A 115343-nucleotide genomic window follows, 5' to 3' on the forward strand; every position below is an offset into this window, starting at 1 on the left:
GATCCATTCTTAGGAAAAGGAACAGTTACAGTATCACAAATATTCTATAACTCACCATCACGTTGTGCAGTAGCAGATATGTGTGCAATTTCATTAGACCGTCGTTTAACAGATGGAGAAACATACGAAAGTGCATTAGAAGAAGTTAGAAGCTTACCATTCGTTAAAAAATATGGAGCAGAAGTAACAATGTACAAATATGAAAGACCAAGTTGGACAAACTTAGTTTACCCAACAGATTGTTATTTCCCAACATGGGTAATTCCAGAAGATGCACCAGCAACAAAAGCTATGGTTGAAGCATATGAAGGAATGTATGGAACACCAAAAGTTGATAAATGGACATTCTCAACAAATGGAGTTTCAATAATGGGAAGATACGGAATACCATGTATAGGATTTGGACCAGGAAAAGAAGAAGAAGCACATGCTCCAAATGAAAAAACATGGAAAGCTGATTTAGTAAGATGTGCAGCAGTTTATGCAGCAGTACCAACAATTTATTGTAGAGATAATAAATAATTTTTATAAAATAATTTATAGATTAAATTTTAAAATAGCTAAGTTAAAAATTTAAAATAATTATTATAATAAAAATTTACTTTTGAAGGGAGGGACTTATTTCTAAAAGGGTTAACCTTTAAAGTAAAGGTTTTAGAAATAAGGGAGCTATGAGCGGTTTAATCAAATTTGGAACAGTTATGAATATAATAGGAGGTATATTAATTATATATTCATTCCTACCACAAATTTATACTCTTTTAAAAACTAAAAGCCCAGGTAATAACAGTATACAATATTGGGTAATTATGACTTTTGGAATAACATGTATATGTTTAAATCAATTTATATGTAATGTTCCAAAAGTACAATTAATAACTCAAAGTGTAAACGTTATATTTGCTGTTTTTAGCACTGTATTGATTGTTCATTTTAGTATAAAAGAAAAAAGAGAAAAAAATAAAAAGTAGATTATGTGGATAGGAGATGTTAAATATGCCTGATTTACAATTAGTAGGAAATATTGCTCAATTATTAGGAAGTATAACTTTAATATATTCATTTTTACCACAAATATATAAATTAATAAAATTAAAAAATGCTGATGGTATAAGTATTCAATATTGGACAATACTTACTATTGCAGTAGCTTGTATAGCTATAAATTTGACAATAAGCAAAGTAAATATATTTATTCAACTTACTCAATGGCTTAATGTTGTATTAGCTTGTATAGTATTATTTCTAGCAAGTAAGTATAAAAAACAAGTCGAATAAATTTAAAAATTAATAAAGCTTTGTATTTATAAATTAATTAAAGCATGAGCACATATAAAAAATAAATTAATTAATTTATTTTAAACTTAGATACACATTTAATTAACATATTGCTCGCAAAGTGTAGACATAATAAAAAATTAGAACCACATCTATTTATATATCTTAAAGAAATAAAATTTTAAGAAACATAATAAAAATATTATGAGGTGGAGGAATTTAAAATATGAATAGTACACTTGTTGAATGGATTGGTTATATAGCATCAGCTATGATAGTTGTATCATTAATTATGACATCTATAGTGAAACTTAGAATAATCAATACTATTGGATGCGTTTTATTTGTAATATATGGGATTATAGTAGGAGCTTATCCTATATCAGTATCAAATGGGCTTATAGCATTAATTAATTTATACAATTTATATAAATTGAAACATAAACCATTAGATGAGGGGAAATTAGCTTAAATTAAAAGTTAAATTAAAATATCTAATGTTTAAAAGGTAAATACAAAGATGAATCATTGGCCCCTTAATTAAATATTAAGGGGAATAATGATTTGTATAATACAAGGAATTTAAAGCAATTAATTAAATATAATGAGTATTATGAATAAATAAACTAATTATTTTAGTTACAGAAGGGATTGTAGAAAAATGGGTAAAGCTTATGATTTAATAGGTAAAAGTATAAATAGAGTTGATGCAGTAGCTAAAGTTACAGGAAAAGCTAAGTATTGTTCAGATTATTTTGAGAGGGATGCACTTGTTGGGATGGTTTTAAGAAGTCCTTATGCACATGCAAAGGTAAAAGATATTGATACTACTGAAGCTGAAAACTTAGAAGGCGTTGAAGCAGTATTAACATATAAAAATGTACCAAATACTAAATTTCCAACAGCAGGACATCCATATTCATTAGATCCAAGTCATAGAGATATAGAAGATTATCAATTACTTACAGATAAAGCACGTTTTGTTGGAGATTCTATTGCAGCTGTAATAGCTGTAGATGAGCTTACAGCAAAGAAAGCTTTGAAATTAATAAAAGTAGATTACGAAGTATTACCTTTTTTAGTAGATCAAGAGGAAGCTATAAAACCTGGAGCTCCAGTTATTCATGATGAAAGACCTAATAATATAGTTAGTGATTTTGGTATAACAGTCGGAGATCCGGATGAAGTTTTTAAAAATGCTGATAAAGTATATGGTGGACAATATGAAACTCAAATAGTTCAACATTGTCAAATGGAAATTCATAATGCAATGGCAAAGATTGATGAAAAAGGAAGAATGTTAGTTATTTCTTCAACACAGATACCACATATTGCAAGAAGAATAGTTGCAAAAGCTTGTAATTTACCTATTGGTAGAGTAAGAGTAATAAAGCCATATGTAGGTGGTGGCTTTGGTGGAAAGCAAGATGTTATAATTGAACCTTTAACAGCAGCAATGTCATTAGCTGTAGGAGGAAGACCAGTTAGATTTCAACTAGGTAGAGAAGAAGCAATTGTTGCAACTAGAACAAGACATTCAATGAGAGTTAATATAAAAGCAGCTATATCAAAAGATAATAAAATTGAAGGTTATGATATAGAGAATTTTGTAAATAATGGGGCTTATGCATCACATGGACATTCAATTGCAATGAGTGCAGGAAGTAAAATAAGACCTCTTTATAATATAAAAGCTGAAAAATATCGTCCAAAAACAATATATACAAATTTACCAGTAGCTGGTGCCATGAGAGCATATGGTATACCACAAATGTGTTTTGTTATTGAATCACTTGTAGATGATATATGTAAGGATTTAAATTTAGATCCTGTTGAATTTAGATTAAACAACTTTATAAAAGAAGGACATGTAGATCCAGATAATGGACTTGTTGTTCGTACATTTGGTTTACCTGAATGTGTAAAAAGAGGTAGAGAATTAATTGATTGGGATAGAAAGAGAGAGTTATATAAAAATCAAGATGGTCCTATAAGAAGAGGAGTTGGAATGGCAGTATTTAGTTATTTCTCAGGTACATGGCCAGTATCTCTTGAGGCTGCAGGAACAAGAATAGTAATGAATCAAGATGGTTCAGTTCAAGTTCAAGTTGGAGCTACAGAAATAGGACAAGGTAGTGATACAGTATTTAGTCAAATGGTTGCTGAAACAATAGGAATACCATTTGAAATGGTAACTTTAGTTTCAGAACAAGATACAGATGTTACTCCTTTTGATACAGGATCATATGCATCAAGACAGTCATTTATAGCAGGTCAAGCTGTTAAAAAAGCTGCATTAGAAGTTAAGAAAAAAGTTTTAGAAATTGCAAGCGATAAATGTGGTTTAGATGCAAGTCTTTTAGATATAGCTGATGCAAAAGTAATAGAAAAAGGAACAAAAAGAGAACTATATCCATTAGAAGAAATTGCACTTGAAGCATATTATAACAAAGTTAAATATGCACCTATAACAAGTGATTTAACTGTTAAGGTTCAAAATAATGCAATAGCTTATGGTGCAACTTTTGTTGAAGTTGAAGTTGATATAAGAACTGGAAAAATAAAAGTTTTAGATTTATATAATTTACATGATTCAGGAAAAATTTTAAATAAAAAGTTAGCAGAAGGACAAGTTCATGGTGGCGTAAGTATGGCTTTAGGATTTGCTTTATCTGAAAAATTCATAATAGATAAAGAAACTGGAGCAGTAATAAATAATAACTTGTTACATTATAAATTACCAACAATAATGGATACTCCAGAAATAAAATGTGAATTTGTAGATACTTATGATCCAACATCAAGTTTTGGTCAAAAATCACTAGGAGAAAATACAACAATTTCTCCAGCACCTGCAATTCGTAATGCAGTATTAAATGCAACTGGTGTAGCATTTAATAAATTACCAATGGATTCACAATCAGTATTTGAAAAATTTAAAGAAGTTGGACTTATATAGGAGGCGAAATAGTATGTATGATATAAATGAAATATTAGAACCTAAAACATTAGAAGAGGCATTAAATTTATTAGATGAAAAAGATAATTTAACAATAATAGCAGGAGGAACTGATGTACTTGTAAAGCTTCATGAAGAAAGATTCAAATCTTTAAATTTAATAAGTATAAGAGATATTGAAGGATTAAATGAAATAAAAATACTTGAAGATGAATCAATTGAAGTTGGAGCTATGGCAACTTTCTCAGACATATTTAGAAGTGAGATAATAAATAAACACATTCCAATTTTAGCAGAGGCTGCTGTATCAATGGGAGGTCCACAAATTAGAAATATGGCTACAATTGGTGGAAATATATGTAATGGAGCAGTATCAGGAGATAGTGCACCAACTGTTTTTGCTTTAAATAGCAAAGTTAAACTTAAATCAAAATCAGGTGAGAGAATACTGAGCGTAAAGGATTTCTATAAAGGACCTGGAATGACTAATATAAGAAAAGATGAAATATTAGTTAGTATAATTATAGAGAAGAAAGATTATGAAAATAAATATGGTAATTATATTAAATTTGCTAGTAGAAACGCTATGGATATAGCTCTTATGGGTGTTGCAGCACTTGTAGAAGTTAAAGATGGTAAGTTTGTTGATGTTAGAGTAGCATTAGGAGTGTCAGGGCCTGTTCCAATAAGATGTGAAATAGCTGAATGTGAAGCAAAAGGAATGGAAGTTAATGATGAAAACATGAAGTTGCTTGGAAAGTTAGCTTTAAAATCATCAAGAGCTATAGATTTCTGGAATGCATCTAAAGAATATAAAGAGCATTTAATAGATGAATTAACATATAGAGCAATAAAAGAATCAGTAGAAAGAGCAGCGAGAGGATAGGTGAATAATCATGGGTTTAAAAAGAAAAATATCATTTACAGTAAATGAAAGAAAATATGAATTAGAAATAGATGTTAGGGAATCTTTATCAGAAGTATTGAGAAGTAGATTACATTTAACAGGAGTAAAACAAGGATGTCTTGTTGGTGAATGTGGAGCATGTACTGTTTTAGTAAATGGTGTTCCAACAGATTCATGTATTTATTTAGCTGCTTGGGCAGACGGAAAAACAATAAAAACAGTTGAGGGACTTGAGAAAAATGGTAAGCTTTCAGATGTGCAAGAAGCATTCATTGAAGAAGGGGCTGTTCAATGTGGTTTCTGTACACCAGGTTTAGTTCTAACAACAACTGCTTTAGTTGATAGTGGAAAAGATTATACAGATGAAGAAATAAGAAGAGAAATATCAGGACATTTATGTAGATGTACAGGATATAATAAAATATTTAATGCAACTAAAAAAGCCATTTTAAGAAGAAAAAGACTAGAAAAATAAAATATAAGTTTATGTGATGGAGGGATTTGTTTGTTTACTATAAAAGAGTATGTAAGACCAAGCTCATTAGAAGAGGCTTATGAAATATTAAGCAAAAACAAGACAAACACTATTCTAGGAGGCCTTTTATGGCTTAAAATGGGAAAAAAGAATATAAATACAGCTATAGATTTATCAAGCTTAAATTTAAATAAAATAGAAGAAAAAGATGATGAATTTCATATTGGGTCTATGGTTACACTTAGAGATTTAGAATTAAACAAGGCTTTAAACGATGAATTTCAAGATATTTTTAAAGAATCTGTTAAACATATTGTTGGAGTTCAATTTAGAAATTTAGCAACAGTTGGAGGAAGTATATATTCAAGATTTGGTTTTTCAGATGTTTTAGCTGCATTTTTAACATTAGATAGTTATGTAGTTTCACATAAAAGAGGAATTATATCTTTAGAAGAATTTTCAAAGTTACCTTATGAAAAAGATATAATAGAAAAAATAATAGTTAAAAAGAATAAAAGTAAAAATATATATTTTACTCATAGGCTTTCAGAAACTGATTTACCAGTTTTAATAGTTTCATTAAGTAAAATAGGTGATAATTGGAAAATTGTAGTTGGTGGAAGACCTAATAGAGCTGAAATAGCTAAAGAAGCATCAAAAGTGTTATCAAATAATCCAACAAAAGAAGAAATAGAAATTGCTTGCGATAAAGTAGTTTCAGAGCTAGTATTTGGAAGTAATATGAGAGGATCTAAAGAGTATAGAGAAATTCTAGCTAAAGTATTCGTAAAAAGAGGTATACAAGAATTAATTGGAGGTAATTATGTATGATTACTAAAATTTGGATTAATAATAAACTTTATACTGATGACATAGAAGCCGATAAATTACTTATAGATTTTATTAGAGAAAAAGGATATTTAAGTGTAAAAAGAGGTTGTAATACATCAAATTGTGGATTATGTACTGTTTGGGCTGATGAAAAACCAATTTTATCATGTTCAACATTAGCTGTTAAAATGAATGGAAAACATATTTTTACATTAGAAGGCTTAAATGATCAAGTAAGTGAGTTTGCAAAATTCATGGCAGCTGAAGGTGCAGAACAGTGTGGATATTGTAGTCCAGGATTTATTATGAATGTATTAGCCATGAAAAAAGAATTAGTAAACCCTACAGAAGAAGAAATAAAAGAATATTTATCTGGAAATCTTTGTAGGTGTACAGGATACATGGGACAACTTAGAGCTATTAAGAAGTATTTAAATAGCAAGGAGGTTAAGTAAATGAAAATAGTAAATAAGAGCTATGCAAAAGTAGATTCTATGTCATTACTTACTGGAAAACCTGTTTATACTGAGGATATAGCACCAAGTAATCCTTTAATAGTTAAAGTTTTAAGGAGCCCACATGCACATGCTGAAATATTAGAAATAAAAAAAGATATTGCAATGAAGGTTCCAGGTATAGAGTGTATACTAACTTATGAAGATGTACCAAATAAAAGGTTTCAAATTGCAGGGCAGTCATATCCAGAGCCAGCTCCATATGATAGATTAATTTTGGAAAATAGAGTTAGGCATGTTGGAGATGCTGTTGCTATAGTAGCTGGAATTGATGAAAAATCAGTTGATAAAGCAATGAAATTAATTAAAGTAAAATATAAAAAGTTGAAAGCTATATTTGACCCAATAGAAGCTATAGATAATGATATAGTAATACATGATGAGGATGACTATTTTGTTCATTTTGATTTTGGAACAGACCAAAAGAGAAATATATGTGCATCAGGTAATATGAAAAAAGGTAACGTTGATGAGGTACTAAAAGAATGTGATATAGTTTTAGAGGAAACTTATAATACAAAAGCTAATGCACAAGCTATGATGGAAACAATGAGAGCTTTTACTCATTATGATTGTTACGGAAGATTAGTAGTTGTTAGTTCAACACAAATCCCTTTTCACTTAAGAAGAATTTTAGGAAGAGCATTAGATATACCAAAATCACAAATAAGAGTAATTAAACCACGTATTGGTGGAGGTTTTGGAGCTAAGCAAACATTATGTTGCGAAATATATCCTGCCATAGTTACATTAAAAACAGGGAAACCTGCAATGATAATTTATGATAGACAAGAAACATTTACTGCGTCATCTAGTAGACATGCGATGCAATTAAAAGTTAAGTTAGGAGCAAATAAAGATGGGGTAATAAAAGCACTTGATATTTCAGTTATTTCAAATACAGGTGCTTACGGAGAACAAGGACCTACAGTTGTAGAGTTAGTTGGAGTTAAGCCTTTAACAGTATACAATAGAGTAGAGGCATATAATTTTGATTATAAAGTTGTATATACTAATACAATGGCAGCTGGTGCATTTAGAGGTTATGGTGCAACTCAAGGATTCTTTGCTGTTGAATCTATAATAAATGAATTAGCAGCAAAGCTTAATATGGATCCTACTATAATAAGAGAAATAAATATGGTTAAAGAAGGAGAATATCTTCCTGCATATCATGGTGAAACTCTTAATAGTTGTGCTCTTGATAGGTGTTTAAAGAGGGCTAAAGAAATATTTAAGTGGGATGAAAAATATCCATATAAAGATATTGGAAATAATAAAGTAAGATCTGTAGGTGTAGCAATAACTATGCAAGGTTCAGGTATAGAAAATATAGATAAAGCTTCTGTTGAAATAAAATTAGGTGATGGAGGTTTTTATCAATTAATGCTCGCATCATCTGATATGGGTACAGGTTCTGATACTATATTTACTCAAATGGCAGCAGAATGTCTTGATTGCCCTATAGAAAATGTTACAGTAAGTGGTGTTGATACTGATATGTCACCATATGATGTTGGTTCTTACGCATCAAGTACAACTTATGTAACAGGAATGGCTGTAGTAAAAACTTGTGAGGAAATGAGAAAAAGAATTTGCATTGAGGGAGCAAAAGAATTAAATTTAACTCCAGAAGAAGTTGAGTTTGATGGAAAAACAATAAAAGCTTTAGATGGAAGCAAAGAAATTTCTTTAGAAGAACTTTCTGAAAGATTAATTGTAGGGGATAGACAATTTATTGTTGTTTCTGTATCACATTCAAGTCCAGTTTCACCACCACCATTTATGGTTGGATTGGTTGAAGTTGAAATTGATAAAGAAACAGGAAAAACATCAGTAGTTGATTATGTTTCAGTAGTTGATTGTGGAACAGTAATAAATCCAGCACTTGCAAGAATACAAGCAGAAGGTGGAATAGTGCAAGGTATTGGTATGGCATTACTTGAAGATATAAACTATGACAAGAATGGTAGAATGATTAATGATACTTTTATGCAATATAAGTTACCAACTAGATTAGATGTTGGTAATGTAAGAGTAGAATTTGAAAGTAGTTATGAACCAACGGGTCCATTTGGAGCTAAATCAATAGGTGAAATTGTTATTAATACACCAGCTCCAGCAATAGCAAATGCTATATATAATGGAATGGGAGTTAATATTAGAGACTTACCTATGACAGCTGAGAAAATATTAATGGCTAGCTTAAAGAAAGATGCATAAAATTATTAGCCATATTTTAAAAATAAATTATTATAAGTATAATATTAATATGTAAATAATTTAATAATTAATATAATAATTAAGATAAAGAGGGTATGAATATGGAAAAAGATAAGATAATGAATTTATGTGTTGAAAGTTGCATGGATGGAATGAAGCATCACGAAGGAGGTCCATTTGGTGCAGCAATAGTTAAGGATGGAAAAATTATAGCTGTGGCTCATAATACTGTAATTAAAGATAATGATCCTACTGCTCATGGTGAAGTAAACGTTATAAGAAAAGCTTGTAAAGAACTTAATACTTTTGACTTAAGTGGATGTGAATTATATACAACATCAGAACCTTGTCCTATGTGTATGTCAGCTATTATTTGGGCTAATATATCAAAAGTGTATTATGGATGCACAGTTCAAGATGCTAGAGATATTGGCTTTAGAGATGAGCATATATTAAAGTTTTTAAAAGAAGATTGTAATGATAAAAAAATAATAGATTTGGAAGCTTTAGATAAAAGTGAATGTTTAAAAGCTTTTGAATATTGGACAAAGGATAATTTAAGAACAGATTATTAGTAAAAGTTTTAATTAAATACCTAATAAGTAATTTTTAAAAATTACTTATTAGGTTATTTTTTATTGATATTATATTAAAATGTGTATCATGGAAAACTAAAAAGGTTTTAGTTAATTGTTATTTTTATTAATACTATATAATATTATTTTAAAATATTTTTATATAACATTAAATAATATTTTTTAATGTTATGTTAAGTTCTAACCAACTCTTGTTCCATTAGGAACTGGTTTTTCAGGTTGTGCTAAAACGGGGGTAATTCCATCAGCATATCCAATATCAAAAAGCATACCTTCTGAAATTTCACCTGCCATTTTCTTTGGAGGTAAATTAACTATAAATAGTGCTTGTTGACCTTCGATTTCCTTAGGATTTTCTCTTTCGCCTTTCATTCCTACTAATATAGTTCTTTCAAATTCACCAAAATTAACAGTTAGTTTAACTAATTTTTTTGATTTTTCAATATCCTCAACTAATTTTATTGTTCCAACTCTAATATCAATTTTATCAATTATGTCCATATTAATATTTTCTTTAACAGAAGCTGTCATAATATCTCCTCCTTTTTAAATAATTAATAATTATAAAATAATAAAAAATTATGCTACAAGTTTATATTAAATTATTCCTTGTTTTAGGATTATTATAACATTAATTACAAAATATTCAAATATTTAAAAAGAATTTATATTTAAAAAAGTGCAATAAATAATTTTGTTGTAGAATTTTAAAATATCTGTATTTAGTAAAATTTTTTGTTATTAAGAAAAGTATAATGATAATTAAAAATTTTGTATTAATTGTTATTTAGTTTATAATGAAATAATAAGAATTAAATATTAAGTTATCATGTTAAATAGTGTAGAAAATAACTTTTTAATATAGATTGAAAGGAATTTATATGAGTAAAATATTAGTTTTAGCAGAAAAACCTTCAGTAGGAAGAGAACTTGGAAGAGTTTTAAAATGTAATAAAAAGGGGAATGGATATTTAGAAGGAGAAAAGTATATAGTAACATGGGCATTAGGACATCTAGTAACTTTAGATGCACCAGAAGGATATAATCCAGCATGGAAAGCATGGAATATGGAAACATTGCCAATGCTTCCAAAGCATATGAAGCTTACGGTTATAAAAGGTAGTGGAAAGCAATTTAAAATTGTTAAAGAGCAAATGTATAGAAAAGATGTAGGAGAAATTGTAATAGCGACAGATGCAGGACGTGAAGGAGAGCTTGTTGCAAGATGGATAATTGAAAAAGCTCATGTTAAAAAGCCTCTCAAGAGACTTTGGATATCATCTCAGACAGATAAGGCTATAAAAGATGGATTTAAAAATTTAAAAGATGGAAAAGAATATGATAATCTTTTTCATGCTGCAGAATGTAGGGCAGAAGCTGATTGGCTTGTTGGACTTAATGTAACAAGAGCTTTAACTTGCAAGCATAATGCTCAGCTTTCAGCAGGTAGAGTACAATCACCAACTTTAGCTATGATAGTACAAAGAGAAGAGGAAATTAAAAATTTTAAACCAAAGGAATATTACACAATAGATATAAAAACAAATAAATGTAATTTTACTTGGGTAAATAAAGATAATAATTCAAGAATATTTAATGCTGATTTTAAAGATAAAGTATCATTAAAAATAAAAAATGGTGAAATAAAAATAGTTGATATTAAAGAAGCTAATAAAAAGACTTATTCACCAAAGCTTTATGATTTAACAGAGCTTCAAAGAGATTGTAATAAAATTTATGGATATTCTGCAAAGCAAACATTAAATATAATGCAAAGACTTTATGAAAATCATAAACTTTTAACTTATCCACGAACAGATTCAAGATATATATCAGGAGATATAGTATCTACTATTCCAGATAGACTTAAAGGAATAGCATTTGGAGAATATAGAGCTATAGCAACAGAGCTTTTAAAGGGTAAAATAAAAGCAAATAAAAGTTTTGTTGATGATAGTAAGGTATCAGACCACCATGCTATAATTCCAACAGAGGAAAAGAGTAATTTAGCAAATTTAAGTTCAGATGAAAGACATGTATATGATTTAGTTGTTAAAAGATTTTTATCAGTATTATTACCTCCATTTGAATATATTCAAACAACTCTTGAAGGAGAGATAAATGGAGAAAAAGTTATAGCAAAAGGAAAAGTAATTAAATCAAAAGGGTGGAAAAAGGTATTTGATAGAGAAGATGAGGATGATAAAGAGGATATAAAAGAACAAGAGCTTCCAAAAATAAATAAAGGTGATAGCTTAAAAATTTTAGATGTTAAAGTTAAAGTTTCTGAAACTAAGGCACCAGCAAGATTTAATGAGGGAACTCTTTTATCAGCAATGGAAAATCCACAAAAATATATACAAGTTGATAAAGCTTCTTCTAAAACTTTAGGAGAAACAGGTGGACTTGGTACTGTTGCAACAAGAGCAGATATAATTGAAAAATTATTTAATTCATTTGTTATAGAGAAGAAGGGGAAAGAAATTTACCCAACATCAAAAGGAAAACAGCTTATAGAACTTGTACCAAGTGAACTTAAATCACCACTTCTTACAGCAAAGTGGGAGGCTGCTTTAGATAGAATTTCAAAAGGAAAAGAAGATCCAAAGAAGTTTACAAAGGAAATGAGAAATTATTCAATAGCTCTTGTGGAAGCAGTAAAACAAGAAAATTCAAAATTTCATCATGATAATTTAACTGGTAAAAAGTGTCCAGAATGCGGTAAGTATATGCTTGAAGTTAAAGGAAAGCAAGGAAAGATGTATGTATGTCAAGATAGAGAATGTGGTCATAGAGAAAATATAGCAAGACTTACAAATGCAAGATGTCCTGAGTGTAAAAAGAGATTAGAACTTAGAGGGGCTGGTGAAGGGAAAATATATGTTTGCCCAGGAGAAAATTGTAATTTTAGAGAAAAAGAATCAGTATTTAAGAAAAGATTTAATAAAAATGATAAAGTGAATAAAAGAGAAGTAAATAAAATAATGAAGAAGATGCAAAAGGAAGCACAAGAGGATATAAACAATCCATTTGCAGCACTTTTAAAAGACTTTAAATAAAATAAAGCCTACTATTTTTATAGATAGTGGGCTTTTTTATTTTATAAATACATTTTTATATTATATTTTATTATTTAAATATATAAAGAAAATAACTATTTATATATATGATAAATGTTAGAAAATCTTTTTATACAATATATAAATTTAATAATTAACTTAATATATATAATGTTACATTTTATTAAATGAATGGTTGAATTATAAAAAAATATATTTATAATTTCTAAATAATAAATATATTTTTGGAGTGATAAAGTATGCAAAAAGTTTTGAAGAATGAATACTTTTTAAAAACTATAATATTTATTCTTGGAGTTATAGTTTTTCTTTCTTACTGGTTCTTTCTTGGAAATATAAATGCATTTGTAGGTGTTGCAGTAGTTAAAGGAGCATTAACTTTATTGAATAAAGATTTAACTGCTAATCCAATAAAAAATTCATTAATATTTTTAGTGGCTTTTTTATATATAGGTATATTTTCTTATATTGCTACTTTTAATATATTTTTAGGGTTATTTATAAACTTTTTTGCATTATTTTTTATTACATATAATTTTGTTTCAGACTTAATAATGTCTATTTGGATTCCTTTTGTTCTTGGATATTTATATCTTTTAGTTAAACCAGTTAATTACTTTTATGAATTTAAAGAAAGATTGATTGCATTAGCTGTTGGTTCATTATTTATAATAGTTAGCCAATTAATTTTAAATAAAGATAAGTCAAAAGACAAAATAAAGTCTAATTTTATATTGCTATTAGATAGTATTTTAAATGAAATAAGCACTTTAAAAAATGAAGATATTTTAGAAACTAAAAGATTAAAAGCAAATAAGGAAGATAGATTAGAAAATAAAAATTTAAAGGTAACTACATATTTAGATAGTATAGTAGCTACTATTTATAATAGAAGAACTTCCTTTTTTTATATTGATGATAATGACAGTATTCTTTTGAATTTATCAGTTTGCTTAGAACGATTAAGTAATTCTATAAATAAAATTAAATTAACTAATTGTAGTAAAGAAGAAGAATTTTTAAGTGATTTAGTAAATCTAATAAATGAAATGAAAATTTATATAAAAAAAGATAATTATTATTCAAAATTTACTATTGATATAGAAAGTTTTTCAAATAAGTATTCTAAATATTTTAAAGATAATTATTCGTTTTATGATATATTACAAAATATTGAAATGCTTAAATTTTCCCTAACAAATTTAATTGATTTAAAGAACAAAAAGAGGGTTAAAATAAAAAATGTATTTTCATCATTTAATAAATTTAAAATAAAAAATATTTTTAAATATAATTTTAGAAAATCAATTAAATTTACATATGCTTTTAGATTATCTTTCCTTTTATCTGTATCTTATTTTATTGTAGAATTATTTAAAATTCCAGAAGGTAAATGGATTACTTTTACTATATTTACAGTAGTACAACCTTATATAGAAGATAGTCAAAAGAGATTCACTAAAAGATTTAAAGGAACTATTGTTGGTATAATAATATTTAGCTTAATAGATATATTTGTAGGAAGTTTTTATTTGGAAGTATTTATATTTGCTATATTTTATTATATTTATTCTATACAATTAGATTTTACTATAAAAACTATATGTACAACTACAGTTAGTTTAGGAGTATTTTCTATTATAACTAATGCACCAGTAAGCGGGGATTTTTATAGATTTATTTTTATGGTTATTGGTATACTTGTAGGGTATATTGGAAGCAAATATATATTTCCTTACAGCTTAAAAGATTCTATAGATATGTTAAGTAAGCAATACTATAAAATTAGTTTAAATATGGTATATAAATGGTGCAAAGAGAAAATAAATGCTAAATTGACAACTTATATAGATGAACAGGTTTTGCTTTCTAAACTATTTGAAAGTAAAATAATAATTAATAATAGTACATATAAATTAAAATGTGTTAATGAATTTGTATATAATCAAAGATTTTTAAATAATGATATGTATTATCTTTATTTTTATATTTTTAAAAATAAAATAAAAAGTAATATTATTGAAGACTTTAAGTTTAATTTAAGTAAGGCTTATAGCTTTAATAATAATGAGTTAATTTTAGATTTAGATGAAGTTATGAATTTAGAAAAGTATATAAAAGGTAAATTTAGCTCTGTTGTAGATGAGAAAGATAAGTTAGTATTTATTACTATATATAGAATATTATCTAGGTTAGAAAAATCTAAAAAGTTAATTGATGAAATAGATAATACAATAATTATATAAAATGGGGGCGATTTTATGAATAATCTTATAAAAAATAGATTAGAAAAATTTAGAGCAATAATGAAGAAAAAGGGGATAGATTATTATATTATTCCAAGTTCAGATTCACATGGTAGTGAATATGTAAGTGATTATTTTAAAGGAAGACAGTTTATGTCAGGATTTACAGGGTCAGCAGGAACTTTACTTATTGGATTAAAGGAATCTATACTTTGGACTGATGGCAGATATTTTATTCAAGCAGAAAAAGAACTAAAGGATTCTAATATAAAATTATTCAAAATGAGAATAGAAGGATATCCAACTTTAAATGAATGGATTAAAGAAAATATTAAAAAGGGTGAGGTTTTAGCTTTTGATGGAAAAGTATTTTCAGTAAATGACTACAAGTCCTTTAAAGAAATTGAAAAAAGTAATTTATTTAAAATAAAAATAGATGAAGATTTACTTCAATATGTTTGGGAAGATAGACCAAGCCTACCAAATGAAAATATATTTATTCATGATGTAAAATATGCAGGAAAAAGTAGAGAAGAAAAGTTACAAGAAGTAAGAGAAAAGATGACTTCTTTAAATGTTGATTATTATATAATATCATCATTAGATGATATTGCTTGGCTTTATAACCTTAGAGGAAATGATATTTTATATAATCCTGTATTTTTAAGTTATTCAATTATTGAAAAGAATAAAGCTTATATTTATATAGATGAAGAGAAGGTTTCAGAGAAAATTAAATATGAATTAGAAAAGGATAATATATATATTAAAAATTACAATAAAATAATTGAAGATACTAAATTATTAGAAGGAAATATACTTATTGATCCTAAAAAAATTAATTCACTTATATATGAAAATATAAATTCTAATTGTAAGGTTATAGAAAGTTTAAATATAACAACAAAATTAAAGGCTATAAAAAATAAAATAGAATTAGAAAATCTAAACAGATGCCAAATAAAAGATGGAGTAGCTATGGTTAAGTTTAGAATGTGGTTAGAAAATAATGTTGGAAAAGAAAAGATTACAGAAATATCAGCTTCAGAAAAGCTAAAGGAGTTTAGAAGTTTTGGTGAATTTTTTAAAGGGGAAAGTTTCAATACAATTGCAGGTTATAAAGAACACGCTGCTATGATGCATTATAGTGCGACCAAGGTAAGTGATTATGAGCTTAAAAAAGAAGGCCTTTTTTTAGTTGATTCAGGTGGACAATATTTAGATGGGACTACTGATATTACAAGAACATTTGTACTTGGAAAGCTTACACAAGAGGAGAAGGATGATTTTACATTAGTTTTAAAGGGACATATAAATTTACTAACTACAAAGTTTTTAGATGGAACAACAGGTTCAAATATTGATATAAAGGCTAGAGAACCATTATGGAATAAAGGAATAGATTATAAATGTGGAACAGGTCATGGTGTTGGATTTTTCTTAAATGTTCATGAAGGGCCTCAGAGTATAAGCCAAGTTCCAAATAATGTAGTATTAAAACCAGGAATGATTATAACAAATGAACCTGGAATATATAAAGAAGGTAAGCATGGAATAAGAACAGAAAATACTATGCTTGTTGTAGAAGATAAAGAATCAGAATTTGGAAAGTTTTATAAGTTTGATGTTATATCATATTGTCCAATAGATACAAAGGGTATAAATAAAGAGCTTTTAAGTGAAGAAGAAATAAATTGGATAAATAATTATCATGAAATAGTGAGAGAAAAGTTATCAAAATATTTAAACAGTGACGAAATTAAGTTTTTAAATAAAATAACAGAAAAAATATAAAAATATATGATTAAATAATTATAGTAATAGAAGTTTTAATAATTTATTTATAAGATAAATAAAATTTATTGTATAAAATAATTTAAAGATATAGAATTAGAAAGAATGACTAATTCTATATCTTTTTTTGCTTTATTTTAAATTCATTACGTTTAATCCAGATACTTCATCTAAATATCTAGGAATTTGTCCATCTAATTCAGTTAAAATAATTTCACAAACAGCAGTAACTGTTCCTTCAACAAAATGGCCACCATAAGTTACACAGTCTTCACCACTAAAATTTATATGTAGATGAAGATAAGGTTCATTATCTTTAGTTGTTAAATTTCCAAGTAAACTTGTTATTTCATATTTTCCATCAAATACAGTCTCATTATATACTTTTGTATTTAAATCAAAGTATCCTATTTTTATATTTGTTGCTGCACCTATAGCAGAAATTGAACCAAGTTTTATATTATTATCCTTACAAAAGTTTTTAATAGAACTTACTATGTTTTCACCTTTATCTATTTTTAAAATCCAAGTATTATTTATTTTTTTAAAATCCATCTTCAATACCTCCAATAAAATATAGTTTAATTTAATTATAACCTTAAAATTAATGTAAAGGTAAATATAAATTATGTAGATTAAAAATTTTTTAAGGTATATAACGTATATAAAATACTCTTAAATGAAAATAAATAAAACATATAAATAAATTGTATTGTATGATAATATAGAGTGAGATAAAAGTAAAATTTAATAGGAATTTATTAATAAATTTATAAATAAATTAGCTTGGAGGATTATATGGCTATAAATAAAAAAATAAATGAAAGATTCCATTACAATAATGGGAAAAAAACAAATAAAAACTTTATGTATAATGATTTTAGAAGAGCTAACTGTTATAACAGTGAATTTTCAGGGTCAAATTTTAATTTTGCAAGCTTTAGAGGGGCACATTTTAAATCATGTGATTTCTTTGGTTGTACATTTAAATGGACTGAATTTATAGGTAGTAATTTAAAGAAAAGTAAATTTAAAAAAGCTGAGTTTAAAAATGCAATATTTGAAGGTGTTAATTTAGAAGGTGTAGATTTTGATGGTGCTAAATTTAAAAATGTTATATTTTTAAATACTGATATAAGTAAGGCAGTAAATTTAAAATTTAAAGACGAAGAAGTTAAAATATTAGATGATTTTCCAAAGCTAGACCTTAGCTTAGAATTAATGACTTCATTAAATAAAGCAATGGATAATGAGTATATTAAGAAATCAAGAGTTCTAGATACAAAAGAAGGTAAAATAAATACTGTAAGTATAATGAGATTAATGGAAAACTTTAATGAAAAATCATTAATTCAAGGACTTAAAATTGCATCAGAAAGAATAGATAGAGATTTTTCTACATTAAGTTATTTAATTAAAGCTATGGAAAGATATAGAGAAGAGGGGCTTCTATAAGGGGGTAAGTAAATGATAAATCCAAAGAGAGAATGGATAGAATTTAAATCAGAAGAAGAAAAAGTTGAAAAATTAAAAGAATTAAAAATAATATCATCAAAAGCAAAAGAAGTTAAGGAATTATATTATAAAGGTGCATATAGTGATGGATCCACACTTTGTGATGTAGTAGGATATGTAGATGAAAATGAAATAATTTTAAAAATAAATGAAAAATTACATAGTGTACATCCAGAATATTTTTTAGATATGCAAAAAAAAGAAAGATTTATAATAGTTGATATAGAAACACCTATGAGCTTTAAAAAAGAAGATGGAATAAGAGAAATAGCTGCTGTTGTAGTTGAAGATTATAGAGTTATAGATACTCTTCATTTAAAGAAAGTTATAGATGAACAAGAGTATAAAAAAGGTTATGGAAATGGATTAGAAGCAATAGAAGAAGATGAAGAAATTAAAGAAAAATTTAAAGCTTTAGTTAAAAAGTATAAATGCCCATTATTAGCTCACAATGCAAGTTTTGATAGGAAATTTTTAAAGCATTGGGGATTTGTTGATGATAAGCAAAAGTTCTATTGTAGCTTAAATACAATTAGAGCAATGGTTAAGCTTGATAGTTATAAACTTGTTGACTTATTAAAGTATTATGGAATTAAAGATGGACAAGAACATAATGCTATTCAAGATGTTCTTGATTTATTAGAACTTTTAAAAAAATTAAAGCCAGAAAAATGGCAAACTATAGATAGTCGTGTTAAGTATAGTTTAGATAAAAAGAGTGAAAAAAAGTTAGAAGATAAACTTGATAAGTCAAGGGAGAAAAAAGCGTCACCTAAGTTTGTAAGAAAAAGCAAAGAGGAAAAAGAAGCAGAAAAATTAAGACTTGAAAAGGCTAAAGAAAATATTATAGAAAATTTATTTGATGGAAAGAAAATAGTTTTTACAGGAGATACTAAGAAGGATAGAATTGAGCTTCAAGAACTTGCAATCATGTATGGCGGAGCTGTTACACAAAGTATAAGTGGTAAAACATATATGGTAGTTGTTGGAGAGAATCCTGGAGTTAGCAAAATATCAAAAGCTAAAGAACTTGGAATAAAAATTATAAGTGAAGATGAATTTTTAAATAATGTAAATTTAGAATCAGTTCAAATGAAGCTTTTTTAAAAATAATTTTTAGCAAGAATTTAATTATAAAAATAGATGCTATGAATTAGTACATCAATATATGAGATAAATTTATATTTATACAAAGCAGGTAGTTAAGTAAAAAACTACCTGTTTTGTAATTTAATATAGAAAAAATCACTGATTATAATTAAATTTAAATAAAAAATTCAGAAAATTTTAAAAAAAGACTTGTAAACGATTTTAAAATGTATTATGATTTACTTAACCGATTTAGTTTAACGGTTAAGTAAAGAAAGGATGGGGAAGATGAATAAAGTTTGTGTAATTGGAAGCATAAATATGGACTTAGTTATAAAGGTTAAGAACATGCCAAAGGAAGGAGAAACCATACTTTCAAAATCCTTTGAAAAAATAGCTGGAGGAAAAGGAGCTAATCAAGGGGTTGCTGCAAAAAGATGTGGCAATAAAGTTACAATGATAAGTAAAATTGGACAAGATGATAATGGAAAAATATTAAAAGGTCTTTTAGATAAAGAAGGAATAAATACAGAATATATATTTGTTGATGAAAAAGAACCAACAGGAATGGCTATGATAACAGTAAATGATAATGGTAATAATTCAATTGTTGTTATATCAGGTTCAAACATGACATTAAATAACGATGAAATAAAAAAATGTGAGAATGTTATAAAGGAAAGTGATATTGTAATATCTCAATTTGAAACACCAGAAGATATTACAATTGAAGGATTTAAAATGGCTAAGGAAAATAATAAATTAACTATTTTAAATCCAGCACCAGCAAAAAAAATAAAAGATGAATTATTAAAATATACAGATATAATAATTCCAAATGAAACAGAAGCAGAACTTTTAACAGGAATAGAAGTTAACGATTTAGAAACAGCAAAAATTGCAGCTTCAGAATTTTTCAAAAAAGGAGTTAAGTTTGTAATTATAACTTTAGGTTCAAAAGGAGCAGCTGTTATAAGTAAAGAAAAGGCTGAAATAGTTAAAGCATTTAAAGTAAATGCAATAGATACAACAGCAGCAGGTGATAGCTTTATTGGAGGATTAAGTACGAAGTTAAATATAAATGAAATGACTTTTGAAAATCTTTTAAAGGCAGTAAGGTTTGGAAATAAAGTTTCATCTATAACAGTACAAAGAAAAGGAGCACAACCTTCAATAGCAAGTATAGAGGAAGTAGTTGAAGTTTATGGAGAGGAAGATTAATATATGAGAAAAACAAAGTTATTAAATAGCCAAATAAGTTCAGTAATATCAGAAATGGGACATACAGATTCTTTGGCAATAGGAGATTGTGGATTACCTATACCAAAGGATGTAAAAAGAATAGACCTTGCAATAATTAAGAATTTACCTACATTTATAGATACATTAAAAGCAGTTTTATTAGAATTAGAAATTGAAGAAGTAGTACTTGCAACAGAAACAGAAAAAATAAGCAATGATCTTTATAAGGAAATAAAGAAAGAAATTGGTGATGTAAAAGTAACATTCGTAAGTCATGAAAAGTTAAAAGAAAACTTAAAGGAATGCAAGGCTGTAATAAGAACAGGTGAGCAAACTCCTTATGCAAATATTATTTTAAAGTCAGGAGTTGTATTTTAAGAGGAGGCGTTTAGAATGAATGCAAAAAAACCAATGCTTAAAATGGAGGGAGTGAGTAAGTCATTCCCTGGTGTTAAAGCACTAGACAATGTAAATATTACTGCTTATGGAGGTGAGGTTACTGCTTTAATGGGTGAAAATGGAGCAGGAAAATCAACTCTTATGAAAATATTAAGTGGAGTTTATACAAAGGATGAAGGTAAAATATATCTTCAAGGTGAAGAAGCTAATATTCAAGGTATAAAATCAGCAGAGGAACTTGGAGTTACAATAATTCACCAAGAACTTAGTATAATAAATAACTTAACAGTTGCTGAAAATATATTTTTAGGTAATGAAAAAACAAATAATTTTGGAAAAATAAATAAAAAACTTATGGTTGAAAGAAGTAAAATGTTTTTAGAGCAAATTGGATGTACAGTTGATCCAAATGAGCTTGCTGGCAATTTAAATGTTGGTGAAAAACAAATGGTTGAAATAGCAAAAGCATTAACAAAAAATGCAGCAATAATAATAATGGATGAACCAACAACAGCACTTACTGAAGTTGAAACAAAAAATCTTTTTAAAGTAATAGAAAATTTAAAAAGCAAGGGTCTTGCTATAATTTACATATCACACAGAATGGAAGAAATATTTGCAATATGCGATAGAGTTGAAGTTTTAAGAGACGGTAAATATGCAGGAAATGCATTAATTAAAGATATAGATAATGATGACCTTATAACAATGATGGTTGGAAGAAAAATTGAAGATCAGTTTCCATATAGAGAAGTTAAAAAAGGAAATGTTATATTAGATGTTAAAAATTTAAGCTCAAATGCTGGAGTAGAAAATGCAAGCTTTGAAGTTAGAGAAGGAGAAATACTTGGAATTGCAGGACTTATGGGTTCAGGAAGAACAGAACTTGCAAAAACAATATTTGGTGCATATAAAAAGACAAATGGAACAGTAAAAATAAATGGACAAGAACTTCATGGAAATAGTATAACAGAAGCTATAAAAAATGGTATATGTTATCTTTCAGAAGATAGAAAGAAAGAAGGGTGTGTCCTTGGACTATCTGTTTCAGATAATATGACTATATCAAATCTTGACAGTTATGAAAATAAATTATTTGTATTAGATAAGAAAAAAGAGGCATCTGATGTAATCGATTATATAAAGAAAATTAGAATAAAAACACCAAATCCAGAACAACTTATTAAAAATTTAAGTGGTGGTAATCAGCAAAAAGTTATTTTAGCTAAATGGCTTTTAACAAAACCAGAAGTTTTAATTATTGATGAACCAACAAGAGGAATAGATGTTGGAGCTAAGAAAGAAATTTATGAATTATTAAATGAGCTTAAAGAAAGTGGAAAAGCTATTATAATGATTTCTTCTGATATGCCAGAAGTACTTGGTATAAGTGATAGAATTCTTGTTATGAGTGAAGGAAAAATAACAGGAGAAGTAAGTAGAGAAGAAGCAACACAAGAAAAAATAATGAAATTAGCCGTTGGGATAAAGTAAAAATAAAAGTATAAAAGGAAATATAAATTTTTATTTTGAGAGGAGTTTTTAAAATGAAAGAAAACTACAAAGTATACTTAGATAAATATAAATCTTTAATAGGATTAGTATTATTATGTGTAATTATATCATGTGTAACACCAAAGTTTTTAAGTATAGCAAATATAACAAACGTGTTTACACAAGTTTCAGTTAATGCAATTATAGCTGTTGGTATGACTTTTGTTATATTAACAGGAGGAATAGATTTATCAGTTGGTTCAACACTTGCAATTAGTGGAGCTCTTTCAGCATCAATAGTAAAATCAACTGGAAGTATTACTTTAGCAATTTTAGGTGCAGCAGTATGCGGTATTATCATTGGATTTATAAACGGTATTTTAATAGCAAAAGGAAAATTACAAGCATTTATAGCAACACTTGCAACTATGACAATATTTAGAGGGGTTACATTAGTATATACAGATGGAACACCAATATCAAAATTATCAGAAAGTTTTGCAAAAATAGGTAATGCAAAGATTGGTTTTATACCAGTACCAGTTATTATTACAATTATTATAGCAATTATAGCAATATTTATATTATCACAAACTAAATTTGGTAGATATCTTTACGCTTTAGGTGGAAATGAAGAGTCAGCAAAACTTTCAGGAATAAATACTGATAGAATTAAGATGATGACTTATGTTGTTTCAGGATTTGTTTCAGCAATAGCTGGGGTAATTATTACAAGTAGAATAGGATCTGCTTCACCAAATGCAGGAACAGGATTTGAACTTGATGCAATCGCAGCAGTTGTTATTGGAGGAACTTCACTTGCAGGTGGAGAAGGTAAAATTTCAGGAACAATAATTGGTGCATTAATAATTGGAGTATTAAATAATGGATTAAACTTAATGAATGTATCACCATTTTACCAATCAATTGTAAAAGGATTAGTTATATTAATAGCAGTATTATTAGATAAAAAAAGCAGAAAAAAATAATTTAAGGAGGGTAATATAATGAAAAGAAAAAAAAGATTAATCGCATTTATGCTAATTAGTATTTTCTTTGTAGGCTCCTTAACAGGCTGTATGAGAAAGAATAATGAGAAAAAAATAGGAATGGTAATATCAACACTTAATAACCCATTTTTTATTTCTATGAAAGAGGGTGCTGAAAAAGAAGCTAAAAAATTAGGGTTTGATCTTATTGTTCTTGATTCAACAAATGATCCTGCAAAAGAAAGATCAAATGTAGAGGATTTAATACAACTTGGTGTAGTTGCTCTTTTAATTAACCCAACAGATAGTGATGCAGTAATTAAAACAGTTGAAGTTGCAAATAAAGCTAATGTTCCTGTAATAACATTGGATAGACAAGCAAATGGTGGAGTTGTTACAAGTCATATTGCATCAGATAACGTAGTTGGTGGAGAAATGGCTGGAAAATATGTTCTTGATAAGTTTAAAGATAAAGACAAAATAAATATAGTTGAACTTCAAGGTATTCCAGGAGCTTCAGCTACAAGAGATAGAGGAAAAGGATTCCATAATGTATTAGATAAAGATAAGAAAGCTAATTTTATATCAATACAAGCAGCTGATTTTGATAGACAAAAAGGACTTCAAGTAATGGAAAATATTATACAAAGAAATTCTGATATTCAAGTAGTATTTGCACATAATGATGAAATGGCACTTGGTGCTTCAAAGGCAATACAAGCAGCTGGACTTAACACTATTGTAATTGGATTTGATGGAAACGATGATGCAAAAAATGCAATAGAAGCTGGAACAATGGATGCAACTATAGCTCAACAACCAGATGAAATCGGAGCACTTGGTGTTGAACTTGCAGCAAAAATATACAATGGAGAAAAAGTTGATAAAAATATAGCAGCTGATCTTAAAATTTATACAAATGAAAATAGAAATTAGTTTTTTAAAAATTAAATATTTATTTTTAATATGATATTAAATTGATACATTAAAGATAAAAATTAGTTAAAATATAAGAAAGATTTTAAGCACCAAGCCTTATAAATAATAAATAGATTTTAAGGCGGTGCTTTTTATTTATAATTAAAATAACTTTTTATGGTATAATTTTAATATATATGCATATTACGAGGTGGAAAATGAGGAAGACAACTTTAGCAGACATAGCAAAAGCAGTTGAAGTTTCAAAAACAACAGTATCTATGGTGCTTAATAATAAAGATGGAAATATATCTAAAGAAACAAGAGAAAAAATATTAAATAAAGCAAAAGAACTTAATTATGTTCCAAATTTTTTGGCAAAAAGTTTAACTACTAATAAATCTTATAGTATAGGAGTTATAGTACCTGATATACAAAATCCTTTTTTTAGCGAAATTGCAAAGGCAATAGAAAATATTGCTGAAAAGAGTGGGTATAGTATGGTTCTTTGTAATACTTTTAATAGCAAAGAAAAAGAAGAAAAATACATAAATCTTTTAATGAGTAAATCAATAGATGGAATAATAATAGCTCCTGTTTCAGAAAAAATTGATGGACTTAAAAAGCTTGAAGCAAATGGGATTCCTTTTGTATTAGTAGATAGATTAATAAAGAATTATGAAAATGTAAATGGAGTATTTTGTAATAATAAAGAAGGTATAAAACTTGGTGTTCATTTTCTTTATAAAAATAATAAAAGAAATATAGCATTTATAATTGGAAATAGTAATCTTGAAACATCAAAAGAGAGACTTATAGGTTTTAATGAAAAAATGGAAGAACTTAATATATTAAATAAAGAACTTATAATACATGAAGAATATTCTATGGAAGGTGGTTTTTCTGCAACAGAAAAATTAATGAGTAAAGAAAAAAACATAGATGCTATATTTTATAGTAGTGATGTTATGGCAATTGGAGGAATGAAATATTTACTTAGAAATGGATATAAAATTCCTGAGGATATAAGTATATTAGGTTTTGATAATATAAATATATCATCATTTATAGAACCTGAACTTACAACAGTTGCACAACCTATATGGGAAATGGGAGAAGAGTCTATAAAGCTTTTATTTAAACTTATAAATAAAGAAGAAGTTTTAAATAAAACAGTTGAATTAGAAGCATATTTAATAGAAAGAGGAACTATTAAGTAAGTATTATATAAAGTATTAAATTAATATTTTATAATAATTACTTAAAGGGATAACTGTTAATGAAATTTTAATTTAATTTGTTAAGTCTATACAATTAACAATAAGGCTTGTATTATTATAATTAGGGTATTTAGAATTGCAAGATATAATATATTTAATTGAAAAATTGATTTAATATGAATTTATTATATTAAAGATTTTTTATGATAATTTTTATGTATTAGGATTAATTATTTCAATGTTAATTTATATTCTTGTACTTAAGATAAGTATTAAAAAGATGGAGAGGTGTTTAATATGAGTTTGCTAGTTAAAAATGGGACTATAGCAACAGCTAGTGATTTATATAAGGGAGATATATATATTGAGAATGGAATCATAAAAGAAATTGGATTAAATCTCAATAAAAATGCAGATGAAATTATAGATGCAAATGGTAAATATGTAATTCCAGGTGGTGTAGATGTTCATACACATTTTAATTTAGATGTTGGTATTGCAGTTTCAAATGATGATTTTTATACAGGAACTGTTGCAGCAGCTTGTGGTGGGACAACTACTATAGTAGACCACATGGGATTTGGACCAAAGGGATGTAATTTAAAACATCAAGTTGATGTTTATCATGGATATGCTGATGGCAAAGCTGTAATCGACTACAGTTTTCATGGGGTAATTCAAAGTATAGATGAAAATATATTAGAAGAAATGGAAAGTATAGTTAAGGATGAAGGAATTTCAAGTTTTAAAATTTATTTAACTTATGATTATATGATTGATGATGAAGGAGCATTAAAGGTTCTTAAAAGATTAAAAGAATTAAATGGAATGATGACAGTTCATTGTGAAAATCATGGAAGTATAAAATATTTAAGAGAAAAATTTGTAGAAGAAGGATTAAAAACTCCTAAGTATCATCCATTAAGCAGACCATCTGAATGTGAAGGAGAAGCTGTTAATAGAATGATAAACATTGCAGAAATTGCAGGAGAAGGGCCACTTTATGTAGTTCATTTATCATCAGAATTAGGACTTAGTTATATAAAACTTGCAAGAGAAAGAGGTCAAAAGGTTTATGCTGAGACATGCCCTCAGTATTTAGTATTAGATGACAGTCTTTATGATTTGCCAAATAATGAAGGATTAAAATATATAATGAGCCCTCCACTTAGAAAAAAAGAAGATAATAATGCTTTATGGAAGGGTATTAAAGATGGATATATTCAAACAATAGCAACTGATCATTGTCCTTTTGCATTTAATAAAGACAAGCAAATGGGTAAAGATGATTTTACAAAGTGTCCAAATGGAGCACCAGGTGTTGAAGAAAGAATACCTTTAATATTCTCAGAAGGCGTTATGAAAAAGAGAATAAGTATAAATAAATTTGTTGATGTTTGTTCAACAAAACCTGCAAAAATATTTGGACTTTATCCTAAAAAAGGAACAATTGAAGTTGGATCAGATGGAGATTTAGTAATAATTGATCCAGATAAAGAAGTTACATTAAGTAGTAAAAATCTTCATTCAAATGTAGATTATTCAGCATATGAAGGACTAAAAGTTAAAGGATATCCTATATATACAATATCAAGAGGAAAGATAATAGTTAAAGATAATAAGTTTATTGGAAATATGGGAGATGGAAAGTTTTTAAAACGTGGAAAGTCAGATTGGAATGATTAATAAAAAAAGTGCTATATACATTTTGTATATAGCACTTTTTTTGAATTTAATGGTAGTCCTTAGGGGAATTGAACCCCTGATTCCACCGTGAGAGGGTGGCGTCTTAACCTCTTGACCAAAGGACCAAAGAATAATTAAATTATATCACTTTGAAAATGAATAGTTAAATTTAATATAATTTCAAATTTCAGTAAATTGTAAGGTTTAAGTTTATTTTTAATAAGTATTTAAATATAGATATAAAAATACTTTTAAATAATCTTTAATACTAAATAATTTTAAAAGAATTTTAATTTAATAATATAAATACTTTAATGAGATTTAATTTATTATAATTTATTAAATGGAAAACTTATTAATGAATTATTAAATATGTAATCATTTTACATTATATTTATATAAAGTTTTATTTTTATTAAAAAAATTGAAACAATATTAATGGTATAATTTAATAGTAAAAACAAATATTTCTAGGGGGAGAAGTTTTATGAAAATCAAAAAGATGTTATCAGTAATGATAGCTATTTGTTTAGTTGCTTTTGGTATTGTAGGATGCTCAAATAAACAAGATGCATCAACTGATAGTAAGCAAACAAATACAAAAAGCGAAAAGACACTATTAGTTTATAGTGGAGCAGGACTTAAAAAGCCTATGGGACAAATTGCAAAGGATTTCGAAAAAGAAAAAGGAGTAAAAGTAGAGTACATATTTGCAGGTTCAATGCAATTACTTAGTCAATTAGAAACATCAGGAAAAGGTGATGTATTTATTGTAGGATCTCAAAAAGCTTATGATGCAGCTAAAAAGAAAGGTCTTGTTGGAGATAGTAAAAAAGTTGCTTATCATACACCAGTTATTGTAACTAAAAAAGGAAATCCTAAACATATAAAAACATTAAAGGATCTTGAAAAGCCTGGTGTAAAGGTTATATTAGGGGATGAAAAATCTAATGCAATTGGACAAACAACTCAAAAGATTATAGAAAAAAATAAATTACAAGGAATAAATAAAAATGTTGTAGCTAAAGTTGCAACTGTAAATGAAATCGTAACACAAATTGTTGATGGTAAGGCAGATGCTGCAATAGCAACAAGAGATAGTGTATATAATAATGATAAAGTTTCTATTGTGGAAATACCAAAAGATCAAAATGTTGATCAAATATTACCTATAGGTGTAGTTGAAGCATCTAAAGAAAAGAATTTAGCTACTGAATTTGTAAATTATGTTTCTTCAGATAAAGGTAAAAGTGTATTTGAAAAATACGGATTTAAACCAGTAAAATAAAATGATAAATAAGATATTTAAATTAGGGTTAATAACTTTATTAGTTTTAACCCTAATCTTTACATTAACCCCTATATTATTTTTGATAATAAGGGGAGCTTATACTATAAAGGAATGTATTTTATCAGAAGAAATAAGATTTGCATTTAAGCTTAGTTTTCAAACATCAATAATATCAACATTAATATGTATGGTTGTTTCACTTCCAGTAGCTTATACTCTTTCTAGATTAGAATTTAAATTCAAAAAATTTTTATGTACAGTTTTATATATTCCTATGTCTCTTCCACATTTAATACTTGGAATTGCATTGCTTTTAGTTTGTGGTAATTCTTTTATAGGAAGGTTTTTAGAAAGTATTGGTTTAGACTTTGTTTTTACTGTTAGAGGTATAATACTTGCTCAAGTTTTTGTTAATATATCTTTTTCTATAAAAATGTTAAAGACTGCAATAGAAGGTTTAGACTTTAAATTAGAATTTGTTGCAAGAACACTTGGATGTACAAAGGTTAAGTGTTTTTATAAGATAATATTACCTTCAATAAAAAGGGATATACTTTCAACTCTTATGATAACATTTTCAAGAGCTATTGGTGAATTTGGAGCTGTAATGCTTTTAGTTGGAACTACAAGAATGAAAACAGAACTTCTTCCAACATCTATATATTTAAATGTTGCAACAGGAGATATGGATATAGCAATTGGTGTTGCAACAATACTTATAATAGTATCAATTTTAACTATACTACCTTTTGAAATTTTAGAGGGGAAAAGTAATGCTAGAGATTAAAAACATAAATTTAAAATTAAATAAGTTTTCCTTAAAAAATATAAATTTAAATATAAATGAAGGAGAATACTTTGTTATATTAGGTCAAAGTGGAAATGGAAAAACAGTTTTTTTGGAAACTTTAGCAGGTTTATATGAAAATTTTTCAGGTGAAATTATTTATAAAGGAAAGGTTATTTCAAATATAGATATAGAAAAAAGAAAAATTGGATTTGTATATCAAAAACATGAACTTTTTCCATTTTTGAGTGTAGAAGATAACATAGCATTCGGACTAAGAGTAAATAGATATAAAAATAAATTAATAAAAGAAAAGGTAAATGAGTATTTAAAGATATTTAAAATAGAACACTTAAAGAAAAGATATCCTAAAAATTTAAGTGGTGGAGAAAGTCAAAGGGTAGCTTTAGCTAGAGCTTTAATAATAGAGCCAGATATTTTGCTTTTAGATGAACCGTTAAGTGCTTTAGATAAGGTTACTAAAGATATTTTAATAGAAGAAATAAAGGAGATAAAAAAATCTTTTAAAACAACAATTATTCATGTTACTCATGATATTAATGAAGCTTTGGTTTTAGCTGATAATATAGGAATTATGAAAAATGGAGAGTTAAAGCATATTATGAGTATAGAAAGTTTTAAAGAAAAATATGAAGAAGGATTTTATGAAAATCTCTTAAAGTAAGGTGATAATATGAAGTTTTATGATGAAATAAAAGAAAAATTTATTAATATAATAAAAGAGAATAATTTGGATATAAATGAAGAAGTTATTTTAACAAAAAAGCTTACTCCAAAGGAAGCTATAGGTAATCCAGATAGAGATGATTATCCAATACTTAAAGGAAAAGAAGTTTTGTTAAATTCTAATTATAAAGGATTTATAGGACAAGCATATACTGATAATCCAAAGGATTTTAAGGGAACTCTTAAAGATATTTTGGATTTGGATTTATCTTTAGAGGATAACTTACCAGTATTTATTGCTACATTAAATGCAGTGCTTAGAAGTTTAAATCTTATTAGTGGAACTATTCATTGTAAAGATGATGAACCAAAGGAATGTGCAAAAAAGATTTTTAATGAAATGAAAAAAAGTTATAAGGGTAAAAATATTGCACTTATTGGTCTTCAACCAGGGATATTAAATGCATTAAGTAAAGAATTTAATGTTAGGGTCCTTGATTTAAATGATAAAAATATAGGTGAAAAGAAGTGTAATGTTGTTGTAGAGCATGGAATTTATGACTTTGATGATGTTGTAAATTGGGCTGATGTTTTATTAGCTACAGGAAGTACTAGTTGTAATGGTACTATAACTAATATTTTAAATGTTAATAAGCCTATTTATTTTTATGGTACATCAATATCTGGTATAGCATATATTATGGGATTAAAAAGATTGTGTTTTTGTTCTAAATAATTAGGGAAATTGGTATAATTTATATAGAATATATAAGAAGGGATGTTTAATTTGAAAAAAATATTTATAACAATGTTAATTATTTTAATTCCTTTTACAATTATATCATGTAATAAAACAGATAATAATTCTGAACAAACTAAAAGTGAAGTAACAGAAAACAAAGAAGAAGTAAATTTAGATAAATTAAAAGAAGAAATCAAAGAAGAAGTTAGAAAAGAAATTGAAGAGGAAAATAAAAATAAAGACACTTCTAATAAATCTAATAATGCAGATAAAGCTAACAATAAAGATGAAAAAGAAAACTCTAATAAAGTTAATAATAATCAAAATGAAAAAGAACATAATAATGAGCAAAAGTTAAATGAAGCTTTTAAGAAACAACATTTTTTAGAGAAGGATAATGAGGGAAGAAGAAATTTTCAAAAGGATCAAAATCTTGATAATCTTTTAGCTCTTAATTTAAATATGGATTATAATTATCAACCATACTTAGATGAAAAAGGTAATAAGGGCATATCTGTTAAAATATGTTTTAAAGACTTAGGAGGTTCTAAGGAATATTATAGAGAGGCTAAACGTTTTGTTGCTTTAATGAATGAATTTAGAATAAAGAGTGGTGCAGATATACAAAATTTATATATTTATAATTTAGATAATTCAGCAAATATGACTTATAAATGGAATGAAAATACTGAAGTATTTGAAAAGGTTAAATAAAGTATTAAAAAAGTAGGTAATTTAATTATCTACTTTTTTTGTTTTTTTAAGTAAGTGCATATTTATTAAGTAGAATAAATTTTTTTAAGGTGGGGTTTATATATGAAAAAAATAATTTGTGGATATTCACAGCAGGCTGCAATAGACTTTGGATTAGATCTTAAGGATTTACAAATCTTAAGACAAATTCATGATTTTATAAAATTAGGATATATTTATAGCAAAGAAATTGATGGAGAAAGATTTTATTGGATTAAATCATCATTTTTACTTAGTGAAATTCCTCTTCTTGAAATAAAAAGTTCAGATGTATTAAGAAGAAGACTTAAAAGATTAACTGAACTTAAAATATTAGATTATAGATTAGTTAAAGATAAAGGTTTATTTACATTTTATAGATTTGGAGAAAACTATAAGTTATTATTTGTTCATGAAAATAAGGATACAAAAAGAGAAAAAGAAAATAAGGAACTTAAAAAAATAGTAGATATAATATCAAAATCAAAAAAATCAGAAGAAAAAAGAGAAGAGAAAATATTAAATAATATTGAAAAGGAAAAAGAAACTAAAGAAGTATTAGAAGAAAAAATTATAGAAGATGAAAGAATAGAAAACAGATCTTTAGAAGACAATTTTGAATCTAATGTACAAATTATTGATGACTGTTATGAAAAAGGTGCTAGTAATAATTATGCTTTTGGAAAGAAGAATAAAAAATTTTACCCAAAAACAACATACTTAAATACTGATGGGGATATTGATTTTGGAACGGTTAATGGCATCTCAAAAGACGGAACAAATAATAAACAGTCTAATATAAACAAAGAAAAAGATAATAAAAAAATATATATAAAAAAGATTTGTGAAGAGGTTATTGAATTTTTAAATAGTGAACTTGATACAAGTTATAAAGCAAATAGTAAACAAATTTTAAAGCTTATAAAAAAACTTGTTGAAAATGGATATACTGTTTCAGATTTTAAGAAAGTTATATTGAATAAGAAGAATAGGTGGAAGGGGACAGAGTATGAAATTTATTTAAGACCATCAACTCTTTTTAGTGAAAGTAGGTTTGAAGAGTATTTAAACGAAAAGCCTATAAATAAGCAAAAAAGTGAAGTGAAAAAGCTTCATGATGTTTATAAGCCTTTTTTTGATGATAATTATTAGGTGTGAATTTATAATTATTAATATAAAGAAAAAATACAATTATCTAAAATTATAGAGCTTTTTATTCTAAAAATAAAATAGTTAAAAAATTGATTTCTAAAAATCTATAAATATCCAGTAAAGGTTTATTTTTGTATATGTTAATTATATAATATAGCTTAGATGTATAAATTAAAAATAATATTATTTTTAAAATATTATTTATAAAACGGGGGATAAAAATGAAGGCTAATGAAAAATGGTTATTGAGATTTTTAGATAGTTCAGATACAAACTTTGTAATACCAGTATATCAAAGAAATTATGACTGGAAAAAAGAACAATGTAAACAATTATATGATGATTTAGTAAATGTAGTTAAATATGATTACAAATCACACTTTTTTGGTACTATTGTTTCTATTTATAACGATTCATCAAGAGATAGAGAATATTTAATAATAGATGGACAACAAAGAATAACAACAGTATCTTTAATGCTTTTAGCTATTTATAACATATTAGATAAAGGAAGACTTGAAAGCAATAAAATAAGAAAAGAGAAGATATATAATCAATATTTAGTTAATCCTTATATGGATGATGATAGTAAATTAAAATTAAAGCCTATTAAAGATGATAGAAAAGCTTTTGAAAATATATTTAATGATGAAGAGCTAAGTGAGGAATCAAACATATCAGCAAATTATAAATATTTTTATGAGAGAATTATTGATGGAGAAATATCATTAGATGATTTATATTCAGCTATAGAAAAATTAATGATTGTTGAAATTGAACTTAAAAATGGAGAAGACGATCCACAATTAATATTTGAGAGTTTAAATTCAACGGGGCTTGATTTAACAGATGCAGATAAAGTTAGAAATTTTATACTTATGGATAAAACATCAAAAGAGCAAGAAGATCTTTATAATAATTATTGGAATAAGGTTGAAAAAAATACACTTTATAATGTTACAAGTTTTTTAAGAGATTACATGACTGTTAAAGAGAGAAGAATTTCTAATATAAATAAAGTATATATAAACTTTAAATCATATATAAAAGATAATGATATAGATATAAAAGATTGCCTAAAAGATATTCTTAATTATTCAGAGTCTTATAATAAAATATTGACAAGCAATACGGGAATAAAGGAAGCAGATGACCATTTACAGAAAATAAATAAACTTGAAGTAAGGGTTTCATATCCTTTTTTACTTGAAGTACTTGATGATTATAATAATGAAATCATAACATCTAAAGATTTAACTGAAATATTTAAAATAATAGAAAGTTATATTTTTAGAAGAATAATGTGTGGGGTTGCAACTAATGCTTTAAACAAAGTATTTATGAATTTATGTAAAGAAATAAAATCTCATAAAAATTATGAAGATAATTATGTTGAAGTATTAAAATATGTATTAACAAATAAAAATTTATCTCAACGTATTCCAGATGATATTGAGTTTAAAAGAAATTTCTTTGAAAACAATATTTATAATTGGAAAAGTAAAAATAAGCTTTATTTATTAGAAAGGTTAGAAAATTATAATAATACAGAAAAAGTTGCTATAGAAAAATTAGTTGAGCAAAATGAATTAAGTATAGAACATATTATGCCACAAAATTTAACTCCAAGTTGGATAGAAATGCTTGGCGAAAATTATGAAGAGGTTAAAGAAAAGTATCTTCATACAATAGGAAATTTAACTCTTACAGGATATAATTCTCAAATGAGCAATAGACCATTTCACGAAAAGAAAACTATAGAGGCTGGTTTTAATAATAGTAGATTAAAACTTAATAAATATATAGCTTCAGTAGATAAGTGGGATGAGGAAGAAATAAAGAAAAGAAGTGAAATTTTATTTAATTTGGCTAAAGAAATATGGCAATACCCATATACTGATTATAAGATAGAAAAGGAGAAAGAAAATTTATTTTACCTTTCAGAAGAAGAAGATTTAACAAATTCAAAAGTTAAAGGATTTTCCTTTATGGGAATAGAAAGAACTTGCAAAACATGGACTGAATTATTTGAAGAAGTATGTAAAATGCTATATGATTTAGATCCTTTTATATTTAGAAAAATAACTAAGAAAGATTTTGGGGATGAGTATTTAAATAAAAGATTTAGTTCAACTAATAAAGATTTAAGAATAGAAGTAAAACTTGCAGAAGATGTTTATGTAGAGAAAAATTTAAATACTAATGCAAAAATATATACTTTAAGAATTATATTTGATGAATACGGAATTGATTATAATGAATTAAGCTATTATATAGAATAAAAGTTAAATTAAAGAGTACCATTAAAGGTGCTCTTTTTTAAATTTATAATGTAATTCAGTGAAATAATAATAATTATATTAAACTTTAGTAAACTATAAACTTAATATGAAAATTATAACATTAATTTATATATAATGGAAATGGATAGAGTAAGGGGGAATAATAATGACATATCTAATTATTTTATTTATTGTACTACTGATAGTGTTTAAAATATTAAATACAAAAAAAGTTTCAACAAAAATAAAAGGAGATTTAGGAGAAAAAAGAACGAGAAAAGTTTTACTTTCATTAAAAGAATATAAGGTATTAGATGATGTTCTTTTAGAATCAAAAAATGGAACAACTCAAATAGATCACATTTGTATTGGACCTAAAGGAGTATTTGTAATTGAAGATAAAAACTATAGTGGATGGATATTTGGAGATGAAAATTCAAAGTATTGGACACAAACTATTTACAAAGAAAAAAATAGATTTTTTAATCCAATTAGACAAAATTATGGACATATAAAAGCTACAGAAGATGTAATAAAATCTATATCAGATATAAAAGCACAATCTATAATTGTTTTTTCAGATAGATGCGAATTTAAAAAAGTAAATACAATTACACCAGTTTTACATAGACAAGATTTGAAAAGATTTTTAAATACATATAATTCAGAATATAACTTTGATGAAGAAATGATAAAAAGAATTTATTACAAGCTACTTAAAGCTAATATCTTAGATAAAGAAAAAAGAAGAGAGCATTTAGATAGAGTAAAGAGTATTAAAGCTTCATAGAATAAATTATAAAAAGTGCTAATTAAATAAGTTATTAGCACTTTTTTGTATATCTAAATTTATAATTTATTATAATATATGCTAAAATATGTATATACAAAAAAGAGGAGAAAAGTATGGATTGTTTATTTTGTAATTACAAAAAAGAAGACTACATAGCAGAAAATAGTTTATGTTTTGCTATATATGATAAATTTCCAGTAAATGAAGGTCATGTTCTTATAATACCAAAAAGACATTTTAAGAATTACTTTGATGCAACAGAAGAAGAAATAAAGTCAATGTACAAGCTATCTCATAAAGTAAAAAGCATATTAGATAAAAAATACAAGCCAGATGGATACAATATTGGTGTAAATGTTGGATATTATGGAGGTCAAACAATAATGCATCTTCATATGCACATAATACCAAGATACAAAGATGATATAGAAGATCCAAGAGGTGGAGTAAGAAGAATAAAAAAGCAATTAGTTTTTTATAATGGTTAGGAGTATTTATGGTAAAGGTAATAGCTGAAAAAGAAATTAGCATAACGAGTATAAAAGAAAAAGAGATAAAAGAAAATGGCAACTGTATAACTGGGGGAAACTCTAACTTTTTAATACATAAGCTAAAAGATGCATTTAAGAAGGCAAAGAAAGTTGATATAATAGTTGCATTTTTAAGAGAAACGGGAGTTAAAATTTTAAAAGAAGATTTAAGCCTTGCGGTAGAAAATGGATGCAAAATAAGAATACTTACAGGTAACTATTTAGGAATAACAGAACCATCAGCTTTATATTTAATGAAAAATATATTAGGGGATAAGACGGATATGAGATTTTATAAAGATTCAAAAAGGTCTTTTCATCCTAAAGCATATATTTTTCACTACGAAGATGGAGATGGAGATATATTTATAGGTTCTTCAAATATTTCAAAATCAGCTTTAACATCAGGATTAGAGTGGAATTATAGACTTAAAAAAGATCAAAATGAAGAAGATTTTAATTATTTTTGCAGGGAATTTGAAAATTTATTTTTAAATGAATCAATAATATTAAATGATCAAGAACTTAAAAGGTATTCTAAATCATGGAGAAAGCCTAAAATATATAAAATAAGTAACTTAGATGATGAAAATAAAGAAGAAAAAAATAATGTAATTCAAATATTTTCACCAAGGGGAGCACAAATAGAGGCATTAAGTGAACTTAAAAAACTTAGAGAAGATGGAATGGATAAGGGGATAGTAGTTGCTTCTACTGGTATAGGTAAAACTTATCTTGCAGCTTTTGACTCATTAGATTTTAATAAGGTATTATTTATAGCACATAGAGAAGAAATATTAAAGCAAGCTGAAGAAAGTTTTAAAAATGTAAGGAAAAATTTAAAGACAGGCTTTTTTAAAGGTGAAAATAAAGACAGAGATGTAGAAGCTCTTTTTGCATCTGTACAAAGTTTGGGTAAAGAGGAATATTTAAATGAAAATTGGTTCAAGAAAGATTATTTTGATTATATTGTAATTGATGAATTTCACCATTCAGTTACTAAAAATTATCAAAACATAATAAATTATTTTAATCCAAAGTTTTTGCTTGGTATAACAGCAACTCCTGAAAGAATGGATAATATAGATGTATTTTCTATATGTGATTATAATATTGCATATGAAATAAGGCTTCCAGAAGCAATAAATAAAGGATATTTATGTCCATTTAGATATTATGGAATTTATGATGAAACAGTAAAATATGAAGATATACAATTTAAAAATGGAAAGTATAATGCTTTAGAACTTGAAAAAGCATTAATGATTGATAAGAGAGCAAATTTAATATTTAAGCATTACAAAAAGTTCAATTCAAAGCAAGCTTTAGGTTTTTGCTCATCAAAAGCTCATGCATATTATATGGCAAGATATTTTGTAGAAAATGGAGTTAAAGCTTGTGCTGTATATAGTGATGCAAAAGGAAAATATTCAGTAAGTAGAGAAGATGCTCTTAAAAAGCTTAAAAATGGAAAAATTAATATAATATTTTCAGTTGATATGTTTAATGAGGGTGTTGATATAAAATCATTAGATATGGTTATGTTTTTAAGACCAACAGAATCACAAACTATATTTATGCAGCAACTTGGAAGAGGTTTAAGATTAGATAAAAATAAAGAGTATGTAAATGTACTTGATTTTATAGGCAATTATAAAAAGGCTGATATGATTCCAAAGCTTATTGGAGGAATTAAGCCAAAAGATAAAAGTGTATCAAATAATCCAAATTATTTTATTTATCCAGAAGATTGTTATATAGATTTTGATTTTGAACTTGTTGATTTATACAAAAAACTTTTAAGTAAAGAAAAAAAGTTTGAAGAAAAATTAAAAGAAGAATTTTATAGAGTAAAAGAAGAAATTAATAAAATTCCAAATAGAGAAGAATTTATAAGTTTAATAGATGGTGAAGTTTACGGAGAAGCTAGAAAAAAGGGTAAGAAGAATCCTTTTAGAAATTATTTAGAATTCTTAAATAGTTTAGGTGAAATAAGAAAGGAAGAATTAAGTTTAAGAGGAACTTTAGCAGAAGAATTTATTAACTATATAGAATCAACTGGTATGAGTAAAACATATAAGATGCCAATACTTTTAGCTTTTTATAATAATGGGAATATGAATCTTTCAATTGATGAAGATGATATATATAATTTTATGAAAGAATTTTATAGTAAGCCATCTAATAAGAAAGATATTATAGGTAAAAATAATAAAGATAGTATAGAAAATTGGGGAAAGAAAGAATATATAAAAAAGGCTAAAGAAATGCCACTTAAATTTTTAGTTAAGTCTGGTGGTGAATTTTTCTCTTTTAAAGATGATAAATTTATGTTAACAGGAGAACTTAAAGATTTCTTAGATAATGATACTTTTAAAGAAAATGTAATTGATGCAATTAATATGAGAGTAATTGAGTATTACAAAAATAGAGGAATAGAAAATGTGGGAGCTGATGATTAAGTATGAAAAAGTATAATAAATTAGTTAGAGATGATATACCAAAGATAATAGAAGATGCAGGTAAAACTTGCAATATAGAAATAGTAACAGGAAAAGAAAAAACAGAGTATTTAGAAAAAAAGTTAAATGAAGAAGTAAATGAATATTTAGAAGATAAAAATTTAGAAGAACTTGCAGATGTTATGGAAGTATTATTTGCTCTTGCAGACAATTTAGGATACAAAGAAGAAGATCTTTTAAATAAAAGAGAAGAAAAAAGATTAAAAAGAGGAGGCTTTAAAAAAGGTATAATTCTTAAAGAAGTTAAATAGAAACATAATATAAATTATAAAAGTATTATATATGATTTCAAGTTATATTTTATTTAAATAATATACAATAATTAAAAGGTATCTACATATAAAGTAGATACTTTTTTTATTAAATTTAGTTTTTTAAGATAAATTAATCTAAAAAACATTAATAACATAAAACACACATATTAAATAATTAATTAAAAGATTTATATAAAACCATTAATTATACAAAATAAAAATTAAATATTTTATCTCTACAAAATTCATATTATATTTTCTAAAGTTTCACATTATTCTTGAAAACTTTTACAAAAATTATATTATTTTATATTATAATTTATTAAGGTAGTGGATTTAAATTGTTATTTGTTAGAAACATTATAGTAGTAAGAAAGGAGTAAATAAATGAGCAAACATTTATCTACAAATATCCGTGTAGCTATTGAACCAGATAATCCTTCAATTTGTAGACATGAAGAAAAATGTATAAAGTGTGGTATGTGCAAAAATGTTTGTACTGATTATATAGGTGTAAATGGACATTATGATTTAAAAAATACTAATGATATTGCTGTATGTATTAATTGTGGTCAATGTGCTAATGTATGTCCAACTTGTAGTATTACTGAAGTATATGATTATAAAAAGGTTAAATCAATAATAAAAAGCAATGAAAAAATAGTTATATTTTCTACATCACCAGGAGTTAGAGTATCATTAGGTGAAGAGTTTAATATGCCAGATGGTAGTTTTGTAGAAGGGAAAATGATAGCTTTACTTAGAGAGTTAGGTGCTAATTATGTTCTTGATACAAATTTTGGGGCAGATTTAACAATAGTTGAGGAAGCAAGTGAATTGTTAGAACGTATAAAAACTAACAATAAACCACTTCCTCAATTTACAAGCTGTTGTCCTGCATGGGTAAAATATGCAGAAACATTTCATCCAGATATATTAGACCATATTTCAACTTCTAAAAGTCCAATTGGAATGCAAGGACCTACAATAAAAACATATTTTGCAAAGAAAATTGGAATTGATCCATCTAAAATTGTAAATGTAGCTTTAACACCTTGTACTGCAAAAAAGTTTGAAATTAAAAGAGATGAAATGAACGCATCAGGAAAATATTATAATATAGATAATATGCGTGATATGGATTATGTTATTACAACAAGAGAATTAGCTATTTGGGCAAGGGAGAGAAATATTGAATTTAATAATTTAAAAGATAGTAGTTATGATAAGTTAATGGGTGAAGCTTCAGGAGCAGGAGTTATATTTGCAAATACAGGAGGCGTTATGGAAGCTGCACTTAGAACGGCATATTCATATATTACTAATAAAAAACCACCAAAGCAGTTTTATGATTTAGAGCCAGTAAGAGGATTAGAAGGAATTCGTGAGGCAACAGTAAAAATTGATAATATGAATATAAATGTGGCTGTTATTTATGGTACTAAAAATGTATCTGAATTTATTAATAGAATGAAAAATGGAGACAAGCAGTATCATTTTATTGAAGTTATGACTTGTCCAGGAGGTTGTATTGGCGGTGGTGGTCAACCAAAAGATATTAATTTTAAAGGAGATTATATTAGGGAAAAACGTATTGAAAGTCTTTATAAAAGAGATTCTAATATGAAAATTCGATTAAGTTATGAAAATGAAGAAATAAAAGCACTTTATAAAGAGTTTTATGGAAAACCTTTAAGTAAACTTGCAGAAAAAATGTTACATACAATATATTTTGATAGAAGCAAAGATTTGGGAGGTAAAAAAATGAGTGAATCAGTTAAATATCGTTGTTCAGTATGTGGATATATACATGAAGGAGAATTACCAGAAGGCTTTACATGTCCAATTTGTAAAAATCCTGCTTCAGTATTTGTAAAAGTAGAAGATAAGGAATCTTCAAATAGTAATGAAGAAAAATCAGAAAATGAATCAGTAAAGTATCGTTGTTCAGTATGTGGATATGTACACGAAGGAGAATTAACAGAAGGCTTTGTATGTCCAGTTTGCAAAAGCCCTGCTTCAGTATTTGTTAAAGTAGAGACACAAAGTGAGTCAACTAATAAATATAAAGGAACTAAGACAGAAAAAAATTTAATGGAAGCATTATCAGGTGAATCAATAGCTAGAAATAAATATACTTTTTTTGCTGATGTTGCAAAAAGTGAAGGCTATGAACAAATTTATGAATTATTTTTAAAAACAGCTGGCAATGAAAGAGAACATGCTAAATTATGGTTTAAAGAACTTGGGAATTTAAATGATACAATGAAAAATCTTCTTCATGCTGCTGAAGGTGAACATTACGAATGGTCAGATATGTATGCTAGATTTGCAAAGGATGCAAGTGAAGAAGGCTTCTTTGATTTGGCAGAAAAGTTTATAGAAGTATCAAAAATAGAAAAATCACATGAAGATAGATATCGTAAACTTTTAAATAATATAGAAAATAAAAATGTATTTAAAAAAGAGGAAAAAACAATATGGGAATGTTTAAATTGTGGATTCCTTATAGAAAGTATAGAAGCTCCAGAAGTTTGTCCAGTATGTAATTATTCACAAGGTTTCTTTGAAGTTAGAGCAGAAAATTATTAGTATAAATTAAATTATATATAAATTAAATTTAAATAGTCATTAAATTCAAAGAGAAATTAAATTAGTATTATCTTTTAAAAATATAGAAAATACTAATTTAATTCCTTTTTGTTTTAAATAAATATATAAATAACAATTAAAGCTATTATTAGTATAATGAAAATAAAGTAAAGTAAATAATTCGATATAGTATTTTTATTAGAAACATTATTCATTTCTTTATTATTTAAAATTTTAAGTTTGTGAATTTTTTTAAGTAAACTTAAGTAATTACCCGAACGCGGTTCATATTGAATTTTAGGATGTCCATAAATTTTAAGTTCTAGTAATGGTTCATTATAATCTTTTAAATATAAATTTAAATACTCAATCTCATCAAAAGATATTTCATTAAGAGAAATTTTATCATAATTTTCTTTTGTATTTATTAGATATAATTTTTTATTACTTAAAACAAATATAGTATTCCATATAGATTTGTCATTAAGTAAAGATTTGGAAGAATTTTTTTCTTCATTTTTAGCGCTATAATTTAGTGTTTCAAAATAGCCCTCAAATTTTTCTTCATTTCTCAAAATATTTTTTACTTCCAATAAATTTTTTTGAAGATTATACTCCTTTAATTCTAATAAGGTACCTTCTTTTAAACTAGTCATAAAAATATATCCCCTCTATTTGTGTAAAGTTAGTTATTGAGTTAAAAAATAAACAATATTAAGTAACATATTAATTATACGAAAATAAAAGGAAAAATGAAACAAATTTTACCATTAATAAAGAGGAAAATATTTAAATAAAAATTTAATTGAATTAAATAAAAAGTTACAAAAGTTGAATTTTTTTAAAATTATAATTGATAATTATTTACAACTATATACAAAATATATAAAATTTATATATAAAATAATATAATTTATATAAATTTTATATAAGGGGGAAGGGAGTATGATTAGAGGAACTGTTGGAAATGTTATTACATTAGAAGTTGGAGAAGATTATAAAAGAGAAACTTTAATAAATAATATTAAGATGAATAATAATGATGATTATTTTGAAGAAATAGATTTTGAACAAGATTTACCAAAAGAAAAGGTGAGAGATAGTTTTATAGTAATAGGAAGGGAAGAAAACGAAGAGTATGAAGCTATAGTTGCATATGAATATGAATTAGAAGCTTATAGAGCTTATAAAAATATTTCTTGCAAAAATAAAAAGATAATAAAAGGAACAGCTATTTACGGGGACCTTTTTGGAATGAGAGTATTATTAGGATATGAATAAATATAAAAAAGAAAGACTTTAGTTTAAACTAAAGTCTTTTTTCGTTTACATAAAATTAACATAGAAAAAATTTATAGTTTAAAAAGTTATGATATCATTTAAATGTATACGTTAACAAATAAAGCGTTATAAATTGGCATAATAAGGGGAGTTTAGAATTTATGGATTTACAAAAAGAATTACCAGAAGTATTTAATGAATTTGGAGAAGTAAGAAGAAATGGCTTTATTAAAGCAAAAGAGTTAAAGGATAAGGATATACCTTTAATAGGAGTATTTTGTACTTATTTTCCACAAGAACTTGCTTTAGCTATGGGAGCTGCAACAGTTTCACTTTGTGCAAGCTCTGATGAAACAATACCAGATGCTGAAAAAGATTTACCACGTAATCTTTGTCCTTTAATTAAATCAAGTTATGGTTTTGGAAAAACTGATAAGTGTCCTTATTTTTATTTTTCAGATTTAGTAGTTGGAGAAACAACATGTGATGGAAAGAAAAAAATGTATGAATATTTAAGTGAATTTAAACCTGTACATGTTATGCAACTGCCAAATTCACAAACAGAAGATGGATTAAGCTTATGGAAAAATGAAATAATAAAACTTAAAGAAAAACTTGAAGAAATGTTTGATGTTAAAATTACAGAAGAAGATATTAAGAGAGCTATAAAAATAAAAAATGAAGAAAGAAAAGCTTTAAAGAGATTTTATGAATTAGGTAAAAAAGACCCAGTTCCATTACTTGGACAAGATATATTTAAAGTATTAAATGGAACTACTTTTAGTTTTGAAAGAGAAAAAATACCAGCACAAATGGATGAATTAATAGAAAAAATTAATTCTGAATATGAAAAAGAGAAGAAGTATGATAAAAAGCCACGTATTTTAATTACAGGATGTCCAATTGGAGGAGCTACTGAAAAAGTAATTAAAGCTATTGAAGATAATGGAGGATATGTTGTTGCACTTGAAAATTGTAGTGGAGCAAAAGCAGTTGAAGATTTAGTAGATGAAGAAAATCCAGATGTTTATGATGCATTAGCTCGTAAATATTTATCTATTGGATGTTCATGTATGACTCCTAATCCAAATAGAATTAAGCTTTTAGATAAAATGATAGATGAATATAAAGTTGATGCTGTTGTTGATGTAATATTAACAGCTTGTCATACATACAATGTTGAAACTCTATCAATTAAGAGATTTGTAAATGATGAAAAGAAAAAGCCTTATATGAGTGTGGAAACTGATTTCTCATCATCAGATATTGGACAATTAAATACTAGAATGGCTGCATTTATTGAAATGCTTTAGGAGTTTTATGGAAAGATATACTTTAGGAATAGATTCAGGCTCCACAACAACAAAGGGAGTTTTATTTGATGGAAATGAAATAGTTGAAACTTTAATAATAAAAACTGCAGCTAAGCCAAAAGAAAGTATTTATAAAGTATTTAATAAGCTTTATAGTGACAAAGTTAAATATGTAGTTACAACTGGATATGGAAGAAAGCTTTTAAAAGAAGCAAATAAACAAGTTACTGAAATAACTTGTCATGCAAGGGGAGCTGCTTTTTTAAATCCTAACATAAGAGCTGTAATAGATATTGGTGGACAAGATTCAAAGGCTATTTTACTTGATAAATCATTAAATGTTGTAGATTTTTTAATGAATGATAAATGTGCAGCTGGAACAGGAAGATTTATAGATGTTATGATGAGAATACTAGAAGAAGATATTAATAATATTGATGAATTTATAACGAATAAGACACCTGTAAATATATCAAGTATGTGCACTGTATTTGCAGAAAGTGAAATAATAAGTCTTCTAGCAAATGATGTTGATAGAGGAGATATTGCTCTTGGAGTTGTTCATTCAATTAGTAAAAGAACAGCTAATTTTGCAAATAGATTAAATTTAGAAGGTGATATATTTTTTAGCGGTGGACTTGCTAACTCAAAAATATTTAAAGATACAATAGAAAGTTACTTAAATAAAAATGTATACACTCATAAATTAAGTCAATTTGTAGGTGCAATTGGAGCTGCTGTAATTGGATGGCAAAAAATAAACTAATAAAAATGTTGAATAAAATTTTATATAGTGCTAAAATTAACCTGTAAAAATTAAATAATTTAAGACACAGGGGGGCTGGGATTTGGCCAGCTGAGATTGAAAACCTTAAAATTTTCTGACCCTATGAACCTGAGATGGATAATACCAGCGTAGGAAGATGTTTGAATATATTTTAAGTATTTTTGTATATTGAGGTACAAGCGTTTTCTGCTTGTACCTTTTTTATTTTAAATATATTTAAAAAATCTTCTATAAAATTAGTAGAAGGATAGGTGTTAAATGTGAAAAATGTTTTAACTATTGCAGGATCAGATAGCTGTGGAGGAGCAGGAATACAAGCTGATTTAAAAACCTTTAGTGCAAATGGAGTTTATGGAATGAGCGTAATAACTGCTATAACTGCTCAAAATACTATGGGAGTATTTAAAGTACAAGATATTGATGAAGAAATTATTGGAGCTCAAATCGATGCAATTTTTGAGGATATTAATGTTGATGCGGTAAAAATTGGTATGGTATCGAAAATTTCTACAATTAACATAATAAGTGAGAAATTAAAAAAATATAAACCTAAAAATTTAGTTTTAGACCCAGTAATGATATCAAAGAGTGGTTATTCTTTATTAAAGCCAGAATCAAAAAGTGCATTAATTAAAGAGCTTATTCCTCTAGCTTATGTAATTACTCCAAATGTACCAGAAGCTTTAGAAATAATAAGTGAAGTAAATTCAGAAAAGGTAGAAATAGAAACAGTTGAAGATATGGAGCTTGCTGCTAAAGAAATTTATAAACTTGGTTGTAAAAATGTATTTTTAAAGGGTGGACATATGGAAGGAGATAAAGCTGTTGATATTTTATATGATGGAGAAAACATATATAAGTTTTATGCAGAAAAAATAAATACAAAAAACACTCATGGAACAGGCTGTACTATATCATCTGCAATAGCCTCAAATTTAGCTTTAGGCTTTAGTATTGAAGAAGCTATTAAAAGGTCAAAGGATTATATAACAATAGCTATTATTCATTCCCTAGATATAGGACATGGTGTTGGACCAACAAATCATTTTTATGAATTATATAAAAAGGCAGGGTTAATAAATGAATAACAAGAAATTTGGATTTTTTACATTATCTTTTTTATGGTTTGGAGCAGCTATTTCAATAGCTGAAATATTAACAGGAGGTTTACTTGCCCCTCTTGGATTTACAAAAGGATTAGAAGTGATAATTGTTGGACATTTAATTGGAACTATAATATTAGTTCTTGGTGGGTTTATAGGATTTAAAGAAGGTGTACCTGCTATAACATCAACAAGAATATCCTTTGGAAAATATGGAACTTATTTATTTTCTATATTAAATGTACTTCAGCTTATTGGATGGACAGCCGTTATGATAAGAGCCGCTGCTACATCAGTTCAATTAATAACAAAAAGTATTTGGGGATTTGATAATTTATTTATTTGTATTATTTTAATTTCTATTTTAACTGGTATATGGATATGGTTTGGTAGAGATGGTATGAAAAATTTAAATGTTATAGCTGTAAGTTTATTATTTATTTTAACTTTAGTGCTTGGTTTTATAATATTTAAAGATGGAGCAGTATTTTCAAAAACTTTTGATGGTGAAATATCTATAGGACAAGCTTTGGAATTAAATATAGTTATGCCTCTTTCATGGCTTCCTCTTATTGCAGATTATACAAGATTTGCAAAGAACGGAAAAAGTGCTGTATATGGAAGTTTTATAGGTTATTTTTTAGGCAGTTCATGGATGTTTATAATAGGTCTTGGAGCTTCAATAGTTTCAAATAGCTCAGACCCATCTTACATAATGCTAGTTTCTAATTTAGGAATTATAGCACTTAGCATTATAGTGTTATCAACGGTAACAACTACATTTTTAGATATATATTCAGCAGGTATATCATTTTTAAATATAATGCCAAAACTAAATGAAAGAAAAATTGGACTTATTATGACTATTATAGGAACTATAGTAGCACTATTAGTTCAAATGGAAAACTATGAAGGTTTCTTGTATGCAATAGGTTCAGTTTTTGCACCTTTATTTGCAATTTTAATTTCTGATTATTTTTTACTTAAGAGGAGACTTGAAAAAAATGTTCTTATAAATATTAAATCAATTATTGTATGGATAATTGGAATAATTATTTATTACATATTTATAAAATTAGATTTTATTATTGGATCAACTTTACCAGCTATGATTATAACAGCATTTATAAATATTATATTTTCAGGGAGGGTATTTAAATGGAGAATTTTAGAGAAATAAATGGAGTATTAAAAAATTTAAGAGAGGGTAGTCCTCTTGTTCATCATATAACAAATTATGTTACAGTAAATGATTGTGCAAATGTAACTTTAGCAATAGGTGCATCTCCTGTTATGGCTGATGATATTAATGAAGTATATGATATGGTATCAATAGCATCTTCATTAGTAATTAATATAGGAACATTAAATAGCAGAACTATAGAATCTATGTTAATTGCTTGTAAGAGAGCAAATGAATTAAATATTCCTATAGTATTAGACCCAGTTGGAGCTGGAGCTACACCTTATAGAACAGGGTTTGCAAAGAAATTATTAAAAGAAGTTAAGTTTTCTGTTATAAGAGGGAATTTATCAGAAATAAAAACTTTATATGGAATTAATTCAAAAACTAAAGGAGTTGATTCTGTAGAAGAAATTTCAGATAAAACAAGTGATTTTAAAATAACAAAAGATATAGTTAAAAGTTTTTCAAAAGAAATAGGTTCTGTTGTTGCAGTAACTGGAGCTATTGATGTTATTTCTGATGGAAATAAAGTATATACAATAAAAAATGGAAATAAAGCTATGTCAAAAATTACAGGAACAGGTTGTATGTGTACATCATTAATTGGTTCATATTTAGGAGTTACAAAAAATAATTTAATTGGAACAATACTTGGAATTTTAACTATGGGAATTGCAGGAGATATAGCATTTAAAAACCTTAAAGATTTAGAAGGTTCAGGTAGCCTTAAAGTTAAAATAATTGATGCAATATATAATATGAATGAAGAAATGATAAAGGAAATGGGGATTTTAAATGAAGAGTAATATAGATTATAAGCTTTATCTTGTAACAGATAGAAATATACTTAAAAACACAAATATATGTAAAGCTGTTGAAGAAGCAATAAAAGGTGGAGTTACAGTTGTACAAATTAGAGAAAAAAATATAAAAACATTAGAATTTTATGATATAGCAAAAAAAATTAAAAAAGTTACAGATAAATATAATATACCATTAATAATAAATGATAGAATTGATATAGCATTAGCTATAAATAGTCATGGAGTTCATCTAGGGCAAGATGATATGCCATGTAGTGTTGCAAGAAAAACTTTAGGCAGTGATAAAATAATTGGTATTTCAGCAAGTACATTAGAAGAAGCTTTAAAGGCAGAAAAAGATGGAGCAGACTATATTGGAGTTGGAGCTATATTTAAAACAAATACGAAAAAAGATGCAGATGATGTTTCAATAGAACAATTAAAAGAAATAAAAAATAAAGTTTCTATACCAGTAGTTGCAATTGGAGGAATAAAAAGTGATAATTTAACTTTATTAAAAGGAACTAATATTGATGGAGTTGCTGTTATTTCAGATATATTAGGAAAGGATGACATTTATAATTCAGCAAAAAATTTATTTAATAAATTATAATATAAAAGAAGGAAAGGTTTAAGTCTTTCCTTCTTTTTATAAAAATATATTTTAAAATGATTATTTCTAATTATAATTTAAAAATTATTTTAAAAAAGTGATATGATTTTTGAAATTATAAGTGTTATAAGAGAAAAGAAAATTCCTATTGATAAAAAGCTTATTAAAAATACATTAAATACTATTAATCTATTTAATATAATAGTTTCAGGAATTTTAAATACTACTAAAACTATACTAATAACAACACTTATTATAAAAATAAATATTATACCATCAAGTGAGTTTTTAAGGTCAGCTTTACTAAGAGACATATGAGTACTAATTGATATAGCAATAAATAAAAAAATCCAAAAACTAATTGATGATAAGTTATTAATAGTAAAAGTTGATTTTAAAAATAATATAAATTGATTAAGTAAAAGACTAAAAAAATCAATTAAATTAAAGTTGTTACCTAAATATAAGTAACTATTAACATTTATATTTTCTAAAATTGTATTAAAGCTATTGTCTAGAAATATTTTATAAAATAAAGTTAGTAATATAGATCCAATTAATATTGGAGCTACTCCAATAAAAAAATTACCTACTCTTTGATAAATACTATTTTTATTAAAGGTATGATTTACATGTCCAAGTTCCCTATCTTCGATATTTAAGGAAAACCATTTAATATCAGTAATTTTATGTAAAAATATTTTGCATAAAAGAGCATGACTAAATTCATGTATTGTAGTTCCTATAATTCCAGTTCCTATAATCCCGTATTTCCCAAGTTTACTATAAATAAGTTCATTACTTTTACTTTCTATTTTACCTATTAAAAATCCAAATATTATTAAAGCTCCGATTATAGATAATGATAATAGGAGACTAAGTTTAAATATTTCAATCATTTTAAAACCCCCTAAATATATCTTTTGTTTTAAATTATTATATTAAATTTAAAAATTTTAGTCTAATAAAAATCTATATAAAAAAGTTAATTTTTTATAATTTTTTTTAATTATTATATTTAATATAAAAAGTAATAATTAAAAATATTTAGTTTCTTTAATATTGTTTTTAAATTTATATATAATTATTTACCTATTAAATATATTAAATAATAATATTTAACTTATTCAGAAAAAAGGTGTATTATAAAGGTAAAGAAAGGTAAGTGCAGAAAGAAGGATTTTGACATGACAATTAAATTAATTTGTATAGATATGGATGGAACACTTTTAAAGGATCAACAAGTTGTTTCAGAGGAAAATAAAAAAGCTATAAAAGAAGCCATAGAAAAAGGTGTAAAGGTAGCTATAACAACAGGTAGAATGTATGATTGTGCTAAGCTTTACTCAAAAGAAATTGGATTAGATACTCCAATAATAGCATCAAATGGAGCATTTATAGGATATAAAGATAAAGTTATATATAACAATCCTCTTAGTATTTCAAATATAAAGGCATTTTTAAATGTAACAAAAAAATATAATTTAAAAGCTTATGTTACAACAAACTTTGGAATAATTTCAAATTATGAGCTTCCAGAAAATCATGTTTATAAGGTTTTAAATAAAACTTTAAATGAGGATGAAAAAATCAAATTATTAGTAGTTAGTGATATGAATAAGGCAATAGAAGAATATAATGGACAAATTCTTAAAGGAGTTTGTGTAGATGCAAATCATATTGAAGAATTAATAAAGGCAAGAAAAGAATTAGAAAATTTAAATATGGATATTGAAATTGTATCATCTTGGTCTGATAATTTTGAAATTATGAAAAAAGGAAGCAGTAAAGGAGAAGCTGTAGAAGCACTTACAAAATATTTAGGGTTAAAAGAAGATGAAGTTATGTGTATTGGAGATAGTGAAAATGATTTATCTATGATTAAATATGCAGGTGTTGGTGTTGCTATGGGAAATGCAATAGAAAAAATTAAAGAATCAGCAGATTATATTACAGATACAAATGTAAATGATGGTGTAGCTAAAGCTATTAAAAAATTTGTGTTATAACATATAGGATAAGGAGTTGTTAAAATGAAGGATGTAGTTATTATAGGTGGAGGAGTTGTAGGCTCAGCAATAGCAAGAGAACTTTCAAAATATGAATTAGATATAACATTAGTTGAAAAAAATAGTGATGTAGCAGAAGGTGTATCAAAAGCAAATAGTGGTATTATTCATGCTGGCTTTAATGAAACTACAGACACATTAAAGGGAAAATTAAATGTTTTAGGAAATGAAATGTTTGATAAATTATCATTAGATTTAGATTTTCCTTTTAAGAGAAATGGAGCATTCGTTTTAGCATTTAGTGAAAATGATATAGATAAATTAAAAGAACTTAAAAATAAAGGGGAGGCTTTAGGGGTTAAAGGACTTGAAATACTTAATAAAGAACAAGTATTAGAAATGGAAAAAAATATATCAGATAAAGTATTGGGTGCTTTATATGCTAAAACTTCAGGAATAGTAAGTCCTTATGAAATGGTAATTGCATTAGCTGAAAATGCAAATGTTAATGGAGTTGAATTTAAGTTAAATTCAAAGGTTATTGATATTAAAAAAATAGATGATATTTTTGAAGTTTTACTTGAAGACGGAGAAAAAATTAAAAGTAAAATCATTATAAATGCAGCTGGACTTTATGGAGATGTAATAAATAATATGATAAGCTCTAAAAAATATAAAATAAATGGAGCTAAGGGTGAATATGGATTATTTGATAAAGGTATAGGCAATATGATTAATATGACTTTATTTAGGCTGCCTAATCATTTTACTAAAGGAGTTTTAGTTACAAAAACTGTTGATGGAAATATTTTAGTTGGACCAAATTCAGAAAAAGTTAGTGATAAAGAAGCATTAGATACTTCAATAAGAGGATTAGATGAAATTTTAAATAAAGGAAAAGAAGTAATTAAAGAATTACCTCTCAAAAAAGTTATAAAAACATTTGCTGGAATAAGACCACATATAGAAGATGATTTTATAATAGGTGAAGCAAAGGATGTTAAAAATTTTATAAATGTTATAGGAATTGATTCACCAGGACTTACTGCAGCACCAGCTATAGGTGTTTTTGTAAAAGATATAGTTAAAAAATTAATTACTTTAAAAGAAAAAGAAAATTTTATTAGTAAGAGAAAAGGAATAATAAAGTTTAATGAACTTTCATTAGAAGAAAAAAATAAATTAATAAAGGAAAATCCAAGTTACGGAAAGATAATTTGTAAATGTGAGCTTATTACAGAAGGTGAAGTTAGGGATGCAATAAATAGACCTCTTGGAGCTACTACAGTTGATGGAGTTAAAAGAAGGACAAGAGTAACTATGGGAGGATGTCAAGGCACTGGTTGTTTAATACCAATAGTGAAATTAATAAAAGAAGAACTTGATTTAAATATTGATAAAGTTTTCAAAGATAAAGAAGGATCAGTAGTTCTAGGATATAAGGAGGTACAATAGATGAAGCATTATGATTTAGTAATTATAGGTGGCGGAGCTAGTGGACTTAACTCAGCAATATTTGCAAAAGAGATGGGAATAGAAAATATATTATTAATAGAAAAAGATGATATTTTAGGTGGAGCATTAACTTTTGGTGATTATAATTTAAGTGAAAGAAGTTATTTTACAGGAGAAGAATATAGGCAAAAATTAATTCAAGAATTTGATTCTTTAAATATAAATACTTACTTAGGAACTATGGTTTTGAAAATTGAAGATAATAAAATTATAGTTTGTACAAGTAAAGAAAGAGGAATTGAAAAAATAAAAGCTAATTCTATAGTAATAGCAACTGGTGGAAAAGAAACATCTTTAAACAATTTACAAGTAACAGGAGATAGAGTAGCTGGTATTTTAACTGTTGGAATGACAGAAAAAATATTAAATATGGGATTAATTCCAGGTAAAGAAGTTGTTATATATGGAAATAACAATTTATATAAAATATACAATAAGCTAAAGAAGAGTAATGTTAATATTAAGGCTGTTATATGTGATAAAGTAAGTGATGAAAGTTTATCTTTAAGTAAAAATTTATATTTAGGATATGATTTAAAAGAAGTTAAAGGTAATGGAAGATTACAAAAAATAAAAGTAAGTAATGGAAGAGGAGATAAGTATATAAATTGTGACACATTAATAGTTGCAAATCCTATGATATGTGACCCTGTTTTATGTATGAGAAGTGGAATAAAATTAAATTTAGAAACAATGGGTGCAGAAGTTTCTTCAACAAATATGACATCAAGTGATGGAATATTTGCATTAGGTTACTCAGTTAAAATTTATAATTCAATTGAAGAGATTTTAGAAGATGTAACAAAAACTATTAATTCAGTTTTAAAGTATTTAAAAAATAAATAAAAGTTATAATATAAATTAAGGTATGCAGATTAATTTGCATACCTTTTTTAGAGCATTGATGTTATAAATTTTGCAAGTTCATTATTTGGATTTTCAGAAAGTATTTCTTCAGAATAAGTTAATGCATAATAAGGTTTTAAAAGATTTTTTTCGTTAGTTGCAAATAGAAGAATCCATTCTTTATATTTTAAACATGGATTAAGTTTAATTGCCTTTACTCCATGCTTAAAGGAGATTTCTTCAAAAAATAAAGGATTAAAAATTATATAAACATAATAAGAAATTAAAAAGTTTACATGAGCTAAAGAAATAAGGTCATCTGTTTCTTCAAGTTCATTAAGTTTATTTATAAGATAAAAGTAAAAGTTACTTTGTGTGTAATAATCATGATTTTTAAGTTTTATAAGAATTTCTTCATCTATATCTAATATAGAAATTGTATTTAAATCTATTCCTAAAATATCTTTTAAATTATTCATTTTATAGTTCCTTTCAATATTTTATTTTTAGTATATAACATTTTAAGTTAAACAGCAAAAGTTATACTTTATGTCGTATATACTTGACTAAAAGAATGATATATATTACTATAAGTATAGGAGGAGTAATATGGAAAATAAGAAAAATAAAAGAATGAAAATTGCAAGAATAGAGAAAGATTTATCACAAGAAGATTTAGCAAACTTAGTTGGTGTAACACGTCAAACTATAAGCATGATAGAATCTGGAAAATATAATCCAACTATAAAATTATGTATTTCTATATGTAAGGAGCTTAATAAAACTTTAGATGAGTTATTTTGGGAGGAATAGGGGATATGAGATTTAATTATTCAAATGATGAAAGAATAGAAAAAAAGAGTGAATTGATTAATGTAAGACCATATATATTAATGCAATTATTTGCTATTATAATTGTAGAATTAAGTTTATTTAATAAAAATATAAGATTTTCAGGGCTTGGAATAGCATTAATTATTTTATTTGTATGTAATAGCTATATAATTTTAAGATTTTTATTTTTAGGAATAAATTTAAAATATTTATTTAAAAAATGTAATGATGAAGCAATTATACAATTTAAAAATAAATTTATATCACAAGCTTTTAATATAGGAATATTTTTAACTATTTTTTTACAATTTATATTAGTTTTTGTATTTGAAGATTTTAGTAATGTAATTTATAGTAGTTTGATATGGTTTATTCCAAGTCTTTATGCTACTTATAATTATGTTAAAAAGGGAACACTTATCAAGAGTAAAAAAGATATAAAAAATCAAAAAATAAATTATGTAACAGGTGCTCTCGTTTTTGGTATATTAATGAATTTAAATAAAATAGAAAGATTTCAATTTAATTTTAAATTAATTATATCTATTTTATTGTATGCATTAGTATGGGGGATTCCATTCTATTTTATAATGAATTTAATAATAAAGAAATCTACTAAGAATGCAGATAAAGAAGTGCAATAAAGAGGAGGTAATATGTTAGTAATTTTATCACCAGCTAAAAAGATAGAAAGTAAAAAATTAGATTATAATATAAATTTAACAGATATTCGTTTTAAAAATGAATCAATAGAATTAAATAATAGACTTAAAGAATTTAATCCTGATGAGCTTTCATCACTTATGAAAATATCAGAGAAGCTTACAGATGATACATTTTTAAAAATACATAAATTTGATATAAACAATGAAGAAGAATTATTTCCATGTATTTTAGGATTTGATGGAGAAGCATTTAGAGGGCTTAATATTGAAAGTTATTCAAAAGAAGATTTAGAATATGCAAATAATCATTTAAGAGTTTTATCAGGACTTTATGGAGTTTTAAGACCTTTAGATAAAATATATACTTACAGATTAGAAATGGGAACTAAGCTTAATATTTGTAAGCATAAGTCTTTATATTCCTATTGGGGAGATAAAATAAAGGACATGCTAATAAATGATATAAAAAATACAGAAAGTGATATATTAGTTAATTTAGCATCAAATGAATATTCAAAATCAGCTAAAATTAATAAAATGGACAAAATAAAAATTATAACTCCTATATTTAAAGAATTTAAAAATGGTAAATATAAAGTTGTAACTGTACATGCTAAAAGAGCAAGGGGGTTAATGACAACTTATATAATGAAAAACAAAATAGAAGATATAGAAGGTTTAAAAAAGTTTAATGAAGAAGGTTATATTTACAGAGAAGATTTAAGTAATGACTCAGAATTAGTTTTTACTATTGGATAAAATAAAAAGGACTTTAAATGATTAATAAATGTGTTAAAATAGAAATATCTTTTTAAAAACAAAGGAGGATTTTTTTGTGCAGTATTTAATTGTAGTTAACATAATTACTATAATAGTAATGTTATTATTGTTTTTTAAAGCTTCAAGTATATTTAAAAAAGCAGTTGAAAATGATGGTGATTTAGAAACTGAAGGAAAAAAAGCAAAGAAATATATGATGATATCAATAGCATTAGTTCCAGTAAGTTTAATTTTAACTGGAATAATGATATTTAGAGCCTTTTAAATTAATATATTAAAAATAAGAGCTAAATAATAAACTGTAAATTAGAGTCTATTATTTAGCTTTTATAATATACTTATGTAAATTTATTTATTAAAATTATTTTTTTTGTTATTTAATGCTTCATCTCTAGATTTTTTTATTCTTTTTATATTATATACTAATAATATAATTACAAATATTAGTGGAATTGCAATTATAAAATAAAATACTGGATTCATATTAAACCTCCTAAAAATTTAAAAAGATATTTTCATAGTATATATTTTACAACAACAAAAAACAATTAACTATATATTTAAGAAATTATATATAAAATAAGGATTAAAAATATGATACTATTTATATAGTAGCACTTTATATAGAGTAAAAAGGAAGTGATATAAAATGTTAATTTCAATGTTAGGATTTGGAGTGTTAGATGCAATTTTAATTATTGCAATGATAATATTTTTTATTAAAGCTATTAAAACCTTTAGTATTTCAAAGAAAGAAACTAATGATGAAAAGATTAGAGAAATTAATAAAAAGGGAAGTAGGTACATGCTTATATCTGTAATTTTAGTCCCTTTTGTAATATTTATAAGTTTTATAATATCAATAAGATTTATAATTGGAATATAACATAATTTTAAAAAGGTAGCACTATTTTATTTATTAATAATATTTCTTATAAATATAATTAATTGAATAATAGTGCTATTTGTATATATTTCAAAATTTGATAATATATACAAATGTGTTATCATATAATTATATAAGATAATTATTGTTATATTAAGTATGAAAGGATAATTTTTATGGGGAGAATATTAGTTTTTGGTGGGACAAAATTTTTAGGCAAGGAACTTGTAAAAGAACTTATAATTAATGGACACGATATAACAATAGCAACTAGGGGAAAAAATAGTGACGACTTTGGTGATAAAGTTAAAAGATTAATTGTTGATAAGGAAAATGTAAAGGATTTAAATAAAGCTTTGGAAGGAAAGTTTTATGATGTTGTATATGATACTATATCATATAGCTCAAATGATGCTTCAAGAATTTGTAATGCTTTAGATGGAAAAACTAATAAATATATAGTTATATCTTCAGTAGCAGTTTATGGAAAAGGTTATATGCTAAAAGAAAGAGATTTTAATCCTAAAAGTTATAAGGTAATAATGGGAGAAAAAGATGATTTTTCATATGCTGAAGGAAAAAGACAAATGGAAGCTTATATGTATCAAAATGCAAACTTTCCAGTAATATCAGTTAGATTTCCTGTAGTTATAGGTAAAGACGATTACACAAAAAGACTACTTAAATATTTTTTAGAAGTAAAAAATAAAGAAAAAATATATTCAACAAAAATAAATAAAAAAATGAACTTAATAACTCAAAGTGAAGCAGGAATATTTTTAGCATGGCTTTATGATAAAGATATACATGGATCAATAAATGCGGCATGCAGTGGAGAGGTAAATTTAAGAGAAATTATTGAATGTATTGAAGAAGAAGTTGAAACTAAAGCTTTAATAAACAGTAAAGAAGATGTTTTAGATACATCACCTTATAATAAATATTTAGGACTTACAGTTAATATTAAAAATATTATGGAACTTGGTGGATACAGATTTAAAAATATTCATTCTGAAATAAAAGATATTATAAAAGAATATAATCATTTATATAATTAAAGGGCTAATAAAATATTAGCTCTTTTAATTTTAATATATTTTTCACCAAAAATAATAGTAATCATATATTATATTAAGCCGTATTATATATTTGCTTAAGGGGGGAACTTAATGGAAGTATATGTACTATTGTTTATTGGTATTTTATTAGCGATTATAGCTATTATTATTTTTATGTTTAAGTATAACGTTTACAAAAATGGAGACAGGATTGTAGGAAAAATAATAGATATAAAAAAAATAGATGAGGCAATTATAGATGAATTTAATCAAGTAAATTTTATAACTTTATATAAGCCTATTATAAGATTTACAGCAAAAGATGGGGAAGAAATAGTGTTTGTTCATAATAATCCAGGAAGTACAAGAGATTATATTTTAGGAGAAGATATTATTATAGTTTGTAATAAAAAAAATAAAAATGATTTTTATGTTGATGAAAAAATGGAGTTTTTTAAAATACCATTAATAGTTGCTATTTTATCTATACTATTTCTTTCATTTGCTTTTACATTATATATTGTTTAGAAAATATTAACATTGATTAGTAGATAAAATTTATGTATAATTAGAAAAAAATATGAAAACTCATATAAATCTGATAATAGGGTTCAGAAGTTTCTACGAAAAGACCAGTAATCTTTTCACTATGAGTAAATCTTAATGAAGTTTATCTTAACTAGCATTGGTTTATCTCTTTAAGCCTAGCTAGTTTTTTTATTGTCAAAAAAAGATAAACTAAAAGGAGGAACCTAAATGAAGAAATTTTTAGAAAATGTCTTTAAGCTGAAAGAAAACAAGACAAATGTAAAGAGAGAAGTTATTGGTGGTCTAACTACTTTTGTAACTTTTGCTTATGCATTACTTGTAATTCCAAACATACTAAAGGTTGGAGGAATGAATTCTTTAGGGCTTAAAGGAGACGCAGCAATGAATCTTACTATGGCTCAAGATCCAATTATTTCATCAGCGTTTGCATCTGTTTGTATAGCAGCAGCTGTTGGAACATTAATTATGGCATTTCATGCAAATTTACCTTTTGTACTGGCGCCAGGTCTAGGATTGGTATCATTTTTTGCATATAATATTTGTTTAAAGCTAGGTTTTACTTGGCAACAAGGATTAGCAGCAGTATTTATTTCAGGAATTTTATTTATAATTATTACGTTAACTTCAATAAGAGAGAAGATTGTGCAGGCTATTCCTAAAAATTTAAAATTTGCTATTACAGCAGGTATAGGACTTTTTATATCTTTAATAGGATTAAAAAGTGGTGGAATTATAGTTGCAAATCCAGGAACTTTAGTAGCCTTTGGTGATTTTACTAATAAAGCTGTTATTTTAACAATAATAGGATTAGTTATAAGTGTTATATTAATGGCAAGAAAAGTTACAGGAGCACTTTTAATATCAATAATAATAACAACTTTAATAGGAATACCTATGGGAGTTACTAATCTTACAGGAATTCACATATTCTCAATGCCTGTAATTGGAGATACATTTTTTGCAATGGATTTAAAAGGTTTATTAACAAGTAACGGTGGTGGTGTACTTGGAGCATTACTTACAGTTTTTATGGTTGTAATAACTTTAAGTTTAGTAGATCTTTTTGATACAATAGGAACTTTACTTGGAACTGCTCAAAGTTCTGGTATGGTTGAAGCTGATGGAGAAGTTAAAAATTTAAGAAAAGCATTAGCTTCAGATGCTCTTGGAACAACTTGTGGAGCAGTACTTGGAACAACAACTCTTGCAACAGTTGTTGAATCAGCATCAGGAATTGCAGCAGGAGCTAGAACAGGTTTATCAAATGTAATTGTAAGTATTATGCTTATATTATCATTATTCTTTAGTGGATTTGTTGGAATAGTTCCACAAAGTGCTACAGCACCAGCTTTAGTTATAGTTGGTATATTAATGATGAGTGCAGTTAAAGAAATAGATTTTTCAGATTTTACAGAAGCAGTACCATCTTTCTTTACAATAGCTATGATGCCTTTTACATATTCAATAGCTAACGGTATTGCAATTGGAATGATTTTCTATCCAATAGTTAAAATTGCAACAGGAAAAGGAAAAGAAGTTCATAAAATTTTGTACATATTTGCTATATTATTTATATTAAGATTTATCTTAATGCCAGATTAGCTTAATAAAAAGTGTTCCTGTATAATTTATACATGGACACTTTTTTATTTAGGGGTGATTAAAAATGAAGATAACTACAATAATAGAAAATAATTTAGGAGAAAATAAAGAATTAGAAAGTGAACATGGCTTATGTTATTTTGTAGAAGTTGATAATTTAAAAATATTATTTGATACAGGACAATCATCTAAGGCTTTATATAATTTCAAAAAGCTAGGCTTTAACACAAAAGAATTAGATTATATAATTTTAAGTCATGGACATTATGACCATGCTGGTGGATTAAGTTATTTTTTAAATGATGGATTTAATGGGAAAATAATAGTTGGAAATAATTTTTTTGAAAGAAGTAATAAGTGGCATACTATAAAAAATAAAAGTAAATACATAGGTATTGATTTTTGTTATGAAGATATAATAAATAAAGGAATAGAGGTTATAGAAGTTAAAGATAGCCTTAAAATAGGGGAAAAGTTATATTTATTATCAAATCTTTCAGAGGAGAAGGAAAAGAACAATTACAATGAAAAAAATTCTTTAGTTAGGGTGTTTAATAATAAATATGTTTTAGATAATTTTGCTGATGAGTTAGTTTTAATTGTAAATGAAGAAAAGATAAGTTTAATAACAGGTTGTTCACATACAGGAATATTAAACATAGTAAATAAGTCAGAAAAGTTTTTAAACAAAAATATTGATAATTTAATGGGTGGAATCCATCTTTCAAATAAATCTTATGATGAAAGTCTAAAAGTAGCTGAAAGTTTAAAAAAGTTTAATATAAGAAATTTTTCTTTTTGTCATTGTAGTGGGAAAGAGATAAGTTTAGCTTTAAATTCTTTAGGATACAAGGTGATAGAAGGAGTTACAGGAACAGTATATTTTTATTAATATACTGTTTTTTATTTTTTAAAGATAAATTTTATATAATAAAATATGGATTTTTTATACAAAAAGAAAAAATTTTATTGACAAATTAATTTGATTATATTATATTTTGATTATCAAAACATTTGATATAAAAAATATTTGACTCCATTGAAATAATAAAAGAAAATAATTATAGTATTATTTATATGATACATAAATGGAGGGTTAAAAATGGATAAAAGAAAAAAAATATTAAATGAATTATTAGTACAAATTTTTAATGACATACTTCAAATTGAAGAACAATCTTTAAAGCAAGGAGTAATTAATGATTTGTCAGTTACAGAAATACATACTATAGATGCTATAGGAATGTACACTGAAAGAACAATGTCAGAAGTTGCTCAAGACTTAAAAATAACAGTTGGTACATTAACAACAGCCATAAATAAATTAATCAAAAAAGGTTATGTTGAAAGAAAAAGAATAGAAGAAGATAGAAGAGTAGTTTTAATAAAGCTTACTAAAAAAGGAAAGTTAGCTTTTAGATTACATGAAAAGTTTCATAACGATATGATTAATAAAACAATAGAAGGTTTATCTGATTCAGAAGAAGAAGTTTTGATTTCTTCATTAGAAAGATTAAATGAGTTCTTTAAGAGGGAGTATAACTGTAATTAAGGAGACTATAATGAATAAAGTAAAAATTAAAGGAGTAGGTTCATATGTTCCATCTAGAGTAGTTACTAATGATGATTTAAGTAATTTAGTTGATACTAGTAATGAATGGATAGTTGAGAGAACAGGAATATATGAAAGAAGAATTTCTGAAGGGGAAGAGACTACAGATATTGCATATAAGGCAGCAAAAATTGCACTTGAAGATTCAGGTATTAAAGGAGAAGAATTAGATTTAATAATAGTTGCAACTATAACACCTGATTATTTTACTCCATCAGTAGCTTGTATGATACAAAAAAAACTTAACGCAAGAAATGCAACAGCTTTTGATATAAATGCAGCATGTACAGGTTTTATATATGCATTAGAAGTTGGAGAAAGTTTATTAAAAACAGGAAGGTATAAAAAGGCTCTTATAATAGGGGCAGAAACTCTTTCAAAAATAGTGGACTGGAATGATAGAAGCACATGTGTATTATTTGGAGATGGTGCTGGTTGTTGCATTATAGAAAATTTAAATGATTCAAAAAGTGGAATTATAAATACTTATTCAATATCAGAAGGAGAAAATGGTGATTCATTAATTTGCGGGGCAAATGATCTTATAAACCCTTTTGTATTAGAAAAAAAGGTAAAGAGTAAATATGTTTCTATGAATGGAAGAGAAGTATTTAAATTTGCAACAAGAGCTATGGTTGAAGCTGTAAAAAATGTGCTTGAAGGAACAGATTATACTTTAGAGGATATTGATTATGTAATTCCTCATCAAGCTAATTTAAGAATAATAGATTATGCAGCTAAAAAGCTCAAATTACCACTTGAAAAATTTTATACTAATCTTTCAAGTGTAGGAAATACATCATCAGCATCTGTGCCTATAGCTTTAGCACAGTTAAATAGTGAAAATAAAATAAATACTGGTGATTTAATAGTATTAGTAGGCTTTGGTGGTGGCTTAACTTGTGGAGCTACATTAATAAAGTGGTAGAAGAAAAGTTATAATAACAAAATTTTAGATAAATAAATTCGTAAATTATGGAGGTATTATATTATGATATTTGAAGAAATTAGAGAAGTAGTTTGTGATCAATTAGGAGTAGATGAAAGTGAAGTAACAATGGAAACAACTTTTGAGGATTTAGGAGCTGATTCATTAGATTTATTCCAAGTTGTTATAGAAATAGAAGAAAAGTTTGGAATTCAATTAGAAGATGCTGAAAGTATTAAGAGCATAAAAGATGCAGTAGAATATGTGGAAAAAATGAAAAATAATTAATTCTTAGTCATCTTAATCTGTTGCTCAATATAGTTTGAATTAGAGTTAACAGAATAGCTATAATAACCAAAAATCGGGATCTTTAATATAGAACCCGATTTTACTTATATAGAAGAGAAGTTAAATTATATAAGTAAATTTAGGAGGAAACTTAATGAGTAATAGAGTTTGTAAAATTTTAAATATAAAATATCCAGTATTACAAGGGGGAATGGCTTGGATAGCTGATGCATCCTTAGCAACAGCTGTTAGTGAAGCTGGAGGACTTGGAATTATAACAGGTACAGCACCAGTTGAATGGATAAGAGAAGAAATAAGAAAAGTTAAGAAAGCAACTAATAAACCATTTGGTGTAAATATAATGCTTATGTCTCCTCATGCTGAAGAAGTAGCAAAACTTGTATGTGAAGAAAAAGTTCCTGTTGTAACAACAGGTGCTGGTAGTCCAGGAAAGTATATGGAAATGTGGAAGGAAAATGGAATAAAAGTTATTCCAGTAGTTGCATCAGTTGCTCTTGCAAAGAGAATGGAAAAAATGGGTGCAGATATGATTGTCGCTGAAGGAACTGAATCAGGTGGTCATGTTGGTCAATTAACAACAATGACTTTAATACCACAAATTGTTGATGCAGTAAAAATACCTGTAATAGCAGCTGGAGGAATTGGTGATGGAAGAGGTGTTGCAGCATCCTTTATGCTTGGAGCTTCTGGAGTTCAAGTAGGAACTAGATTTTTAGTAGCTAAAGAGTGTACTGTCCATAAAAATTATAAGGAAAAAGTATTAAAAGCAAAAGATATTGATACAGAAGTAACTGGAAGACCAACTGGGCATCCAGTTAGAGTAATAAAAAATAAATTATCAAGAGAATTTCAAAAGCTTGAAAAAAGTGGTGCTCCTATTGAAGCTTTAGAAGAACTTGGTAGAGGATCTCTTCCAAAAGCCGCAAAGGATGGGGATGTTGTTAATGGTTCAGTAATGGCAGGACAAATTTCTGGATTAGTAAATAAGGAAGAAACTTGTAAAGAGATAATAGGAGATTTAATAAATGGAGCAAGTTGTACAATAAATAATTTTGGAGGCTTATATGAGTAGTAAAAATATTGCTATATTATTTGCTGGGCAAGGTTCTCAGTATATAGGAATGGGAAAAGATTTATACGAAAATATTGAAGAATGTAGAGAAATTTTTGAAAATGGCGAAAAAATTTTAAATATGAACATTAAACAATTAATATTTAATGGTTCAGAAGAAGAATTAAAATTAACAGAAAATTCTCAACCTGCAATACTTTTAACATGTTTAGCAACTGTTAAGGCTTTAGATATTAATGGAATTTACGGAGATTATACAACAGGCCTTTCTCTTGGTGAATATGGAGCTTTAATATATGGAGGAGCTTTAGAATTTGAAGATGGTTTAAGGCTTGTTCGCGAAAGAGGAAAAATAATGGGTAGTTCACTTCCAAAAGGTCTAGGAAGTATGGCTGCAATACTTAAATTAAATTCAGAAAAAGTAAATGAATTGTTAGATAGAGCCTCAAAATTTGGAATAATTGAAGGAGCTAATTATAATTGTCCAGGTCAGGTTGTTGTATCTGGAGAAGATAAAGCGATAGATGAATCTTTAAAAATAGCAAAAGAACTTGGTGGTATGGGAGTTAAATTAAATGTAAGTGGACCATTTCATAGTTCATTACTTGAAGATGCAAGTAAAAGATTTTTAGAAGAATTAAATAAAGTTAAATTTAAAAAATTTAATAAAGTAATTTATTCAAATACATTAGGAGTTCCTTTTAAAGAAGGAGATAATTTAAAAGAAATATTAAGTACACATATAAAAAGTGCAGTATTATTTGAAAATACAATTAGACATATGTTAGACAGTGGAGTTAATACTTTTATAGAAGTTGGACCTGGGAAAACTTTAAGTGGATTTGTAAAAAAAATAAATAGAAAAGTTAATATATATAACGTTTGTGATATGAAATCACTAAATGAAACAATAAATAAGATAAAGGGAATGTAGGAGGTTTTTATGTTATTAAAAGATAAATGTGCCGTAGTTACAGGTGCTTCAAGAGGAATAGGAAAGGCAATAGCTAAAAAGCTTGCATCACTTGGAGCTAATATAGTTTTAAATTATAGAAGTAATGATGAAGAGGCGTTAAAGGTACAAAAAGAAATATTAAATATGGGAGTTAATGCGATTTTATATAAATGCGATATAAGTGATAGTGAATCAGTTTTAGAGATGGTTAAAGAAGCTAAAGAAAAATTTGGGAAAATAGATATTATGATAAATAATGCAGGAATAACTAGGGATACTCTTATTCTTAGAATGAAAGAAGAAGATTTTGATAAAGTTATTGATGTTAATTTAAAGGGTGTATTTAATTGTTTAAAAGCTATAACACCAATAATGGTAAAACAAAAAGAAGGAAAAATAATTAATCTTTCTTCTGTTGTTGGATTAGTTGGAAATGTAGGTCAAGTAAACTATGCAGCATCAAAAGCTGGAGTTATAGGAATGACTAAATCATTAGCTAAAGAGGTTGGAAGTCGTGGTATAACAGTAAATGCTGTTGCACCTGGATTTATAGATACTGATATGACAGATGTTTTAGGTGAAAAATTTAAAGAGGAAACTAAGAAAAATATACCACTTAAAAGATTAGGAAAACCTGAGGATGTTGCAAATGTTGTTGCTTTCTTAGCATCAGATGAAGCCTCATATGTAACTGGTCAAGTTATGAATGTTGATGGCGGAATGGTAATGTAAAGGAGAAATACTTATGGAAAGAAGAGTTGTAGTTACAGGAATGGGAGCAATCACTCCTATTGGAAATAATGTAAATGATTTTTGGAGTAATGCAAAGATAGGTAAACTAGGAATAGATTTTGTAACTTTAGTAGATAAAGGTGAAGTAAGTGTAAAAGTTGCAGGAGAAGTTAAAAATTTTAACGCAGAAGAATTAATTGGTAAAAAAGAAAGTAAGAGATTAGACAGATTTTCACAATTTGCATTAGTTGCTGCTGATGAAGCAATAAAATCTGCTGGATTAGATTTAGATAACATGGATAGAAATAGAATAGGAGTAATTGTTGGTTCTGGTATTGGAGGATTCCAAACTATAGAAAGTGAAATAACTAAAATGGCAAGAGATTCAAAAAGAGTTTCACCATTTTTTATACCAATGGCAATTATAAATATGGCATCTGGAAATATATCTATAAAATATGGATTAAAGGGACCTTCAACATCAGTTGTAACAGCTTGTGCTACAGGAACAAATAGTATTGGAGAAGCTTTTAGACAAATAAAACATGGATATGCTGATTGTATGTTAGCAGGTGGAGTTGAAGCACCTATAACTAAAATAGGAATAGAAGGATTTGCAAGTCTTAAAGCTCTTAATTCTTCAAATAATCCAAGTAAATCATCAATACCATTTGATAAAAATAGAAGTGGATTTGTAATGGGAGAAGGAGCTGGAATATTAGTTTTAGAAAGCTTAGAATCAGCTAAAAAAAGAGGAGCTAAAATATTAGCAGAAGTTGTAGGTTATGGTAGTACATGTGATGCTTATCATATAACATCACCAGATCCAGAGGGAGAAGGGGCTTCACGTGCAATGCTTCAAGCTATAAATGAAGCTAATATAGATCCAAGTGAAGTATCCTATATAAATGCTCATGGTACATCAACACCTTTTAATGATAAGTTTGAAACAATTGCAATAAAAAGAACATTTAAAGATAATGCATACAAAATTCCAGTATCATCAACTAAGTCAATGACAGGTCATCTTTTAGGTGCTGCTGGAGGTATTGAAGCTATAATTTGTATAGAAGCAATAATTGATAATTTTGTGCCACCAACAATAGGATATGAAAATAAAGATGAAGAATGTGATTTAGATTATGTTCCAAATGAAGGAAGAAGCCATGAAGTTAATTATGCCTTAACAAACTCATTAGGTTTTGGCGGTCATAATGCAACATTATTATTTAAGAAATGGCAAGAAAAATAGGAGGATTTTTTATGAATATTAATGAGGTAAAGGAACTCATAGAACTTATAAATAATTCTGAACTTTCTTATTTTGAATTTAAAACAGAAGATTGTTTGTTAAAAATGGATAAATCCTTAACAAGAAACGTTGTAGAAGAAGTAAGAGAAGAAATAAAACATAATATAAAAGGCAAAGATTTAAATAAAGCTAACGAGATAAAAGATGATATAAAAACTGAAGAAAATAAAATAAAAAGCGAAGAAAAAATAGATATTATAGAAAAAGAAGATGTAGAAGGAATTATAGTAAAAGCTCCTATGGTTGGGACTTTTTATTCAGCTCCATCACCTGATAGCAATAATTTTGTAAGCTTAGGGGATAAGGTAAATAAAGGTGATACTTTATGTATAATAGAAGCTATGAAGCTTATGAATGAAATAGAAAGTGATTTTAATGGTAAAGTAGTTGAAATTTTAGCTGAAGATGGAGATATGGTTGAATATGGCACACCTTTATTTAAAATAAAGGAGGAATTATAAAATGTTAGGAATAAAAGAGATAAAGGAAATATTACCTCACAGATATCCTTTTCTATTAGTAGATAGAATAACTGAATTAGAAGAAGGTTTAAGGGTAAGTGGTTATAAAAATGTAACAGCTAATGAGCAATTTTTTCAAGGACATTTTCCAGAAGAACCTGTAATGCCTGGAGTTTTAATACTTGAAGCTATAGCTCAAGTTGGAGCAGTTGCTATTTTAAAAAAGGAAGAATTTAAAGGGAAAATTCCACTATTTGCTGGTGCAGATAAAGTTAGGTTTAGACAAAAGGTAGTTCCTGGAGATAAGTTAGAATTAACTTGTGAAATAATAAAACTTAGAGGTCCAGTGGGAATTGGAAAAGGAATTGCTACTGTAGATGGAAAGAAAGTATGTGAAGCAGAAATAATGTTTGCTATAGGATAGGTGAAATTTATGTTTAAGAAAGTATTAATTGCAAATAGAGGCGAAATAGCAGTTAGAATAATAAGAGCTTGTAAAGAGCTTGGAATTTCAACTGTAGCTGTATATTCAGAAGTTGATAAAGAGGCACTTCACACACAACTTGCAGATGAAGCTATATGTATTGGACCATATGCTGCAAAAGACAGTTATTTAAATATAAAAAATATACTAAGTGCATGTGTGCTTACAGAAGCAGATGCTATTCATCCTGGATTTGGATTTCTTTCTGAAAACTCAAAGTTTGCAAAGATGTGCAAAGAATGTAATATAAAATTTATTGGACCAGATTATACATCTATTGAGCTTATGGGTAACAAAGCTAAAGCAAGAGAAATTATGAAGTCAGCTAATGTACCTGTAGTACCAGGTTTTGAAGGTATTATAAAAGATGAAAAACATGCATTAAATATTGCAAAAAATATAGGATATCCAGTTATGATAAAAGCAGCAGCTGGTGGTGGAGGAAAAGGTATAAGAATAGCCTTTAATGATGAAGAATTTAAAAAAGGATATAATACTGCAAAATCAGAAGCATTAGCCTGTTTTGGTGATGATACATTATATATTGAAAAATTTATTGAAAAGCCAAGGCATATAGAATTTCAAATATTAGCCGATGAATATGGAAATATAGTTCATTTAGGAGAGAGAGAATGTTCTCTACAAAGAAAAAATCAAAAAGTTTTAGAAGAGGCACCATCATCAGTTTTAACAGATAAACTTAGAAGTGAAATGGGTGAAGTTGCTAAAAGGGCAGCAAAGGCTTGTAATTATAAAAATGCTGGAACTATTGAATTTTTAGTTGATAAAAATAATAATTATTATTTCATGGAAATGAATACAAGAATACAAGTTGAACATCCAGTAACGGAAATGGTTACAGGAATAGATATTTTGAAAGAACAAATAAAAATAGCTAGTGGTGAAAAATTATCATTTAAGCAAGATGATATAAAAATAAAAGGCCATGCGATTGAATGTAGAATAAATGCTGAAGATCCTGAAAATGATTTTAGACCTTGCCCAGGATTTATAGATGAACTTTATATACCTGGAGGTATTGGCATAAGACTTGATTCAGCAATATATTGTGGATACAAAATACCACACTGTTATGACTCAATGCTTGCAAAACTTATTGCTTATGGAAAAACAAGAGAAGAGGCAATAATTAGAATGAAAAGAGCTTTAAGTGAATTTGGAATTGGAGGAGTTAAAACTAATATTGAATTTCAATATTCGCTTTTAGAAATGGAAGAAGTAATAAAAGGTGAATATGATACTGGATTTTTAGGAAATAAGATGGTGAAGAAAGATGCTTAAGGATTTATTTAGCAAGAAAAAAAATTATGGAACTATAAAAAAAGCAAATGTTGAAGAAAGTTTAAAGCCTAATATTCCTTCAGGAATGTGGACTAAGTGTGAAGCTTGTCATTCAATAATATATTATGAAGACCTTGTAAGTAATAAACATATTTGTCCAAAGTGTAATTATCATTTTAGACTTAAAGCTAATGAAAGAATAAAAATGTTTTTTGATAAAAATTCTTTTAAAGAATTTGACAAAGATTTAAAAACAAAAAATCCGTTAGAATTTGAAGGGTATTACAAGAAGTTAGCTAGTGCTAAAGTAAAAACAGATAGTACAGAAGCTGTAGTTACAGGTGTTGGACTTGTAAATGGAATAAAAATTTGTGCTGGTATTATGGATAGTTTCTTTATGATGGGGAGTATGGGAACTGTTGTTGGAGAAAAGTTAACAAGAATGATTGAATATGCAATAAATAATAGTTTACCAGTTATAATTTTTACAGCATCAGGTGGGGCAAGAATGCAAGAAGGTATTTTTTCTCTTATGCAAATGGCTAAAGTAAGTGCAGCTTTAGCAAAATTAAGTGATGCAGGACTTTTATATATAACAGTAATTACAGATCCAACAACAGGAGGCGTTACTGCAAGTTTTGCTATGGAAGGGGATATAATATTAAGTGAGCCTAATGCATTAATTGGCTTTGCAGGGAGAAGAGTTATAGAAAATACTATAAAAGAAACTTTGCCTGATAATTTTCAAAAATCAGAGTTTTTATTAGAAAAAGGATTTATAGATAAAATAATAGATAGAACAGAGTTAAGAACATATGTATATAAAATATTAAAGTTACATGGGGTGGAAGGCTATGAATAGAAGAATGGCAAAAAATATGAAAGCATGGAGCAAAGTTTCTATTGCAAGACATAAAGATAGACCTACAGGTAAGTTTTATATAGATAACATATTTAATGATTTTATAGAGTTTCATGGAGATAGAAATTTTGGTGATGATAAAGCTATAATAGGAGGAATTGCAGAAATTGAAGGAATTCCAGTTACTGTTATAGCTATAACTAAAGGTGAAAATACAAAAGAGAATATAGAAAGAAATTTTGGAATGCCAAAACCTGAAGGTTATAGAAAAGCACTTAGACTTATGAAACAAGCAGAAAAATTTAACAGACCTATAATATGTTTTATTGATACCCCAGGAGCATTTTGTGGAGTTGATGCTGAGGAGAGAGGTCAAGGTTCTGCTATTGCTATAAATCTTTTTGAAATGAGTAAGCTAAAAACTCCTATAATTTCTATAATTACAGGAGAAGGTGGAAGTGGAGGTGCTATAGCACTTGCAGTTTCAGATTCAGTTGGAATGCTTGAACATTCAATTTATTCTATTTTATCACCAGAAGGATTTGCATCAATATTATGGAAAGATTCAAATAGAGCAGAAGAAGCTGCAGAAGTTATGAAAATAACTGCTCAAGATTTAAAAGATTTTAAAATTATAGATTTTATAATAAAAGAACCAAATGGGGGAGCTCATAAAAACCCACAAAGAATTTTAAAAAGTTTTAAAAAAGCTATAATTTTAGAACTTGAAAAATTCAAAGATTTTGATAAGGAAGAACTTATAAAAAAAAGATATGCTAAATTTAGATCATATGGCGCCAATTTATAAAAATAATAAAAAGAATTAGAATAAGCATTTTATTCTAATTCTTTTTAAATTTTAATCATATTATTGACATTGAGATTATATTAGAAATAATATATAATTATATAAATAATTTTATGAGGATGATGAAATGGATATTGAGCTGAAAGAGAAAGTAAGAATTTTTATTGACCTTACTAATGAATTAAAGAAAAATTTTAAGTGGGATAAGAAAGAAATAAATTTCTTAGGAGCTTTGATAGGAAATGAAGCAGGTTTCGAACTAAATGAACAAAATATTAGAACTATAAGAAAACATATCAGGAAAAATACTAAGTTTAATTCTAAATTCAGAGGTGAGTTTAAGAATGTTTTCTCTATTCTTATGAGCAATAGAAAAGACTATGATAAAGTTTTTAAAAATGTAAAATATATAAATGAGTTATTAGTAGACAGAGGATTTTTAGATAATAAAAATACTTTATATACGTCTCTTTTATTAGCAAAGAAATTTGATGAAGAAGAACTTGAAGAAGTCTTAAATAAATTGCTTACAGTAAAAGAAAGATTAAGTGAGACAAATTATAAATTTTTTGAAAAAGATAATTATTTGTCCTATGCTTATTTAAGTATTGAATATGATAATTTTGATAAATTAATAAAAGGAATTGAATATATAGATTCAAAGCTAAAAAATATAACTTTAAAAGAAGTTAAAAGTTTAAATTTATTTTATTTAGCATTGCTTGCAACAAATACAGAACTTGAAAACAAAATAGAAAAAGCTTTGAAAATAAGATGTAATTTAATAGATAATTACAATTGTGTAGATGATAACATATACCCGTTTTTAGGACTAGCATCAAGTTTTGTAAAAAATGATGATGTGTTTTCACAAGGTGTATGTGATATATATAATATGTTGCTTGAAGAAGAAAATTTTAAAAGTACTGGATTATCTGATAATACTATCTTAACAATTTCATTAAGCATTACACTTATGAGATACTTAGAATACATTAAAGGTGATATAATAGATGTAGATACTATGGAAGAAGATGATCTTATATATTTAATTGAAGAATATATAGTTTTTTCTATAATTTTATAGATTAATTCCTTTAGAGGACGGAGATGAGATGGTAATTATGAAAAATACTAGTACTGATGTTGCTAGAATTGCTACTAGAATGGCAATTTCAAGTAGAGAAGAAGAGGACGAATTAAAATTAAAATATCAAGATGATGGATTCTTGGTTACTGCTGTAAATGTTGGTGGAAATATAAATGATTCTATTCATAAAATATTAGAAAGGGCTCTTGTAGCATCTAAAAGAAATGGACTTATAAGAGATGAGCATCTTCATGAAGGTGCAATAATTGGAGCTGCTAGAGATGCTTTGATGCAAGTTCAAATGAGAGCAAGTGGTCAAAATGTTGGAGGTAAAATTGGTATAGCAAGAAAAGGAGAGCATATATCAATTTGTATATTTTTAAGCATTGGACTATTGCATTTAGATGAAGTTGTAATTGGTATTGGTCATAGAGCTATCTCAAAATAGTTTATATATAACTACAAGAAAAGAGGAAAATTTATGTATATTGTTTTTGGAACTAAAATATTAGACACTAAAGATATAGCTAAAAATATAGAAGATAATACGGAATTTAAAGTTCTTAAGGATATGAGCAAAGGAACAAAAAGAGAAGATGTTGCTGCTTATAATTTAAGTATCCCTGTAGAAGTATTAAATGAAGAAATAGAAAATGATTATAACATAGAAGAACTTGATGAAGATACTCTTTTTGAAGAGTATGTTGCAATAGCAGAAGAAATTGCTATGGAAGTTGAAGAATATCTTCCAGATGAAAGTCAAGTTAGATTTGTTACTTATAAATGGGATTTATCAGACAATGACATTAGAGGAATATTAGTTGTTGGAAATGATGAAATAAAAGAAAATAAATTATTTGATGTATTAAAAAGATTATTAACACAAGTAGAATAGTTTAATAAAAAATCGGGGTAAAAGCCTCGATTTTTTTGTTTTAAATTATATTATTGTGAAGAAAGAGTATAGTATCTATCTATATCTTTTAATAATTTTTCAACACTAAAATATTTAGCTTCTCTTATATACTCTTTTCCATCTATATATAAAAGAACAGCTGGAAATGTAAAAATACTAAAGTTTGCTAATATTTCTTCTGTATTAAATGGTGGGATTTCATAAACTTTTAAATTAGGAAACTTTTTAAGGGCGATTTCTAATTTTGATTTTATTGCAGTACAAGCACTACAAGTATTTGATGAAAAATATAAAAGAGTCATACCCTTTTCTTTTAAAATACTTTCTATTTGCAATTTACTATTTAATATAACCATAAGACCATCTCCTTTAATTTAATTTTAGCATTATTGTCAAATATATTTCCTGGAAAATAATTGAATAAAATAGGTTAATTATATAAATATATTTCAATAAAAAGAATATAAATTAAAAGAGTAGTAATGTTTTGGATAAAATATATGATAATAAAAGCTATAACAGTACCAACACCTAGAAGAATAAAAAATAAATTAAAAAGATATTGTACAAAAGAAAGGATAGCTATATATTCATTAATTAGTGGTGGAATAGTTATTGTTTCTCTTACTGACACAAATTTTAAATATATTCCAACAGCAGGACTTTTATATTGTGGATTTGTATATGAAATTATAGAAAGAACAGATAAAGAAATATTAAATCTTATATGCAAAAATGAAACATTTCTTAGAGATATACATTTTTAAATAATAAATTTATTTTAAAGTTCTAAATAAAAGACTTATTTAGAGCTTTATTTTTATATGATATAATCTATATATTAAAATATGAAAGAGTGGTGGAAGTATGAAACCATTAGCTGAGGTTATGAGACCAAGCACTTTAGAAGACTTTGTTGGGCAAAAGCAAATACTAGGAAAGGGAAAGCCTTTATATAATTTAATAAACAAAAAGGTTATTCCAAATTGCATATTATATGGTCCACCAGGAACTGGAAAAACTACATTAGCTAACATAATGGCAAACTATGTAGATAAAAAGTTTTATAAATTAAATGCTACAACAGCATCAGTTAAAGATATACAAGAAATAACTTCTAATTTAGATAATCTTCTTAATTATAATGGAATTGTTATTTATATAGATGAGCTTCAACATTTTAGTAAGAAGCAACAACAAGCATTACTTGAATTTATTGAAAATGGAAAGGTAACATTAATAGCTAGCACTACTGAAAATCCATATTTTGCAATACATAAGGCTATTATAAGTAGATGTAACATATTTAAATTTGAACCTTTAAATTCTGAAGATATAATTATAGGACTTGAAAAGGCTTTAAATAAATTAGTAAAAGAAGGAGTAGAAATAGAATATTCAGTAGATGCATTAAATTATATATCAGAAATTTCTCAAGGTGATTATAGAAAGGCATATAATATATTAGAACTTGCTATTAATTCTCAACTAAAAATAAAAAAAGATATTTCAATAGAATATATAGAAAATTTAGGTCAATCACATATGAGAGCTGACTCAAGTGGAGATGAATTTTATAATCTTTTAAGTGCTTTACAAAAGAGCATAAGAGGAAGTGATGCAGATGCAGCTGTTCATTATTTAGCTAGACTTATAGAAAGTGGTAATATTATAGCTATAACTAGAAGAATTTCTGTAATAGTAGCAGAAGATATAGGCCTTGCACACCCAAATGCTCTTACTGTAGTTAATTCAGGTCTTGAATTAGCACTTAAAGTAGGTTTTCCTGAAGCAAGAATAATTTTATCAGAGCTTGTAATATATTTAGCTACTCTTCCAAAATCTAATAGCGCATATTTAGCTATAAATAAAGCTATGGAAGATTTAAAGAAAAATAATATTGGGGATATACCAAACCATTTAAAAGATTCTCATTATAGTGGTTCTTGTAAATTAGGGGTTAATGGATATAAATATCCTCATGATTATGATAATAATTATGTTAATCAAGAATATTTACCTAGTGAATTAAAAGATAGAGAGTATTATTTGCCACAAAAAAATAAGTATGAGGAAAATATAAAAAAATATTGGAGTTTAATAAAAAAGAAATAACAAAGAGTTAGTACTTAATACTAGCTCATTTTTTTATAATTAGTTTTTTAGTTAAAATTAATTATAAAAAATTACAATTATTCATTTAATTAATTTAAATAAAATAAATTTAAATAGTAAAATATAAACATAGAATTTACATTTAATGAAGCTAAAATTTAATATTAATTTTATTATTTTTAAAATAAGCATTTTAAATAAGCATTTTAAAAGTTATAATCTTCATAATTAATTTACATAAGATTATTGACAATAGCCGAGTGGTTTGGTATGATATATTCATAAATCGTAGTAAGTTACTCTACTTTAAGGGGGGAGAAAATGAAACTTTCAACAAAAGGAAGATATGGTGTTAAAGCTATGGTTGATTTAGCTGTCAATTATGGAGGTTCACCTGTGTCCATTAAAACAATATCAAAGAGACAAAATATATCAGAATATTACTTAGAGCAATTATTTAGTCCCCTTAGAAAGGCAAAGCTTATTAAAAGTATAAGAGGAGCCCAAGGTGGATACATACTTAATAAAGAACCTAAAGATATTAAAGTTTCAGATATTATGTATGTATTAGAAGGACCTATAGAGATAGCTGATTGTATAGAAGGCGCTGTATGTAACAATATAGATTGCTGTGCAACTAGAATTCTTTGGAAAAAAATAAAAGATAGTATAGATAGTGTTATGGAATCTATAACACTTCAAGATATAGTTAATGATTATGAAGAAATAAAACAAAACAACGAAAAGTTAAATCTTTTAGATAGAGGTGAATAGAAATGAAACCAGTATATATGGATTATGCTGCAACAACATATGTTAAACCAGAAGTATTAGAAGAAATGCTTCCTTACTTTACTAATAAATTCGGAAACCCATCATCATTTTATGCAATATCAAGAGAAACTAAAATGGCTGTAGATAAGGCAAGAGGTCAAGTGGCTGATGCTTTAAATGCAGATCTTAATGAGATATATTTTACAGGTGGTGGATCAGAAGCTGATAACTGGGCAATTAAAGGTATTGCATCAGCTTACAAGAATAAAGGAAATCATATAATTACAACAAAAATAGAACACCATGCGGTATTACATACATGCGAATATTTAGAAAAACAAGGATTTGAAGTTACTTATCTAGATGTTGATGAAGAAGGATTCATTGATTTAGAAGAACTTAAAAATGCAATTACTGATAAAACTATATTAGTTTCAATAATGTTCGCAAATAATGAAATTGGAACAATAGAACCAATAAAAGAAATAGGTAAAATATGTAGAGAAAGAAAAGTTTTATTCCATACAGATGCTGTTCAAGCTATTGGTAATGTTGCAATTGATGTAAAAGATATGAATATTGATTTATTATCTATTGCTGGACATAAAATTTATGGACCGAAAGGAATTGGAGTTCTTTATATAAGAAAAGGTGTTAGAATACACAACCTAATTCATGGTGGTGGTCAAGAAAGAAACAGAAGAGCAGGAACAGAAAATATTGCTGCAATAGTTGGTCTTGGAAAAGCTATTGAAATGGCTACTCAAAATTTAGAAGAACATTCTAAAAATTTAACTGTATTAAGAGATAAATTAATAGATGGATTATTAAAAATTCCTTATACTAGATTAAATGGACCAAGAGGCGATAAGAGATTACCAGGAAATGTTAATGTATCATTTGAATTTATAGAAGGAGAATCAATACTTCTTTCATTAGATTTTGAAGGGGTATGTGCATCAAGTGGTAGTGCTTGTACATCAGGATCATTAGATCCATCGCATGTTTTACTTGCAATTGGTTTACCACATGAAAAAGCACATGGATCATTAAGATTAACTTTAGGTGATGGTTCAACAGAAGAAGATGTTGATTATGTTTTAGAAGTTGTACCACCAATAATTGAAAGATTAAGAAAAATGTCACCATTATGGACTGACTTTATTAAGAGAGGAGAAAGATAGTTATGATATATAGTGAAAAAGTTATGGATCATTTTAGAAATCCAAGAAATGTAGGAGTTATAGAAGATGCAAATGGTATAGGAGAAGTTGGAAACGCTAAATGCGGAGACATCATGAGAGTATACCTAAAAATAGAAGACAATATAATAAAAGATGCTAAATTTGAAACATTCGGATGTGGATCAGCAATAGCATCATCATCAATGGCAACAGACCTAATAAAAGGAAAAACTGTTGAAGAAGCTTGGGAACTTACAAATAAAGCTGTTGCAGAAGCTTTAGATGGACTTCCACCAGTTAAAATGCATTGCTCAGTATTAGCAGAAGAAGCAATCCACAAAGCTATAAATGATTATAGAAAAAAAGAAGGTTTAGAAGCTTGGGATTTTGAAGAGCATGGAGATGACTTACACGACCACGTTCACGGAGATGAATAGTAATATGGAAAAGAAAAAGGTTGTAGTAGGTATGAGCGGCGGAGTTGATAGCTCCGTCGCTGCTTACCTTTTAAAGAAACAAGGATATGATGTTATAGGTATAACTATGCAAATTTGGCAAGAAGATAAAGAATATGAAGAAAAAGAAGGTGGATGTTGTTCTTTATCAGCTGTTGATGATGCAAGAAGAGTTTGTGAAAAATTAGATATACCTTTTTATGTTTTAAACTTTAGAGATTCTTTCAAAGAAAAAGTAATCAAATATTTTGTTCAAGAATATATAGATGGTAAAACTCCAAATCCATGTATAGCTTGTAATAAACATTTAAAGTTTGATGAACTTTTAAGAAAAGCTAGAGGAATAGGTGCTGATTATGTAGCTACTGGACATTATGCAAAAATAGAAGAAAGAGATGGAAGATATCTTTTAATAAGATCAGATGATGATAGAAAAGATCAAACATATGCTCTTTATAATTTTACACAAGATCAATTAGCTCATACATTAATGCCATGTGGAGAATATACTAAAGATAAAATAAGAGAAATAGCAAAGGAAATAGGTCTTGCTGTTCATAATAAAAAAGATAGTGAAGAAATATGTTTTATACCAGATGATGATCATGGTAGATTTATAAAAGAAGCTCGTCCAGGTGAAGTTAAACCAGGTAATTTTGTAGATGTTAAGGGTAATATACTAGGAAGACATAAAGGTATAGTATACTATACTATAGGTCAAAGAAAAGGACTTGGACTTGCACTTGGAAAACCTGTTTTTGTAATTGATATAAAGCCAGAAACAAATGAAATTATTGTAGGTTCAGAAGAAAATATATTTAAAACTGACTTAATTGCAAAAGATGTTAATTTTATTCCTTTTGATGAATTAAAGGGTGAAATGAAAGTTGAAGCAAAAGTTAGATATGCTGCAAAACCAGCAGAAGCAATAATATCACCTTTATCTGATGGAAGAGTTAAAGTTTCATTTGCTGAAAAGCAAAGAGCAATAACTAAAGGTCAATCAGTTGTGTTTTATGATGGAGAAATCGTTGTTGGTGGCGGTATAATTGAAGGATTAGTATAAGATTAAAGGCTACGGCATTAAATTTGTCGTAGTCTTTTTGAATTAATAAAATATTATTTGAGAGGAGATTATATATGTCAATAATTTCAACTGTATATGTACCAGAGGGTATAGCTATGGCTGCAGATAGTAGAATGAGTGGAACTACTACATTAAATGATGGAACAAAATATAAACATACTTTAAGTGATAATTCTCAAAAATTATTTTTAATTAAAAATAATACTATAGGAATAGCTTGTTGTGGTGATGCAATAATTGGTGGAAAGTTTGTTGGGGACTTTATTAGAGAATTTGAAATAAAAGAAATAAAAGAAGATAATACTGTAGAGGATATAGCTTATGAATTAAATGAATACACTAAAAAGCTTCATGGTAACGGGGTAATATATCATGTATCTGGATATATTGATGATGTTCCTTATGTATATAAAATAGTAAATGGAGAAGTTATTAGAAATAACATTGATGCTAATGGAAATGTAAGGAATGGGTTTACATGGAATGGTGATCCAGAAGCTCTACGAAAACTTGTTTTAGGAGATCCACCAATGCAATTTAATTTTAATTTTATGCAATTAAAAGATGGAATAGATTTAGCAGAATTTTTAATAGATTTAACTATAAAATATCAAAGATTTGATATGAGACTTGCAACATGTGGTGGACCTATTGATATACTTGTAATAACAAAAGATTATGCTAAATTTATAAAACATAAAATATTAAATCCTTAAGGCCTTATTAAAAGGCTTTTTTTTATCCTATTATTTATCCTTATATTAGTTTAAAAAGCAATTTTTTTGGGAAAGCTATTTTATAAGTGAGTATATAGGAGGTGCAGCATGATTAGAAGCAAGGAGTTTTTACTTAAAAATGTTTATGATATTAGAGGGAAAAAATTAGGAGTAGTAGAGGATTTATATATAGATTTTTTTAAAGGCATTATAATAGGGCTTAAAATATCAACTCATGCTTTTTTTTCTAAGAAAAATTGCGTGTTTATTGATGATATAATATCAATTGATAAAGAGATATTAGTTAAAGAATTAAAAGAAGGAACTGGCCTTAGATTACAAGAAGTTAAGGGAATGGATATAATAGATTTAAATGGTAACCTTAAAGGTGTAGTAGAAGACTGTATAATAGATGAAGTAGGTTTAACTATAAAGGGATTAGTTGTTAGTACAGGGCTTATAGAAAGATTGTTAAAAGGTAAAGAAGTTATATTAATAAACGAATGTATCCTTGGTGAAGATTATGTTTTGTATGTTGGTAATAAAAATGTTACTTTAAAATCAATGCCAAGAAAAGAAGAGAAAAATGAAGTTTCAAATTAAAAATAGATTACTTTTAATAAAGATATTAATATCTATAATTGTAGTTGCATTTATAATATTATATTTTAAGTGGGGAATTTTTAGAGAAGTTATAAATATTATAATTATAGCTTCTATATTAGCATATGTACTAAGGCCTTTACGAAATTTACTTATGAGTAAATGGATGCTTTCAAAAAAGAAATCAACATTAATAGTAATGCTTGGTATAATACTTTTAATTTCTTTATTGATGGCTATATTACTTCCAAACATAATAAATGAATTTTCTAATTCTTCTTATATGATAGATGAATTTTCTAGATATATAAAAAATTTTGGAGATAAAATGAAAATAGGAAATTCTTCTTTGTCTGGAGTTATATACAGTGAATTAGAAACTAAAGTATGGGGATATATTATGGAACTATCTCGTTCTATAATAAATTGGATTATTGAATTTACTAGTGATATATTTTCTATTGCTCTTATACCTATAGTTTCATATTATTTTTTAGCAGATGGGGAAAGTATAGCTAATAAATGTTATTTATTAGTACCATTAGAAAAAAGACGTATTACTAAAAATATTATAAATGATGTAAATATGTTATTGGAAAGATACATAATAAGTCAAGTTATTTTATCATTAGGAATTGGACTAATGTGTTTAATATTATTTATATTAGTAGATATAAAATTTGCATTTTTATTAGCTATAATAAATGCAGTTTTTAATATAGTTCCTTATTTTGGGGCAGTTTTTGGTGGAATACCAGCTGTGATTGTAGCTTTAATAGATTCACCAGCAAAAGGTCTTTGGATTGGTTTGGGTATACTTTTAATACAACAAATAGAAGGTAATATATTAGCACCTAAAATTACTGCTGATAGTACAAACATACATCCAATTGTAATAATAATAATACTTCTAATAGGAGAAAAAATTGGCGGAGTTTGTGGAATGATACTTGCAGTTCCTATAGGAGTTATATTAAAGGTTATATATGATGACTTAAATTATTATTTATTTTAGTACAAATTAAATAATAGTTTTTATAAGAATATAAAAATGTTATAAAGTTTAATAAATAATCTAAAAATATTGACATATTTAAGCATATAAAATATAATTTCATTAGTTATAATTTAATATTTAGCATTGATTAGGATGAGTAAATTTGAATTTTATTTTTCAGAGAGGAAGTGGTTGGTGTAAACTTCTAAATAAATCATTTTGAAGCTACCTATGAGCTATAGCCATTAAAAGAGATGTAAATTTATTTTACATAATTAGGGTGGTACCGCGGAAGAATTTGTAGCTTTCGTCCCTTACTATTTTATAGGGATGAGAGCTTTTTTATATTGAATTGGAGGGAATAATATATGAAGTATATGGGAACTAATGACTTAAGAGAAGCTTATTTAAAATTTTTCGAAAGCAAAGATCATTTAAGATTAAAAAGTTTTTCTTTAGTTCCAAAAAATGATAAAAGTTTATTATTAATTAATGCTGGAATGGCTCCACTTAAGCCTTATTTTACAGGAATGCAAGAGCCACCAAGAAAAAGAATAACAACATGTCAAAAGTGTATAAGAACAGGTGACATAGAAAATGTTGGTAAAACATCAAGACATGGTACTTTCTTTGAAATGCTTGGAAACTTTTCATTTGGAGATTATTTTAAAGAAGAAGTAATTCCATGGGCTTGGGAGTTTATAACAGAAGTTTTAAAAATGCCAAAGGACAAATTATATGTAACTATATATTTAGACGATGATGAAGCGTTTAATATTTGGACTACAAAAACAGATATAGACCCTAATAGAATATTCAGACTTGGAAAAGAAGATAACTTCTGGGAACATGGAGCAGGTCCATGTGGTCCATGTACAGAAATTCATTTTGATAGAGCAGAAGAAGGGGTAGAACCTGTAAAAACTGCAGAAGAATTTGTAAAAGCTAGTGATGAAGATAGAGTAATAGAGTTTTGGAACTTAGTATTTACTCAATTTGATGGAGATGGAAAAGGAAATTATGAAAGACTTCAAAATCCTAACATAGATACAGGTATGGGACTTGAAAGACTTGCAACTTTAATGCAAGGTGTAGATAATATATTTGAAATTGATACAGTTAAAAATATATTAGGTAAAGTTTCAGAGCTTTCAGGAGTAAAATATGGTGAAGACAAGGTTAAAGATGTTTCACTTAGAATAATTACAGACCATATTAAATCAGTTACTATGATGATTTCAGATGGAGTTCAACCAAGTAACGAAGGAAGAGGATATGTTTTAAGAAGACTTTTAAGAAGAGCTGCAAGACATGGTAGAGTTTTAGGTATTAAAGGATTATTCTTAAAAGATGTTGTAGAATCAGTAGTTGAAAATTATGCTTCAGAATATGATGAACTTTTAACTAAAAAAGACTATATTGAAAAAATTGTTACATTAGAAGAAGAAAGATTTAATGAAACAATAGATTCAGGAATGGGAATACTTTTAGGATATATTGAAGAATTAGAAAATAAAAATGAAACTGTATTAAGTGGAGAAAATGCATTTAAGCTTTATGACACTTATGGATTCCCATATGAGTTAACAGAAGAAATATTAGAAGAAAAAAATATGACAATAGATAGAGAAGCATTTGATAAAGAAATGCAAGATCAAAGACAAAGAGCAAGAAGTGCAAGAGGGGAATTCACTTATATGGGTAGTGAAGAATCACCAATCAATTCAATTGATAACAATATAGAATGTGAATTTGTTGGATATGATAATGATGAAGCTATTGGTAAAATTCTTTTCTTAGCAAATGATGAAGAAGTTTTAGAAGAGTTAAAAGAGGGTCAAAAAGGATATATTGTAACTGATAAAACTCCATTCTATTCAGAAATGGGAGGTCAAGTTGGTGACAAAGGTATAATAAAAGGACATAGCTTTGAAGCTTATGTTTATGATACAAAAAATAATGTTGCTGGAAAAATTATTCATTATGTAAAAGTTAATACTGGTATAGTAAAATTAAATGATGAAGTTGAATTAAAAATAGATGTTAATAGAAGAAATAATATACGTAAAAATCATACAGCAACTCATATGCTACATTCAGCTTTAAAAATAGTTGTTGGAGAACATGTAAATCAAGCAGGCTCTTATGTTGATGATGAAAGATTAAGATTTGACTTTACTCATTTCCAAGGATTAACTTCAGAAGAACTTCAAAAGGTTGAAGATTTAGTAAATGCTAAAATAATGGATGTATTTACTGTAGAAACTAATCTTATGTCATTAGATGAAGCAAAAGAAAGAGGAGTTACAGCCTTATTTGATGATAAATATGGTTCAGAAGTTAGAGTTGTAGAAGTATCAGATTATTCAAAAGAATTATGTGGTGGAACACATGTTAAAAATTCAGGACAAATTGGGTTATTTAAAATAGTTAATGAATCAGGAGTAGCAGCTGGAATAAGAAGAATAGAAGCAGTAACTGGATTTAGTGCTATTAAATACATGGAAGAAAAGCAAAGTGTACTTAAAGATGCTTGTGCAGCATTAAAGTGTAATGAAAAAGATATAATAAATAAAATATCAGCACAAGCTTTAGATATTAAAGAAAAAGAAAAAGAAATATTAGAACTAAAATCAAAACTTACAAGTGGAGCAGAAGATGATATATTAAAAGCAGCTAAAGACATAAAAGGTATTACTGTTATATCATACGCATTAGAAGATGTAGATGGAAATGCTTTAAGAGACTTAGGTGATAAGATAAGAAATAAAGCACAAAAATCAGTAGTAGTTTTAGTTAGCAATGTAAATGGAAAAGTAAATTTAGTAGCTATGGCAACTAAAGATGCTGTATCAGAAGGAGTACATTGTGGAAAAATAATAAAAGAAGTAGCTTCAGTAGTTGGAGGCGGCGGTGGTGGAAGACCGGACATGGCTCAAGCTGGAGGAAAAAGCCCTGAAAAGATAAATGAGGCTGTACAAAAAACATATTCTGTAGTGGAAAGTTTATTAAAATAGTGTACTTTTAAATTTAGATAGGTTATAATTAACTTATAGAAGTTGAATATAAAATGAAATGCATGGATAATACTATTGAATATATAGATTTCCTTTAACAATTAGGTAAGGGGGTGAGCTGCTAAAAGCAGCGAGGAGTATGAGCAATAATTTAGAACATACAATGCAATTTGATGTATCAAAGAATAAAGAAGTGCTAACAAAGGCCATTTTAACAGAGGTTTATAATTCACTTCAAGAAAAAGGGTATAATCCAATTAATCAACTTGTGGGTTATTTAATATCAGGAGACCCTACTTACATTACAAATTACAACGGAGCAAGAGCTTTAGTAAGAAAACTTGAAAGAGATGAAATTCTTGAAGAAGTTATAAAATCTTATTTAGAGATAAAATAAACAAGGTGCCCTGTTGAAGGGCATCTTTTGTTTTAGAGGAGATAATATGAGAATATTAGGATTAGATGTTGGACAGAAAACTATAGGAGTTGCAATTTCAGATCCACTTGGTTTTACAGCCCAAGGTATAACAACTATAAGAAGAACAAAAAAAACTGATGATGTAAAAGAAGTTGTGAGAATATGTAATGAGTATTCTGTAGAAACTATAGTTGTAGGACTTCCAAAAAATATGGATGGTTCCATTGGCTTTGCAGGAGAAAAAATACAAGAGTTTAGTAATTTACTTAAAGAAGCAATTGATTTAGAAATAGTATTTTGGGATGAAAGACTTACAACAGTAGCTGCTCATAGAGCTATGCTTGAGGCAGATTTATCAAGGGGAAAAAGAAAGAAAATAGTTGATAAAGTTGCTGCAACGTATATATTACAAGGATATTTAGATAGAATATCAAGAAAATAAATGATTATTAAATGAAAATAATTATTGACAAAATAAAACAAATATAATTAAAATATAAAAAAAGGAGATGCGGAAAATGGAAAAAGATATAGAATACATTGATTTATTAGATGAAGAAGGAAATGAATTAAAATTTAAAGTAGTTAGCTTTTTTAAGATAGATGATTTAAATAGCGAATATGTTGTTTTAACTCCAGCTGATGAAGAGGGAGAAGAAGCAGTAGTACTTAAAGTTGTTTCTGACGAAGAAGGAGAAGATACTCTTATAAATATAGAGGATGAAGCAGAATTTGCAATGGTGGAAGAAGCTTATAACTTATTAATGCAAGAAGAATAATAGACATGAAAAGAGGTGTTGTAAATGGGAAGCACAGTTTCCGTGGATATGCAAGAACTTAAGGAAAACTTAAAAGAAAAAGGATATAAATTAACTCCTCAAAGAAGAGCAATAGTAGATACTATTATAAAAAACGAAGGAAGACATCTTACTGCTGAAGAAATATATGATGAAGTAAAAAAAGATTGTCCGGAAATAGGCTTAGCAACTGTATATAGAACTGTTGCGTTACTTGAGGAAGTTAAATTGTTATCAAGGTTAGATTTAAGCGACGGATGTAGTAGATATGAAATTATTCACCAAGATGAAGAACATAGACATCACCATTTAATTTGCAACCAATGTAACAAAGTTTTTGAAGTTGAAGAAGATTTATTAGAAGAATTAGAACATAGAATAGAAACAAAATATAAATTTAAAATACAAGATCACAGCGTAAAATTTTATGGTATATGTGATGAGTGTAATAAGGGAGAGAAAAATTAAAGGATGTCTCTTTAAATATTAAGAGAAGAATTCTTTTGTTTATATATATTCTTAAATAAGGAGGGGAAATATGAAGAATGAAAAAGCTAAGGTTAAAATAATTCCTCTTGGCGGAATAGATGAAATTGGAAAAAATCTTACAGTCATTGAATACAAAGATGATATAGTAGTAATAGATTGTGGATTAAAATTTCCAGAAGCTGATATGTACGGAATAGATATCGTAATACCAGATATATCTTATTTATTAAAAAATAAGGAAAAAGTTAGAGGAATATTTTTAACTCACGGACATGAAGACCATATAGGTGCACTGCCATATGTATTAAAGCAATTAGATGTACCTGTATATGGAACTAAGCTTACTTTAGGTATTGTAGAAACTAAATTAAGAGAACACGGAATTTTAGATACTACACAACTTGTTAGAGTAAAGCCAAAAGATAAAATAAAGTTACAAAATGTAACTGTTGAATTCATCAAAACAAACCACTCAATAGCAGATTCAGTAGCTATTGCTATTCACACGCCACTTGGTGTTGTTTTACACACAGGAGATTTTAAAATAGATCATACTCCTATAGATGGTGGAAGAACAGATTTTGCAAGACTTGCTGAATTAGGAAGAAAAGGAGTACTTGTAATGATGGCTGATTCTACAAATGTAGAACGTCCAGGATATACTAAGTCTGAAAGTGTTGTTGGTGAAAATTTAAAAAGGTTATTTGGAAAAGCAAAAGGTAGAATTATAGTTGCTACATTTGCTTCAAATGTTCATAGAATTCAACAAATAATAACTGCTGCGGAAATGTATGGAAAGAAAGTTGCTGTATCAGGAAGAAGTATGGAAAATATAGTACAAGTGGCAATTGAACTTGGATACTTAAAAATACAAAAAGATACTTTAGTAACTATTGATGGTAGTGCAAAATACAAAAACGAAGAAATGGTTATTATAACAACAGGAAGTCAAGGAGAACCAATGTCAGCTCTTGCTAGAATGGCTGCTGCTGAACATAGAAAGATAACTATAGTTGAAGGGGATACTGTAATAATATCAGCAACTCCTATTCCAGGTAATGAAAAGTTAGTATCAAAGGTAATAAATAGATTATTCAAAAAAGGTGCAGAAGTTATATATGGTTCAGATGAGAATGTCCATGTTTCAGGTCATGCTTGTCAAGAAGAATTAAAACTTATGCAAACTATAGTAAGACCGAGATTTTTTGTTCCAGTTCATGGAGAATTTAGACACTTAAAACAACATGCTGAACTTGCTGTAAGTGTAGGATTAAATCATAGAAATTATGTTTTACCTGAAACAGGAGATTTAATTGAAATCACTCGTAATTCAATTAAGAAAAATGGTACTGTATCATCAGGGCAAATCCTTGTAGATGGATTAGGTGTTGGTGATGTAGGTCACATAGTTTTAAGGGATAGAAAGCATTTATCACAAGATGGTATATTAACTGTTGTTGTTACTTTAGATAGGGAGAGTGCATCAGTTATTGCAGGACCAGACATAATTTCTAGAGGATTCGTATATGTTAGAGAATCTGAAGGCCTTATGGATGATGCTAGAGAAATTGTAAAAGAAGTATTAAATGAATGTGAAAAATCAAAAATTACTGATTGGGCTACTATAAAGAGCAGAATCAGAGATGAACTTAGAAATTTCTTATATGAAAAAACTAAGAGAAAGCCTATGATACTTCCAATAATAATGGAAATATAGAAAGCTAATACCTTAATTAACAATCATTTATGTTGACTTTTTAAAAAGTAAATATTAGAATATAAAATAGTGCGAGAATTGGGTACACGAGTATCCAATTTTCTTTTTGAAAAAAAATATTATAGGTTTACATAGAAAAATATATAGAAAAAATATATAAGTAAAGCTAATTTTGGAGGAAGAGAATGGAATTAATTAAAAGAGAAGATATTAGAAATATTGCTATTATAGCCCACGTTGACCATGGTAAGACTACATTAGTTGACGCATTATTAAAAGATAGCCATACTTTTAGAGAAAATGAAAAAGTAGAAGAAAGAGCTATGGATTCAAATGATTTAGAAAAGGAAAGAGGAATTACAATTCTTTCAAAAAATACAGCTGTAAGATACAATGGTGTAAAAATAAACATAGTTGATACTCCAGGACACGCAGATTTTGGTGGAGAAGTTGAACGTGTACTTAAAATGGTTGATTCAGTTTTATTAGTTGTTGATTCATATGAAGGTCCAATGCCACAAACTAAGTTCGTTCTTAAAAAAGCATTAGAGTTAGGATTAAAACCAGCAGTAGTTATAAATAAGATTGATAAACCAGATGCTAGACCAGAAGAAGTTATTGATGAAGTTTTCGAATTATTCTTAGAGCTAGGAGCAGATGATGAGCAATTAGATTTCCCAATAGTGTATGCTTCAGCAAGAAATGGTTTTGCAAGATATAATGTTGAAGATACAAATGAAAACATGACTCCTTTATTTGAAACAATATTAAAGCATGTTCCATGTCCAGAAGGATATGTAGATGGACCATTACAAATGCTTGTTACTACATTAGATTCAAATGCATTTGTTGGAAGAATTGCAATCGGTAAAATACATAGAGGAACTGTTAAGAAAAATCAACAAGTTGCATTAGTTAGAAAAGATGGAAGTACTTCAAATTATAAAGTTACTTCATTATTTGGATATAATGGATTAAAGAGAGAAGAAGTTAACGAAGCTTCAATGGGAGATATTATAGCTTTAAGTGGTGTTTCAGATGCAAATATAGGTGAAACAATAGCTGATGCTCAAAACCCAGAAGCATTACCATTTGTTGAAATTGATGAACCAACACTTAGCATGAACTTTATGGTAAATGATTCACCATTTGCAGGTCAAGAAGGAGATTTTATAACTTCAAGACATTTAAGAGATAGATTAATGAAAGAACTTGAAACAAATGTAAGTTTAAGAGTTAGAGAAATAACTCCAGATTGTTACGAAGTATCAGGAAGAGGAGAACTTCATTTATCAGTTCTTATAGAAACTATGAGAAGAGAAGGATACGAATTACAAGTATCAAAAGCAAATGTTATATTCAAAGAAGAAGACGGCAAAAAATTAGAGCCAATGGAATATTTAACTATAGATGTACCTGAAGAATTCATGGGACCTGTAATGGAAAAACTTGGACCAAGAAAAGGTGAAATGGTTAATATGACTTCTGCTGTAAATGGATATACAAGATTAGAATTTGTAATTCCAGCAAGAGGACTTATTGGATTTAGAAATGAATTCATGACTGATACAAAAGGTAACGGTATAATGAACCATGTATTCCATGGATATGAGCCATATAAAGGAGAAATTCCAGGAAGAAGCAGAGGATCAATTGTATCATTCGAACAAGGAGATGCTATTGCATATGGATTATTCAATGCTCAAGAAAGAGGATCATTATTTATAGAACCAGGAACACCAGTATATCAAGGTATGATAGTTGGAGTTTGTGGTAGAGCAGATGATATTGATATAAATGTATGTAAGGGTAAAAAACTTACAAATACAAGATCATCAGGAGCTGACGAAGCAATTAAATTAGTTCCACCAATTCAAATGAGCTTAGAAAAAGCTTTAGAATTCATAAATAGTGATGAATTAGTAGAAGTAACTCCAGAAAACGTAAGAATGAGAAAAACTGTTTTAGATAGTGCTGAAAGAAGAAGAAGATTATCAAGAAGCAAAAAGTAATAGTCTAAAATTGTATCTTTATAAAATGAAAAAAAAGTATTATAATAAAGTGAATAGCCGAAATACTGGCTATTTACTTTTATATATAGGGGGATTTTATGAAGAAATCTAAGGGTAAATTAATAATTATTTGCGTGTTAATTGCAATAATTTTAGGTTCTATAGTTTTTATGTACGCTAATACTGTAAACAATCCCTTAAAATCTAGCAATGATAAAATAGTTATTAAAATAGATAAAGGGGAAGGATTTTATACTTTATTAAATGATTTAAAAGAAAAAGGATTAATAAAAAATGAGGCTTTTATTAAACTTTACTTAAAAATTAATAAGGTTAATCCTAAGTTAGTTGAAGGCACATATACAATAAATAGTGATATATCTTTAAAAGATTTTATAAAAGAACTAGAAACTGAAAAAGTTGTAAATGTTGTTATACCAGAAGGTTATACAATTGACCAAATGGGAGATCTATTTGAGGAAAAAGGATTATTTACTAAAAAAGCATTTTTAGAAGCTGTTAAGAATTATAAACTTCCAAGTTACATAAAAAATAATAAGGATATTAGATATCCATTAGAAGGTTTTTTATATCCAGATACATATTCGTTTAAAATAGGAGTTACTCCAAATGAAGTTATAAAAACTATGAATGATGAATTTTTAAAAGTTTTTAAGGAAGTTGAAAAAGAAACAGGAGTAACTGTACCAGATGATAAGATATATTCAATTGTTACAAAGGCATCTTTAATTGAGAAAGAAGCTAGAACAGAAAAGGATAGACCTTTAATTTCATCAGTAATTGATAATAGATTACAAAAAGGTATGCCATTACAAATAGATGCAACAGTTATATATGCTTTAGGTAAGCATGTTGATAAGGTTCTTTATAAACATTTAGAGATAAATTCACCATACAATACTTATAAGGTTAAAAGCTTGCCAGTTGGACCAATTGCAAGTCCAGGAAAAGCATCTTTAATTGCGGCTCTAAAACCAGCTAAAACTGAGTATTTATATTATTTGTTGGATCCTAAAAAAGGAGAACATTATTTTACAAATAGCTATTTAGATTTTGAAAAAAAGAAATCTGAATTTGGATATTAATTTTATTGGAGGCAATTATGAGCGGAATTACTTATGATTATATGGAGGATTATTTAAGGGGATTAATTGGTGAAAGCACTGGTAAATTTAAAGAACTTGAACAATTCGCAAAAGAAAATGGAGTTCCTATAGTACAAAAAGAAGCAGGTAAATTTTTAGAGTTTATGGTTAGTATGAAAAAACCTCTAAAGATACTAGAGCTTGGAACAGCCATAGGGTATTCAGCTATACTTATGTATGAAGCTGCAAAAACAAATCCTGATATTATTACTATAGAGAGAAGTAAAGAAATGATTGATCTTGCAAAGCAAAATATAAAAAAATATAATTTGGAAGATAAAATCACTATAAAAGAAGGGGATTGTCTTCAAATATTAGAAGAATTAGATGAAGAATTTGATTTAATATTTATGGATGCAGGAAAAGGCCATTACAATCATTTCTTACCTCATTGCTTAAGACTTTTAAAAAAAGATGGTATAATTATAGCCGATAATGTTTTATTTAGAGGAATGGTTGCATCTCAAGACTTAGTTAAAAGAAGAAAAATAACTATAGTTAAAAGAATGAGAACATATTTAGAGATGGTTTCTGAAGATGAAAATTTAATTACATCTGTAATTCCAATGAGCGATGGAATTGCTATAACAAAGAGGAGGTAATTTTTAAATGAGAAAGCCAGAAATTTTAGCACCAGCTGGAAATCTTGAAAAATTAAAAATCGCAGTAGATTTTGGAGCTGATGCTGTTTATATAGGTGGAAATAGATTGAATTTAAGAGCTTTTGCAGGTAACTTCACAAATGAAGAAATTGCAGAAGGTGTTAAATACTGTCATGATAGAGGAAGAAAACTTTATGTAACTATGAATGTTTTCCCTCGTAACTTTGATTTAACAGGTGTTGAAGATTACATAAAAGGACTTGAAAGCTTAGGTGTAGATGCTATTATAGTTTCAGATCCTGGAATAATTGCAATTGCTAGAGAAGTAGCTCCTGATTTTGAAATACATTTAAGTACACAAGCTAATACAGTTAACTGGAGAGCAGCTAAATTTTGGTATGACTTAGGAGTTAAAAGAATAGTTCTTGCTAGAGAAATGTCTTTCAATGAAATATACGGATTTAGAGATAACTTACCAGAAGGTTGTGATTTAGAAGCTTTTGTACATGGTTCAATGTGTATAGCATATTCAGGAAGATGTTTAATATCAAATTATTTATTAGGAAGAGATTCTAATAAAGGAACATGCGCTAATGTTTGTAGATATAAATATCATCTTGTAGAAGAAACAAGACCAGGTGTTTATTTCCCAGTTGTAGAAGATGATAAAGGAACTTACATAATGAATTCAAAAGATTTATGTATGATAAAACATATACCTGAATTAGTTCAAAGTGGAATATATTCATTTAAGATTGAAGGTAGAATGAAGAGTGAATTCTATGTAGCATCAGTTGTTAAAGCTTATAGAGAAGCTGTAGATAGCTACTTTGAAGATCCAGAAAACTATGAATTTAAGCAAGAGTGGATGGATATATTATTAAAGGTTAGTCATAGACCTTATCATACAGGATTCTACTTTGGAAAAACTGGAGAACAAAATTATGATGATTCATCATATATAAGAGATTATGATATAGTTGGAATGGTAAAAGAATATGATGAAGAAACTAAAATTGCTACAATAATACAAAAAAATAGAGTGTTTAAGGGAGATAAAGTTGATATTTTAAGACCTTATACATCTAATTTTTCAATAGAAATGGGATCAATGTATGATGTTGAAAAAAATACTGAAACAGATGTTGCAAATAGAGCACATATGATTTTTAAAATGAAAGTTGATACTCCATTAAAAGTAAATGATATGCTAATTAAACAAAAAGAATCTTTAGAGATTGTTAACAACTAGGAGGTAATTTAATGAAAAAACCTATACTTATTGGAATTACTGGTGGAACAGGATCAGGAAAAAGTACAATAGCTGATGAAATATTTAATAGCTTTAATGAAGAATGTATCGCAATGATACAACAAGATGCTTATTATAAAGATCAAAGTCATTTAAGCATGGAAGAAAGAACAAAGACTAATTATGATCATCCAAGAGCTTTTGATAATGACTTATTAGTAGAACATTTAAAGGATTTAATAGCAGGTAAAGAAATTGAAAAACCAATCTATGATTTTACATTACATAATAGAGCAAAAGACACTAATTTAGTAAAACCAAGAGACATAATAATAGTTGAAGGTATATTAGTACTTGAAGATGAAAGAATTAGAGATTTATTAGATATTAAAGTTTATGTTGATACAGATGCTGATATAAGAATTTTAAGAAGACTTGTAAGAGATATAAATGAAAGAGGAAGAACTGTAGATTCAGTTGTTGAACAATATCTTTCAGTAGTGAGACCAATGCATATGCAATTTACTGAACCAACTAAGAGATATGCTGATATAATTGTTCCAGAAGGTGGACACAATAAGGTAGCAATAGATATCTTAGTTTCAAAAATTAAAGATATATTAAACTAGGTTGAATAAAACACCTTTTCTTAGTCAAGAATTAGCTAGGAGGAGGTGTTTCCTTTTTATGAAAAAAAAGAATACAAGAAGATATAATTGGATATTAGGTTTTATTATATGTGTATTTACTATTCTTTCAGTTAGATTATATTTTTTAACTATTCATCCCACAGAAAGAGTTGAATCAAATTATAAAAATCATCAAACAGAAAATATAAGTAATAGTAAATATATGCTTTTAGATACAAATGGAAAAGATTTAATGAGCTATAAGAAGAAATATGTTTTAGTTATTGATTCAAGACCATTTAGTTTGAATAATTATGGAGAAACTTTAGAAGATTTAATGGCTCTTAACTTTATAATGAAAGCAGAAAATGAAGAATTTAATTATACAGATGTTATGAGAAGTCAGGGAAAGTTATATTATGAAATATCGGAAGAAACATATAATAAAATAAATAAGCTAAATAATTTAAAAGGTGTATATACATTTGTAAGTGATGAAATAGATATGAAAGAAGCTTGGTCTGTAAGTTCCATGTTTTCAAATATATATGAAGATAATTTTGTAAAGGGATCTTTAAATGAAGAAATTTTTAATAATATAAAAAATAATGTTGTTCCTAAAAAGAACTTTTATTTAGATGAAAAAAATACTTACTCAATAAATGAACTGAATTTAAATAAGGAAAATAGAAATGTGAAATTAACTGTAGATAAAGAAATAGAAGAAGATATAAGAAAAGTTCTATTAAAAGAAGAATATTTAGATTATAAAAATGTTGGTGTTACATTAATTGAAAGCAATACAGGAAAAATAAAAGCTATGGTTCAAAAAGATGAGAGTCAAGCAAATATAAATTTAGGAATTGAAGGTGCTGGATATGAACCAGGTTCGATATATAAAGTAATAACTTATGCATCTGCATTAGAAGAGGGGTTTATAACTCCATATAATACTGTTTCATGTAATGGTAAGATGTGTAATGGAAAGGTTCATGGAACATTAACTATAAAAGAAGGCTTAGTAAAGTCATGTAATGACGTATTTGGGGCAATAGGAAGAAAAGTTGGTTATGATAAGTTAATGCAATATAGTGAAAGAGTTGGATTGTTTGAAAAAGTTTTGAATTTTCAAGGTGAAAATAAAAATGAAACTTCAGGAATAAAACCATTAAATGATGATCCTAAAAATAATAATAAAATAGCTCTTATATCAATAGGTCAAGCAATGAATGTATCTCCTATTCAAATGCTTGGAGCTATAAACACTATAGTAAATGACGGTGTTTATATAAAACCTTATATAGTTGATAGTATATTAGATAATGATGATAAAAATATAAAGAAATACAATACAACTAAAGAAAGAATATTTACTGAAACAACAAGTAAATTAGTGAAAAATGATATGAAGGAAGTTGTATTAAATGGAACAGGAAAGAATGCTTATATTGAAGGATTTGATATTGGAGGAAAAACAGGATCATCATCAAGTGGTAGAGGAACCACACATGGATGGTTTGCAGGATATTTTACAATAAATAATGTGGAGTATACTATGATAGTATTTTTACCTGATTTAATTGAAGAAGAAAGTGTAGGAGGAGGAAACACTGCTGCACCCATATTTAAAGATATTGTTTTAGAACTTGGTAAAAAATAAAAAATATATTTTTTATAATAGCAAGTTTTAAGAAGAAAAGTCATATGATATTAGTAAGCACTATAAGGAGGAAGAAAGTGTTAGTAATATCAAATTTTATCGAGCTTTTATGTAATACAATATTTTTAAGTGGTTATGTATCTAATAATAACACTTTCCCAACACCTCTTAATGAAAAAGAAGAGGAAAAATATTTAAGAAGATTAAAAGAGGGGGATAAAGGGGCGAAAAGTGTTTTAATTGAAAGAAACTTAAGATTAGTAGCTCATATAGTAAAAAAATATTCATTTCCAAATAAAGATGTAGATGAACTTATATCAATAGGAACTGTAGGACTAATAAAAGCGATTGACTCATTTGACGTAGATAAAGGAACAAGACTTGCAACTTATGCATCAAGATGTATTGAAAATGAGATACTTATGCTTTTTAGAAATAATAAAAAGCAAAAAGGAGAAGTTTATTTACAAGACCCTATAGGAATAGATAAAGAGGGAAATGAAATATGTTTGATTGATGTATTAAGTAGCGATAAAGATTCTGTAATAGAAAAAGTTGAGAGTAATCTTCAAGTTACAGCATTATATAAAAAAATGGAGGAAATACTTACAGAAAGAGAACATGATATAATAGTTATGAGGTATGGACTTAAAGATGGAAAAAGTAAAACTCAAAGAGAAATAGCGGCAAAGCTTAATATATCTAGGTCCTATGTTTCAAGAATAGAAAAAAAAGCCTTAAAAAAATTACAAAAAGTTTTATATGGGAAAATAACATAAGTCTATCAATATTTTATATATTATAAAAAACAAATTAAAAATTCGGAGGACAAAAATGTATACTTTAAAAGAACTTTTAGAAAAAACTATTGAATGTAAAGCTTCAGATTTACATTTAACAGCTGATTTAGCACCTATGCTTAGAATAAACGGAAAATTAAAATCTGTTAGTGAAGAAAAACTAAGCAAAGATGATTTGAGAAGTTTCTCAAAAGAATTATTAGGAAATAAGTTTGAAAAATATATTGAAAATGGAGAAATAGATAGTTCTTATTCCCTAGAAGGAGTAGGACGTTTTAGAGTTAATGTATTTAGACAATTAGAAAGTGATGCTATAGCTATAAGAAGTATAACTTTAGATGTTCCTACACTAGAAGAGTTAAATCATCCTAATATAATTAAAGAATTAGTAGCTAAAAGAAGAGGACTTATTTTAGTAACTGGACCAACTGGTAGTGGAAAAAGTACAACTTTAGCTGCAATGATAAATGAAATAAATTCAACTAGAAGTGAAAATATAATAACATTAGAGGATCCGATAGAATATATTCATAAGCATAAAAAGAGTATAATAAATCAAAGAGAAATTGGAAGAGATAGTAAGAGTTATAAAAATGCACTTAGAGCAGCATTAAGAGAAGATCCAGATGTTATACTTATTGGTGAAATGAGAGATTTAGAAACTATTTCTATTGCAATTACAGCTGCAGAAACAGGTCATTTGGTTCTTTCTACATTGCACACTATTGGAGCTACTCAAACAATAGATAGAATTATAGATGTTTTTCCTCCATATCAACAGCAACAAATTAGAGTTCAGTTAGCTTCGGTTTTACAAGGAGTAATATCACAACAATTAATTGAAACTATAGATAATAACAATAGAGTGGCTGCATTTGAAACTATGATAATAAATCCTGCAATTCAAAATCAAATAAGAGAAGGTAAAACACATCAAATACAATCTGTTATACAAACAGGTAGTAAATTCGGTATGAAAACAATGGATATGTATTTAGTAGATCTTATTAATTTAGGAATTATAGATAAAGAAGTTGCAATTACATATGCTTTAGATAAAGAGATGATTAATAGAATGATGAAATTTTAAATATGACCATTTACAATGGTCATATTTTTATTTTATTATTTTTAAATATTAATAATTTAATAAGTAAATAAAATAAAGAGGAATTTAAAAATATATGTTGAATATATAAATGTAAGATATAATGAGGAGGTAATGTAAGAAAAATGCAAGAATTTTTAGTGACAGCGGTAGATATAGGAACACAAAAAATTTCTGCATCAAGTGGTATATCAAGACTAGGTGAAGAAGTTGAAATATTAGGAAGTTCTTGTGTTTACTCTAAAGGGATTGATAGAGGAAAGATAGTTGATAGTAAAGCATGTAAAGAAAGTTTTCTTGAAGTTTTATATAAATTAGAGGAAGAAATTAATGAAAAGATTTATGATATTTACATAGGGTTACCATCTTCAGATTTAAAGTTAAAAGAATATGAAATAAAAGTAACAAATACTCATAATAATTTTTTGAAGAATTTAAAAGAATCAATATTAAACTTACAAGAAAGCATAGAGTTAAGTGAAGATGAGAGAATATGTGATGCATCAATAAATTATTATAAAATAGGTGATGATGTAAAATTAGAAATTCCTAAAGATGTATTAGGAGATATATATGTTAACGTTACTGTTTTTTTATGTAATAGAGATACATTAAATAAATATAAAACTTTATGCATAGATACAAGGTATAATATTAAGGGATTTATTTCTAATATAAATTCATTAAGAAATATATTTTTATTTAAGGAAGAATTAGGCGAAAAGGCCATAGTAGATAGTGGAGCTGGATTAACTGAAATTGGTATATTTAAAGATGGAGTTATAAAGGAACTTATTTCTATTCCATTAGGTGGAAATAATATTACAAGTGATCTTTCAATATGTGCAGGTTTAACAAATAAAGAGGCTGAATTAGTTAAGTGTGAATATAGCAATAATTATGTAAGTATTTTAAATGATGATTTACAAAAAGAAATACTTATAGATGGTAAAAGTATTCATAAGGAATTATATTTTAAAGTGTGTGAGGCAAGAATTGAAGAAATTCTTAATTATGTAAATAATGAATTAAAAAATACTAGTCATTATAACGATTTATGTAGTATAATTTTATGTAGTGATTCTTTAACCAATTTTGAAAATATAAAAGCGTTAGTAAGTGAAATGATAGATTACAAAGTTAATATAATTACAAAAAGTGATTTTAATATGCAAAATCTTTCAAATATTACTTCTTTAGCTATTGTTAAAGAGGTGCATGATAGGGTAGAATTAATATGTGAAGATTTTACAAAAGATGTTAAAGGTAATACTTTAAAATTTGAGGAAATAAGTGATATTGATGTTAACGCTAATTATGAAATAGAAGATTTAGGTCACGACGATAAGAAAAAAAAGAATACTGGCATTATAGGAAAAATAAGAAGTTTACTAGAGGATATTTTCTAAAGGAGGAATTGTTTTGTTAGATTTTGAAGTTGATATGCAAGAATTAACTAATATAAAAGTCATAGGCTGTGGAGGCGGAGGAAGTAACGCTGTTAATAGAATGATAGTTGAAGGATTAAAGAATGTAGAATTTATAGCTATCAATACAGATAAACAAGCCCTTATGCTATCACATGCAAATCAAAAAATACAAATAGGTGAAAAGCTTACTAAGGGATTAGGAGCAGGAGCTAACCCTGAAATTGGACAAAAAGCAGCAGAAGAAAGTAGAGAAGAAATTACAGCAGCTATTAAAGGTGCTAATATGGTATTTATTACTGCTGGAATGGGCGGTGGAACAGGAACAGGTGCTGCACCAGTTGTTGCTGAAATTGCTAAATCATTAGAAATTCTTACAGTAGGTGTTGTAACTAAACCTTTCCCATTTGAAGGAAAGAGAAGAATGAGACATGCTGAAATGGGTATTGCAAAGTTAAAAGAAAAAGTTGATACATTAGTAATAATCCCTAATGAAAGATTATTATTTATGGCAGATAAAAAGACAACACTTTTAGATTCATTTAGATTAGCTGATGATGTTTTAAGACAAGGTGTGCAAGCGATATCAGACCTTATAACTATTCCTGGAGTAGTTAATGCAGACTTTGCTGATATAAAAGCTGTTATGTTAGATAAAGGATTAGCACATATGGGTGTTGGTCATGGAAAAGGCGATAATAGAGCATCTGATGCTGTTAAAGAGGCTATAGCTTCACCATTACTTGAAACTTCAATAGAAGGTGCAACTGGAGTTATACTTAACTTTACAGGTGGAGCAGATCTTGGAGCATTAGAAGTTTATGAAGCTGCAGATGTAGTAAGAGAAGCTGCTGATGCTGATGCAAACATAATATTTGGTGCTGTTATTGATGAAACTCTTCAAGATGAAATAAGAATTACTGTTATAGCAACAGGGTTTGAAGAAGATGGAATAGGTGCACTTCCAAAAGAAACACCTAAAGTTGAAGTGAAAAAACAAATAAGCAAACAAGTTGAAGAAACTGTTGTAGAACCAAAAGAAGAAGTTGCAGCAACTTCTTCAGAGGAAACAGTAAGTTCAACTATAACTTATACTGAAGAAGATTTATCAATACCAACATTTTTAAGAAGACCAAGAAGATCAAATTAAAATTTAAAAATATTATTAAATTGGTTTTAAAAGCTTTAGATATTTATATCTAAAGCTTTATTTTTTAGAAAAGGTTACAAAAAGGTAAAAAAGTGAGTGATTTAAAAGTCAAAAATGTTTTATGTATAAGAAAATTATGTTAAAATTAAAAATAATGAGATAAAAAATGTAAAAAAATATTTTATATGGAGAGATTGTTATGAATAAAAAAAAGATATCAACTATGTTGTTTTTATTAGCGGCAACAACGACAACTTCATTGGCATTAAACAATGAGAAGACTTTTGCAACTGTAAATAAATCTTCTATTGTTTCAGAACATATAATAGGAAAGGGTAAAGTTATAAATGTAGAAACTAATCTTAGAATAAGAAAAAAAGCTAGTATAAATAGTGAGATAATAGGATATCTTAAAGAAGGACAAGCTTTTGATGTTTTAGCTAAGGATGGATCATGGTATAAAATTAAAGCTGGAAAAAATGAAGGATATATTCACAAGGATTATGCCAAAGTAACTTTAAATGATGATAATAAAAGTAATAAGGTAGATAAAGTAACTAAGCAAGGGGTAGTAGTAAATATTACAAGTGAATTAAGGGTAAGAAAAGGTGCATCAACAAGTTCAGAAACAATAGGTTACTTAAAAAATGGAAGCAAACTTGACATAATAGAAAAGTCAGGGAAATGGTATAAAATAAAATATAAAAATGGATATGGATATGTCCATGAAGATTATGTAAAAGTAACAAGTAATAATAGTAGTAGTAACAGCAATAGTAGTAATAGCAATAGTAGTAATAGCAATCAGAATAATAAACCAACAGAAAGCGTTACAAAGCAAGGGGTAGTAGTAAATATTACAAGTGAATTAAGGGTAAGAAAAAGTGCATCAACAAGTTCAGAAACAATAGGTTACTTAAAAAATGGAAGTAAACTTGACATAATAGAAAAGTCAGGGAAATGGTACAAAATAAAATATAAAAATGGACATGGATATGTTCATGAAGATTATGTAAAAGTAACAAGTAATAATAGTAGTAGTAATAGCAATAATAGTAATAGTAGCAATCATAATAGTAACAACAATAATAGTAGTAATAATTCTAGTGTTAATAAATATGAAGGAACAGGAAAAGTTATAAATGTTACAAGTAATTTAAGAGTAAGAAAAGGACCAGGAACACAATATGGTGTTGTAGGATATTTACTACCTGGAGAAAACTTTGATGTTAATGGAAAAGATGGAAAGTGGTATAAAATAAAAAAAGGTAGTATAAGTGGATATATTCATGAAGAGTATGTTAAATTTTATCCAAAAAATAATTCTAATAGTAAACCAGAAATTAAACCGGATAATAAACCTGAAGCAAAACCTGAAGTTAAGCCTGAAAGTAAACCAGAATTAAAAGAGAGATATGGGAAAGTTAAGGTAAATAGTGAATTAAGGATTAGAGAAAAACCTAGTACTTCATCAAAAATAATAGGAAACTTAAGAAACGGAGAAATAGTTGAAATACTAGGAGAAGAAAATGGATTTTATAAAATCAAAGATTCAAGCGTAACTGGATACTCTTCAAAAGAATATATAAAAGAAGTTTCAAAAGATGATATACAAAATGAAAAGCCAAATGAAAAAAATGTTATATATACTAATTATAATATGTCAATGGATTCATATATAAAATTACAAAAATCAAGAAACTCATCATATGATTATAATTTTTATGAAAAGTATATAAATCCAGCAAAAGCTACTAATCAATTACAATATTTAAGATTAGATGAATATAGAAATATTAGCGTTAATGGTTTAAATGATTATTTTAAAGCACATAATGCGGGAGTTTTAATTGGCCATGCTAGTGCATTTGTAAATTCAGCAAAAAAATTTAATATAGATCCATTATATTTTGCAGCCCAATCAATACATGAAACAGGGTATGGAAAGAGCACTTTAGCAAAAGGAGTTAAGATAACAGAGATAGCAGATACTAATCATGAAATAAAAAATAGTAAAGGTGAATTAATTGGTTATAAAATGATAAAGTTGCAAAAACCTGTAACCGTATATAATTTATTTGGAATAGGTGCATATGATAATTCTAAAGCATTTCCAAATAGAGCTTTAATACTTGGAACAACATATGCTTATAATCATGGATGGACAAGTGTTGATAAAGCAATAGAAGGTGCTGCTAATTTTGTATCAAGTAATTATGTTAATAGCTCAAAATATAAACAAAATACTTTATATAAAATGAGATATTCACCTAATGAATCATTAATGTGGCATCAATATGCAACTACACCATGGTATGCACAAGAAATAGGGCAACAAATGGAAGAAATGAAATATTTATATACAGGTAACAATGACTTTATTTATGATAAACCAAAGTTTACAGAAACAAAAATGTCTTTTAAAACAAATTTATCTATAGTGCAAAAAAAGAAAGAAAGTTTACCAGAGAGTCAAGCACATGTTTCTATAGATGATAACAAAATAAATAAATAATAATAAGGAGAGATTTTTTTAAAATCTCTCTTTTTTTATTTTAAATTTGTGATTTATGAAAAATAAAAAGTTAAAAATTATTTTAATATAATATTTTATGTAATCAAATGTAAAAAAAATGATTTAAAAAGTTATGTTTATATCAATTAAATTGACAAAATTTTGAAATATATAGTTATATAATTTTATTAAGGGGGAATGTAAGTGAATATATATATAGATATACTACTTATTGAAAATTTTTTGGTAAATTTATTTTTGTTATTAACTACTTATAAAATTATTAGGGAAAAATATTCTTTTAAGATGTGTTTACTATCAGCTATTTTAGGTTCTTTATATACATTAACAATGGTTATAGAAGAAATAAGTTTTTTATCAAATAATATAATTCAAATTATTGTAGCAATAGTTATAGCTTACATACCTCTTAATAATAAGAGGTTTATAAAGTCTTTAAAAAGTGGGATTGTATTTATAGTATCATCCTGTGTGTTAAGTGGAATTTGTTTTAAAATTGCAATTATGACTAATGAGTATTCTATAAAAAATGGTATTATGATAAATAATTTTAAAATAAAATATTTGATTTTAAGTTTATCTATATTATGTATAACATTAGAGAGAATAACAACATATATAAGAGAAAAAAATATTATTAATAATTTTTATTATGATGTTGAATTTTCTGTTGAAAATAAAAATTTAAAAATAAAAGGTTTTTTAGATTCTGGAAATGAACTTAGAGAGCCTATAACAAATTTACCATGTATATTGGTAGAAGAAGTTTATTTAAATGAAATAAATTTAGAAAATTATGGTTTATATCATATTCCTTATAGTGCTATAGGATATGATGGAGTTTTAAAAGGGTTTAGAGTAGACAATATGAAACTTAAAAAAAGTGGACAAACATTTAAGGTTGTAGATGCTATATTATGTCCATGCAAAGATAATTTAAGTAGAGAAAATGATTTTAATGCATTGATACCAAGGGGAGTAATATAAATTATTATTAATATCAAGGAGGAGAATATGGTTAATATAAAACTTTTATTAAATAGGATATTTGAGAAATTAGGTTTGTGTAGAAAAAAACTTCATTATGTTGGAGGAAATGATGCATTACCACCACCTCTTAGCAAAGAAGAAGAAGAAGATTTAGTTAATAAATTAAGTGATGGAGATGAAGGAATAAGAAGTATATTAATAGAAAGAAATTTAAGATTAGTTGTATATATAGCAAGAAAGTTCGAAAATACAGGAGTATATGTAGAAGATTTAATTTCAGTTGGAACTATAGGATTAATAAAAGCAGTAAATACATTTAAACCAGATAAAAAAATAAAGCTTGCAACTTATGCATCAAGATGTATTGAAAATGAAATACTTATGTATTTAAGAAGAAATAATAAAATAAAAGCTGAAATTTCATTTTATGAACCTCTTAATATAGATTGGGATGGAAATGAATTATTATTATCTGATATATTAGGAACTGATAATGATATTGTATATAATTTAATAGAAGATGAAGTAGATAAGCAGTTATTGTTTATTGCTCTTAAAAATTTAAATGAGAGAGAAAAAGAAATTGTTAGATTAAGATTTGGTTTAAATGGTAATAACGAAAAAACACAAAAAGAGGTAGCTGATATACTTGGAATATCACAATCATATATATCAAGATTAGAAAAAAAGATAATAAGTAGATTAAAAAAAGAAATAAGTAAAATGGTTTAGGTTGTCTTTAGTATAAAAGTTACTCCTTACGGAAATACTTTCTACTGTGATGAAATTACTTCCAAAGGAGTTGATGACTTTGATCATTAATAAAGTAGAGATATGTGGAGTAAACACTGCAAAACTTCCTATACTTAAAGAAAAGGAAAAAAGAGAACTTTTATTAAAAATGCAGTCTGGTGATAATAGTGCTAGAGAAACTTTTATAAAAGGTAATTTAAGACTTGTATTAAGTGTTATTCAAAGGTTTAATAATAGAGGCGAAAATGTTGATGATTTATTTCAAGTTGGATGTATAGGGCTTATGAAAGCTATAGATAATTTTGATTTATCTCAAAATGTTAAGTTTTCAACTTATGCTGTACCTATGATAATTGGTGAAATAAGAAGATATCTAAGAGATAACAATTCAATAAGAGTTAGCAGGTCATTAAGAGATATAGCATATAAGGCACTATTAGTTAGAGATAGACTTGTAAAAGATAACAATAGAGAGCCAAATGTTTCTCAAATTGCTAAAGAACTTGAAATTCCAAGAGAAGAAGTTGTTTTTGCATTAGATGCAATACAAGATCCAGTTTCTTTATTTGAACCTATTTATCATGATGGTGGAGATGCTATATATGTTATGGATCAAATTAGCGACTCTAAAAATACTGATGATAGTTGGCTTGAAAATATATCCATAAATGAGGCAATGAAAAAGTTAACTGATAGAGAGAAATTAATATTAAATCTTAGATTTTTTAAAGGTAGAACACAAATGGAGGTTGCAGATGAGATAGGAATATCTCAAGCTCAAGTATCTAGACTAGAAAAGACAGCACTTAAACACATGAGGAAGTATGTTTAAAAAAGAACTCTTATGAGAGTTCTTTTTTCATGTAAATATAATAATTTATAAAATAATGAATATAAATTTAACATATGGGGGTGTTATATATGGAGGAAAATTTACATTCAATAAATTCTATGAAAAGTATGGAAGTTATAGATATAAATTCTGGAAGAAAATTAGGATTTATTGTAGATATAAAATTAGATTGTGAGAATGATAAAGTTGAGTCATTAATTATTCCAGGAGAAAACAAAGGGTGGTTTTCGAAAGGAGAGGAAATAGAAATACCATGGGAAAATATAGAGAAGATTGGGTTAGATGTGATATTAGTTTCTATGGATAATTCAAATATTTTAGGGCGAGATGATAATATTTACAGATAGTATCTAGCCATAAAAGAGAAAAATATGTATAATAACGATATAGAATAAGTCAATTACTGTACAGAAAGGTGGGAATTATCTATGAAATGCCCTTTTTGTTCTTTTCAAGAAAGTAAAGTAGTCGATTCAAGATCAACAGATGATAATACTACAATTAGAAGAAGAAGAGAATGTTTAAATTGCAATAAAAGATATACAACTTATGAAAAAGTAGAGGATATTCCAATTTTAGTTATAAAAAAAGATTTAACTAGAGAAAACTTTAATAAGGAAAAAATAGTAAACGGATTGATAATAGCCTGTCAAAAAAGACCTATTTCACGCAAGCAAATAGAAGATATTGCAGAAGATATTGAAAAGACTATATCAAATAAAATGATGACAGAAGTTCAATCAAATTACATAGGAGAAATGGTTATGGAAAGGCTAAAAAAGATAGATGAAGTGTCTTATGTTAGATTTGCTTCTGTTTATAGGCAGTTTAAAGATATTAATACCTTTATGGAAGAAATAAATAGATTAATGAGATAAGGAATTGGCATATTAGTTCTAAAATAGAATTAGTATGCTTTTTTACGTTAAAGATAGGTAAAAAATATATTATTAAATAGATAATAAATTTAGTAAATGTTAAAATAATATTAAAAGAGTTGGAGGGGAAAAATGAAAAATTTAAATTTAGATAATATTTGTAAAAAAGATGATTTTTTAGTTATTGATAATGAAAAAAGTTCAGTTGTATTTTCAACTGCTGAAAAAAATAAAAGTTTTAATAGAAATACTTTAGAAGGAATAGATACATTAAATAATTTAAAGAAAGATTTCAATGTAGATAAAATAGTATATTTAAATCAAATTCATTCAGATGAAGTTTTAATTTATAATGGTGAAGAAAATTTTAATGAAAATAGCGGTGATGGTATAATTACAAATTTAAAAAATGTCTTAATTGGAGTATTTACTGCTGATTGTGTACCTGTAATTATTGTAAATGAGGAGTACGGAGTTATAGGTGCAGTCCACAGTGGATGGAAAGGAACTATTAAGTCTATAACAAAAGTTTGTTTAGATAAAATGACTGAAGTTTATGGCGTTAACCATAAAAATACTACAGTTTATATAGGCCCTCATATAAGAAAATGCTGTTATGAAATATCAGAAGATTTAAAAGAAAGATTTATAGAAGAGAAAGATATAGATAAAGATATATTATTTGATGGAAGAAATTTAAACTTAGAAGCTTGTATAGAAAAAGATGCAAAAGATTGTGGGGTTAACGATGAAAATATAAAAAGTATACCTCTTTGTACTTATTGTGAAAAAGATATAAAATTACATTCATATAGGAAATCTGATGGATCTTACGGAAGACTATTTACATTTGTAATATTAAAATAGAGGTGATTAAGTTGTCAAAAGAAAAAATATTAATTGTAGATGATGAAGAACATATATTAGAACTTTTAAAATTCAATATAGAAAATGCGGGATATCAAGTTATTTGGGCAAATAATGGATTAGATGCACTTAATATCGCTAAAAATGAAAAGCCTCATTTAATATTATTAGATTTAATGTTACCTGGAATGGATGGATTTGATGTATGTAAAGAAATAAAAAGAAATAATGATACATGTAATATTTCTATAATAATGCTTACTGCAAAAGGAGAAGAACTAGATAAAATATTAGGCTTAGAACTTGGAGCTGATGATTATATAACAAAACCATTTTCTATAAGGGAACTTTTGGCAAGAGTTAAGGCTGTTTTAAGAAGAAGTGCTCCTTTAGAATCAAATAAAAAAGAAGATATTTATGATAATGGAAGATTAAAAATAGATTTTGAAAGACATGAAGTAACTATAAATAATAAAAAGATAGATATGACATTAAAAGAATTTGAATTATTAGAAATATTAATAAGAAATAAAGGCAAAATTTTAAAGAGAGAAATTTTATTAGATAAAATATGGGGATATGAATATATTGGAGAGACAAGAACAGTAGATGTGCATATTAGATATTTAAGAAAAAAAATAGAAGAAGATGATAAAAACCCTAAGCTTATAGAAACTATAAGAGGGGTTGGATATAGATTTAACGGGTAATATTTATGAAGAAAAAAATAATAACTTCTGTAATAATAACAGTAGTTTTTGCCTTAGTTATAATAACATCTTCATTTATGGCTCTTTACAGTATACAGGAAATAGAAAATTCTAAAAGCATGTTAAAAGAATATAACTCTATAATTTCTGAATTAGATATAGAAAATGCTAGTAAATTAGGTTTATTTAAAATAAATGGGAAAACAATAGAATTAACTATAATTGATAAAGATGGGAATATAAAATTTAATTCATCAGGAAATGAAGGTAACATAAGTTATGATTCAATAATAAAAGAAGCTGAAAATAAAGGTGTAGGTTATTTAGATAAATATAATGAAAATAAAAAAATAAATATGATTTATTGTGGAACTAAGCTTTCTAATGGAGATACAATAATAAGTGGAGTTGAAGAGCCTACAACAAATATATTTCAAGTTAAAAATACTAAATATTATATTATAACTTTAATAATTGTTTTATTATTATCTATAGCTTTAGCTCTTAAGTTAGTTAGAATAATTGTAGATCCAATAAAACATTTAGAAAGTGTTACTTGGAAAATAGCTCATGGAAATTTACAAACAAGGGTAAATGTAGTCTCAAATGATGAATTAGGACAACTAGGTAAAACATTTAATAATATGGCAGATCAGCTTCAAAGTAAAATAAATGAAGTTGTTGATAAACAAAATAGACTTGAGTCCATATTAAAATCTATGCAAAGTGGAGTTATAGCTGTAGACAATGAAGATAGAATAATAACTATAAATCCTTATGCTCAAAAGATATTTGGAATAAATGTAGATGTTACAGGAAAATATTTAAATGATTGTATAGAAGATAAAAGAATAAAAGAAATTTTAAATAATGAAACTGTTGATGAAACACAAGTTAAAATAAAAAAACCATTTAGAAGATTTTTGAAAATAAAGAAAGCTATAGTTATAAATGGATATAAAAAAATTGGTAGAGTTATTGCAATTCAAGATATAACAGAAATGAAAAGACTTGAAAATATAAGAAGTCAGTTTGTAGCTAATGTATCTCATGAATTAAAAACTCCATTAACATCAATAAAAGGTTTTGCTGAGACATTAAGATATGTTGAAGATGAAGAAACTAAAATTAAATTTTTAGATATAATAGATAAAGAGACAGAAAGGCTTACTAGACTTATTAGTGATATTTTAGTTCTTTCTGATTTAGAAAATAATCCAGTAGAAGAATTAGAAGAAATTTTTCCAGATGGAATAATAACAGATGCAATAAATATATTAAGTGAACATGCAAGAAAAAAGAATATATATATAAATTTTGAATCTGATAATAATGATTTTATTTTAGGTCAGAAAGATAAGTTTCTTCAAATAGTTATAAACATAATAGAAAATTCTATAAAATATTCAAATAATAATACTAAAATTAATGTAAAAAGTTTTTCAGATAAAGAATATTATTATTTTAAGGTGAAAGATAATGGTATAGGAATACCAAAAGAAGACCTTCCTAGAATATTTGAACGTTTTTACAGAGTTGATAAAGCAAGAAAAAGTGGGGGTACTGGACTTGGTCTTGCAATAGTTAAACATATTGTAAAAACTTTTGGAGGAGAGATAAGTGTTGATTCTGAAGTTTCAAAGGGAACAGAATTTACATTTAAAATAAAACATATATAAATAAAAAAGACGAACTTTTAAAAATAAAAGTTCGTCTTTTTTATTTAATTGTTAAACTCATTTAACACTAATATAAAACAACTTAACTTTAGTATAATAATACCTTAACTTTCAAAAGATATTATTAATATATAGTTAAATTATAAAAATAAATGAGTAAAGAGATTTTTAAGGAGGTTATATTTTATGAGAAAGAAAAATTTAAAAATGTTAGTAGCCACATTAGCAGTAGTTATTACAGGAGGATTATTTGTTGGTTGTGGAAGTACAGAAAATGGTAGCTCTATAACAATAAGTGGATCATCAGCACTTTTGCCTCTTATGGAACAATCAATAGAAAAATTTAATGAAATAAAACCTGGAAATACTATAAATGCACAAGCAGGAGGTTCAGGAACAGGACTTACTCAAGTTTTAGAAGGTTCTGTTAATATAGGAAACTCAGATGTTTACGCAGAAGATAAGCTTACAAAGGAACAAGCAAGTCAATTAGTAGATCATAAAGTTGTAGCACAAGGTTTTGGTGTTGTTGTTAATAAAAATTCTGGAATAGAAAATTTAACAAAGAAACAAATACAAGATATTTTTTCAGGGAAGATTAAGAATTGGAAAGAGGTTGGAGGAAAGGATTTAGAAATATTAGTAGTTCACAGGCCTACATCATCAGGAACAAGAGCAACATTTACAAAGAAGATATTAGATGGAAATAAAAAATTAGAAAATGATTCAATAGGAGCTACACAAGATAGTAATGGTGCTGTATTAAATGCTATGAAACAAAATAATGGAGCAATAAGCTATGTAGCACTATCATATATGAATAATGAAGAAGCAAAAAATGCATTAAATTTAATTAAAATAGATGGAAAAGAAGCAACTGCTGAAAATATTAAATCTGGAAATTATGATTTCTGGTCATGGGGACACATGTATACAAAAGGTGAAGCTAATGGACTTACAAAGGAATTTATAGATTTTGTAGGAAGTAGTGAAAATAGTGAAAGTATAAATAATTTAGGATTAATTCCAGGAAATGAAATAAAGGAAAAATAATAAGCAATAAAGATAGGAATGAGGTATATGAAGAAGAGGAGTTTCAAAGAAAGGCTATTAAATGAATATTTAGGGAAAGGATTTTCAAGTTTTTGTGGAATATTAATAATTTTAATAACAGTATCAATAATATTATTTATAGGATTAAAAGGAATAAAGACATTCACTAAAGGTGAGTATAGTTTAATTGAATTTTTATTTACGAATAACTGGAATCCTTCAGGTAGCCCTAAAACTTTTGGAGCTTTTGCATTCATATTAGGATCTACACTAGTATCCTTAGGAGCTGTTATATTAAGTGCTCCAATTGCAGTTGCATTAGGGATTTTTGTTAATGTAATTTCTAAAGATTTTGGAGAAAAACTAATAAAGCCAACTTTAGAAATATTAGTAGGAATTCCATCAGTAGTTTATGGTTGGGTAGGAGTTTCAGTTTTAGTTCCATTTATAAAAGATAAGTTTGGAGGGATTGGCTTTTCACTTTTAGCAGGAATAATAGTTTTATCCCTTATGATTTTACCAACTATAGCAACTTTATCTATTGATGCTATAAAAGGAATACCTAAAGAACATATAGAGGCATCTTATGGACTTGGAGCAACAAGATGGCAAACTATAAAAAATGTAATAACTCCAGGAGCAAAATCAGGAATACTTACTGGAGTAGTTCTTGGTATTGCAAGAGCTTTTGGAGAAGCTTTAGCAGTTCAGATGGTAATAGGAAATACAATAAAAATGCCAAATAGTCTAATATCACCATCTTCAACATTAACTAGTATATTAACAATGGATATGTCAAATACTGTATCTGGTTCTGCTTGGAATGATGCTTTATGGACTTTAGCATTAATTCTTTTAGTAATATCATTTATATTTATACTTGTAATTAGGCAAATAGAAAAGAAGGGAGTTAACTAAAGTGGATGCAAAAAAAATAGATAAAGTAGCAACTATAATATTTTATATAATAGCAATATTTATAGTAACGTTACTTGGAGCTTTTATAGCTTATATCTTTTATAAAGGAATAGGTATGCTTACTCCATCATTTTTATTTGGTAATCCCAAAATGACAAGTGTTGGTGGAGGTATTGGGCCACAAATATTTAATTCATTATATATGTTAGTAATAGCATTGATAATTACAGTACCAATAGGAATTGGTGCAGGTATATACTTAGCAGAATATGCTAAAGAAGGCGTTGTTTTAAAAATAATTAGATTATCCCTTGAAACTATGTCTTCATTACCTTCAATTGTAATAGGTATGTTTGGACTTTTAGTTTTTGTTAATTTATCAGGATTTGGATATTCATTAATAGCTGGAGCTTTATCAGTTAGCATATTAAATATTCCATCTATGACTAGAATATCAGAAAATGCAATAAGACATGCATCAAAAAAAGTAAAAGAAGCATCATTAGGACTTGGTGCAACTAAATGGCAAACTATAATGAGAGTGACTCTTCCAACTGCAATGAGGGATATACTTACTGGAATTATATTATCATCAGGAAGAATTTTTGGAGAGGCAGCAGCATTCTTATATACAGCAGGTTTAAGTTCAGGAATACTTAATTTCAACAATGTAAGTTTACTTGGAAAAACATCAGCATTTTCGCTTTTTAGACCAGCAGAAACTTTAGCAGTTCATATATGGAAATTAAATTCTGAAGGAATTGTTCCAGATGCATCAGCTATAGCAAATGGAACAGCAGCTGTGCTTATAATAATTATATTAATCTTTAACTTATTAGCAAAATTAATTGGAAACAGAATGTTAAAATCATATAGTGGCAAATAGTAGGAGGAAGTATGAGTATAATAGAAACTAAAAATCTAAATCTTTATTATGGAACTAATAAAGCTCTTAAAAATATAAATATGAAATTTAATAAAAATGAAGTTACAGCACTTATAGGTCCATCTGGTTGTGGTAAATCAACGTTTTTAAGAACTATAAATAGAATGAATGATCTTATAGATTCAGTTAAAATAGAAGGTGAAGTTTTATTTGAAGGAGAAAATATTTTTAGTGATTATGATGTAATTGATCTTAGAAAAAGAATTGGTATGGTCTTTCAAAAGCCTAATCCATTTCCTATGTCAATATATGACAATGTTGCCTATGGACCAAGAATACATGGAATAAAAGATAAAAAGAGATTAGATGAAATTGTTGAAAAAAGTCTTAAGGGTGCTGCACTTTGGGATGAAACAAAAGATAGACTTAAAAAGAGTGCAATGGGGTTGTCAGGAGGACAACAACAAAGACTTTGTATAGCAAGAACACTTGCTGTATCACCTGAAGTAATTCTTATGGATGAGCCAACATCAGCATTAGATCCAATTTCAACTAATAAAGTAGAAGATTTAATTGAAGAATTAAAAAAAGAATATACAGTTATAATAGTTACTCATAATATGCAACAAGCTGGAAGAATAGCAGATAAGACAGCTTTCTTTTTAAATGGTGAAGTTATAGAATATGGAAAAACAGAAGATATATTTTATAAGCCAAAAGATAAAAGAACAGAAGATTATATTACAGGTAGATTTGGTTAATAATGTTTAAGGAGTGAGCATATGAGAAGAGAGTCACAAAATCAAAGAATTGATGAAATAAATGAAAAATTGTATATAATGACTAATATAGTAAAAGAACAAATAAAATGTAGTATGCAAGCATTAAAGCTAAAAGATGAAAAATTAGCTGAAAATATAATAAAAAATGATGATAAAGTAGATAATCTTCAAAAAGTAATTGAAGAAGAATGTATAAAATTTATAGCAACAGAACAGCTTGTTGCTAAAGATTTAAGAAGAGTATTTACTGCATCTAAAATAGTAACTGACTTAGAAAGAATGGCGGACCATGCTATTGATATATGCAAAATTGTAAAGTATGTAAAAGGAACATTACATCCAATTGAAATAAAAGATCTTTTAATTATGGAAGAAAAAATTCAAAATATGATAACATTAGCTAGCAAAGCATATAGTGAAAGGGATATAGAATTAGCATATTCAATATGTAAGTTAGATGATGAAATAGACAATTTATATAAACAAACATTTAAATATACACTATTGTGTATAAAGAATGATGAAAATAGTATAGAAGAGGGAACAAGATTATTATTTGTAGCTAAATATTTAGAAAGAATAGGTGATCATGTTACAAATATTTGTGAATGGATAATTTTTAGTAAAACAGGAGAATATGTAGATTTAAATATATAAATAAAAACCACACAAAGTATTTAGTGTGGTTTTTAATTGCATAAAATTAATTAAATTAATTTTGAATTTATAAAAATTTCCTTTTTGACGAGTTTTGTTGACTAACTACATATATTAATGTAATATAACAAAAGATACACTAGTTTATAAAAAAGGGGAGTGAAAATATGAAGAACTTAATAAAAAGTGTACTTCCTGATAGTATTGCAGAAGAGGTTGGAATAGAGGCAGGCGATTTTCTTATTTCAATTAATAATAAAGAAATAGAAGACATTATTGATTATAGATTTTTAGCTGTTGATGAAGAGTTAACTATACAAATTGAGAAATCTTATGGTGAAGTTTGGGATATAGAAATAGAAAAAGATTATGGTGAAGATATAGGTCTTGAATTTCAAGGTGGTATAATGGATAAAGCAAAAAGTTGCAGTAATAAATGTATTTTTTGCTTTATAGATCAGCTTCCTAAAGGAATGAGAAATACTCTTTATTTTAAAGATGATGATTCAAGATTATCATTTTTACAAGGTAATTTTGTAACATTAACAAATATGAAAGAGGCTGATATAGATAGGATAATTAGATACAAAATAAGTCCTATAAACATATCTGTTCATACAACAAATCCAGAGCTTAGAGTAAAAATGCTTAACAATAGATTTGCAGGACAAATATATGATAGAATGAAAAGGCTTAAAGAAGCAGATATTTATATGCATGCTCAAATTGTATGTGTTCCAGGTATTAATGATGGAGAAGAACTTAAAAGAACTATAAATGATCTTTATAATTTGTACCCACAAGTTAATAATGTGGCAGTTGTGCCAATTGGAATAACAAAATTTAGGGAAAACTTAGCTCGTGTAAATACATTTACTGAACAAACTTCAAAAGAAACAATAGAAATGGTTAATGAACTTCAAGAAAAGTTTATGAAAGAAGTATCAGAACCTTTTGTAAGATTATCAGATGAATTTTATTTAGTAGCAAAACAAGATGTTCCAGAGGAAGAATTTTATAATGGTTTTGAACAGTTAGAAGATGGAGTTGGAAGTGTTCGTTATTATAGAGAAGCTATAAAAAGAGATTTGGAATTTTTAGATACAAATAAAAAAGGAAATTATACTGTAGTAACAGGTGCATTAGCTTATGATGAAATAAAAAATGCTATGGATAGTATAATGAAAAAAAATGATAATATAAAAATAAATGTTAAAAAGATAGTTAATAACTTTTTTGGAGAAACTATTACTGTTGCAGGACTTTTAACTGGTACAGATATAATAGAGCAGTTAAAGGATGAAATAGATACACCATATCTTATAATGGCAGATAATATGTTTAGAAGAGGTTATGAATTAGCTCCAGAGGAACTTATAATGTTAGATGACACAACAATCGATATGTTAGAAGAGGCTTTAAATGTTAAAGTTTTAGTTTGTGATTACTCAGGAGATGGTTTTATAGATTTAATAAATAATTATAACGAGGAGGAATAGGAATATGGCAAAACCTATTGTTGCAATGGTTGGAAGACCAAATGTAGGAAAGTCTACATTATTTAATAGATTAGCAGGAAAGAGAATATCAATAGTCCAAGATACACCAGGGGTTACAAGGGATAGGGTTTATGCAGAAGCAGAATGGCTTAACTATAAATTTACTATGATAGATACAGGTGGTATAGAACCAGAAAGAGATGACATTATAGTAAAACAAATGAGAAGACAAGCAAATATAGCTATAGAAACTGCTGATGTAATAGTATTTATAGTAGATGGTAAAGAAGGCTTAACAGCAGCAGATAGAGAAGTTGCAACTATGCTTAGAAAAAGCAAAAAGCCTGTAGTTTTAGTTGTTAACAAAATAGATTCATTAAAAGAAGAAGATAATGCTTGGGAATTCTATAATTTAGGTATAGGAGATCCTGTAACAATATCAGCAGCTCAAGGTTTAGGCCTTGGAGATATGTTAGATGAAGTAGTTAAGCATTTTGATGCTTTAAATACAGAAGAAGAGGAAGATGAATACATAAGAATAGCTATGATTGGTAAACCAAATGTAGGTAAATCATCTCTTATAAATAAGCTTTTAGGAGAAGAAAGAGTTATAGTATCTAATGTTCCAGGAACAACAAGAGATGCTATTGATTCATATTTAGAAACTGATCAAGGTAAATTTATTCTTATAGATACAGCTGGACTTAGAAGAAAAAGTAAAGTAAAAGAAGAAATAGAAAAATATAGTGTTGTAAGAACTTATGCAGCTATCGAAAGAGCAGATGTATGTATATTAATGATAGATGCAGAAGAAGGAATTACAGAACAAGATGAAAAGATTGTAGGATATGCTCATGAATTAAATAAGGCTATAATGGTTGTAGTTAATAAGTGGGATCTTATAGAAAAAGATGATAAAACCCTTGATAAATATAAGAAAGAATTACAAGGAAAACTTAAGTTTTTAAGTTATGCACCTTATCTTTTCATATCAGCACTTACAGGACAAAGAACACAAAAAGTTTTAGCAATGGCTAGAATGTGCTACGATAACTATTCAAAAAGAATATCAACAGGTATATTAAATGATGTAATAAGTAAGGCTGTTCTTATGAAAGAACCGCCAATAGTAGGACTTAAAAGAATGAAAATCTACTATGCAACTCAAGTAGCAAGTAGACCACCTAAGTTTATATTCTTTGTTAATGATAAAAATGCAACACATTTTTCATATGAGAGATATTTAGAAAATCAACTTAGACAAAGTTTTGATTTTGAAGGAACTGGTATAGAAGTAGAATATAGAGAAAGGAAAATGTAGTTATGAGTAAAGTAACATTTATTGGCGGCGGGAGTTTTGGTACAGCTTTAGCAATTCAACTTGCCAAAAAAAATAATTGTGTAAATATATTTGATAGAGATATTGAAGTTTGTAATGATATTAATATAAGAAAAAGAAATAGTAAATATTTAAAAGAACTTGAAATTCCAGAAAATATAAAGGCATATAACAATTTAGATAAGGCAATACATGATGCAGAATATATAGTTTTAGCTGTTCCATCGCACGTTATAAGAGATGTTACTAGATTATTAAAAGGTAAGATAAGTGAA

The 115343-nt window shown here is 26.7% G+C and carries 118 protein-coding genes, 1 tRNA gene, 2 riboswitches and 1 other annotated feature (1 of these 122 running past the window's edge); of the genes, 111 read left to right on the forward strand and 8 right to left on the reverse strand.

Annotated features, from left to right (window positions below):
• From AC4FQ1_RS00005 to AC4FQ1_RS00055, 11 genes are all read left to right on the forward strand, one after another.
• Positions 1–522 (forward strand): M20/M25/M40 family metallo-hydrolase (locus AC4FQ1_RS00005; RefSeq protein ID WP_491168577.1); only part of this gene is annotated, 522 nt, incomplete at its 5' end.
• Between the two features lie 149 nt (positions 523–671).
• On the forward strand, positions 672–971 hold the full coding sequence (locus AC4FQ1_RS00010; protein WP_491168578.1) for a hypothetical protein: 300 nt from the start codon (positions 672–674) through the stop codon (positions 969–971).
• A gap of 25 nt (positions 972–996) precedes the next feature.
• The gene (locus AC4FQ1_RS00015; protein WP_491168579.1) at positions 997–1278 is read left to right on the forward strand and encodes a PQ-loop domain-containing transporter; all 282 of its coding nucleotides are present in this window, start codon (positions 997–999) and stop codon (positions 1276–1278) included.
• Between the two features lie 226 nt (positions 1279–1504).
• The gene (locus AC4FQ1_RS00020) at positions 1505–1750 is read left to right on the forward strand and encodes a YgjV family protein (protein WP_303129554.1); all 246 of its coding nucleotides are present in this window, start codon (positions 1505–1507) and stop codon (positions 1748–1750) included.
• A gap of 189 nt (positions 1751–1939) precedes the next feature.
• A complete protein-coding gene (xdhA, locus tag AC4FQ1_RS00025) occupies positions 1940–4237 on the forward strand; it encodes a xanthine dehydrogenase molybdenum-binding subunit XdhA (protein WP_491168580.1) in 2298 nt (765 codons plus the stop codon).
• Positions 4238–4250: 13 nt separating this feature from the next.
• The gene (xdhB, locus tag AC4FQ1_RS00030; protein ID WP_303129556.1) at positions 4251–5123 is read left to right on the forward strand and encodes a xanthine dehydrogenase FAD-binding subunit XdhB; all 873 of its coding nucleotides are present in this window, start codon (positions 4251–4253) and stop codon (positions 5121–5123) included.
• Between the two features lie 10 nt (positions 5124–5133).
• The gene (xdhC, locus tag AC4FQ1_RS00035) at positions 5134–5619 is read left to right on the forward strand and encodes a xanthine dehydrogenase subunit XdhC (RefSeq protein ID WP_303129557.1); all 486 of its coding nucleotides are present in this window, start codon (positions 5134–5136) and stop codon (positions 5617–5619) included.
• Positions 5620–5649: 30 nt separating this feature from the next.
• A complete protein-coding gene (locus AC4FQ1_RS00040; protein WP_491168581.1) occupies positions 5650–6450 on the forward strand; it encodes an FAD binding domain-containing protein in 801 nt (266 codons plus the stop codon).
• Complete coding sequence (locus AC4FQ1_RS00045) at positions 6447–6905, forward strand: (2Fe-2S)-binding protein (protein ID WP_303129559.1); 459 nt, start codon at positions 6447–6449, stop codon at positions 6903–6905. Before AC4FQ1_RS00040 ends, AC4FQ1_RS00045 begins: the two co-directional genes overlap by 4 nt.
• Complete coding sequence (locus AC4FQ1_RS00050; protein WP_303129560.1) at positions 6906–9188, forward strand: xanthine dehydrogenase family protein molybdopterin-binding subunit; 2283 nt, start codon at positions 6906–6908, stop codon at positions 9186–9188.
• 101 nt (positions 9189–9289) lie between these two features.
• A complete protein-coding gene (locus tag AC4FQ1_RS00055; RefSeq protein ID WP_303129561.1) occupies positions 9290–9763 on the forward strand; it encodes a nucleoside deaminase in 474 nt (157 codons plus the stop codon).
• A gap of 201 nt (positions 9764–9964) precedes the next feature.
• On the opposite strand, the gene AC4FQ1_RS00060 is transcribed toward AC4FQ1_RS00055, so the two are convergent.
• Positions 9965–10315, reverse strand: coding sequence for a tRNA-binding protein (locus tag AC4FQ1_RS00060; protein WP_303129562.1), 351 nt, complete (start codon positions 10313–10315; stop codon positions 9965–9967).
• A gap of 350 nt (positions 10316–10665) precedes the next feature.
• Here AC4FQ1_RS00060 and AC4FQ1_RS00065 point away from each other — a divergent pair, with 350 nt between their 5' ends.
• From AC4FQ1_RS00065 to AC4FQ1_RS00075, 3 genes are all read left to right on the forward strand, one after another.
• A complete protein-coding gene (locus tag AC4FQ1_RS00065; protein WP_491168582.1) occupies positions 10666–12843 on the forward strand; it encodes a DNA topoisomerase III in 2178 nt (725 codons plus the stop codon).
• Between the two features lie 260 nt (positions 12844–13103).
• Positions 13104–15110 (forward strand): FUSC family protein, encoded by a 2007-nt coding sequence (locus AC4FQ1_RS00070; protein ID WP_491168583.1) that lies wholly within the window; start codon positions 13104–13106, stop codon positions 15108–15110.
• 15 nt (positions 15111–15125) lie between these two features.
• Positions 15126–16904: an aminopeptidase P family protein gene (locus tag AC4FQ1_RS00075; protein WP_491168584.1), complete on the forward strand. Its 1779-nt coding sequence runs from the start codon at positions 15126–15128 to the stop codon at positions 16902–16904.
• A 132-nt stretch (positions 16905–17036) separates the two neighbouring features.
• Here AC4FQ1_RS00075 and AC4FQ1_RS00080 read toward each other — a convergent pair whose 3' ends face one another.
• The gene (locus tag AC4FQ1_RS00080; RefSeq protein ID WP_491168585.1) at positions 17037–17459 is read right to left on the reverse strand and encodes a PPC domain-containing DNA-binding protein; all 423 of its coding nucleotides are present in this window, start codon (positions 17457–17459) and stop codon (positions 17037–17039) included.
• Positions 17460–17702: 243 nt separating this feature from the next.
• Here AC4FQ1_RS00080 and AC4FQ1_RS00085 point away from each other — a divergent pair, with 243 nt between their 5' ends.
• The 9 genes from AC4FQ1_RS00085 (at position 17703) to hydA (ending at position 27456) form a co-directional block, all read left to right on the forward strand.
• A complete protein-coding gene (locus AC4FQ1_RS00085; protein WP_491168586.1) occupies positions 17703–18359 on the forward strand; it encodes a pentapeptide repeat-containing protein in 657 nt (218 codons plus the stop codon).
• A 12-nt stretch (positions 18360–18371) separates the two neighbouring features.
• The gene (locus AC4FQ1_RS00090; protein WP_491168587.1) at positions 18372–19526 is read left to right on the forward strand and encodes a 3'-5' exonuclease; all 1155 of its coding nucleotides are present in this window, start codon (positions 18372–18374) and stop codon (positions 19524–19526) included.
• Positions 19527–19796: 270 nt separating this feature from the next.
• Positions 19797–20729, forward strand: a complete 933-nt coding sequence (gene rbsK, locus AC4FQ1_RS00095) for a ribokinase (RefSeq protein WP_491168588.1) — start codon at positions 19797–19799, stop codon at positions 20727–20729.
• Between the two features lie 3 nt (positions 20730–20732).
• Complete coding sequence (gene rbsD, locus AC4FQ1_RS00100) at positions 20733–21128, forward strand: D-ribose pyranase (protein ID WP_303129570.1); 396 nt, start codon at positions 20733–20735, stop codon at positions 21126–21128.
• A gap of 15 nt (positions 21129–21143) precedes the next feature.
• Positions 21144–22643 (forward strand): sugar ABC transporter ATP-binding protein, encoded by a 1500-nt coding sequence (locus AC4FQ1_RS00105; protein ID WP_303129571.1) that lies wholly within the window; start codon positions 21144–21146, stop codon positions 22641–22643.
• 53 nt (positions 22644–22696) lie between these two features.
• A complete protein-coding gene (locus tag AC4FQ1_RS00110) occupies positions 22697–23632 on the forward strand; it encodes an ABC transporter permease subunit (RefSeq protein WP_491168589.1) in 936 nt (311 codons plus the stop codon).
• Positions 23633–23650: 18 nt separating this feature from the next.
• Positions 23651–24568 (forward strand): ribose ABC transporter substrate-binding protein RbsB, encoded by a 918-nt coding sequence (gene rbsB, locus AC4FQ1_RS00115; protein ID WP_491168590.1) that lies wholly within the window; start codon positions 23651–23653, stop codon positions 24566–24568.
• Positions 24569–24768: 200 nt separating this feature from the next.
• The gene (locus AC4FQ1_RS00120; RefSeq protein ID WP_303129574.1) at positions 24769–25770 is read left to right on the forward strand and encodes a LacI family DNA-binding transcriptional regulator; all 1002 of its coding nucleotides are present in this window, start codon (positions 24769–24771) and stop codon (positions 25768–25770) included.
• A 297-nt stretch (positions 25771–26067) separates the two neighbouring features.
• Positions 26068–27456 carry a dihydropyrimidinase gene (hydA, locus tag AC4FQ1_RS00125; RefSeq protein ID WP_491168591.1) on the forward strand — a complete coding sequence of 463 codons (1389 nt, stop codon included), beginning with the start codon at positions 26068–26070 and terminating at the stop codon, positions 27454–27456.
• A 50-nt stretch (positions 27457–27506) separates the two neighbouring features.
• Here hydA and AC4FQ1_RS00130 read toward each other — a convergent pair.
• A tRNA-Glu gene (locus tag AC4FQ1_RS00130) sits at positions 27507–27581 on the reverse strand.
• Between the two features lie 362 nt (positions 27582–27943).
• Here AC4FQ1_RS00130 and modA point away from each other — a divergent pair.
• The 12 genes from modA (at position 27944) to rbr (ending at position 41820) form a co-directional block, all read left to right on the forward strand.
• Positions 27944–28744: a molybdate ABC transporter substrate-binding protein gene (gene modA / locus AC4FQ1_RS00135; protein WP_491168592.1), complete on the forward strand. Its 801-nt coding sequence runs from the start codon at positions 27944–27946 to the stop codon at positions 28742–28744.
• An 82-nt stretch (positions 28745–28826) separates the two neighbouring features.
• Positions 28827–29534 carry an ABC transporter permease gene (locus AC4FQ1_RS00140; RefSeq protein ID WP_303129577.1) on the forward strand — a complete coding sequence of 236 codons (708 nt, stop codon included), beginning with the start codon at positions 28827–28829 and terminating at the stop codon, positions 29532–29534.
• Entirely contained in the window at positions 29521–30219 is a 699-nt protein-coding gene (locus AC4FQ1_RS00145) for an ABC transporter ATP-binding protein (protein WP_491147332.1), read from the forward strand. Before AC4FQ1_RS00140 ends, AC4FQ1_RS00145 begins: the two co-directional genes overlap by 14 nt.
• Before the next feature lie 9 nt (positions 30220–30228).
• Positions 30229–30957, forward strand: coding sequence for a Rossmann-like domain-containing protein (locus AC4FQ1_RS00150; RefSeq protein ID WP_491168593.1), 729 nt, complete (start codon positions 30229–30231; stop codon positions 30955–30957).
• A gap of 72 nt (positions 30958–31029) precedes the next feature.
• The gene (locus AC4FQ1_RS00155) at positions 31030–31677 is read left to right on the forward strand and encodes a hypothetical protein (protein WP_491168594.1); all 648 of its coding nucleotides are present in this window, start codon (positions 31030–31032) and stop codon (positions 31675–31677) included.
• Between the two features lie 102 nt (positions 31678–31779).
• The gene (locus AC4FQ1_RS00160) at positions 31780–32847 is read left to right on the forward strand and encodes a conserved phage C-terminal domain-containing protein (protein WP_491168595.1); all 1068 of its coding nucleotides are present in this window, start codon (positions 31780–31782) and stop codon (positions 32845–32847) included.
• A gap of 221 nt (positions 32848–33068) precedes the next feature.
• Positions 33069–35129 (forward strand): DUF262 domain-containing protein, encoded by a 2061-nt coding sequence (locus AC4FQ1_RS00165; protein ID WP_491147322.1) that lies wholly within the window; start codon positions 33069–33071, stop codon positions 35127–35129.
• 166 nt (positions 35130–35295) lie between these two features.
• On the forward strand, positions 35296–35919 hold the full coding sequence (locus tag AC4FQ1_RS00170) for a nuclease-related domain-containing protein (protein ID WP_491168596.1): 624 nt from the start codon (positions 35296–35298) through the stop codon (positions 35917–35919).
• 116 nt (positions 35920–36035) lie between these two features.
• Entirely contained in the window at positions 36036–36410 is a 375-nt protein-coding gene (locus tag AC4FQ1_RS00175) for an HIT family protein (protein WP_491168597.1), read from the forward strand.
• An 8-nt stretch (positions 36411–36418) separates the two neighbouring features.
• Positions 36419–38914, forward strand: a complete 2496-nt coding sequence (locus AC4FQ1_RS00180; protein ID WP_491168598.1) for a DEAD/DEAH box helicase family protein — start codon at positions 36419–36421, stop codon at positions 38912–38914.
• Positions 38915–38916: 2 nt separating this feature from the next.
• On the forward strand, positions 38917–39225 hold the full coding sequence (locus AC4FQ1_RS00185; RefSeq protein ID WP_491168599.1) for a phosphoribosyl-ATP pyrophosphohydrolase: 309 nt from the start codon (positions 38917–38919) through the stop codon (positions 39223–39225).
• A gap of 390 nt (positions 39226–39615) precedes the next feature.
• On the forward strand, positions 39616–41820 hold the full coding sequence (gene rbr, locus AC4FQ1_RS00190) for a rubrerythrin (RefSeq protein WP_491168600.1): 2205 nt from the start codon (positions 39616–39618) through the stop codon (positions 41818–41820).
• 113 nt (positions 41821–41933) lie between these two features.
• Here the strand turns inward: rbr and AC4FQ1_RS00195 are convergent, their stop codons facing one another.
• On the reverse strand, positions 41934–42476 hold the full coding sequence (locus AC4FQ1_RS00195; protein ID WP_491168601.1) for a hypothetical protein: 543 nt from the start codon (positions 42474–42476) through the stop codon (positions 41934–41936).
• A 289-nt stretch (positions 42477–42765) separates the two neighbouring features.
• Here AC4FQ1_RS00195 and AC4FQ1_RS00200 point away from each other — a divergent pair, with 289 nt between their 5' ends.
• From AC4FQ1_RS00200 to thiE, 7 genes are all read left to right on the forward strand, one after another.
• Entirely contained in the window at positions 42766–43101 is a 336-nt protein-coding gene (locus tag AC4FQ1_RS00200; protein WP_491168602.1) for a hypothetical protein, read from the forward strand.
• 161 nt (positions 43102–43262) lie between these two features.
• Entirely contained in the window at positions 43263–44414 is a 1152-nt protein-coding gene (locus tag AC4FQ1_RS00205) for a double-cubane-cluster-containing anaerobic reductase (RefSeq protein WP_491147310.1), read from the forward strand.
• A gap of 7 nt (positions 44415–44421) precedes the next feature.
• Complete coding sequence (locus AC4FQ1_RS00210) at positions 44422–45180, forward strand: acyl-CoA dehydratase activase (protein ID WP_491168603.1); 759 nt, start codon at positions 44422–44424, stop codon at positions 45178–45180.
• A gap of 58 nt (positions 45181–45238) precedes the next feature.
• A riboswitch (TPP riboswitch) is annotated at positions 45239–45354 on the forward strand.
• A 107-nt stretch (positions 45355–45461) separates the two neighbouring features.
• Positions 45462–46289, forward strand: coding sequence for a bifunctional hydroxymethylpyrimidine kinase/phosphomethylpyrimidine kinase (gene thiD / locus AC4FQ1_RS00215; protein ID WP_491168604.1), 828 nt, complete (start codon positions 45462–45464; stop codon positions 46287–46289).
• Positions 46282–47484, forward strand: a complete 1203-nt coding sequence (cytX, locus tag AC4FQ1_RS00220) for a putative hydroxymethylpyrimidine transporter CytX (protein WP_491168605.1) — start codon at positions 46282–46284, stop codon at positions 47482–47484. Before thiD ends, cytX begins: the two co-directional genes overlap by 8 nt.
• Positions 47463–48296: a hydroxyethylthiazole kinase gene (gene thiM, locus AC4FQ1_RS00225; RefSeq protein ID WP_491168606.1), complete on the forward strand. Its 834-nt coding sequence runs from the start codon at positions 47463–47465 to the stop codon at positions 48294–48296. The genes cytX and thiM overlap by 22 nt, the downstream gene beginning before the upstream one ends.
• The gene (thiE, locus tag AC4FQ1_RS00230; RefSeq protein ID WP_491168607.1) at positions 48286–48906 is read left to right on the forward strand and encodes a thiamine phosphate synthase; all 621 of its coding nucleotides are present in this window, start codon (positions 48286–48288) and stop codon (positions 48904–48906) included. The genes thiM and thiE overlap by 11 nt, the downstream gene beginning before the upstream one ends.
• An 89-nt stretch (positions 48907–48995) precedes the next feature.
• Here thiE and AC4FQ1_RS00235 read toward each other — a convergent pair whose 3' ends face one another.
• Positions 48996–49805, reverse strand: a complete 810-nt coding sequence (locus AC4FQ1_RS00235) for a hypothetical protein (RefSeq protein ID WP_491168608.1) — start codon at positions 49803–49805, stop codon at positions 48996–48998.
• Positions 49806–50093: 288 nt separating this feature from the next.
• On the opposite strand from AC4FQ1_RS00235, the gene AC4FQ1_RS00240 reads away from it, so the two are divergent.
• Genes AC4FQ1_RS00240 through AC4FQ1_RS00250 form a run of 3 tightly spaced genes read left to right on the forward strand, consistent with a single transcriptional unit; the run spans position 50094 to position 53276 of the window.
• Positions 50094–50915, forward strand: a complete 822-nt coding sequence (locus AC4FQ1_RS00240) for a Cof-type HAD-IIB family hydrolase (protein ID WP_491168609.1) — start codon at positions 50094–50096, stop codon at positions 50913–50915.
• Positions 50916–50939: 24 nt separating this feature from the next.
• Positions 50940–52370, forward strand: a complete 1431-nt coding sequence (locus tag AC4FQ1_RS00245) for an NAD(P)/FAD-dependent oxidoreductase (RefSeq protein WP_491168610.1) — start codon at positions 50940–50942, stop codon at positions 52368–52370.
• Positions 52371–53276 (forward strand): NAD(P)/FAD-dependent oxidoreductase, encoded by a 906-nt coding sequence (locus AC4FQ1_RS00250; protein WP_491147295.1) that lies wholly within the window; start codon positions 52371–52373, stop codon positions 53274–53276. It begins immediately after the preceding gene.
• A 47-nt stretch (positions 53277–53323) separates the two neighbouring features.
• Here the strand turns inward: AC4FQ1_RS00250 and AC4FQ1_RS00255 are convergent, their stop codons facing one another.
• Entirely contained in the window at positions 53324–53755 is a 432-nt protein-coding gene (locus AC4FQ1_RS00255; RefSeq protein ID WP_491168611.1) for a hypothetical protein, read from the reverse strand.
• Positions 53756–53885: 130 nt separating this feature from the next.
• On the opposite strand from AC4FQ1_RS00255, the gene AC4FQ1_RS00260 reads away from it, so the two are divergent.
• From AC4FQ1_RS00260 to AC4FQ1_RS00275, 4 genes are all read left to right on the forward strand, one after another.
• The gene (locus tag AC4FQ1_RS00260; RefSeq protein WP_491168612.1) at positions 53886–54089 is read left to right on the forward strand and encodes a helix-turn-helix transcriptional regulator; all 204 of its coding nucleotides are present in this window, start codon (positions 53886–53888) and stop codon (positions 54087–54089) included.
• Positions 54090–54094: 5 nt separating this feature from the next.
• Positions 54095–54754 (forward strand): DUF6773 family protein, encoded by a 660-nt coding sequence (locus tag AC4FQ1_RS00265; protein ID WP_491168613.1) that lies wholly within the window; start codon positions 54095–54097, stop codon positions 54752–54754.
• A 12-nt stretch (positions 54755–54766) separates the two neighbouring features.
• Entirely contained in the window at positions 54767–55534 is a 768-nt protein-coding gene (gene yaaA / locus AC4FQ1_RS00270) for a peroxide stress protein YaaA (protein ID WP_303126872.1), read from the forward strand.
• 76 nt (positions 55535–55610) lie between these two features.
• Positions 55611–55820 carry a hypothetical protein gene (locus AC4FQ1_RS00275; RefSeq protein ID WP_303126874.1) on the forward strand — a complete coding sequence of 70 codons (210 nt, stop codon included), beginning with the start codon at positions 55611–55613 and terminating at the stop codon, positions 55818–55820.
• Between the two features lie 83 nt (positions 55821–55903).
• Here AC4FQ1_RS00275 and AC4FQ1_RS00280 read toward each other — a convergent pair whose 3' ends face one another.
• Positions 55904–56038 carry a hypothetical protein gene (locus AC4FQ1_RS00280; RefSeq protein WP_303126876.1) on the reverse strand — a complete coding sequence of 45 codons (135 nt, stop codon included), beginning with the start codon at positions 56036–56038 and terminating at the stop codon, positions 55904–55906.
• A gap of 166 nt (positions 56039–56204) precedes the next feature.
• Between AC4FQ1_RS00280 and AC4FQ1_RS00285 the strand changes: the two genes are divergently transcribed.
• From AC4FQ1_RS00285 to AC4FQ1_RS00380, 20 genes are all read left to right on the forward strand, one after another.
• Complete coding sequence (locus AC4FQ1_RS00285) at positions 56205–56441, forward strand: hypothetical protein (RefSeq protein WP_303126878.1); 237 nt, start codon at positions 56205–56207, stop codon at positions 56439–56441.
• Positions 56442–56617: 176 nt separating this feature from the next.
• On the forward strand, positions 56618–57499 hold the full coding sequence (locus AC4FQ1_RS00290; protein WP_491147290.1) for an NAD-dependent epimerase/dehydratase family protein: 882 nt from the start codon (positions 56618–56620) through the stop codon (positions 57497–57499).
• Between the two features lie 111 nt (positions 57500–57610).
• Positions 57611–58027: a DUF3592 domain-containing protein gene (locus AC4FQ1_RS00295; RefSeq protein WP_303126882.1), complete on the forward strand. Its 417-nt coding sequence runs from the start codon at positions 57611–57613 to the stop codon at positions 58025–58027.
• A 40-nt stretch (positions 58028–58067) separates the two neighbouring features.
• A riboswitch (purine riboswitch) is annotated at positions 58068–58169 on the forward strand.
• 86 nt (positions 58170–58255) lie between these two features.
• The gene (locus AC4FQ1_RS00300) at positions 58256–59650 is read left to right on the forward strand and encodes an NCS2 family permease (protein WP_303126887.1); all 1395 of its coding nucleotides are present in this window, start codon (positions 58256–58258) and stop codon (positions 59648–59650) included.
• Positions 59651–59714: 64 nt separating this feature from the next.
• Entirely contained in the window at positions 59715–60542 is an 828-nt protein-coding gene (locus AC4FQ1_RS00305; RefSeq protein WP_491168614.1) for an MBL fold metallo-hydrolase, read from the forward strand.
• 210 nt (positions 60543–60752) lie between these two features.
• Positions 60753–61202, forward strand: a complete 450-nt coding sequence (locus AC4FQ1_RS00310; RefSeq protein ID WP_303126891.1) for a MarR family winged helix-turn-helix transcriptional regulator — start codon at positions 60753–60755, stop codon at positions 61200–61202.
• A 10-nt stretch (positions 61203–61212) separates the two neighbouring features.
• A complete protein-coding gene (locus AC4FQ1_RS00315) occupies positions 61213–62190 on the forward strand; it encodes a beta-ketoacyl-ACP synthase III (protein ID WP_491168615.1) in 978 nt (325 codons plus the stop codon).
• A 63-nt stretch (positions 62191–62253) separates the two neighbouring features.
• Entirely contained in the window at positions 62254–62478 is a 225-nt protein-coding gene (locus tag AC4FQ1_RS00320) for an acyl carrier protein (RefSeq protein ID WP_024614533.1), read from the forward strand.
• Between the two features lie 154 nt (positions 62479–62632).
• On the forward strand, positions 62633–63571 hold the full coding sequence (gene fabK, locus AC4FQ1_RS00325; RefSeq protein WP_491168616.1) for an enoyl-[acyl-carrier-protein] reductase FabK: 939 nt from the start codon (positions 62633–62635) through the stop codon (positions 63569–63571).
• Entirely contained in the window at positions 63564–64505 is a 942-nt protein-coding gene (fabD, locus tag AC4FQ1_RS00330; protein ID WP_491168617.1) for an ACP S-malonyltransferase, read from the forward strand. Before fabK ends, fabD begins: the two co-directional genes overlap by 8 nt.
• A gap of 9 nt (positions 64506–64514) precedes the next feature.
• On the forward strand, positions 64515–65258 hold the full coding sequence (gene fabG, locus AC4FQ1_RS00335) for a 3-oxoacyl-[acyl-carrier-protein] reductase (protein ID WP_491147276.1): 744 nt from the start codon (positions 64515–64517) through the stop codon (positions 65256–65258).
• 13 nt (positions 65259–65271) lie between these two features.
• The gene (fabF, locus tag AC4FQ1_RS00340) at positions 65272–66510 is read left to right on the forward strand and encodes a beta-ketoacyl-ACP synthase II (protein WP_491147274.1); all 1239 of its coding nucleotides are present in this window, start codon (positions 65272–65274) and stop codon (positions 66508–66510) included.
• 11 nt (positions 66511–66521) lie between these two features.
• Positions 66522–67031 (forward strand): acetyl-CoA carboxylase biotin carboxyl carrier protein, encoded by a 510-nt coding sequence (gene accB, locus AC4FQ1_RS00345; protein WP_491147273.1) that lies wholly within the window; start codon positions 66522–66524, stop codon positions 67029–67031.
• A gap of 1 nt (position 67032) precedes the next feature.
• On the forward strand, positions 67033–67455 hold the full coding sequence (gene fabZ, locus AC4FQ1_RS00350) for a 3-hydroxyacyl-ACP dehydratase FabZ (RefSeq protein ID WP_303126906.1): 423 nt from the start codon (positions 67033–67035) through the stop codon (positions 67453–67455).
• A 9-nt stretch (positions 67456–67464) separates the two neighbouring features.
• The gene (locus AC4FQ1_RS00355) at positions 67465–68817 is read left to right on the forward strand and encodes an acetyl-CoA carboxylase biotin carboxylase subunit (protein ID WP_491168618.1); all 1353 of its coding nucleotides are present in this window, start codon (positions 67465–67467) and stop codon (positions 68815–68817) included.
• Entirely contained in the window at positions 68810–69679 is an 870-nt protein-coding gene (accD, locus tag AC4FQ1_RS00360; RefSeq protein ID WP_491168619.1) for an acetyl-CoA carboxylase, carboxyltransferase subunit beta, read from the forward strand. Before AC4FQ1_RS00355 ends, accD begins: the two co-directional genes overlap by 8 nt.
• The gene (locus AC4FQ1_RS00365; protein ID WP_491168620.1) at positions 69672–70487 is read left to right on the forward strand and encodes an acetyl-CoA carboxylase carboxyltransferase subunit alpha; all 816 of its coding nucleotides are present in this window, start codon (positions 69672–69674) and stop codon (positions 70485–70487) included. The genes accD and AC4FQ1_RS00365 overlap by 8 nt, the downstream gene beginning before the upstream one ends.
• A 127-nt stretch (positions 70488–70614) precedes the next feature.
• Entirely contained in the window at positions 70615–71574 is a 960-nt protein-coding gene (locus AC4FQ1_RS00370) for a DUF4003 family protein (protein ID WP_303126914.1), read from the forward strand.
• Positions 71575–71611: 37 nt separating this feature from the next.
• The gene (locus AC4FQ1_RS00375) at positions 71612–72025 is read left to right on the forward strand and encodes a HutP family protein (RefSeq protein WP_303126916.1); all 414 of its coding nucleotides are present in this window, start codon (positions 71612–71614) and stop codon (positions 72023–72025) included.
• Between the two features lie 33 nt (positions 72026–72058).
• On the forward strand, positions 72059–72472 hold the full coding sequence (locus AC4FQ1_RS00380; protein ID WP_303126918.1) for a hypothetical protein: 414 nt from the start codon (positions 72059–72061) through the stop codon (positions 72470–72472).
• 50 nt (positions 72473–72522) lie between these two features.
• Here AC4FQ1_RS00380 and AC4FQ1_RS00385 read toward each other — a convergent pair whose 3' ends face one another.
• Complete coding sequence (locus AC4FQ1_RS00385; RefSeq protein WP_491168621.1) at positions 72523–72849, reverse strand: thioredoxin family protein; 327 nt, start codon at positions 72847–72849, stop codon at positions 72523–72525.
• A 144-nt stretch (positions 72850–72993) separates the two neighbouring features.
• Between AC4FQ1_RS00385 and AC4FQ1_RS00390 the strand changes: the two genes are divergently transcribed.
• The 42 genes from AC4FQ1_RS00390 to AC4FQ1_RS00595 form a co-directional block, all read left to right on the forward strand.
• On the forward strand, positions 72994–73260 hold the full coding sequence (locus AC4FQ1_RS00390; RefSeq protein WP_303126921.1) for a hypothetical protein: 267 nt from the start codon (positions 72994–72996) through the stop codon (positions 73258–73260).
• Positions 73261–73360: 100 nt separating this feature from the next.
• Positions 73361–74608: a replication-associated recombination protein A gene (locus tag AC4FQ1_RS00395; protein WP_491168622.1), complete on the forward strand. Its 1248-nt coding sequence runs from the start codon at positions 73361–73363 to the stop codon at positions 74606–74608.
• 321 nt (positions 74609–74929) lie between these two features.
• On the forward strand, positions 74930–75382 hold the full coding sequence (locus tag AC4FQ1_RS00400; RefSeq protein WP_303126925.1) for an RrF2 family transcriptional regulator: 453 nt from the start codon (positions 74930–74932) through the stop codon (positions 75380–75382).
• Positions 75383–75384: 2 nt separating this feature from the next.
• Entirely contained in the window at positions 75385–76566 is a 1182-nt protein-coding gene (nifS, locus tag AC4FQ1_RS00405) for a cysteine desulfurase NifS (protein WP_303126927.1), read from the forward strand.
• A gap of 2 nt (positions 76567–76568) precedes the next feature.
• Positions 76569–77003: a Fe-S cluster assembly scaffold protein NifU gene (gene nifU / locus AC4FQ1_RS00410; RefSeq protein WP_303126928.1), complete on the forward strand. Its 435-nt coding sequence runs from the start codon at positions 76569–76571 to the stop codon at positions 77001–77003.
• 4 nt (positions 77004–77007) lie between these two features.
• A complete protein-coding gene (gene mnmA, locus AC4FQ1_RS00415; RefSeq protein ID WP_491168623.1) occupies positions 77008–78087 on the forward strand; it encodes a tRNA 2-thiouridine(34) synthase MnmA in 1080 nt (359 codons plus the stop codon).
• 74 nt (positions 78088–78161) lie between these two features.
• Positions 78162–78824: a hypothetical protein gene (locus tag AC4FQ1_RS00420; RefSeq protein WP_303126929.1), complete on the forward strand. Its 663-nt coding sequence runs from the start codon at positions 78162–78164 to the stop codon at positions 78822–78824.
• A gap of 108 nt (positions 78825–78932) precedes the next feature.
• Positions 78933–79427: a PRC-barrel domain-containing protein gene (locus AC4FQ1_RS00425; RefSeq protein ID WP_491147257.1), complete on the forward strand. Its 495-nt coding sequence runs from the start codon at positions 78933–78935 to the stop codon at positions 79425–79427.
• On the forward strand, positions 79411–80442 hold the full coding sequence (locus tag AC4FQ1_RS00430) for an AI-2E family transporter (RefSeq protein WP_491168624.1): 1032 nt from the start codon (positions 79411–79413) through the stop codon (positions 80440–80442). The genes AC4FQ1_RS00425 and AC4FQ1_RS00430 overlap by 17 nt, the downstream gene beginning before the upstream one ends.
• Positions 80443–80559: 117 nt before the next feature.
• Positions 80560–80742: a binding site (T-box leader), on the forward strand.
• Between the two features lie 50 nt (positions 80743–80792).
• Entirely contained in the window at positions 80793–83441 is a 2649-nt protein-coding gene (gene alaS / locus AC4FQ1_RS00435) for an alanine--tRNA ligase (RefSeq protein ID WP_491168625.1), read from the forward strand.
• A 139-nt stretch (positions 83442–83580) separates the two neighbouring features.
• Positions 83581–83838 carry an IreB family regulatory phosphoprotein gene (locus AC4FQ1_RS00440; protein ID WP_024614558.1) on the forward strand — a complete coding sequence of 86 codons (258 nt, stop codon included), beginning with the start codon at positions 83581–83583 and terminating at the stop codon, positions 83836–83838.
• A 46-nt stretch (positions 83839–83884) separates the two neighbouring features.
• Entirely contained in the window at positions 83885–84301 is a 417-nt protein-coding gene (gene ruvX, locus AC4FQ1_RS00445; RefSeq protein WP_303126933.1) for a Holliday junction resolvase RuvX, read from the forward strand.
• 76 nt (positions 84302–84377) lie between these two features.
• Positions 84378–84638 (forward strand): DUF1292 domain-containing protein, encoded by a 261-nt coding sequence (locus tag AC4FQ1_RS00450; RefSeq protein ID WP_303126934.1) that lies wholly within the window; start codon positions 84378–84380, stop codon positions 84636–84638.
• Between the two features lie 24 nt (positions 84639–84662).
• Complete coding sequence (locus tag AC4FQ1_RS00455; protein ID WP_303126935.1) at positions 84663–85124, forward strand: Fur family transcriptional regulator; 462 nt, start codon at positions 84663–84665, stop codon at positions 85122–85124.
• A 70-nt stretch (positions 85125–85194) separates the two neighbouring features.
• A complete protein-coding gene (locus AC4FQ1_RS00460) occupies positions 85195–86862 on the forward strand; it encodes a ribonuclease J (protein ID WP_303126936.1) in 1668 nt (555 codons plus the stop codon).
• Positions 86863–87047: 185 nt separating this feature from the next.
• On the forward strand, positions 87048–88874 hold the full coding sequence (typA, locus tag AC4FQ1_RS00465; RefSeq protein ID WP_303126937.1) for a translational GTPase TypA: 1827 nt from the start codon (positions 87048–87050) through the stop codon (positions 88872–88874).
• A gap of 98 nt (positions 88875–88972) precedes the next feature.
• A complete protein-coding gene (mltG, locus tag AC4FQ1_RS00470; RefSeq protein ID WP_491168626.1) occupies positions 88973–89980 on the forward strand; it encodes an endolytic transglycosylase MltG in 1008 nt (335 codons plus the stop codon).
• A 17-nt stretch (positions 89981–89997) separates the two neighbouring features.
• On the forward strand, positions 89998–90642 hold the full coding sequence (locus tag AC4FQ1_RS00475) for an O-methyltransferase (RefSeq protein ID WP_303126939.1): 645 nt from the start codon (positions 89998–90000) through the stop codon (positions 90640–90642).
• Between the two features lie 7 nt (positions 90643–90649).
• Positions 90650–91894: a peptidase U32 family protein gene (locus AC4FQ1_RS00480; protein WP_303126940.1), complete on the forward strand. Its 1245-nt coding sequence runs from the start codon at positions 90650–90652 to the stop codon at positions 91892–91894.
• An 11-nt stretch (positions 91895–91905) separates the two neighbouring features.
• Positions 91906–92523: a uridine kinase gene (gene udk / locus AC4FQ1_RS00485; RefSeq protein ID WP_303126942.1), complete on the forward strand. Its 618-nt coding sequence runs from the start codon at positions 91906–91908 to the stop codon at positions 92521–92523.
• A gap of 58 nt (positions 92524–92581) precedes the next feature.
• On the forward strand, positions 92582–94183 hold the full coding sequence (locus AC4FQ1_RS00490) for a penicillin-binding transpeptidase domain-containing protein (protein ID WP_303126944.1): 1602 nt from the start codon (positions 92582–92584) through the stop codon (positions 94181–94183).
• Between the two features lie 77 nt (positions 94184–94260).
• Positions 94261–94962 (forward strand): RNA polymerase sporulation sigma factor SigK, encoded by a 702-nt coding sequence (gene sigK, locus AC4FQ1_RS00495; RefSeq protein WP_303126946.1) that lies wholly within the window; start codon positions 94261–94263, stop codon positions 94960–94962.
• Positions 94963–95017: 55 nt separating this feature from the next.
• Entirely contained in the window at positions 95018–96073 is a 1056-nt protein-coding gene (locus tag AC4FQ1_RS00500; RefSeq protein WP_303126948.1) for a type IV pilus twitching motility protein PilT, read from the forward strand.
• Between the two features lie 143 nt (positions 96074–96216).
• Positions 96217–97500, forward strand: a complete 1284-nt coding sequence (locus AC4FQ1_RS00505) for a cell division FtsA domain-containing protein (RefSeq protein ID WP_491168627.1) — start codon at positions 96217–96219, stop codon at positions 97498–97500.
• Positions 97501–97513: 13 nt separating this feature from the next.
• Positions 97514–98668, forward strand: a complete 1155-nt coding sequence (ftsZ, locus tag AC4FQ1_RS00510) for a cell division protein FtsZ (protein WP_303126952.1) — start codon at positions 97514–97516, stop codon at positions 98666–98668.
• 199 nt (positions 98669–98867) lie between these two features.
• The gene (locus AC4FQ1_RS00515; RefSeq protein ID WP_491168628.1) at positions 98868–101183 is read left to right on the forward strand and encodes an SH3 domain-containing protein; all 2316 of its coding nucleotides are present in this window, start codon (positions 98868–98870) and stop codon (positions 101181–101183) included.
• Positions 101184–101387: 204 nt separating this feature from the next.
• Complete coding sequence (locus tag AC4FQ1_RS00520) at positions 101388–102191, forward strand: sigma-E processing peptidase SpoIIGA (RefSeq protein ID WP_303126956.1); 804 nt, start codon at positions 101388–101390, stop codon at positions 102189–102191.
• Positions 102192–102218: 27 nt separating this feature from the next.
• The gene (sigE, locus tag AC4FQ1_RS00525; protein WP_303126958.1) at positions 102219–102926 is read left to right on the forward strand and encodes an RNA polymerase sporulation sigma factor SigE; all 708 of its coding nucleotides are present in this window, start codon (positions 102219–102221) and stop codon (positions 102924–102926) included.
• A 79-nt stretch (positions 102927–103005) separates the two neighbouring features.
• Complete coding sequence (sigG, locus tag AC4FQ1_RS00530) at positions 103006–103779, forward strand: RNA polymerase sporulation sigma factor SigG (RefSeq protein ID WP_491168629.1); 774 nt, start codon at positions 103006–103008, stop codon at positions 103777–103779.
• An 89-nt stretch (positions 103780–103868) separates the two neighbouring features.
• Entirely contained in the window at positions 103869–104147 is a 279-nt protein-coding gene (locus AC4FQ1_RS00535; RefSeq protein WP_491168630.1) for a YlmC/YmxH family sporulation protein, read from the forward strand.
• 81 nt (positions 104148–104228) lie between these two features.
• Entirely contained in the window at positions 104229–104678 is a 450-nt protein-coding gene (nrdR, locus tag AC4FQ1_RS00540) for a transcriptional regulator NrdR (protein WP_303126964.1), read from the forward strand.
• Between the two features lie 132 nt (positions 104679–104810).
• On the forward strand, positions 104811–105545 hold the full coding sequence (gene pgeF / locus AC4FQ1_RS00545; protein WP_491168631.1) for a peptidoglycan editing factor PgeF: 735 nt from the start codon (positions 104811–104813) through the stop codon (positions 105543–105545).
• 11 nt (positions 105546–105556) lie between these two features.
• Positions 105557–106255, forward strand: a complete 699-nt coding sequence (locus AC4FQ1_RS00550; RefSeq protein ID WP_303126968.1) for a response regulator — start codon at positions 105557–105559, stop codon at positions 106253–106255.
• Between the two features lie 5 nt (positions 106256–106260).
• The gene (locus tag AC4FQ1_RS00555; RefSeq protein WP_491168632.1) at positions 106261–107934 is read left to right on the forward strand and encodes a HAMP domain-containing sensor histidine kinase; all 1674 of its coding nucleotides are present in this window, start codon (positions 106261–106263) and stop codon (positions 107932–107934) included.
• Positions 107935–108120: 186 nt separating this feature from the next.
• Entirely contained in the window at positions 108121–108987 is an 867-nt protein-coding gene (locus tag AC4FQ1_RS00560; RefSeq protein ID WP_491168633.1) for a phosphate ABC transporter substrate-binding protein, read from the forward strand.
• Between the two features lie 27 nt (positions 108988–109014).
• Positions 109015–109905 (forward strand): phosphate ABC transporter permease subunit PstC, encoded by an 891-nt coding sequence (pstC, locus tag AC4FQ1_RS00565; RefSeq protein ID WP_491168634.1) that lies wholly within the window; start codon positions 109015–109017, stop codon positions 109903–109905.
• Position 109906: 1 nt separating this feature from the next.
• Entirely contained in the window at positions 109907–110791 is an 885-nt protein-coding gene (gene pstA, locus AC4FQ1_RS00570) for a phosphate ABC transporter permease PstA (RefSeq protein ID WP_491168635.1), read from the forward strand.
• Positions 110792–110802: 11 nt separating this feature from the next.
• Positions 110803–111552, forward strand: coding sequence for a phosphate ABC transporter ATP-binding protein PstB (pstB, locus tag AC4FQ1_RS00575; RefSeq protein ID WP_491168636.1), 750 nt, complete (start codon positions 110803–110805; stop codon positions 111550–111552).
• A 21-nt stretch (positions 111553–111573) separates the two neighbouring features.
• A complete protein-coding gene (gene phoU / locus AC4FQ1_RS00580) occupies positions 111574–112230 on the forward strand; it encodes a phosphate signaling complex protein PhoU (protein ID WP_491147232.1) in 657 nt (218 codons plus the stop codon).
• Positions 112231–112397: 167 nt separating this feature from the next.
• The gene (locus tag AC4FQ1_RS00585; protein ID WP_491168637.1) at positions 112398–113729 is read left to right on the forward strand and encodes a DUF512 domain-containing protein; all 1332 of its coding nucleotides are present in this window, start codon (positions 112398–112400) and stop codon (positions 113727–113729) included.
• Between the two features lie 4 nt (positions 113730–113733).
• The gene (gene der / locus AC4FQ1_RS00590; RefSeq protein ID WP_303126983.1) at positions 113734–115050 is read left to right on the forward strand and encodes a ribosome biogenesis GTPase Der; all 1317 of its coding nucleotides are present in this window, start codon (positions 113734–113736) and stop codon (positions 115048–115050) included.
• 2 nt (positions 115051–115052) lie between these two features.
• A protein-coding gene (locus AC4FQ1_RS00595; RefSeq protein WP_303126984.1) for an NAD(P)H-dependent glycerol-3-phosphate dehydrogenase crosses the window boundary here: on the forward strand, positions 115053–115343 show its 5' portion. It continues 705 nt past the right edge of the window; the window shows 291 of its 996 coding nt (coding positions 1–291); its start codon is at positions 115053–115055; its stop codon lies off the right edge, out of view.

The organism is Clostridium sp. TJA020 (assembly GCF_058310295.1).

Excerpts from the sequence above, each read along its gene's own strand:
- AC4FQ1_RS00480 (WP_303126940.1), top strand. The coding sequence starts at position 90,650 with ATGAGAAAGCCAGAAATTTTAGCACCAGCTGGAAATCTTGAAAAATTA.
- thiM (WP_491168606.1), top strand. The coding sequence starts at position 47,463 with ATGGAGAATTTTAGAGAAATAAATGGAGTATTAAAAAATTTAAGAGAG.
- fabZ (WP_303126906.1), top strand. The coding sequence starts at position 67,033 with ATGTTAGGAATAAAAGAGATAAAGGAAATATTACCTCACAGATATCCT.
- AC4FQ1_RS00295 (WP_303126882.1), top strand. The coding sequence starts at position 57,611 with ATGGAAGTATATGTACTATTGTTTATTGGTATTTTATTAGCGATTATA.
- AC4FQ1_RS00195 (WP_491168601.1), bottom strand. The coding sequence starts at position 42,476 with ATGACTAGTTTAAAAGAAGGTACCTTATTAGAATTAAAGGAGTATAAT.
- AC4FQ1_RS00235 (WP_491168608.1), bottom strand. The coding sequence starts at position 49,805 with ATGATTGAAATATTTAAACTTAGTCTCCTATTATCATTATCTATAATC.
- AC4FQ1_RS00585 (WP_491168637.1), top strand. The coding sequence starts at position 112,398 with ATGAAGAACTTAATAAAAAGTGTACTTCCTGATAGTATTGCAGAAGAG.
- phoU (WP_491147232.1), top strand. The coding sequence starts at position 111,574 with ATGAGAAGAGAGTCACAAAATCAAAGAATTGATGAAATAAATGAAAAA.
- AC4FQ1_RS00260 (WP_491168612.1), top strand. The coding sequence starts at position 53,886 with ATGGAAAATAAGAAAAATAAAAGAATGAAAATTGCAAGAATAGAGAAA.
- pgeF (WP_491168631.1), top strand. The coding sequence starts at position 104,811 with ATGAAAAATTTAAATTTAGATAATATTTGTAAAAAAGATGATTTTTTA.
- AC4FQ1_RS00385 (WP_491168621.1), bottom strand. The coding sequence starts at position 72,849 with ATGGTTATATTAAATAGTAAATTGCAAATAGAAAGTATTTTAAAAGAA.
- AC4FQ1_RS00475 (WP_303126939.1), top strand. The coding sequence starts at position 89,998 with ATGAGCGGAATTACTTATGATTATATGGAGGATTATTTAAGGGGATTA.
- AC4FQ1_RS00075 (WP_491168584.1), top strand. The coding sequence starts at position 15,126 with ATGAATAATCTTATAAAAAATAGATTAGAAAAATTTAGAGCAATAATG.
- alaS (WP_491168625.1), top strand. The coding sequence starts at position 80,793 with ATGAAGTATATGGGAACTAATGACTTAAGAGAAGCTTATTTAAAATTT.
- AC4FQ1_RS00490 (WP_303126944.1), top strand. The coding sequence starts at position 92,582 with ATGAAAAAAAAGAATACAAGAAGATATAATTGGATATTAGGTTTTATT.
- rbsD (WP_303129570.1), top strand. The coding sequence starts at position 20,733 with ATGAGAAAAACAAAGTTATTAAATAGCCAAATAAGTTCAGTAATATCA.
- AC4FQ1_RS00175 (WP_491168597.1), top strand. The coding sequence starts at position 36,036 with ATGGATTGTTTATTTTGTAATTACAAAAAAGAAGACTACATAGCAGAA.
- rbsK (WP_491168588.1), top strand. The coding sequence starts at position 19,797 with ATGAATAAAGTTTGTGTAATTGGAAGCATAAATATGGACTTAGTTATA.
- AC4FQ1_RS00250 (WP_491147295.1), top strand. The coding sequence starts at position 52,371 with ATGAAGCATTATGATTTAGTAATTATAGGTGGCGGAGCTAGTGGACTT.
- AC4FQ1_RS00170 (WP_491168596.1), top strand. The coding sequence starts at position 35,296 with ATGACATATCTAATTATTTTATTTATTGTACTACTGATAGTGTTTAAA.
- AC4FQ1_RS00165 (WP_491147322.1), top strand. The coding sequence starts at position 33,069 with ATGAAGGCTAATGAAAAATGGTTATTGAGATTTTTAGATAGTTCAGAT.
- pstB (WP_491168636.1), top strand. The coding sequence starts at position 110,803 with ATGAGTATAATAGAAACTAAAAATCTAAATCTTTATTATGGAACTAAT.
- AC4FQ1_RS00120 (WP_303129574.1), top strand. The coding sequence starts at position 24,769 with ATGAGGAAGACAACTTTAGCAGACATAGCAAAAGCAGTTGAAGTTTCA.
- AC4FQ1_RS00070 (WP_491168583.1), top strand. The coding sequence starts at position 13,104 with ATGCAAAAAGTTTTGAAGAATGAATACTTTTTAAAAACTATAATATTT.
- AC4FQ1_RS00555 (WP_491168632.1), top strand. The coding sequence starts at position 106,261 with ATGAAGAAAAAAATAATAACTTCTGTAATAATAACAGTAGTTTTTGCC.
- fabK (WP_491168616.1), top strand. The coding sequence starts at position 62,633 with ATGAGTAATAGAGTTTGTAAAATTTTAAATATAAAATATCCAGTATTA.
- AC4FQ1_RS00045 (WP_303129559.1), top strand. The coding sequence starts at position 6,447 with ATGATTACTAAAATTTGGATTAATAATAAACTTTATACTGATGACATA.
- AC4FQ1_RS00185 (WP_491168599.1), top strand. The coding sequence starts at position 38,917 with ATGAAAAAGTATAATAAATTAGTTAGAGATGATATACCAAAGATAATA.
- AC4FQ1_RS00050 (WP_303129560.1), top strand. The coding sequence starts at position 6,906 with ATGAAAATAGTAAATAAGAGCTATGCAAAAGTAGATTCTATGTCATTA.
- AC4FQ1_RS00200 (WP_491168602.1), top strand. The coding sequence starts at position 42,766 with ATGATTAGAGGAACTGTTGGAAATGTTATTACATTAGAAGTTGGAGAA.
- AC4FQ1_RS00395 (WP_491168622.1), top strand. The coding sequence starts at position 73,361 with ATGAAACCATTAGCTGAGGTTATGAGACCAAGCACTTTAGAAGACTTT.
- nrdR (WP_303126964.1), top strand. The coding sequence starts at position 104,229 with ATGAAATGCCCTTTTTGTTCTTTTCAAGAAAGTAAAGTAGTCGATTCA.
- udk (WP_303126942.1), top strand. The coding sequence starts at position 91,906 with ATGAAAAAACCTATACTTATTGGAATTACTGGTGGAACAGGATCAGGA.
- AC4FQ1_RS00015 (WP_491168579.1), top strand. The coding sequence starts at position 997 with ATGCCTGATTTACAATTAGTAGGAAATATTGCTCAATTATTAGGAAGT.
- AC4FQ1_RS00290 (WP_491147290.1), top strand. The coding sequence starts at position 56,618 with ATGGGGAGAATATTAGTTTTTGGTGGGACAAAATTTTTAGGCAAGGAA.
- AC4FQ1_RS00420 (WP_303126929.1), top strand. The coding sequence starts at position 78,162 with ATGTCAATAATTTCAACTGTATATGTACCAGAGGGTATAGCTATGGCT.
- AC4FQ1_RS00450 (WP_303126934.1), top strand. The coding sequence starts at position 84,378 with ATGGAAAAAGATATAGAATACATTGATTTATTAGATGAAGAAGGAAAT.
- AC4FQ1_RS00400 (WP_303126925.1), top strand. The coding sequence starts at position 74,930 with ATGAAACTTTCAACAAAAGGAAGATATGGTGTTAAAGCTATGGTTGAT.
- AC4FQ1_RS00145 (WP_491147332.1), top strand. The coding sequence starts at position 29,521 with ATGCTAGAGATTAAAAACATAAATTTAAAATTAAATAAGTTTTCCTTA.
- AC4FQ1_RS00505 (WP_491168627.1), top strand. The coding sequence starts at position 96,217 with ATGCAAGAATTTTTAGTGACAGCGGTAGATATAGGAACACAAAAAATT.
- AC4FQ1_RS00430 (WP_491168624.1), top strand. The coding sequence starts at position 79,411 with ATGAAGTTTCAAATTAAAAATAGATTACTTTTAATAAAGATATTAATA.
- AC4FQ1_RS00320 (WP_024614533.1), top strand. The coding sequence starts at position 62,254 with ATGATATTTGAAGAAATTAGAGAAGTAGTTTGTGATCAATTAGGAGTA.
- modA (WP_491168592.1), top strand. The coding sequence starts at position 27,944 with ATGAAAATCAAAAAGATGTTATCAGTAATGATAGCTATTTGTTTAGTT.
- AC4FQ1_RS00375 (WP_303126916.1), top strand. The coding sequence starts at position 71,612 with ATGAAAAATACTAGTACTGATGTTGCTAGAATTGCTACTAGAATGGCA.
- AC4FQ1_RS00425 (WP_491147257.1), top strand. The coding sequence starts at position 78,933 with ATGATTAGAAGCAAGGAGTTTTTACTTAAAAATGTTTATGATATTAGA.
- AC4FQ1_RS00365 (WP_491168620.1), top strand. The coding sequence starts at position 69,672 with ATGAATAGAAGAATGGCAAAAAATATGAAAGCATGGAGCAAAGTTTCT.
- accB (WP_491147273.1), top strand. The coding sequence starts at position 66,522 with ATGAATATTAATGAGGTAAAGGAACTCATAGAACTTATAAATAATTCT.
- AC4FQ1_RS00085 (WP_491168586.1), top strand. The coding sequence starts at position 17,703 with ATGGCTATAAATAAAAAAATAAATGAAAGATTCCATTACAATAATGGG.
- AC4FQ1_RS00500 (WP_303126948.1), top strand. The coding sequence starts at position 95,018 with ATGTATACTTTAAAAGAACTTTTAGAAAAAACTATTGAATGTAAAGCT.
- AC4FQ1_RS00455 (WP_303126935.1), top strand. The coding sequence starts at position 84,663 with ATGGGAAGCACAGTTTCCGTGGATATGCAAGAACTTAAGGAAAACTTA.
- AC4FQ1_RS00305 (WP_491168614.1), top strand. The coding sequence starts at position 59,715 with ATGAAGATAACTACAATAATAGAAAATAATTTAGGAGAAAATAAAGAA.
- accD (WP_491168619.1), top strand. The coding sequence starts at position 68,810 with ATGCTTAAGGATTTATTTAGCAAGAAAAAAAATTATGGAACTATAAAA.
- AC4FQ1_RS00255 (WP_491168611.1), bottom strand. The coding sequence starts at position 53,755 with ATGAATAATTTAAAAGATATTTTAGGAATAGATTTAAATACAATTTCT.
- AC4FQ1_RS00380 (WP_303126918.1), top strand. The coding sequence starts at position 72,059 with ATGTATATTGTTTTTGGAACTAAAATATTAGACACTAAAGATATAGCT.
- AC4FQ1_RS00310 (WP_303126891.1), top strand. The coding sequence starts at position 60,753 with ATGGATAAAAGAAAAAAAATATTAAATGAATTATTAGTACAAATTTTT.
- AC4FQ1_RS00150 (WP_491168593.1), top strand. The coding sequence starts at position 30,229 with ATGAAGTTTTATGATGAAATAAAAGAAAAATTTATTAATATAATAAAA.
- AC4FQ1_RS00160 (WP_491168595.1), top strand. The coding sequence starts at position 31,780 with ATGAAAAAAATAATTTGTGGATATTCACAGCAGGCTGCAATAGACTTT.
- AC4FQ1_RS00205 (WP_491147310.1), top strand. The coding sequence starts at position 43,263 with ATGGATTTACAAAAAGAATTACCAGAAGTATTTAATGAATTTGGAGAA.
- AC4FQ1_RS00105 (WP_303129571.1), top strand. The coding sequence starts at position 21,144 with ATGAATGCAAAAAAACCAATGCTTAAAATGGAGGGAGTGAGTAAGTCA.
- fabD (WP_491168617.1), top strand. The coding sequence starts at position 63,564 with ATGAGTAGTAAAAATATTGCTATATTATTTGCTGGGCAAGGTTCTCAG.
- AC4FQ1_RS00065 (WP_491168582.1), top strand. The coding sequence starts at position 10,666 with ATGAGTAAAATATTAGTTTTAGCAGAAAAACCTTCAGTAGGAAGAGAA.
- AC4FQ1_RS00240 (WP_491168609.1), top strand. The coding sequence starts at position 50,094 with ATGACAATTAAATTAATTTGTATAGATATGGATGGAACACTTTTAAAG.
- pstC (WP_491168634.1), top strand. The coding sequence starts at position 109,015 with ATGAAGAAGAGGAGTTTCAAAGAAAGGCTATTAAATGAATATTTAGGG.
- AC4FQ1_RS00515 (WP_491168628.1), top strand. The coding sequence starts at position 98,868 with ATGAATAAAAAAAAGATATCAACTATGTTGTTTTTATTAGCGGCAACA.
- AC4FQ1_RS00020 (WP_303129554.1), top strand. The coding sequence starts at position 1,505 with ATGAATAGTACACTTGTTGAATGGATTGGTTATATAGCATCAGCTATG.
- AC4FQ1_RS00090 (WP_491168587.1), top strand. The coding sequence starts at position 18,372 with ATGATAAATCCAAAGAGAGAATGGATAGAATTTAAATCAGAAGAAGAA.
- AC4FQ1_RS00180 (WP_491168598.1), top strand. The coding sequence starts at position 36,419 with ATGGTAAAGGTAATAGCTGAAAAAGAAATTAGCATAACGAGTATAAAA.
- AC4FQ1_RS00155 (WP_491168594.1), top strand. The coding sequence starts at position 31,030 with ATGTTAATTATTTTAATTCCTTTTACAATTATATCATGTAATAAAACA.
- thiE (WP_491168607.1), top strand. The coding sequence starts at position 48,286 with ATGAAGAGTAATATAGATTATAAGCTTTATCTTGTAACAGATAGAAAT.
- AC4FQ1_RS00060 (WP_303129562.1), bottom strand. The coding sequence starts at position 10,315 with ATGACAGCTTCTGTTAAAGAAAATATTAATATGGACATAATTGATAAA.
- AC4FQ1_RS00280 (WP_303126876.1), bottom strand. The coding sequence starts at position 56,038 with ATGAATCCAGTATTTTATTTTATAATTGCAATTCCACTAATATTTGTA.
- AC4FQ1_RS00285 (WP_303126878.1), top strand. The coding sequence starts at position 56,205 with ATGTTAATTTCAATGTTAGGATTTGGAGTGTTAGATGCAATTTTAATT.
- AC4FQ1_RS00535 (WP_491168630.1), top strand. The coding sequence starts at position 103,869 with ATGGAGGAAAATTTACATTCAATAAATTCTATGAAAAGTATGGAAGTT.
- mnmA (WP_491168623.1), top strand. The coding sequence starts at position 77,008 with ATGGAAAAGAAAAAGGTTGTAGTAGGTATGAGCGGCGGAGTTGATAGC.
- rbr (WP_491168600.1), top strand. The coding sequence starts at position 39,616 with ATGAGCAAACATTTATCTACAAATATCCGTGTAGCTATTGAACCAGAT.
- nifS (WP_303126927.1), top strand. The coding sequence starts at position 75,385 with ATGAAACCAGTATATATGGATTATGCTGCAACAACATATGTTAAACCA.
- mltG (WP_491168626.1), top strand. The coding sequence starts at position 88,973 with ATGAAGAAATCTAAGGGTAAATTAATAATTATTTGCGTGTTAATTGCA.
- AC4FQ1_RS00265 (WP_491168613.1), top strand. The coding sequence starts at position 54,095 with ATGAGATTTAATTATTCAAATGATGAAAGAATAGAAAAAAAGAGTGAA.
- fabG (WP_491147276.1), top strand. The coding sequence starts at position 64,515 with ATGTTATTAAAAGATAAATGTGCCGTAGTTACAGGTGCTTCAAGAGGA.
- AC4FQ1_RS00300 (WP_303126887.1), top strand. The coding sequence starts at position 58,256 with ATGAAGAAATTTTTAGAAAATGTCTTTAAGCTGAAAGAAAACAAGACA.
- AC4FQ1_RS00440 (WP_024614558.1), top strand. The coding sequence starts at position 83,581 with ATGAGCAATAATTTAGAACATACAATGCAATTTGATGTATCAAAGAAT.
- AC4FQ1_RS00560 (WP_491168633.1), top strand. The coding sequence starts at position 108,121 with ATGAGAAAGAAAAATTTAAAAATGTTAGTAGCCACATTAGCAGTAGTT.
- AC4FQ1_RS00210 (WP_491168603.1), top strand. The coding sequence starts at position 44,422 with ATGGAAAGATATACTTTAGGAATAGATTCAGGCTCCACAACAACAAAG.
- xdhA (WP_491168580.1), top strand. The coding sequence starts at position 1,940 with ATGGGTAAAGCTTATGATTTAATAGGTAAAAGTATAAATAGAGTTGAT.
- AC4FQ1_RS00080 (WP_491168585.1), bottom strand. The coding sequence starts at position 17,459 with ATGGATTTTAAAAAAATAAATAATACTTGGATTTTAAAAATAGATAAA.
- cytX (WP_491168605.1), top strand. The coding sequence starts at position 46,282 with ATGAATAACAAGAAATTTGGATTTTTTACATTATCTTTTTTATGGTTT.
- AC4FQ1_RS00390 (WP_303126921.1), top strand. The coding sequence starts at position 72,994 with ATGATAATAAAAGCTATAACAGTACCAACACCTAGAAGAATAAAAAAT.
- yaaA (WP_303126872.1), top strand. The coding sequence starts at position 54,767 with ATGTTAGTAATTTTATCACCAGCTAAAAAGATAGAAAGTAAAAAATTA.
- xdhB (WP_303129556.1), top strand. The coding sequence starts at position 4,251 with ATGTATGATATAAATGAAATATTAGAACCTAAAACATTAGAAGAGGCA.
- typA (WP_303126937.1), top strand. The coding sequence starts at position 87,048 with ATGGAATTAATTAAAAGAGAAGATATTAGAAATATTGCTATTATAGCC.
- xdhC (WP_303129557.1), top strand. The coding sequence starts at position 5,134 with ATGGGTTTAAAAAGAAAAATATCATTTACAGTAAATGAAAGAAAATAT.
- AC4FQ1_RS00055 (WP_303129561.1), top strand. The coding sequence starts at position 9,290 with ATGGAAAAAGATAAGATAATGAATTTATGTGTTGAAAGTTGCATGGAT.
- ruvX (WP_303126933.1), top strand. The coding sequence starts at position 83,885 with ATGAGAATATTAGGATTAGATGTTGGACAGAAAACTATAGGAGTTGCA.
- rbsB (WP_491168590.1), top strand. The coding sequence starts at position 23,651 with ATGAAAAGAAAAAAAAGATTAATCGCATTTATGCTAATTAGTATTTTC.
- nifU (WP_303126928.1), top strand. The coding sequence starts at position 76,569 with ATGATATATAGTGAAAAAGTTATGGATCATTTTAGAAATCCAAGAAAT.
- AC4FQ1_RS00245 (WP_491168610.1), top strand. The coding sequence starts at position 50,940 with ATGAAGGATGTAGTTATTATAGGTGGAGGAGTTGTAGGCTCAGCAATA.
- AC4FQ1_RS00460 (WP_303126936.1), top strand. The coding sequence starts at position 85,195 with ATGAAGAATGAAAAAGCTAAGGTTAAAATAATTCCTCTTGGCGGAATA.
- AC4FQ1_RS00010 (WP_491168578.1), top strand. The coding sequence starts at position 672 with ATGAGCGGTTTAATCAAATTTGGAACAGTTATGAATATAATAGGAGGT.
- AC4FQ1_RS00315 (WP_491168615.1), top strand. The coding sequence starts at position 61,213 with ATGAATAAAGTAAAAATTAAAGGAGTAGGTTCATATGTTCCATCTAGA.
- sigE (WP_303126958.1), top strand. The coding sequence starts at position 102,219 with ATGGTTAATATAAAACTTTTATTAAATAGGATATTTGAGAAATTAGGT.
- AC4FQ1_RS00110 (WP_491168589.1), top strand. The coding sequence starts at position 22,697 with ATGAAAGAAAACTACAAAGTATACTTAGATAAATATAAATCTTTAATA.
- hydA (WP_491168591.1), top strand. The coding sequence starts at position 26,068 with ATGAGTTTGCTAGTTAAAAATGGGACTATAGCAACAGCTAGTGATTTA.
- AC4FQ1_RS00355 (WP_491168618.1), top strand. The coding sequence starts at position 67,465 with ATGTTTAAGAAAGTATTAATTGCAAATAGAGGCGAAATAGCAGTTAGA.
- fabF (WP_491147274.1), top strand. The coding sequence starts at position 65,272 with ATGGAAAGAAGAGTTGTAGTTACAGGAATGGGAGCAATCACTCCTATT.
- AC4FQ1_RS00370 (WP_303126914.1), top strand. The coding sequence starts at position 70,615 with ATGGATATTGAGCTGAAAGAGAAAGTAAGAATTTTTATTGACCTTACT.
- der (WP_303126983.1), top strand. The coding sequence starts at position 113,734 with ATGGCAAAACCTATTGTTGCAATGGTTGGAAGACCAAATGTAGGAAAG.